Annotated in this window: 99 protein-coding genes, 2 other RNA genes and 1 pseudogene (1 of these 102 running past the window's edge); 66 read left to right on the top strand and 36 right to left on the bottom strand. The window is 60.4% G+C overall.

The genetic code is table 11. The features are described 5' to 3' along the window. A protein-coding gene (locus AS026_RS25745; protein ID WP_025659342.1) for a MurR/RpiR family transcriptional regulator crosses the window boundary here: on the bottom strand, positions 1 to 684 show its 5' portion. 189 nt of this gene lie to the left of the window's left edge; 684 of the gene's 873 nt are visible here — the first part of the coding sequence; the start codon lies at positions 682 to 684; its stop codon lies off the left edge, out of view. 175 nt (positions 685 to 859) lie between these two features. Here AS026_RS25745 and AS026_RS25740 point away from each other — a divergent pair, with 175 nt between their 5' ends. From AS026_RS25740 to AS026_RS25715, 6 genes are all read left to right on the top strand, one after another. Continuing rightward, the gene (locus tag AS026_RS25740) at positions 860 to 1,633 is read left to right on the top strand and encodes an N-formylglutamate amidohydrolase (protein ID WP_062372657.1); all 774 of its coding nucleotides are present in this window, start codon (positions 860 to 862) and stop codon (positions 1,631 to 1,633) included. 125 nt (positions 1,634 to 1,758) lie between these two features. Next, positions 1,759 to 3,306: an amino acid permease gene (locus AS026_RS25735; RefSeq protein WP_062372654.1), complete on the top strand. Its 1,548-nt coding sequence runs from the start codon at positions 1,759 to 1,761 to the stop codon at positions 3,304 to 3,306. A 148-nt stretch (positions 3,307 to 3,454) separates the two neighbouring features. Beyond that, complete coding sequence (locus tag AS026_RS25730) at positions 3,455 to 4,822, top strand: glutamine synthetase family protein (protein ID WP_025659345.1); 1,368 nt, start codon at positions 3,455 to 3,457, stop codon at positions 4,820 to 4,822. A gap of 102 nt (positions 4,823 to 4,924) precedes the next feature. Next, the gene (locus AS026_RS25725) at positions 4,925 to 6,310 is read left to right on the top strand and encodes an aldehyde dehydrogenase family protein (RefSeq protein ID WP_062372881.1); all 1,386 of its coding nucleotides are present in this window, start codon (positions 4,925 to 4,927) and stop codon (positions 6,308 to 6,310) included. Further along, a complete protein-coding gene (locus AS026_RS25720; protein ID WP_062372651.1) occupies positions 6,307 to 7,458 on the top strand; it encodes an iron-containing alcohol dehydrogenase in 1,152 nt (383 codons plus the stop codon). Before AS026_RS25725 ends, AS026_RS25720 begins: the two co-directional genes overlap by 4 nt. 230 nt (positions 7,459 to 7,688) lie before the next feature. Next, on the top strand, positions 7,689 to 8,402 hold the full coding sequence (locus tag AS026_RS25715; RefSeq protein ID WP_018858289.1) for a ParA family protein: 714 nt from the start codon (positions 7,689 to 7,691) through the stop codon (positions 8,400 to 8,402). Between the two features lie 72 nt (positions 8,403 to 8,474). Here AS026_RS25715 and AS026_RS25710 read toward each other — a convergent pair whose 3' ends face one another. Further along, positions 8,475 to 9,827, bottom strand: a complete 1,353-nt coding sequence (locus tag AS026_RS25710) for a L,D-transpeptidase family protein (RefSeq protein ID WP_062372648.1) — start codon at positions 9,825 to 9,827, stop codon at positions 8,475 to 8,477. 232 nt (positions 9,828 to 10,059) lie between these two features. Between AS026_RS25710 and AS026_RS25705 the strand changes: the two genes are divergently transcribed. The 3 genes from AS026_RS25705 to AS026_RS25695 all read left to right on the top strand — a co-directional run bounded on the left by AS026_RS25705 (position 10,060) and on the right by AS026_RS25695 (position 11,724). Continuing rightward, positions 10,060 to 10,899, top strand: coding sequence for a DUF4432 family protein (locus tag AS026_RS25705; protein ID WP_025659349.1), 840 nt, complete (start codon positions 10,060 to 10,062; stop codon positions 10,897 to 10,899). Positions 10,900 to 10,968: 69 nt separating this feature from the next. Next, positions 10,969 to 11,307, top strand: a complete 339-nt coding sequence (locus tag AS026_RS25700) for a protein tyrosine phosphatase family protein (protein ID WP_018858292.1) — start codon at positions 10,969 to 10,971, stop codon at positions 11,305 to 11,307. A gap of 72 nt (positions 11,308 to 11,379) precedes the next feature. After that, the gene (locus AS026_RS25695) at positions 11,380 to 11,724 is read left to right on the top strand and encodes a RidA family protein (protein ID WP_018858293.1); all 345 of its coding nucleotides are present in this window, start codon (positions 11,380 to 11,382) and stop codon (positions 11,722 to 11,724) included. Between the two features lie 41 nt (positions 11,725 to 11,765). Here the strand turns inward: AS026_RS25695 and AS026_RS25690 are convergent, their stop codons facing one another. From AS026_RS25690 to AS026_RS25675, 4 genes are read right to left on the bottom strand one after another with little or no spacing between them, the layout of a single operon-like run. Further along, positions 11,766 to 13,424 (bottom strand): thiamine pyrophosphate-binding protein, encoded by a 1,659-nt coding sequence (locus AS026_RS25690; protein ID WP_025659351.1) that lies wholly within the window; start codon positions 13,422 to 13,424, stop codon positions 11,766 to 11,768. Next, positions 13,421 to 14,623, bottom strand: coding sequence for a succinate--glutarate CoA-transferase (gene caiB, locus AS026_RS25685; protein WP_025659352.1), 1,203 nt, complete (start codon positions 14,621 to 14,623; stop codon positions 13,421 to 13,423). The genes AS026_RS25690 and caiB overlap by 4 nt, the downstream gene beginning before the upstream one ends. Before the next feature lie 18 nt (positions 14,624 to 14,641). After that, positions 14,642 to 15,598: a DMT family transporter gene (locus AS026_RS25680; RefSeq protein WP_025659353.1), complete on the bottom strand. Its 957-nt coding sequence runs from the start codon at positions 15,596 to 15,598 to the stop codon at positions 14,642 to 14,644. Positions 15,599 to 15,614: 16 nt separating this feature from the next. Beyond that, complete coding sequence (locus tag AS026_RS25675; RefSeq protein WP_025659354.1) at positions 15,615 to 16,544, bottom strand: alpha/beta hydrolase; 930 nt, start codon at positions 16,542 to 16,544, stop codon at positions 15,615 to 15,617. A 158-nt stretch (positions 16,545 to 16,702) separates the two neighbouring features. On the opposite strand from AS026_RS25675, the gene AS026_RS25670 reads away from it, so the two are divergent. From AS026_RS25670 to metF, 4 genes are all read left to right on the top strand, one after another. Further along, positions 16,703 to 17,437: a ribonuclease T2 family protein gene (locus AS026_RS25670; RefSeq protein ID WP_062372879.1), complete on the top strand. Its 735-nt coding sequence runs from the start codon at positions 16,703 to 16,705 to the stop codon at positions 17,435 to 17,437. 218 nt (positions 17,438 to 17,655) lie between these two features. Continuing rightward, a complete protein-coding gene (gene ettA, locus AS026_RS25665) occupies positions 17,656 to 19,305 on the top strand; it encodes an energy-dependent translational throttle protein EttA (protein ID WP_025659356.1) in 1,650 nt (549 codons plus the stop codon). Positions 19,306 to 19,471: 166 nt separating this feature from the next. Continuing rightward, positions 19,472 to 20,494 (top strand): ArsR/SmtB family transcription factor, encoded by a 1,023-nt coding sequence (locus tag AS026_RS25660; RefSeq protein ID WP_062372645.1) that lies wholly within the window; start codon positions 19,472 to 19,474, stop codon positions 20,492 to 20,494. 4 nt (positions 20,495 to 20,498) lie between these two features. After that, positions 20,499 to 21,398, top strand: coding sequence for a methylenetetrahydrofolate reductase [NAD(P)H] (gene metF / locus AS026_RS25655; RefSeq protein ID WP_025659358.1), 900 nt, complete (start codon positions 20,499 to 20,501; stop codon positions 21,396 to 21,398). A gap of 511 nt (positions 21,399 to 21,909) precedes the next feature. On the opposite strand, the gene AS026_RS25650 is transcribed toward metF, so the two are convergent. The 4 genes from AS026_RS25650 to AS026_RS25635 all read right to left on the bottom strand — a co-directional run bounded on the left by AS026_RS25650 (position 21,910) and on the right by AS026_RS25635 (position 26,066). Then, entirely contained in the window at positions 21,910 to 23,142 is a 1,233-nt protein-coding gene (locus AS026_RS25650) for a lytic murein transglycosylase (protein WP_025659359.1), read from the bottom strand. Positions 23,143 to 23,225: 83 nt separating this feature from the next. Continuing rightward, positions 23,226 to 24,023: a glycoside hydrolase family 25 protein gene (locus AS026_RS25645; RefSeq protein ID WP_062372642.1), complete on the bottom strand. Its 798-nt coding sequence runs from the start codon at positions 24,021 to 24,023 to the stop codon at positions 23,226 to 23,228. A gap of 130 nt (positions 24,024 to 24,153) precedes the next feature. Beyond that, positions 24,154 to 24,825, bottom strand: a complete 672-nt coding sequence (locus tag AS026_RS25640) for a class I SAM-dependent methyltransferase (RefSeq protein ID WP_062372639.1) — start codon at positions 24,823 to 24,825, stop codon at positions 24,154 to 24,156. After that, a complete protein-coding gene (locus AS026_RS25635) occupies positions 24,822 to 26,066 on the bottom strand; it encodes a BtaA family protein (protein ID WP_062372636.1) in 1,245 nt (414 codons plus the stop codon). Before AS026_RS25635 ends, AS026_RS25640 begins: the two co-directional genes overlap by 4 nt. Before the next feature lie 172 nt (positions 26,067 to 26,238). On the opposite strand from AS026_RS25635, the gene AS026_RS25630 reads away from it, so the two are divergent. Then, on the top strand, positions 26,239 to 27,624 hold the full coding sequence (locus tag AS026_RS25630; protein WP_025659363.1) for a serine hydrolase domain-containing protein: 1,386 nt from the start codon (positions 26,239 to 26,241) through the stop codon (positions 27,622 to 27,624). On the opposite strand, the gene AS026_RS25625 is transcribed toward AS026_RS25630, so the two are convergent. The 3 genes from AS026_RS25625 to AS026_RS25615 all read right to left on the bottom strand — a co-directional run bounded on the left by AS026_RS25625 (position 27,618) and on the right by AS026_RS25615 (position 30,571). Beyond that, positions 27,618 to 28,553, bottom strand: a complete 936-nt coding sequence (locus AS026_RS25625) for a lytic transglycosylase domain-containing protein (protein WP_062372632.1) — start codon at positions 28,551 to 28,553, stop codon at positions 27,618 to 27,620. The two genes, AS026_RS25630 and AS026_RS25625, sit on opposite strands and share 7 nt — an antisense overlap. A 113-nt stretch (positions 28,554 to 28,666) precedes the next feature. Beyond that, complete coding sequence (locus AS026_RS25620; RefSeq protein ID WP_025659365.1) at positions 28,667 to 29,302, bottom strand: LysE family translocator; 636 nt, start codon at positions 29,300 to 29,302, stop codon at positions 28,667 to 28,669. Positions 29,303 to 29,359: 57 nt separating this feature from the next. After that, positions 29,360 to 30,571, bottom strand: coding sequence for a pyrophosphate--fructose-6-phosphate 1-phosphotransferase (locus AS026_RS25615; protein WP_025659366.1), 1,212 nt, complete (start codon positions 30,569 to 30,571; stop codon positions 29,360 to 29,362). Positions 30,572 to 30,982: 411 nt separating this feature from the next. On the opposite strand from AS026_RS25615, the gene AS026_RS25610 reads away from it, so the two are divergent. From AS026_RS25610 to rnpB, 5 genes are all read left to right on the top strand, one after another. After that, positions 30,983 to 31,690: a J domain-containing protein gene (locus AS026_RS25610; RefSeq protein ID WP_018858310.1), complete on the top strand. Its 708-nt coding sequence runs from the start codon at positions 30,983 to 30,985 to the stop codon at positions 31,688 to 31,690. Then, positions 31,687 to 32,451: an N-acetylmuramoyl-L-alanine amidase gene (locus AS026_RS25605; protein WP_025659367.1), complete on the top strand. Its 765-nt coding sequence runs from the start codon at positions 31,687 to 31,689 to the stop codon at positions 32,449 to 32,451. Before AS026_RS25610 ends, AS026_RS25605 begins: the two co-directional genes overlap by 4 nt. A 261-nt stretch (positions 32,452 to 32,712) precedes the next feature. Beyond that, entirely contained in the window at positions 32,713 to 33,231 is a 519-nt protein-coding gene (locus tag AS026_RS25600) for a lytic transglycosylase domain-containing protein (protein ID WP_025659368.1), read from the top strand. Between the two features lie 100 nt (positions 33,232 to 33,331). After that, positions 33,332 to 34,519: an FAD-dependent oxidoreductase gene (locus AS026_RS25595; protein WP_062372628.1), complete on the top strand. Its 1,188-nt coding sequence runs from the start codon at positions 33,332 to 33,334 to the stop codon at positions 34,517 to 34,519. A 99-nt stretch (positions 34,520 to 34,618) separates the two neighbouring features. Further along, positions 34,619 to 35,014, top strand: an RNA gene (rnpB, locus tag AS026_RS25590) — RNase P RNA component class A. A 40-nt stretch (positions 35,015 to 35,054) separates the two neighbouring features. Here the strand turns inward: rnpB and AS026_RS25585 are convergent. Further along, positions 35,055 to 35,249, bottom strand: coding sequence for a hypothetical protein (locus AS026_RS25585; protein WP_018858314.1), 195 nt, complete (start codon positions 35,247 to 35,249; stop codon positions 35,055 to 35,057). Positions 35,250 to 35,828: 579 nt separating this feature from the next. Between AS026_RS25585 and mraZ the strand changes: the two genes are divergently transcribed. From mraZ to murB, 12 genes are all read left to right on the top strand, one after another. Beyond that, the gene (gene mraZ / locus AS026_RS25580) at positions 35,829 to 36,266 is read left to right on the top strand and encodes a division/cell wall cluster transcriptional repressor MraZ (protein ID WP_062372876.1); all 438 of its coding nucleotides are present in this window, start codon (positions 35,829 to 35,831) and stop codon (positions 36,264 to 36,266) included. A 17-nt stretch (positions 36,267 to 36,283) separates the two neighbouring features. After that, positions 36,284 to 37,309 (top strand): 16S rRNA (cytosine(1402)-N(4))-methyltransferase RsmH, encoded by a 1,026-nt coding sequence (rsmH, locus tag AS026_RS25575; RefSeq protein WP_025659371.1) that lies wholly within the window; start codon positions 36,284 to 36,286, stop codon positions 37,307 to 37,309. A gap of 1 nt (position 37,310) precedes the next feature. Continuing rightward, a complete protein-coding gene (gene ftsL / locus AS026_RS25570; RefSeq protein ID WP_018858317.1) occupies positions 37,311 to 37,712 on the top strand; it encodes a cell division protein FtsL in 402 nt (133 codons plus the stop codon). 2 nt (positions 37,713 to 37,714) lie between these two features. Continuing rightward, positions 37,715 to 39,457, top strand: coding sequence for a peptidoglycan D,D-transpeptidase FtsI family protein (locus AS026_RS25565; protein WP_062372623.1), 1,743 nt, complete (start codon positions 37,715 to 37,717; stop codon positions 39,455 to 39,457). Positions 39,458 to 39,524: 67 nt separating this feature from the next. After that, positions 39,525 to 40,985, top strand: a complete 1,461-nt coding sequence (locus AS026_RS25560) for a UDP-N-acetylmuramoyl-L-alanyl-D-glutamate--2,6-diaminopimelate ligase (RefSeq protein WP_062372620.1) — start codon at positions 39,525 to 39,527, stop codon at positions 40,983 to 40,985. After that, positions 40,982 to 42,415 carry a UDP-N-acetylmuramoylalanyl-D-glutamyl-2,6-diaminopimelate--D-alanyl-D-alanine ligase gene (locus tag AS026_RS25555; protein ID WP_025659373.1) on the top strand — a complete coding sequence of 478 codons (1,434 nt, stop codon included), beginning with the start codon at positions 40,982 to 40,984 and terminating at the stop codon, positions 42,413 to 42,415. The genes AS026_RS25560 and AS026_RS25555 overlap by 4 nt, the downstream gene beginning before the upstream one ends. A 22-nt stretch (positions 42,416 to 42,437) precedes the next feature. Beyond that, entirely contained in the window at positions 42,438 to 43,538 is a 1,101-nt protein-coding gene (gene mraY, locus AS026_RS25550; protein ID WP_018858321.1) for a phospho-N-acetylmuramoyl-pentapeptide-transferase, read from the top strand. Between the two features lie 7 nt (positions 43,539 to 43,545). Next, the gene (gene murD, locus AS026_RS25545) at positions 43,546 to 44,958 is read left to right on the top strand and encodes a UDP-N-acetylmuramoyl-L-alanine--D-glutamate ligase (RefSeq protein WP_062372616.1); all 1,413 of its coding nucleotides are present in this window, start codon (positions 43,546 to 43,548) and stop codon (positions 44,956 to 44,958) included. Between the two features lies 1 nt (position 44,959). Continuing rightward, entirely contained in the window at positions 44,960 to 46,114 is a 1,155-nt protein-coding gene (gene ftsW, locus AS026_RS25540; RefSeq protein WP_025659375.1) for a putative lipid II flippase FtsW, read from the top strand. 6 nt (positions 46,115 to 46,120) lie between these two features. Continuing rightward, complete coding sequence (murG, locus tag AS026_RS25535; RefSeq protein ID WP_062372613.1) at positions 46,121 to 47,245, top strand: undecaprenyldiphospho-muramoylpentapeptide beta-N-acetylglucosaminyltransferase; 1,125 nt, start codon at positions 46,121 to 46,123, stop codon at positions 47,243 to 47,245. Then, positions 47,242 to 48,657, top strand: coding sequence for a UDP-N-acetylmuramate--L-alanine ligase (gene murC, locus AS026_RS25530; protein ID WP_025659377.1), 1,416 nt, complete (start codon positions 47,242 to 47,244; stop codon positions 48,655 to 48,657). The genes murG and murC overlap by 4 nt, the downstream gene beginning before the upstream one ends. Further along, positions 48,654 to 49,628 carry a UDP-N-acetylmuramate dehydrogenase gene (gene murB, locus AS026_RS25525; protein ID WP_018858326.1) on the top strand — a complete coding sequence of 325 codons (975 nt, stop codon included), beginning with the start codon at positions 48,654 to 48,656 and terminating at the stop codon, positions 49,626 to 49,628. Before murC ends, murB begins: the two co-directional genes overlap by 4 nt. A 2-nt stretch (positions 49,629 to 49,630) precedes the next feature. On the opposite strand, the gene AS026_RS25520 is transcribed toward murB, so the two are convergent. Beyond that, complete coding sequence (locus tag AS026_RS25520) at positions 49,631 to 50,728, bottom strand: metallophosphoesterase (protein WP_062372609.1); 1,098 nt, start codon at positions 50,726 to 50,728, stop codon at positions 49,631 to 49,633. A gap of 111 nt (positions 50,729 to 50,839) precedes the next feature. Then, a complete protein-coding gene (locus AS026_RS25515; RefSeq protein WP_062372873.1) occupies positions 50,840 to 52,144 on the bottom strand; it encodes an MFS transporter in 1,305 nt (434 codons plus the stop codon). 420 nt (positions 52,145 to 52,564) lie between these two features. Here AS026_RS25515 and AS026_RS25510 point away from each other — a divergent pair, with 420 nt between their 5' ends. The 8 genes from AS026_RS25510 to ligA all read left to right on the top strand — a co-directional run bounded on the left by AS026_RS25510 (position 52,565) and on the right by ligA (position 63,862). Beyond that, positions 52,565 to 53,491 (top strand): D-alanine--D-alanine ligase, encoded by a 927-nt coding sequence (locus AS026_RS25510; protein WP_018858328.1) that lies wholly within the window; start codon positions 52,565 to 52,567, stop codon positions 53,489 to 53,491. Then, positions 53,479 to 54,411 (top strand): cell division protein FtsQ/DivIB, encoded by a 933-nt coding sequence (locus AS026_RS25505; protein WP_025659380.1) that lies wholly within the window; start codon positions 53,479 to 53,481, stop codon positions 54,409 to 54,411. The genes AS026_RS25510 and AS026_RS25505 overlap by 13 nt, the downstream gene beginning before the upstream one ends. After that, positions 54,408 to 55,739, top strand: a complete 1,332-nt coding sequence (gene ftsA, locus AS026_RS25500) for a cell division protein FtsA (RefSeq protein ID WP_018858330.1) — start codon at positions 54,408 to 54,410, stop codon at positions 55,737 to 55,739. Before AS026_RS25505 ends, ftsA begins: the two co-directional genes overlap by 4 nt. Positions 55,740 to 55,795: 56 nt before the next feature. After that, complete coding sequence (gene ftsZ / locus AS026_RS25495; RefSeq protein ID WP_062372603.1) at positions 55,796 to 57,520, top strand: cell division protein FtsZ; 1,725 nt, start codon at positions 55,796 to 55,798, stop codon at positions 57,518 to 57,520. Between the two features lie 288 nt (positions 57,521 to 57,808). Continuing rightward, a complete protein-coding gene (lpxC, locus tag AS026_RS25490; RefSeq protein WP_018858332.1) occupies positions 57,809 to 58,765 on the top strand; it encodes a UDP-3-O-acyl-N-acetylglucosamine deacetylase in 957 nt (318 codons plus the stop codon). A gap of 274 nt (positions 58,766 to 59,039) precedes the next feature. After that, entirely contained in the window at positions 59,040 to 59,909 is an 870-nt protein-coding gene (locus AS026_RS25485) for an outer membrane protein assembly factor BamD (protein ID WP_025659382.1), read from the top strand. Between the two features lie 5 nt (positions 59,910 to 59,914). After that, positions 59,915 to 61,588 carry a DNA repair protein RecN gene (recN, locus tag AS026_RS25480; RefSeq protein ID WP_062372600.1) on the top strand — a complete coding sequence of 558 codons (1,674 nt, stop codon included), beginning with the start codon at positions 59,915 to 59,917 and terminating at the stop codon, positions 61,586 to 61,588. A 108-nt stretch (positions 61,589 to 61,696) separates the two neighbouring features. Further along, the gene (gene ligA, locus AS026_RS25475) at positions 61,697 to 63,862 is read left to right on the top strand and encodes an NAD-dependent DNA ligase LigA (protein WP_062372595.1); all 2,166 of its coding nucleotides are present in this window, start codon (positions 61,697 to 61,699) and stop codon (positions 63,860 to 63,862) included. Between the two features lie 33 nt (positions 63,863 to 63,895). Here the strand turns inward: ligA and AS026_RS25470 are convergent, their stop codons facing one another. Beyond that, positions 63,896 to 64,417, bottom strand: coding sequence for a GNAT family N-acetyltransferase (locus AS026_RS25470; RefSeq protein WP_062372593.1), 522 nt, complete (start codon positions 64,415 to 64,417; stop codon positions 63,896 to 63,898). A gap of 259 nt (positions 64,418 to 64,676) precedes the next feature. On the opposite strand from AS026_RS25470, the gene AS026_RS25465 reads away from it, so the two are divergent. After that, positions 64,677 to 65,267 carry a 3'-5' exonuclease gene (locus AS026_RS25465; protein WP_025659386.1) on the top strand — a complete coding sequence of 197 codons (591 nt, stop codon included), beginning with the start codon at positions 64,677 to 64,679 and terminating at the stop codon, positions 65,265 to 65,267. 63 nt (positions 65,268 to 65,330) lie between these two features. Beyond that, on the top strand, positions 65,331 to 65,825 hold the full coding sequence (locus AS026_RS25460) for a CreA family protein (RefSeq protein WP_025659387.1): 495 nt from the start codon (positions 65,331 to 65,333) through the stop codon (positions 65,823 to 65,825). A 17-nt stretch (positions 65,826 to 65,842) separates the two neighbouring features. Here the strand turns inward: AS026_RS25460 and AS026_RS25455 are convergent, their stop codons facing one another. From AS026_RS25455 to AS026_RS25445, 3 genes are all read right to left on the bottom strand, one after another. Next, the gene (locus tag AS026_RS25455) at positions 65,843 to 66,253 is read right to left on the bottom strand and encodes a GFA family protein (RefSeq protein WP_018858339.1); all 411 of its coding nucleotides are present in this window, start codon (positions 66,251 to 66,253) and stop codon (positions 65,843 to 65,845) included. Between the two features lie 199 nt (positions 66,254 to 66,452). Beyond that, positions 66,453 to 66,920 (bottom strand): chemotaxis protein CheW, encoded by a 468-nt coding sequence (locus tag AS026_RS25450; protein ID WP_018858340.1) that lies wholly within the window; start codon positions 66,918 to 66,920, stop codon positions 66,453 to 66,455. A 2-nt stretch (positions 66,921 to 66,922) separates the two neighbouring features. Next, positions 66,923 to 68,887, bottom strand: a complete 1,965-nt coding sequence (locus AS026_RS25445; RefSeq protein WP_062372590.1) for a methyl-accepting chemotaxis protein — start codon at positions 68,885 to 68,887, stop codon at positions 66,923 to 66,925. A gap of 353 nt (positions 68,888 to 69,240) precedes the next feature. Between AS026_RS25445 and AS026_RS25440 the strand changes: the two genes are divergently transcribed. From AS026_RS25440 to AS026_RS25430, 3 genes are read left to right on the top strand one after another with little or no spacing between them, the layout of a single operon-like run. Continuing rightward, complete coding sequence (locus AS026_RS25440) at positions 69,241 to 69,843, top strand: SCO family protein (RefSeq protein WP_018858342.1); 603 nt, start codon at positions 69,241 to 69,243, stop codon at positions 69,841 to 69,843. Positions 69,844 to 69,847: 4 nt separating this feature from the next. Beyond that, the gene (locus tag AS026_RS25435; RefSeq protein ID WP_025659389.1) at positions 69,848 to 70,975 is read left to right on the top strand and encodes an FAD-dependent oxidoreductase; all 1,128 of its coding nucleotides are present in this window, start codon (positions 69,848 to 69,850) and stop codon (positions 70,973 to 70,975) included. A gap of 14 nt (positions 70,976 to 70,989) precedes the next feature. After that, positions 70,990 to 71,868: a 50S ribosomal protein L11 methyltransferase gene (locus tag AS026_RS25430; RefSeq protein ID WP_062372587.1), complete on the top strand. Its 879-nt coding sequence runs from the start codon at positions 70,990 to 70,992 to the stop codon at positions 71,866 to 71,868. Positions 71,869 to 72,026: 158 nt separating this feature from the next. Here AS026_RS25430 and AS026_RS42450 read toward each other — a convergent pair whose 3' ends face one another. Beyond that, positions 72,027 to 72,200 carry a hypothetical protein gene (locus AS026_RS42450; RefSeq protein WP_167354916.1) on the bottom strand — a complete coding sequence of 58 codons (174 nt, stop codon included), beginning with the start codon at positions 72,198 to 72,200 and terminating at the stop codon, positions 72,027 to 72,029. Between the two features lie 280 nt (positions 72,201 to 72,480). Between AS026_RS42450 and AS026_RS25425 the strand changes: the two genes are divergently transcribed. After that, positions 72,481 to 74,316: an aminopeptidase P family protein gene (locus AS026_RS25425; protein ID WP_062372583.1), complete on the top strand. Its 1,836-nt coding sequence runs from the start codon at positions 72,481 to 72,483 to the stop codon at positions 74,314 to 74,316. Between the two features lie 30 nt (positions 74,317 to 74,346). Here the strand turns inward: AS026_RS25425 and AS026_RS25420 are convergent, their stop codons facing one another. Both AS026_RS25420 and AS026_RS25415 read right to left on the bottom strand, forming a co-directional pair. Further along, the gene (locus tag AS026_RS25420; protein WP_025659392.1) at positions 74,347 to 74,655 is read right to left on the bottom strand and encodes an AzlD domain-containing protein; all 309 of its coding nucleotides are present in this window, start codon (positions 74,653 to 74,655) and stop codon (positions 74,347 to 74,349) included. A gap of 2 nt (positions 74,656 to 74,657) precedes the next feature. Next, positions 74,658 to 75,374, bottom strand: coding sequence for an AzlC family ABC transporter permease (locus tag AS026_RS25415; RefSeq protein WP_018858348.1), 717 nt, complete (start codon positions 75,372 to 75,374; stop codon positions 74,658 to 74,660). Positions 75,375 to 75,506: 132 nt separating this feature from the next. Here AS026_RS25415 and AS026_RS25410 point away from each other — a divergent pair, with 132 nt between their 5' ends. Continuing rightward, positions 75,507 to 75,755: a DUF2164 domain-containing protein gene (locus AS026_RS25410; RefSeq protein WP_062372579.1), complete on the top strand. Its 249-nt coding sequence runs from the start codon at positions 75,507 to 75,509 to the stop codon at positions 75,753 to 75,755. On the opposite strand, the gene pncA is transcribed toward AS026_RS25410, so the two are convergent. The 3 genes from pncA to AS026_RS25395 all read right to left on the bottom strand — a co-directional run bounded on the left by pncA (position 75,756) and on the right by AS026_RS25395 (position 79,512). Continuing rightward, entirely contained in the window at positions 75,756 to 76,382 is a 627-nt protein-coding gene (pncA, locus tag AS026_RS25405; protein ID WP_025659394.1) for a bifunctional nicotinamidase/pyrazinamidase, read from the bottom strand. A gap of 104 nt (positions 76,383 to 76,486) precedes the next feature. Then, on the bottom strand, positions 76,487 to 77,758 hold the full coding sequence (locus AS026_RS25400; protein WP_205634491.1) for a sugar MFS transporter: 1,272 nt from the start codon (positions 77,756 to 77,758) through the stop codon (positions 76,487 to 76,489). Between the two features lie 281 nt (positions 77,759 to 78,039). Further along, positions 78,040 to 79,512 carry a sensor domain-containing diguanylate cyclase gene (locus tag AS026_RS25395; RefSeq protein ID WP_025659396.1) on the bottom strand — a complete coding sequence of 491 codons (1,473 nt, stop codon included), beginning with the start codon at positions 79,510 to 79,512 and terminating at the stop codon, positions 78,040 to 78,042. Positions 79,513 to 79,714: 202 nt separating this feature from the next. Between AS026_RS25395 and AS026_RS25390 the strand changes: the two genes are divergently transcribed. The 3 genes from AS026_RS25390 (at position 79,715) to AS026_RS25380 (ending at position 81,257) form a co-directional block, all read left to right on the top strand. Further along, complete coding sequence (locus AS026_RS25390) at positions 79,715 to 80,401, top strand: methyltransferase family protein (protein WP_245307631.1); 687 nt, start codon at positions 79,715 to 79,717, stop codon at positions 80,399 to 80,401. A 74-nt stretch (positions 80,402 to 80,475) separates the two neighbouring features. Next, entirely contained in the window at positions 80,476 to 80,877 is a 402-nt protein-coding gene (locus AS026_RS25385) for a DUF488 domain-containing protein (RefSeq protein ID WP_025659398.1), read from the top strand. Continuing rightward, positions 80,877 to 81,257 (top strand): hypothetical protein, encoded by a 381-nt coding sequence (locus tag AS026_RS25380; protein ID WP_025659399.1) that lies wholly within the window; start codon positions 80,877 to 80,879, stop codon positions 81,255 to 81,257. The genes AS026_RS25385 and AS026_RS25380 overlap by 1 nt, the downstream gene beginning before the upstream one ends. Positions 81,258 to 81,589: 332 nt before the next feature. Here the strand turns inward: AS026_RS25380 and AS026_RS25375 are convergent, their stop codons facing one another. After that, positions 81,590 to 84,070, bottom strand: a complete 2,481-nt coding sequence (locus AS026_RS25375) for an ATP-dependent helicase (RefSeq protein ID WP_062372573.1) — start codon at positions 84,068 to 84,070, stop codon at positions 81,590 to 81,592. Positions 84,071 to 84,479: 409 nt separating this feature from the next. Here AS026_RS25375 and AS026_RS25370 point away from each other — a divergent pair, with 409 nt between their 5' ends. The 4 genes from AS026_RS25370 to AS026_RS25355 all read left to right on the top strand — a co-directional run bounded on the left by AS026_RS25370 (position 84,480) and on the right by AS026_RS25355 (position 90,897). Next, positions 84,480 to 85,646, top strand: a complete 1,167-nt coding sequence (locus tag AS026_RS25370) for an efflux RND transporter periplasmic adaptor subunit (protein WP_062372570.1) — start codon at positions 84,480 to 84,482, stop codon at positions 85,644 to 85,646. Next, positions 85,643 to 88,798, top strand: a complete 3,156-nt coding sequence (locus tag AS026_RS25365) for an efflux RND transporter permease subunit (RefSeq protein ID WP_062372565.1) — start codon at positions 85,643 to 85,645, stop codon at positions 88,796 to 88,798. Before AS026_RS25370 ends, AS026_RS25365 begins: the two co-directional genes overlap by 4 nt. 245 nt (positions 88,799 to 89,043) lie before the next feature. Then, positions 89,044 to 90,039, top strand: coding sequence for a flagellin N-terminal helical domain-containing protein (locus AS026_RS25360; RefSeq protein WP_062372562.1), 996 nt, complete (start codon positions 89,044 to 89,046; stop codon positions 90,037 to 90,039). A gap of 192 nt (positions 90,040 to 90,231) precedes the next feature. Beyond that, positions 90,232 to 90,897: a YiaD family glycine zipper/OmpA-like lipoprotein gene (locus AS026_RS25355; RefSeq protein WP_025659404.1), complete on the top strand. Its 666-nt coding sequence runs from the start codon at positions 90,232 to 90,234 to the stop codon at positions 90,895 to 90,897. 51 nt (positions 90,898 to 90,948) lie between these two features. On the opposite strand, the gene AS026_RS25350 is transcribed toward AS026_RS25355, so the two are convergent. Continuing rightward, positions 90,949 to 91,356, bottom strand: coding sequence for a DUF2000 family protein (locus AS026_RS25350; RefSeq protein ID WP_025659405.1), 408 nt, complete (start codon positions 91,354 to 91,356; stop codon positions 90,949 to 90,951). 33 nt (positions 91,357 to 91,389) lie between these two features. Here AS026_RS25350 and AS026_RS25345 point away from each other — a divergent pair, with 33 nt between their 5' ends. Beyond that, entirely contained in the window at positions 91,390 to 92,277 is an 888-nt protein-coding gene (locus AS026_RS25345; protein WP_025659406.1) for an AraC family transcriptional regulator, read from the top strand. Here the strand turns inward: AS026_RS25345 and AS026_RS25340 are convergent. Both AS026_RS25340 and AS026_RS25335 read right to left on the bottom strand, forming a co-directional pair. Further along, positions 92,237 to 93,331, bottom strand: coding sequence for an AbrB family transcriptional regulator (locus AS026_RS25340; protein WP_205634488.1), 1,095 nt, complete (start codon positions 93,329 to 93,331; stop codon positions 92,237 to 92,239). The genes AS026_RS25345 and AS026_RS25340 overlap by 41 nt on opposite strands. 162 nt (positions 93,332 to 93,493) lie before the next feature. Then, the gene (locus tag AS026_RS25335) at positions 93,494 to 94,396 is read right to left on the bottom strand and encodes a LysR family transcriptional regulator (protein WP_025659408.1); all 903 of its coding nucleotides are present in this window, start codon (positions 94,394 to 94,396) and stop codon (positions 93,494 to 93,496) included. A 96-nt stretch (positions 94,397 to 94,492) separates the two neighbouring features. Here AS026_RS25335 and AS026_RS25330 point away from each other — a divergent pair, with 96 nt between their 5' ends. The 3 genes from AS026_RS25330 to AS026_RS25320 all read left to right on the top strand — a co-directional run bounded on the left by AS026_RS25330 (position 94,493) and on the right by AS026_RS25320 (position 100,962). Next, a complete protein-coding gene (locus AS026_RS25330) occupies positions 94,493 to 95,527 on the top strand; it encodes an aldo/keto reductase (RefSeq protein WP_025659409.1) in 1,035 nt (344 codons plus the stop codon). A 106-nt stretch (positions 95,528 to 95,633) separates the two neighbouring features. Continuing rightward, a complete protein-coding gene (locus AS026_RS25325; protein ID WP_062372556.1) occupies positions 95,634 to 97,046 on the top strand; it encodes an FAD-binding oxidoreductase in 1,413 nt (470 codons plus the stop codon). A 181-nt stretch (positions 97,047 to 97,227) separates the two neighbouring features. Further along, positions 97,228 to 100,962, top strand: a complete 3,735-nt coding sequence (locus AS026_RS25320) for an AsmA family protein (protein WP_062372553.1) — start codon at positions 97,228 to 97,230, stop codon at positions 100,960 to 100,962. Between the two features lie 56 nt (positions 100,963 to 101,018). On the opposite strand, the gene AS026_RS25315 is transcribed toward AS026_RS25320, so the two are convergent. From AS026_RS25315 to AS026_RS43680, 6 genes and pseudogenes are all read right to left on the bottom strand, one after another. After that, positions 101,019 to 101,237 (bottom strand): ribbon-helix-helix domain-containing protein, encoded by a 219-nt coding sequence (locus AS026_RS25315; RefSeq protein WP_018858370.1) that lies wholly within the window; start codon positions 101,235 to 101,237, stop codon positions 101,019 to 101,021. A 97-nt stretch (positions 101,238 to 101,334) separates the two neighbouring features. After that, complete coding sequence (locus tag AS026_RS25310) at positions 101,335 to 101,529, bottom strand: DUF4169 family protein (protein WP_025659412.1); 195 nt, start codon at positions 101,527 to 101,529, stop codon at positions 101,335 to 101,337. 50 nt (positions 101,530 to 101,579) lie between these two features. Then, a complete protein-coding gene (locus AS026_RS25305) occupies positions 101,580 to 102,089 on the bottom strand; it encodes an SspB family protein (protein WP_018858372.1) in 510 nt (169 codons plus the stop codon). Between the two features lie 127 nt (positions 102,090 to 102,216). Then, positions 102,217 to 102,586: a transfer-messenger RNA gene (ssrA, locus tag AS026_RS25300) on the bottom strand. 420 nt (positions 102,587 to 103,006) lie between these two features. After that, positions 103,007 to 103,081 (bottom strand): annotated as a pseudogene (locus tag AS026_RS43685) (methyltransferase family protein); the annotation flags it as partial. Between the two features lie 321 nt (positions 103,082 to 103,402). Further along, the gene (locus AS026_RS43680) at positions 103,403 to 103,765 is read right to left on the bottom strand and encodes a class I SAM-dependent methyltransferase (protein ID WP_245307629.1); all 363 of its coding nucleotides are present in this window, start codon (positions 103,763 to 103,765) and stop codon (positions 103,403 to 103,405) included. Positions 103,766 to 104,232: 467 nt separating this feature from the next. Between AS026_RS43680 and AS026_RS25285 the strand changes: the two genes are divergently transcribed. From AS026_RS25285 to AS026_RS25245, 9 genes are all read left to right on the top strand, one after another. After that, complete coding sequence (locus AS026_RS25285; RefSeq protein WP_025659414.1) at positions 104,233 to 105,027, top strand: thymidylate synthase; 795 nt, start codon at positions 104,233 to 104,235, stop codon at positions 105,025 to 105,027. Between the two features lie 545 nt (positions 105,028 to 105,572). Continuing rightward, complete coding sequence (locus tag AS026_RS25280; RefSeq protein ID WP_025659415.1) at positions 105,573 to 106,622, top strand: LacI family DNA-binding transcriptional regulator; 1,050 nt, start codon at positions 105,573 to 105,575, stop codon at positions 106,620 to 106,622. An 88-nt stretch (positions 106,623 to 106,710) separates the two neighbouring features. Further along, positions 106,711 to 108,324 (top strand): acyl CoA:acetate/3-ketoacid CoA transferase, encoded by a 1,614-nt coding sequence (locus AS026_RS25275; protein ID WP_062372550.1) that lies wholly within the window; start codon positions 106,711 to 106,713, stop codon positions 108,322 to 108,324. Beyond that, positions 108,317 to 109,096 carry an enoyl-CoA hydratase/isomerase family protein gene (locus AS026_RS25270; protein WP_025659417.1) on the top strand — a complete coding sequence of 260 codons (780 nt, stop codon included), beginning with the start codon at positions 108,317 to 108,319 and terminating at the stop codon, positions 109,094 to 109,096. The genes AS026_RS25275 and AS026_RS25270 overlap by 8 nt, the downstream gene beginning before the upstream one ends. Continuing rightward, positions 109,090 to 110,616 carry an aldehyde dehydrogenase family protein gene (locus tag AS026_RS25265; RefSeq protein ID WP_198021138.1) on the top strand — a complete coding sequence of 509 codons (1,527 nt, stop codon included), beginning with the start codon at positions 109,090 to 109,092 and terminating at the stop codon, positions 110,614 to 110,616. The genes AS026_RS25270 and AS026_RS25265 overlap by 7 nt, the downstream gene beginning before the upstream one ends. Before the next feature lie 86 nt (positions 110,617 to 110,702). Next, positions 110,703 to 111,962, top strand: coding sequence for an ABC transporter substrate-binding protein (locus AS026_RS25260; protein WP_018117077.1), 1,260 nt, complete (start codon positions 110,703 to 110,705; stop codon positions 111,960 to 111,962). A gap of 81 nt (positions 111,963 to 112,043) precedes the next feature. Next, positions 112,044 to 112,997 carry a carbohydrate ABC transporter permease gene (locus tag AS026_RS25255; protein WP_029792362.1) on the top strand — a complete coding sequence of 318 codons (954 nt, stop codon included), beginning with the start codon at positions 112,044 to 112,046 and terminating at the stop codon, positions 112,995 to 112,997. Then, positions 112,994 to 113,938, top strand: coding sequence for a carbohydrate ABC transporter permease (locus tag AS026_RS25250; protein ID WP_018117075.1), 945 nt, complete (start codon positions 112,994 to 112,996; stop codon positions 113,936 to 113,938). The genes AS026_RS25255 and AS026_RS25250 overlap by 4 nt, the downstream gene beginning before the upstream one ends. 4 nt (positions 113,939 to 113,942) lie before the next feature. Next, positions 113,943 to 115,058: an ABC transporter ATP-binding protein gene (locus AS026_RS25245; RefSeq protein ID WP_025660749.1), complete on the top strand. Its 1,116-nt coding sequence runs from the start codon at positions 113,943 to 113,945 to the stop codon at positions 115,056 to 115,058. The last annotated feature ends 33 nt before the right edge of the window (positions 115,059 to 115,091 follow it).

Here is a 115,091-nt window from a genome sequence, read left to right as displayed (position 1 = left end):
CTTGGCGGCGGGCGATCCCCACTGATCGGTAAAGACGACGATCTCCGCGCCGCTCTTTCGGGCAGCGGTCGCGAGGCTGACCATTTCCTGCTCGTAGCGACGGATATCGAAGATGACCAGGAGGTCGCCGCGATTCATATTGAGTACGTATTGCGGCCAGCTGCTCGAGTTTGATGAGAGCAAAGCAGTGTTCGGACGAATGACTTGCATATGTGTAAAGAAGTATTCGGCCAGCGCGCCGGTGATGCGCCCGCCCACGAAATAGAGGCCGCGTTTGCGATCCGAGAGGAGCGAGGCGACGCTGTCGAACGTCGCCGTGTCGAGCGCGCTCAGCGTCTGGCGCAGATTGCCAATGATCGCGTCGGCAAAGCGATTGAGAATATGCGTGCCCGGCGCGTTGGAGGCCCATCGATCGTGCTTGGCGATGGGGTTCGAGATTGTCGCTTCGACCTCCTGGTGGAGGTGCGCCTGGAAGTCGGGATAGCCCTTGAAGCCGAGCTTCTGCACCATGCGTACGACCGTTGGCGTCGATACGCCGGCGTTCTCCGCAATCGTCGTGATACTCCCCAATCCTGAGACTGGGTAGTTGTCCAGCAGGCTCTCGGCCAATTGCTTTTCGGCCCGCGTAAGCATGCCAAAATGCGAATGGATTACGTCCGAAACTGTCTTCGACGCAGCGCTCACGCGTTCTTGCTCCCCGGGATTGGTCTTGTGCCACTTTCCCACTGAAAGTTAACAACGCTGTCACAATCCATGTCAACTGCTGTCATGAAAAGAAATTTTCAGTCGCGCTTGACAGTCGCCAAAACCTGAAGAATTCTTTTCTTATACATTCTTTATTAATGATCGGGATGCGCCTGTGGTGCCTGCTCAGTTCAAGGTCCTAAGTGAAGCGGATGGCGACTGCGTTTCCGTTGAGCGGCCGAATGGCGAGAGCCCGCTGCTGGTGATCTGCGAGCATGCGTCGCGTTTGATGCCCGAGCGATACGGTACCCTCGGTCTCTCCCGTGAGGCTCTGGAAAGCCATATCGCATGGGACCCTGGCGCATTGGCAGTCGCCCGCGGGATTTCCGAGGCGCTCGACGCCACGCTCGTCTACCAGCGATTTTCGCGATTGATCTATGATTGCAACAGGCCGCCGGAGTCAGCCGGCGCCATGCCCGAGAAGAGTGAAATCTATCAAATTCCGGGCAATGCCGATCTCAGCGCGGAAGAACGCCTCGCGCGCACCGAAGCATTGTATATTCCCTTCCATGACGCCATTCGCGCACTGATTCGCGATCGCAGGGCGAGGGGGCAGGAGACGGTGATTGCGACGGTCCACAGCTTCACTCCTGTTTACCACGGCAAGACACGTGCGATGGAAATTGGTATATTGCATGACGAAGACAGCCGCTTTGCCGACAGCGTGTTGAACGCCGCATCGACCGGCTCGCCTCTCTATAAAATCGAACGTAACGAGCCCTACGGCCCCGTTGATGGCGTGACCCACACGCTCATCCTGCACGGGCTGTCGAACGGGCTCCGCAATGTAATGATCGAGGTCCGCAACGACCTCATCTCAGACGAAGACGGTCAAGGGGTCATGGCCGGCTATCTGACGGGGCTTCTCCGGCAAAGCCTGGACGCCTGACAACGAAGAAAAAGACCCCAGGGAGCAGTCTAACTGCGATCCGCCCGTAGGCGAAAACGTCGCGGGCACTTTGGCACTGGATGATCACTCGCAATCCCGCGGCTGATCGCTAACAGGGGGAAGTCATGTCCGACTACACGGATCACGACAAGAAGCAGGACACGCATATCCTGCACTCCATGGGCTATGCCCAGGAGTTGGAGCGGAGATTGAGCGCGTTCTCGAATTTTGCCGTCTCGTTCTCTATCATCTGCATTCTTTCCGGCGGCATCAACTCGCTGGCGCAAGCAACGTCCGGCGCCGGCGGTGCGGCAATCGGCATCGGCTGGCCGGTTGGTTGCTTCGTTTCGCTGGTGTTCGCCGTCGCGATGGCGCAGATCAGCTCGGCCTATCCGACCGCCGGTGGCCTCTACCACTGGGGTTCGATCCTCGGCAACCGCTTCACCGGCTGGCTGACCGCCTGGTTCAACCTGCTCGGCCTCGTCACCGTTCTCGGCGCGATCAATGTCGGTACCTATTATTTCTTCATGGGTTCCCTGGGGACGAGCTACTTCGGCCTGACAGACACGACGACTGTTCGGATCGTTTTCCTGGTCGTCATCACCGGCGCACAGGCGCTCGTGAACCACATGGGTATCGGCCTGACGGCGAAGCTCACGGACTTTTCCGGTTATCTCATTTTCGCGACGGCGATCGCGCTCGCAGTGGTGTGCCTGTTGGCGGCTCCGTCCTACGAGTTCAGCCGCCTTTTCACCTTTGCCAACTATTCCGGAGAAACCGGTGGCAACGTGTGGCCGGAGACTTCGGGCGCTTGGGTATTCCTGCTCGGCCTTCTGCTGCCGATTTACACGATCACCGGCTATGACGCTTCGGCCCATACGTCGGAAGAGACGGTCAAGGCTGCTCATTCCGTTCCGCGCGGCATGGTCTCCTCCGTTCTGTGGTCTGCGCTTTTCGGCTACATCATGCTTTGCGCTTTCGTGCTGATGCTGCCGAACATGGAAGAGGCGGCCAAGCAGGGCTGGAACGTGTTCTTCTGGGCGATGGACAGCCAAGTCAATATCATCGTCAAGGATGTGCTCTACTTTGCCATCTTCGTCAGCCAGTGGCTGTGCGGCCTTGCGACTGTCACTTCGGTTTCGCGCATGATCTTCGCCTTCTCGCGCGACGGCGGTCTGCCTGCCTCCAAGGCGCTCGCCAAGGTCAGCCCGAAGTTCCGCACGCCGGTCGCGGCCATCTGGACTGGCTCGATCCTCGCGGTCCTGTTCGTCTGGGGCTCGTCGCTCGTTTCGATCGGCGAAACGCCGGTTTACACGATCGTCGTGTCGTGCACGGTCATCTTCCTGTTCTTCTCTTTCGCGATCCCGATCACGCTCGGCCTCCTCGCCTGGGGTACGTCGAAGTGGGACAAGATGGGTCCGTGGAACCTCGGCGAAGGCATGTTCAAGCTGTTCGCGATCCTCTCGATCCTGGCGATGGTGTTGATCTTCGTCCTCGGCATCCAGCCGCCGAATGATTGGGCTCTCTACATCACCGTCGGCTTCCTCGTGCTGACTGCGATTATATGGTTCGGCTTTGAAAACCGCCGCTTCAAGGGCCCGCCGATCGGTGAGGAAGTTGCGCGCCGTCAGGCGGAGATTGCGGCTGCCGAAAAGGCGGTCGGCGAACGCTGAGGCTTCGACTTCCTTCTCAAACCGCGGGGCCGCAATGGCGGCCCCGTTTCACGGCTCAACGAAAATGCATCAGATGCGGCACACCCGTTTCACGGCATGCGCTTTCGTTGTCCCGATTTTTTCAGTTCAAGGTTCAGGCGGATTCAATATGAGCATCTATACTCTCGACGATCTCAAGCAGGATGTTGCCGACGGGCGCATCGACACGGTTCTGGCATGCCAGGTGGACATGCAGGGCCGCTTGATGGGCAAGCGTTTCCAGGCCGAATACTTCCTCGAGAGCGCATGGAAGGAAACGCACAGCTGCAACTATCTCGTCGCCACCGACATGGAGATGGAAACGGTCTCCGGTTACAAGGCGACGAGTTGGGAAAAGGGTTATGGCGACTACACGATGAAGCCAGACCTTTCGACGCTGCGGCGCATTCCATGGCTTGAAGGCACGGCGCTCGTGCTGTGCGATCTGCTCGACCACCACACGCACGAAGAGGTGCCGCATTCGCCGCGCGCGATCCTGAAGAAGCAGGTCAAGCGCCTGGAAGACATGGGCATGAAGGCCTTTATGGCCTCGGAGCTCGAATTTTTCCTATTTGACCAGACCTACGACTCTGCGCACGCGGCCGGTTATCGCAACCTGAAGCTCGCAAGCGCTTATAACGAGGACTACCACATCTTCCAGACGAGCAAGGAAGAAGAGGTCATGCGGGCAATCCGAACGGGGCTTCAGGGGGCCGGCATTCCCGTCGAGAACTCGAAGGGCGAAGCATCCGCCGGGCAGGAGGAAATCAATGTCCGGTACGCCGATGCGCTGACGATGGCCGACCGCCATGCCATCATCAAGAACGGCTGCAAGGAGATCGCCTGGTCGAAGGGCAAGGCAATCACCTTCCTTGCCAAATGGCACTACAATGCCGCCGGTAGCTCGTCGCATATCCATCAGTCGCTCTGGAGCGTGGACGGCAAGACGCCTCTTTTCCATGACGAGAAGGGCAAGTACGGCATGTCGCCACTGATGGAAAACTACATTGCCGGACTGCTCTCGCATGCGAGCGAGATCACGTATTTCCTGGCGCCTTACATCAACTCCTACAAGCGCTTCATGGCCGGCACGTTCGCGCCGACAAAAGCGATCTGGAGCAAGGACAACCGCACGGCCGGTTATCGTCTCTGCGGCGATGACACCAAGGCGATCCGCATCGAGTGCCGTGTTGGTGGGTCTGACCTCAATCCCTATCTCGCCTTCGCGGCACTGCTTGCGGCGGGCATCGATGGCATCGAGAACAAGATGGAACTCGAGGCTCCATTTGTCGGCGACGCCTATGGCGCTCGCCGCGTCCGCGAGATCCCGCGCACGTTGCGCACGGCAACCGTTGCCATGACGAAATCGAAGATGCTGCGCAATGCCTTCGGCGATGATGTCATCGACCACTATACTCGCGCAGCCGAGTGGGAGCAGGAAGAGTACGATCGTCGCGTCACCGATTGGGAAGTGGCGCGCGGTTTCGAAAGAGCATAAAGCGTAGCCAAGCCGGACGGCGTCCTGTCACACGATTTCCATATCTCGGGAGAGTTTGGGACGTCCGCCGGTTTCGGTACGCGAAAACATAGGATGAAGATCATGGGAATGATCCAATGCATTTCACCGGTCGACGGATCGGTTTACGCCGAGCGCCCGGCGCTTTCGCTGGAGGCGGCGAAAGAGGCCGTTGCGCGTGCGCGCAAGGCGCAGAAGGCCTGGGCAAAGCGCCCGCTGGAAGACCGTGTTCAGCTGGTGCTGAAGGGCGTCGCACGGCTCAATGAAATGTCCGACGTCGTCGTGCCCGAGCTTGCCTGGCAGATGGGCCGCCCGATCCGTTATGGCGGCGAATACAAGGGCTTCAACGAGCGCTCCAACTATGTCGCCTCGATCGCTGCCGATGCGTTGGCGCCGCTTGTCGTCGAAGAGAGTGACAAGTTCGAGCGCCGGATCGAGCGCGAGGCGCATGGCGTCGTCTTCGTCGTGGCGCCCTGGAACTACCCCTACATGACGGCGATCAACACGATCGCCCCGGCGCTCATGGCGGGCAATGCGGTTGTTCTGAAGCATGCGTCGCAGACGCTCCTGGTCGGCGAGCGGCTGGTGCAGGCCTTCGCCGAGGCCGGCGTTCCCGAGGATGTCTTCCAGAACGTGTTCCTCGATCACGAGACGACGTCGGCGCTGATTGCTGCTGGTAGCTTCAACTTCGTCAACTTCACCGGTTCGGTCGAAGGCGGGCGCTCGATGGAGCGCGCTGCGGCGGGTACGTTTACCGGGCTTGGCCTGGAGCTCGGCGGCAAGGATCCAGGCTACGTCATGGAAGACGCCGATCTCGATGCGGCGGTCGATACGCTGATGGACGGCGCGACCTACAATTCCGGCCAGTGCTGCTGCGGAATCGAGCGCATCTATGTGCACGAGTCGCTCTATGACAGCTTCGTCGAGAAGTCGGTCGCCTGGGTATCGAACTACAAGCTCGGCAATCCGCTAGATCCGGAAACGTCGCTTGGGCCGATGGCGAACAAACGTTTCGCCAAGGTCGTGCGCGAGCAGATCGCCGATGCCGTCTCCAGGGGTGCCAAGGCGTTGGTCGATCCCAAGCTGTTCCCGCAGGACGATGGCGGCGCCTATCTCGCTCCGCAGATCCTGGTCAACGTCGACCACTCCATGGCCTTCATGCGCGAAGAAACCTTCGGTCCGGCTGTCGGCATCATGAAGGTGAAGAGCGACGACGAGGCAGTGGCCCTGATGAACGATAGCCAGTACGGCCTGACGGCTTCGCTCTGGACGAAGGATCCGGAGCGGGCAGGGCGGCTTGGTCGCGAGATCGAAACCGGCACCGTGTTCATGAACCGCGCAGACTATCTCGATCCGGCGCTCTGCTGGACCGGTGTCAAGGAAACCGGCCGTGGCGGCTCGTTGTCGATCATCGGCTTCCACAATCTGACGCGTCCGAAATCCTACCATCTGAAGAAAGTCATAGCATGAGCAGCAACATCACAGCCAACTGGAGCTATCCGACCGCCTTCAAGTTAGGTCGGGGGCGCATCAAGGAACTGGCGGACGCCTGCAAGAGCCTTGGCATGAATAAGCCGCTGCTGATTACCGATCGCGGCCTCGCGTCCATGGCGATCACCAAGACGGCGCTCGACATTCTGGAAGACGCCGGTCTCGGTCGCGCAATCTTTGCCGATGTCGATCCGAACCCGAACGACAAGAACCTCGACGCCGGCGTCAAGGCGTTCAAGGATGGCGGCCACGACGGCGTGGTTGCCTTCGGCGGGGGTTCCGGCCTTGATCTCGGCAAGTGCGTGGCCTTCATGGCCGGCCAGACGCGCCCCGTCTGGGACTTCGAGGACATCGGTGACTGGTGGACACGCGCCGGCGTCAAAGGCATCGCGCCGATCGTTGCCGTGCCGACGACGGCGGGCACGGGTTCGGAAGTTGGTCGCGCCAGCGTCATCACCAATTCCGAAACCCATGTGAAGAAGATCATCTTCCACCCGAAGTTCCTGCCGGGCGTCGTCATCGCCGATCCGGAACTGACGGTCGGCATGCCGAAGATCATCACGGCCGGCACCGGCATGGATGCCTTCGCGCATTGCCTGGAAGCCTATTCCTCGCCCTTCTACCACCCAATGTCTGCCGGCATCGCGCTGGAGGGCATGCGCCTCGTCAAGGAATTCCTGCCACGCGCCTACAAGGAAGGCACCGACCTCGAAGCCCGGGCGAACATGATGTCGGCGGCCGCAATGGGCGCGGTCGCTTTCCAGAAGGGTCTCGGCGCCATTCATGCGCTGTCGCACCCGATCGGCGCGGTCTACAACACCCACCACGGCATGACGAATGCCGTCGTCATGCCAGCTGTGCTTCGCTTCAACCGTTCGGCGATCGAAGACAAGATCGCGCGTGCGGCGGCCTATCTCGGTATTTCCGGCGGTTTCGACGGATTCTACAACTACGTGCTGCAGCTTCGCGCCGAGCTTGGCGTTCCCGACAGCCTGTCTGCGATGGGGATCAAGCCCGATCGAATCGATGAACTTTCCGCGATGGCGATCGAAGATCCGAGCGCCGGCGGCAATCCGGTCAAGATGACGCTCGAAAACACGAAGGCGCTCTTCAAGGACTGCTTCTGAACTTAGACAAGACGGCGGACCGAACTGGCCCGGAAAGCCTAGGCTTTCCGGGCTTCTTTTATTCGTGGCGTCGTGATTTCGAGGGGATGCAAGAAATGTCAGCCGCAATTTCAGGCGCCGTGTTTAGGAGTTGTTAACCATCATTGTAAAGGATGCGTTAACCGCACGATGTTTCGGAAAGTGCGCGACAGGGCCATAGAGAGGCTCACTTTTCCCTTCGAGGACCGTCCATGCCAGTCATCACTTTCGCAAACACCAAGGGCGGCGCCGGCAAGACCACAGCCGTGCTTCTTCTCGCCACCGAGCTTGCCCAGAAGGGCTATCGGGTGACAATCCTTGACGCAGATCCGCAGCACTGGATCACGAGATGGCATGAAGTATCCGGGCATGTGGCCAACATCTCGGTCATTGATTTCGTGACGTCGGCGTCGTTGCCGCTGCACATATCGGAAAACAAGCACAATACGGACTACTTCATCGTCGATCTGCCCGGTGCGCGTAATCCGCTGCTTGCCACGGCAATCGGCCTCTCCGATCACGTGCTGGTCCCGATCCAGGGATGCGCCATGGACGCTCGCGGCGGCGCGCAGGTTCTCGAACTGCTGCAATATCTTGACGAGAAGGCCGGCATCCGCATTGGGCACTCGGTCGTGTTGACGCGTGTCAACTCGATGGTGACGACACGCGCACTCTCCATCGTCAAGTCGCTGCTGAGCGAGCGCCAAGTGCCGGTGCTGGATACCGCAATCATCGAGCGGTCTGCCTTCCGGGACATATTTGACTGTGGTGGCACGCTGCATTCCCTCGATCCTGCCCGGGTGAGCAACCTCGACAAAGCGCGTGAGAATGCTCGCTGTTTCGCTGAAGAGATCATGGGCAAGGTCCCGGCAAAGCTCCCGGAGCCGGCGCGCAGCACTGGCCCGTTGATCCGCTCAGCCGCCTAGCGGAAAACTGTCTGCTAAACAAAAAATGCGCCCTTTGCGGCGCATTTTTTGTTGGTGGAACGGCAGGATGGATCAGTCGGTGAATTCGACTGTAACGCCCGGCTTGACCATCTTCGCCAGTTCGGTGGCGTCCCAGTTTGTCAGACGGATACAGCCATGGCTCTGGGTCCGACCGATCTTCGATGGCTCTGGCGTTCCATGGATACCGTAAGTCGGCTTGGAGAGCGCCATCCAGACCGTGCCGACCGGGCCGTTCGGACCCGGCGGAATGTTCAGGATCTTGTCGTTGGCGCCCTGCTGGAAATTGATCTTCGGATTGTAGGTGTAGCCCGGATTGAAAGCTACGCGCTCGACGGTGACCGTACCCGAAGGGGAGGGCGTATCGGTCGAGCCAATCGAGGCCGGGTAGGCAGCAATCAGATTGCCGGCGTTGTCATATGCGAAGACCTGCTTTCGGCCCTTGTCGGCAATGATGCGTGCGACCGATCCAGCTTTCACTTCGCCAGGATTGACGACCTTGATGACCGTTCCGGGGACCGTGAAATCGACGCCCGGATTGATTTCCTTCAGGAAGCCTTCGTCCATGTGGAAGCGCTCGGCGAGCATTTCCGTCGTCGAGGTGTAGCCGAGCGACGACATGGCGGCCTTGTGCGCGTAGTCCTCGGGGATCTCCGCGACATAGGGGCCGGCGGCATCCGCAGGCGTGATCGTGTAACTCACCAGCGGCAGGCCGCCGGTCATGCGAAGCTGCTCGAGGATGGCGTCCGTATTGTTCGGGTCGAGAGTCTCGCCCGTCATCTGCTGGTAGGCATAGATCGCTTTGGTCACGTTCGCGCCCATGTGGCCATCGATCGCACCTGGGGACACGCCGGCGCGGTCGAGGAAGACCTGAAGGGCGACGATCTCGGACTTCGACTTGTTCTTGAGCGTGATCACCGGCTCCTGAGGCGGCTTCGGCTGCGCCATCTCCGGCATTTGCTGGTCCGGCTCGATGGAAGCGTAGTTTTCGCCGCCTTGCGGGTAAGGCTGCTCGTCCAGGGGCTGTCGGTCGATCGCAGCGTCACGCGGGATCGAGCCGGTGACGGCGCCGCGTTCGGAATAGCTCGAATCGCCGTAGGGATCGTCGCCGTAGTAGGCGTCGTTATTGTAGGCATCACGCACGGGCGGGCGCGGGTAGTAACCGCGGGCGCGCATTTCGGTCGCAATCACATTGCCATAGGGATCGACCAGTACGCGGTTGCCCCTACGGTCGCGCGCGTAGGCGGCGCCGGATGGTACGTAGTCGAGGATATCGCCGTTCGGCGCCACGAAGACAATGTCGCCCTGGCGTCCGTTGTAAAACTGCTGCGCATCGGCAGAAGGCGCGACAGCGATGGCGAGCACGGCAGCTGCGGCAGACAATCCCGATCTTACAAAGCGATTCACGTCTTCATATCCTTCAGTGACTTGGCCGACACACACCTGCGAATTTTGACGCTAGTGTGGAATTTATGAAATCGTACTGAACAAAAGATAAATATTTGGTGATTTCTCCTTTGCTCATAAACCTTTGGGGTGAACTGCCGGTTCCCTGAAGCGGCATAGCAGTCGTGATTGACGAATGCCGCTGCGAGACATATCGCTGCATCAGTCGCCAGAACCGGGAGGAAGTTGGACAATGATCGAGTTTGCCGCCGCAACAGGGCCGAAGCTGATGCTGGACGAGACGTCGCAGATGGATATCGGCGGCTGTATCGTCAACGGCGTCGACATCGCTCCCAAGAAGGCGGTTCCCGATGACGGCGACACGCGCATCTCGCATTCTGTCGAAGGCTTTCTCTTTACCTGCGGACCGGACCATATCCGGCACCGCGAGCCGATTCCGGGTCGCGCAGACGGCAAGGTCTATCCTTTGCATGGATCGGGCCCTGGTCATGCAGCCAGGGTCCTCTGGACGAAATTCGAGAATGGGAATGCCGAGTGCCGGGCGGATATCGATATCGTAACGGTCGAAGGCTTGCCTGCTCGAATTGAACGCCATTGGTTCGTCAACGGTCAGACAGGCGAGGTCAGTCTTAAAGACAAGGTCGTCAACACCAGCGACAAGGTCGTGCCGACTTTTCTGATGTACCATATGAATATTGGCGGCAAGTGGTTCGATGCCGGCACGCGTCTCGAAGGCAAGATGCTCGAGGGTGACGGCTTTCCCTGGAATTTCGGCGAAGAGCCGGGTGGTATCTTCTGCGTTGAAGCGCCTCCAACGGACAGCGGTTTTGCCGAGGTGCGCCTTGGCCCGATTGCCGCGATCGGCGGCAAGGTCCTCCGAGTGCGGATCCTTGCCGAGACGTTGCCGCACCTGCAGGTCTGGCGCAATCAGAAGGCACCTGCCGACGTCCTCGGCATCGAGCCGGTGTCGCATCGCTGGGTATCTCGCTCCGAGCTGGAAGCAGCGGGTGAGTTCATCATGCTGAAGCCCGGCGAGAGCCGAAATTATGCGCTCAGCTTTGCCTTCGTGTGAGTGATCTGCGGTTGACGCTTGGCATGGGGCGGCGTAGTCATTCAGCCCATGATTTCAGGAGGATTAGCGATGGACATTCGCCAAATCGACGACGAATATTCGGTTTCCGGGCAGATTTCGGTCGAGGATCTCGATCAGATCAAGGCCATGGGCTTCAAATCGATCGTTTGCAATCGCCCGGACGGCGAAAGCCCGGATCAGACGCCTTATGCCCTGGTCGAAGCGCGCGCAAAGGAACTCGGCCTCGATATCGCACACGTGCCGGTCGGCCCGATGGGCGTCAACGAAGAGGCGATTGCCGGGATGGTCGATGCCCTTGATGAATTCCCGCGTCCGATGCTCGGCTATTGCCGCTCCGGTGCCCGTTCGACTGCGATCTATCAGAAGACGCAGCACATCCGCGCATAATACAATCCGTGACCCGAGTCCGACGTCGCTTCTTTCCAGCGGCGTCTTTCATTTCATCAATAGGAGACAATCATGAGCATTAAGCGCATCGACGTTGGCGCCCGCATGAGCGGCGCGGTCGTCCACGGCAACACGGTCTACCTCGCAGGTCAGGTCGGCGAAGGCGAAAGCGTCACCGAACAGTGCAAGTCGGCACTGGCTGAAGTCGATCGTCTGCTCGCTGCGGCCGGTTCGAACAAGTCGAAGATCCTGCAGACGCTGATCTATCTCTCCGACATGTCCTACTTTGCCGAAATGAACGCTGCCTGGGAAGCCTGGGTCGATCCGGCCAACACGCCGGCTCGCGCTACCAGCGAAGCCAAGCTTGCTGCACCGAAGTACAAGGTCGAGTTCACGGTTACCGCCGCCCTCGACTAAGTCACGACGGTGTTGTAATCCCGAAGGCCGGTGGGTTTTACTCACCGGCTTTTTGTTTGGGCGATTTCCGAAAGGGTACGTGTCGGCGTAATGGCTTCCGGATCAAGCCTCACCTCGATGATCGAGGGCTTGCCGCTTGCCCGTGCGCGTTCGAAGGCGCCGGCGAAGCTTTCCGTCGTCTCGACGGTTTCCCCGTGGCCGCCGTAAGCGCGCGCAAGCGAAGCAAAGTCCGGGTTGGTCAGGTCGGTGCCGCTGACGCGGCCGGGATATTCCCGCTCCTGATGCATGCGGATGGTGCCGTAGATGCCGTTGTTGATGACGATCGCGATGATCGGCAGGCCGTAGCGCACGGCAGTCGCAAACTCCTGGCCGTGCATCAGGAAGCAGCCGTCTCCGGCGAAGCAGATGACCTCGCGTTCGGGAAAGAGCTGCTTGGCAGCGACAGCGGCCGGCAGGCCGTAGCCCATGGAGCCTGATGTCGGGGCTGCCTGGGTGTTGAACTGGCGGAAGCGATGGAAACGGTGGAGCCAGGTGGCATAGTTTCCAGCGCCGTTGGTGAAGATCGCATCGGGGCGTGTGTTTTCTTCGATCCACTCCATGATCGGTCCCATGTGGACCGGTCCCGGACCGCTCTGCGGCGGTGTCGACCAGGCGATGTAGGCTTGGTGCATCCGTTCGGTGCGCTCTGCCCATCTGAGTTCGCTTGGCGCCTCGAGATCAGCAAGATCCGCCACGAAGTCACTCGGGCTCGCGCAGATTGCGAGGTCGGGGCGATAGACGCGGCCGAGCTCTGAAGGATCGGGATGAATGTGGACTAGCGATTGCTGTGGGTAGGGGATGTCGATCAGCGTATAGCCGGAGGAGGGCATTTCCGACATCCGGCCGCCGAGCAGGATCAGCAGGTCGCTCTCCTTGATTTCCTTCGCCAGCGCGGGGTTGACGCCGATACCAACATCACCGGCATAATTCGGTTGTAGATGATCAAACAGCATCTGCCGGCGGAAGGAGCATCCGACCGGGAGCGCGAAGCGTTCCGAGAAGGCTTTCAGGTCGGCGACCGCATCCGCATCCCAGCGCGTGCCGCCGACGATGACCATCGGTCGCTCCGCCTTCAGCAGACGAAGATAGAAGTCGTCAATCTGGCCGCGGCCGGGATGGGCTTCGACGCGCGAATAGCGTTTTGCGCGGGGCGCCTCCACCTCGTCACGCAGCATGTCCTCAGGTAGTGACAACACAACGGGGCCGGGACGGCCGGATGTTGCGATCGCAAAGGCGCGGGTGACGAACTCCGGAATGCGAGCCGCGTCGTCGATCTCGCCGACCCACTTGCTGAATTCGGTAAGGGCGCGGCGATACTCAACCTCCTGGAAAGCCTCCCGCTCGCGGGCATCGCGCTGGACCTGCCCGATGAAGAGGATCATCGGGATGGAATCCTGCCTGGCAATGTGCAAACCCGCCGTGGCATTGGTGGAGCCTGGGCCGCGGGTGACCATGCAGATGCCGGGCTCGCCGGTGAGCCTACCCCAGGCATCAGCCATCATGGCTGCGCCGCCTTCCTGTCGGCAGACCACCACGTCGATGTCGCTGTCATAAAGCGCATCGAGAACGGCAAGGAAACTCTCGCCGGGTACGCAGGAGAGGCGTTTCACCCCATTTGCTTTCAGGGCCTCGACGATCAGTTCCCCGCCGGTCTTCTTCATGATGCTCTTTTCCCCTCCAGTTCGGCGAGTTCCGCCAGAACTTCCTCCTGATGCTCTCCCAGCCTCGGGCTCGGCCGCTCGTAGCGCAAAGGCGTTTGCGACAGCACGACCGGCGTCCTCACACCAGGAATGACGGTACCCTTTGCGTCGGCGAGATCTACCCGCAACCCACGCGCCTGGATTTGCGGATCCTCAAACATTTCTTCGATTGTATTGATCGCACCGGCCGGAACCGCGTCCGCCGCACAAGCTTTCAACAGGTCGGCTTTCTGCCATTTCAGCGTTTCGGTGGAAACCAGCTTGCGTACCTCGTCGCGGTTCGCGACGCGCGCCTTGTTCGTGGAATAGCGTGCATCGTCGGCAATGCCCTGGAGGCCGAGGATCGCGCAGAGGCGGCGGAACTGGCCGTCATTGCCCACTGCGAGGATCAGATAGCCATCGGCGGCGGGGACGACTTCATAGGGCGAGATATTCGGATGGGCGTTCCCGAGCCGGGTCGGGGCTCGGCCAGAAACGAGATAATTCATGTTCTGGTTGGCTAGCACGGCGGATTGTACGTCGAGCAGCGCCATATCGACCAGCTGCCCTTCGCCGGTCTTCTGCGCGTGGATGAGGGCGGCCTCGATGGCTGCGACGGCATAAATGCCGGTAAAGACGTCGGCGATCGCGACGCCCGCTTTCATCGGCTGTCCGTCCGGCTCGCCGGTGATCGACATAAAGCCGGACATGCCCTGAACGATATAGTCGTAACCTGCCAGGCTGGCATAGGGACCGTTCTGGCCGAAGCCGGTGATCGAGCAGTAGACAAGCTTCGGATTGATCTTTTTCAGGCTCTCATAATCGAGACCGTATTTCACAAGGCCGCCGAGCTTGAAGTTCTCGATGACGACGTCGGCCGTGGCGATAAGGCGGCGGACGAGGGCCTGATCCTCCTGGCGCTTCAGATCGGCAGTGATCGAACGCTTGCCGCGGTTGGCACCGTGGTAATAGGCCGCGGAAAGGTTTTCGCCGTCGGCACCTTCGACAAAGGGGGGCCCCCAATGCCGCGTGTCGTCGCCTCCATCGGGGTTTTCGACCTTAATCACGTCGGCACCGAGATCGGCCAGCATCTGGCCCGCCCATGGCCCGGCAAGCACTCGCGCAAGCTCGATGACGCGTATGCCTGATAGCGGCGGTTTTTGGAGCTGATTGTCTGTCATGTTCCTCCCACGATCAGATCAGGGCGCCAGGGCCGATTGAGGTGTATCGGATACGGGCTTCGATGCAAAGCGGCGCTCGCGCCAGATGATGTACAAGCCCGATGCGATAATGATCAGGATACCGACCCACTTGAGCGCATCCGGAAAGTCATCGAATACAAGCCAGGCGAAAAAGGTCGCCGACACGATCTCGAAATACTGCAGCGGTGCCAAAATGGAGGCAGGTGCTGCACGATAGGCATAGACGCCGAAGATGCCGGCAATGGCTGCCGTGACGCCGACGCCGACCAGATAGAAGTAGCCCCGGCCATCCGGCATCACTGCGTCAAAGATGTCGGAGCCTGTGCCGCTGCCGAAGGCAAGCAGGATCGCGCAGAACAGCAGACCCCAGATGCCCATCTGAAGCTGCATCGCCCACGGATCTTCTCGGTGCGAAAGCACGCGGGTCATCAAGGCGAAGATGGCGATGCAGAAAGCGCTGACGACGGGCAGAAGCGCGACGTAGCCGACCTCTTGAAAGCTCGGCTGGATAATCAGCATCGCGCCGAAAAAGCCGACTCCGCAGGCGATGTAGCGGCGCCAGCCGATCGTCTCCTTGAGGAAGATGCTGCTCAGGATCGTCAATATGATCGGCTCGACGAAGAAAATCGCGATGGCGTCAGCAACCGGCATGTACTTCAGCGTCGTAACAAAGGAGACCATGGAAATGGTAATGATGGCGCCTCGGATGGCGTGAAAGATATTGGCTCGCCAGGAGAACGTCTTCCAGCTTCCGCGCCAGACAACGATCGGCAACATGCAGAGAGCCTGCACGACAAAGCGGGCGGCGGTGATTTCCGCTGCAGGAATCGTAGCGATCGCGAGCTTGGAGAAGATGTCGATGATCGGGGACACCAGCACCGACAGGAACATCAGGAGAATGCCGGTCGAAACCTCCGAAGCGGAGGCGGAACGGGACGAAATACCATTGCTCATCGCGAAACCCTTCAGTTCAGGATCTTGCGATCGCTTCGTCGCACCAGTCGGCGAATGCGGCGATGGCCGCGTCCGCTCCAATTTCATTCAGCGTTTCGTGGCGCATGTCCTGATATATCTGTGTCCTGATACGGGAGAAGCCGTGAGCTTTCAAATGCTTTGACAGCCAGATCACCGCTTCTCCGTTATCTGTTGCTGGATCCTGTCCGCCACCGACAAGGTGGATCGGCGTGTGCTTCGGCAGCCGGTCCAGTTGCGCCTCTTGTGGTGCGCGAAACGTCATCTCGAAAATATCGAGCCAGAGCGACACGGAAGCATCGAAGCCACACAGAGGGTCAGCAATGTATTTGTCGACCTCAACAGGATCGCGGCTTAGCCAGTCGAACTCGGTTCGACGGTTGGCAATGGACTTCCCCCAGGTGCCGAAGGTGAGCTTCGGTAGGATGCCGCTTGGAACATCGGAGCCCTTAAGGGCTCGTTCTGCCAAGAGGATCGCCTGGGCGGCCCGTCCCGATAGGCCCGGGTTGAAATTCGAATTCCAGGCGGCAATGGCGTCATATTTCTCCGGATGGGTGATCGCCGCGTTGAGCGCGATGAGCCCGCCCATTGAGTGCCCGAAGAGGATGACGGGGAGGCCGGGATATTGTTTTACGGCAAGCTCGCGGACAGAGCCGACATCGTCGATAACCTGTCGCATGCCGTTGCGGCGGGAAAAACGCCCGATTGGCGCATCCGGGCCAGTCGTTTCGCCGTGCCCACGGTGATCGAAGGCGAACACATGGTAGCCGCGGGCTGCCATGGCTGCCGCAAAACGTGAGTAACGTCTGGAATGCTCGGCCAGCCCATGAGACACAAGGACAATTCCGCGTGCCTCTGATTGCGCCGGCTCATGATGAAAGGCGAGTGAAGCGTCCGCCGTTTCAAGGCGTTGCGTTTCTGCGAACATCATATCCTCCCGTTGCCGGGAGAAGACCAGATCGGCCGTGAAAAGCAACACGCCCAGATATTTATGCCAAGGGATTTTTCGTACCCTACGGATTGAGGGTTGTGAAAACAAACGCGGCGTGATTTCTTGTTCATGAATTGTTCTTTGTGGGGACGAAGATGAGCAATCCATTTCTGCGCATGGCTGTGGTCTCAATTGCAATTGCAGCCGCCGGCGTTGCGGGAGCCCAGGACGGCGGCGGAAGGACGCGCTTCATTCTGGCGGCCAGCTGGCAACCCGCGTTCTGTGAAACCAACCAGCGCAAGCCGGAATGCCGCAGCCAGACCGGGGAGAGGTTTGATGCGACCAATTTTTCGCTGCACGGCCTCTGGCCGATGCGGAAGGACTATTGCGACGTCTCTGGTACCCTGCGCAGCGCCGACAAGGACGGCGAGTGGGGGAAGCTGCCTGAGGTAGAGCTTTCGGCGGATACCAAGGCGGCCCTCGAGAAGGCGATGCCCGGTACGCAATCCGGCCTGGAGCGGCACGAGTGGATCAAGCACGGCACCTGCACGAAGATGAGCGCTGATGACTATTTCGGCGCGTCGGTCCGGTTGATCAACGAGCTGAACGCCTCGGCAGTCCGCGATCTGTTCGCGACCAATATCGGCAAGTCGCTGACGGCGGACGCGATCAAGGCGGCTTTCGACAGGAGCTTCGGCCCCGGTGCCGGAGATCGGGTCAAGATGAGCTGCCGACGGGCCAGCGGAGGCCGCGTTATCAGCGAACTTACGATCGGGCTTTCGGAGGACGCGACATCGAACGAGCCAGCAAGCCTTCGTGACCTTATCCAGGGGGCAGGGCGGACGTCGTTCGGCTGCAATGAGGGCGTCGTGGACGCTGCAGGGTTCTGAGACTGCCTCTCATTGAAAGCGGGCTTTCGCCTGTTTAGACGCTGGGATCCGCGACGCGTTGATACCCCCAGATCATACGAGGCTGCTGAAGGCGAACTGCCGCGTTCGGTTACGAAGGCTGCAAAAGCCTCTGGTTTTTGGCCGCTGCGCGTTGCTCCTTGGTCCCAATTCGCCTAAATAGCGGCAAAACTCAAATTCCCGCGCGGAGCGAATTATCTATGGCACGTCAGTTCATCTACCATATGGCCGGCCTCAACAAGGCGTACGGCAACAAGAAGGTGTTGGAAAATATCCACCTTTCTTTCTATCCGGATGCCAAGATCGGTATCCTCGGCCCGAACGGTGCTGGTAAGTCGACCGTTCTGCGCATCATGGCAGGCCTCGACAAGGAATATACCGGCGAGGCGTGGCTCGCCGAAGGCGCTACCCTTGGCTACCTCGCGCAGGAGCCGCAGCTCGATGCGTCGAAGACGGTCCTTGAGAACGTCATGGAAGGCGTTGCGCCGAAGAAGGCGATCCTCGATCGCTACAACGAGTTGATGATGAACTATTCCGACGAGACCGCGGAAGAGGGCGCCAAGCTCCAGGACGTCATTGACAGCCAGAATCTCTGGGACCTCGAAAGTCAGGTCGAAATGGCCATGGACGCGCTGCGCTGCCCGCCAGGCGACTCTTCGGTCGAGAAGCTCTCCGGCGGCGAAAAGCGCCGTGTAGCGCTCTGCCGCCTGTTGTTGGCGCAGCCCGACCTGCTGCTGCTCGACGAACCAACCAACCACCTCGACGCCGAGACGATCGCCTGGCTCGAAAAGCACCTGCGCCAATACCCCGGCTCGGTCCTGATGATCACCCACGATCGCTACTTCCTCGACAACGTCACGGGCTGGATCCTCGAACTCGACCGTGGTCGCGGTATCCCCTACGAAGGCAACTACTCCGCCTATCTTCAATCGAAGGCCAAGCGCATGCAGCAGGAGGGCCGCGAAGAGGCCTCCCGCCAGAAGGCGATCAGCCGCGAGCAGGAATGGATGGCCGCCAGCCCGAAGGCCCGCCAGGCAAAGTCCAAGGCGCGTATCCGTGCCTATGACGAGTTGGTCGCGGCGGCAGAGGCCCGTCGCCCCGGCGATGCGCAGATCGTCATCCCGGTCGGCGAGCGTCTTGGCCAGGTGGTCATCGAAGCCGAGAACCTCACCAAGGGCTATGGCGATACGATGCTCATCGAAAACCTCACCTTCAAGCTGCCGCCCGGCGGCATTGTCGGTGTCATCGGTCCGAACGGCGCCGGCAAGACGACGTTGTTCCGCATGATCACCGGCCAAGAGAAGCCCGATAGCGGCGACATCCGGATCGGCGAGACTGTCGATCTCGGCTATGTCGACCAGAGCCGCGATGCGCTCGACGGCAACAAGACCGTCTGGGAGGAAATCTCCGGCGGCAACGACATCATCAAGCTCGGCAAGCACGAAGTGAACAGCCGTGCCTATTGTGGCGCCTTCAACTTCAAGGGCGGCGACCAGCAGCAGAAGGTCGGCACGCTTTCCGGCGGTCAGCGCAACCGCGTTCACCTTGCCAAGATGCTGAAGGCCGGCGGTAACGTCATCCTGCTCGACGAACCGACCAACGACCTTGATACCGAAACACTGGCGGCACTCGAGGATGCGCTCGAAAACTTCGCCGGTTGCGCCGTCATCATCAGCCACGATCGCATGTTCCTCGACCGTCTGGCGACGCACATCCTCGCCTTTGAAGGCGACAGCCATGTCGAGTGGTTCGAAGGCAACTTCGAAGACTACGAAAAGGACAAGATGCGCCGTCTCGGTGTCGATTCGATCAACCCGCATCGAGTGACTTACAAGCGCCTGACGCGCTGATCACCCAAGATCGCGTTGGAGACCTGGAAGCCCCGGTTCGCCGGGGCTTTTTTGCGCGCGTCGATGTCGCGATCCGAGCAGCTAATTTCGTGAACGGAGGGAATTGCGGCTTGCCACGCCCAATCGTTTGACATAAAGATATCTTTATATGTTGATTGGATCGAGTATGGGTGAGCCTATCAGACTTGGATTGGATGCATTGGTGGACGTCCTCAGGGCGGCCGGCGAGCCGACGCGTCTTCGCCTGCTGGCCCTCCTCGCAGCAGGGGACCTGACGGTCACTGATCTTACAGAAATCCTTGGCCAATCCCAACCGCGCATCTCTCGCCACCTCAAGCTGCTTGGCGAAGCGGATCTCATCGACCGTTACCAGGAGGGCGCCTGGGCCTATTTCCGGCTTCGGCAGGATGGCAAGGCGGCCACGTTCGTTCGTAGCCTGCTGGCGCATGCCTCTGAGAACGATGCTGTGATCCTGCGTGACAGCGAAAGGTTGGCGGCGGTCAAGCGCCAGCGGGCCGAGCGGGCACAGGCCTATTTCAGTCGCAACGCCGCCGAGTGGGACGAACTTCGCCGTCTGCATGCCGCCGACGAAGAGGTCGATGCCGCGGTCATTCGGCTGCTCGGCAGCCAGCCGATCGACTCGCTTCTCGACCTCGGCACCGGAACCGGCCGCATCCTTGAACTCCTGTCCGGCCTGTATCGTCGCGCGATCGGCGTGGACGCCAGCCGCGACATGCTGAGCGTGGCGCGTGCAAATCTCGACAAGTCGGGGATCATCAAGGCATCGGTCCGCCACGCCGATATCCTAAATCTGCCGTTCGAGGCGCAGGATTTCGACGTGGTGACGATCCACCAGGTACTGCATTTCTTTGACCAGCCCGAGATCGCGATCGGCGAGGCAGCGCGTATGCTGCGGCCAGGCGGGCGGTTGGTCATCATCGATCTTGCCCCGCATGGGCTGGAGTATCTTCGCGACGAGCATGCGCATGTTCGCCTAGGCTTTTCGCATCAGTCGATGTCCGACTGGCTGCGCAAGGCTGGGCTGGATGTCGAGCAGGTCGTCGATCTTCATCCGGGTCATGAAAGCGGGCAGGGGCTCACCGTCACTGTCTGGCTTGCGCGCGACCCCCGGCGCCTCATGGCCTCCGCAGCGAGCGAAGGCGCCGAACCCATACTTGCCGGGAGATAATCATATGGCTTTGAACAGCGACGCGCGCCGCAAAATCGGCATTTCCTTCGAATTCTTTCCGCCGAAGTCGGAAGAAATGGAAGGTCAGCTGTGGAACACGGTCAGCGAGCTGCAGGACTGGAATCCCGACTTCGTATCGGTGACCTATGGTGCCGGTGGCACTACCAAGGCGCCTACACTGGCGACTGTCTCACGGTTCCTTTCCGAAACCCCGCTCGCCACGGCGTCGCATCTCACCTGCGTCGGCGCGACGAAGGACGAAACGCATAGCGTGATCGACAGCTTCCGCAAGGTTGGCGTGAAGCATTTCGTGGCGCTGCGTGGCGATGCGCCAGGCGGCGTTGGCGCGCCCTATCAGCCGCATCCCGGCGGCTATGCGAATGCGGCGGCATTGGTTGCCGGTCTGCGTGAGATCGGCGATTTCGAGATTTCGGTGTCGGCCTACCCGGAAAAGCATCCGGAAAGCTGCGATACCGCCGCCGACATCGACATGCTGAAGCAGAAGGCGGATAACGGCGCGACCCGCGCGCTGACGCAGTTCTTCTTCGATAACGACAATTTCGAGCGCTACCTGGAAAAGGTGCGGGCTGCGGGCATCAAGATCCCGGTTGTGCCGGGCATCATGCCGATCCAGAACCTGACGCAGCTGAAGCGCTTCGCCGGTGCCTGCGGCACGGTCATCCCTGCATTTCTCGATGAACGCTTTGCAGGCTACGACGACAAGCCGGAAGAAAGAGCCAAGGTTGCCGCTGAGGTTGCCGCCGAACAGATCGAGGATCTGGCTCGCCGCGGGCTGACCGATTTCCACCTGTACACGATGAACCGGGCGCCGCTCGTTTCGGCCGTGCTGACCAATCTCGGCTTCACACGGGAAGGCGCCAGAAAGGCTGGCGCTGCCGCTTAGGCTGCTCCGTCAGTGACGACAAAAAGAAAAGCGCATCTCCTCGTGGGATGCGCTTTTCTGATTCATTGAACTGTTTCGCTACTCAGGAGTCTCGGTACTGTTCGCTTGCCTCGGCGTTCAGATGAAAAGCATTGTCAATACAAATGCAAACGCCGCGCTGACCAAAAGGACATTCAAGGATTGTGTAAGTCCCATGTCTGTCTCCTCGCGTTAACGGTTGCGATAATATGTCGTGATTGTGTCGCTTGCAAAGCGGATTTTATATTGCACTGCGGCGAAAATGTCACATTGCGGCCGTGACGCTTTGTTCAATTCGTTGAAATCGCAAGATAAATCGCCGTGGAAAAATATTCACAGATTTTAACCGACCGTTAAGGTCGGCGATCCGGCCTTCACACTTGCGGCAAGATGAAGGCTTTGCCTGAAGCGCCTGAAACCATGGAACAATCCGCGAAAATGAAAAGGCCGGGCGCGAAACCCGGCCTTAAAGTGCTCGCTTGAGGAAACGTGATCAGAGCGAGTTGAGGAGCGTCGGCGTTGCCCAGCCATCGGCGGGAATGCCGAGACGCTGCTGCTCCTTCTGGATGGCGACGCGCGTGCCCGAACCAAGGATGCCGTCGACCTTGCCGACGTCGTGACCGAGCGTTCCGAGCTTGGTCTGCAGTTCCTTCATCTGGTCGTTGGAAAGTCCCTGTTCGGGCGTGCCCTTGAGATAGGTCTCAGCGCCGGCAAGGCGTGTCGCGAAATAGGCGGCCGAGGTCGTGTAGATGAACGACTTGTTCCATTCGAGATAGATCTGGAAATTCGGATAGGCAATGAAGGTCGGGCCAAGACGACCCTGCGGCAGTATCAGGTCGCCATGCAGGTTGCCGAAGCTCGTGTTGCCATCGCGCGGCTTGACCCCAAGGGCGAACCACTCACCGGCCGTCAGTGGGCCGCCGATACCGGATTTCTCCCAGGGGAGGTTCTCGGGAAGCGTGACTTCCTGGATCCACGGCTGGCCCTTCTGGAAACCGAGATGCTGGATGAACTTGGCCGCCGTCAGAATGGCGTCGGGGCCGCTCTGCTTGAGGCGGACGTGACCATCGCCGTCGCCGTCCATGCCATAGGCGACTATGTCACGAGGCAGCATCTGGACCTGGCCGATCTCGCCGGCCCAGGCACCGGTGTTGGTTGCCGGGTCGAGGTCGCCATGCTGAACCATTTCGATGAGGGCGATCAGCTGCGGACGGAAAAGCTCCGGACGGCGGCAGTCGTGAGCCAGGGTCACGAGGGCGTTGCGGGTGTTGAAGTCGCCCTGTACGGCGCCGAAGTCGGTTTCCATCGCCCAGAAGGCGGTGATAACCCCTGCGGGTACACCAAATTCCTGCTCAGCACGGGCGAAGACATCGGCGTGTTGCTTCATCTTCTGGCGGCCAATGTCGAGGCGGCCCTGGCTGACAGTGCGTTGCGAGAATTCCAGGAAGGTCTGCTTGAATACGCCCTGAGCGCGGTCGCGGCTCAAGACCTTCTGGTCGATCTGTGCGCCTTCCAGAGCCTTGTCCGCAGCTTCGGCCGATGCGCCCGCTGCGATGGCGTCGGCCTTTACGCCGGCCAAGAATTCGCTGAGGTCGCCGTCACATGCTACCGCCGGTGTCTGCGAAGCCGGGGCACTCGGTGCCGGCGTCTGCGCGGCTGCGCCGGTCGCCAGACCGGCAGCGAAAAGGAGTGCAAGTGCCGTGCGGCTTGCGGGCGAGACGTACATAGTTTCGATCCTCGTCATAAAATGGAATTTCCGTCGATTTCCCAAATGATTGTGACGGAAGCAAGAAAGACGAGGCGACGTTACTAAGAATTTGTGTCCTTTGATACCGCCGCTACCCAGTTGTGCCAATTCTGGGTCGATCCGGCAAAGACATTGATGTCCGTTGGACCCTTGATACCGGGGATGACGCCCGTCGACGTGTATTGCCAGAAGGCCCAACGGCGGTCGGCATAGGTGACTTCGGGATGCTTGGCGGTGGAGCGGACCCAGAAGTGGTAATTCTGGAAGTAGCCGACGAGATTGTCGCGATGGAAGTCTACCGATGTGTAGATGATCGGACGCTTGCCGTAATAGGCCTCGAGGCGATCCATGAAGCGCTGAAGCTGGGCGCGGACCGTCGCCGGATCGGGGCGATAGCGGCATGTCTTCGATTCCGCATTCCATTCGGCGTCGAGGACCGGCGGCAGGCGCATCGATTCCTTGGGCACGTTACGGATGAACCAGTCAGCCTGTTCATCGGGCGTCGAGCAGAAATAGTAGAAGTGATAGGGAGCGTGCGGAATACCGACGGCGCGGGCGCGCTGCCAGTATTCGTTGAAGCGCGGATCGATGCGGTCCTTGCCTTCGGTCGCCTTGATGAAGGCGAAAGCAACGCCGGAACCCTTGACCGTCTGCCAGTCGATATTGCCCTGCCACTTCGACACGTCGATGCCGTGGATCGGCTGCTGCTCCGGATGCTTTGATCCGAAGTCCTGAGGATCGGTGTCCTTAAAGCGCGTTTTCGGCTTCACGGACGCTGTTTCGAGAAAATCATAGCCCGATGATGTACATCCGGCGAGCATGACAGCCAACGGCAAAACACAAAACAGAAGCCGGCGCATAGATGTTCCGTCGCGAAACGAATGGATTTTTTGCCCCACAGCTCGACCCCGTTAAAGACGCGTCCAGCAGAGGAATGTCCCCTCTATTTTCCATATCAACGTAAAAAAACGGTTAGTTTCAAGCGAAATGTCAAGGTTTGGTCACAATGACGGCCCGCCAGGCATAGCCGCCACCAATGGTCTCGAAGGTCAGTCGCGCTTGATTTTCAGAGGCTTGAGACTTGAGAACCTGCCGCAAATCGGCGCGCGGCGACACATGAAATTTCCGCAGCCATGCCTTGAGAAGACGCGCAAACCAGCCCGGCAGGCGCTCCTGCTGGCCGAAATCGACGATGTGCAGCTCGCCACCGGGGGCGAGGGCGTTCATGGCCGAGTCGACGGCGCATTCCCAATCGGGGATCATCGAAAGCGCGTAGGAAATGAGAATGCGGTCGAAGCCGCTGACGCCGAACTCGCGCGGTGTGAAGGCGGTCGCGTCCGCGACGCGAAAATCCGGAAGCGTTGCTTTGGTCTCGAATGTTTTGCGCGCGGAGATCAGCATCTCGTGCGAGATGTCCAGGCCGAACAGCCGAGCCTGCGGGTAATATTTATGGGCGAGCGCCAGGTTTCGGCCGGTTCCGCAACCGACCTCCAGCAGGGTGCCGTCTTCCGGCACATTCAGATTGCGGATCGTCTCATCACGGCCGAGAAGGTAGTACTTGCGCGTCAGGTCATAGATGTGGCGCTGATAACGGTACATGCCGTCCATCAGGGCGGCGTGGCCGTCGTCCTTGGTGACGGGATTCGTGCCGACCCCGCTCACGCATTCTTCCTGTAGATATGGAAGCCGCCATAGATTGCCGAGCGATCAAGCGCCGTGAGTTCGGCGGAGCGCTTTTCCATGTACGTCCACTGATCGCGGATTGCAGGCGACAGACGGCCTTCGATGATGCTCTTTTCGGCCGCCGTACGGAAGATCGCCCGGGCACCTTCGCGACCCGTGCGGCTGATCTCTGCCCATAGGTCGTTGAGCTGCTGGTCCGTCATCCAGTCCTGCGCATCGAGAAGGATGTAGCGATCGCGCGATGCGGCCGGCTCGCCGGCGAGGAGTTCGGTGAAGCTTGCGTGATGAACGGTGACGCGGTCCACATTGCCACGGATCGCCTCGTAGTTCGCGGGCTTGAGATAGGTCGGGAGTGGGCCTTCGCCCTTCGCTGCGTAGCGGCGAGCGAAAGCCTGCCAGGCAAAATAGTTTTCCTGCATGGGGAAGTGGCAGGCCAGCTTCTCAAGACGGTGCCGTAGGACCGGCGCGATCGACTGGTCGGCGGCAAGGCTTGCCAGTTCGTCGTATTGCTGTGGCGGGATACCGAGGCCGAACAACGAGCTCTTGCGGCCGGTGATCCAGCGTACGACCGGCTTGTCGAAGAGTGGTGCGATTTTCTCGTCGAAGAACTGGCGCTGCTCGCGCAGGGAGCGCGTCTTGGTCATTTCCGTCAGGTCGACGCCATGCAGGCGGGCTAGAAGGTGTGCTGCGCCAATGAACCGGCCGAGGAGACCTGTTTCGTAGATGTTGCGGTCGAAAACCGTGACGCGCCGACGGCCGAACTTGCGGCCGTTCCAGTAGTTGCGGGTCGCGTCGTCAAGATTTGCAGCGAGGAATTGGTCGAAGGCGTGGCTGTTCGACAACTCGCGCGGTGTGGCGAGGAAGCGAACGAGATCGGCGTGTGCGGGAAGGTGGCGGAACGCGGCAAGCTTCAGGCGATTGAGGGCAATATGATGCGGATTGAGATCGACCACATCAATCGACGCCGGGCTCCTGGAAAGATAGGCAAGCATGTTGCAGCCGCCGGAGCCGATCGTCACGATGCGGTGTTGAGGCTGAAGCTCCATCGCAAGCATGTCGAGGTCGGGATCTTCCCATATTTGCGGATAGACCAGGCCGGAAAACAGCAGTCCAAAGAGCCGTTCCGAGAAGCCCGCCTTGGAGAAGGCACTGTGGCGGAGAAGAGCTGCCTTGAGTTTCCGGTTCTTGCGGAAGCCGGCATCCGGTGCAAATTCCGTCATATGAGTCTTTCACCCTTTTAGCGTTCAGGGCGTTTAGCGCGCCGTCACTACAGTTTGATGACGCAAGCTGTGGGCGCGTGCTTCCGTCGGTGGAAATGGAAAAACATCCGGGCATTGGGGGCTTTCGCGCTGCCGGCTTTCCTGCTTCTCTTGTGGGCAAGGAGGATCGCATATGCGATTTGTGCTGCGTGTCGTGAAGCCACTCGCTCTTTTGCTTGTCGCGATCGTCGCTATGAGCGCGGCTTGGCTTTATGCGCGGCCACCTGAATTGCTGCGAGTCGGTGATGGTTACGCGGCCAAGATCGTTTGCTCGAACGTATTCCTCGCGGGGCGTGACCCCGAACAGGTGCTTTACGAGGACGTTCAGGCGCCGGGAAATCCGTTGCTACGACTGGTACGCGTCACTGTCGACAGGCAGGACAAGCGGGTTACCGCTCGTATCCTCGGGCTCTTCGCGCCGGGCCATGCGATCTATCGCGGCGCACTCGGCTGCAGCAGCGTGCCGGATGGTGACTTCGAGGCCGCGGCGCGCGCCGTGCCCGCGGTTCCGGTGACTCCGGAGCCACAAAATGAGGCCCCATGGCCGGAGGGAAATGCCGTCGCGAAGGCCAATGACAGCCGTGTCGATGCACTGCTTTCGGATGCCGAGCTGATCGGACCTGCAATGCGCGCGGTTGTCGTGGTTCGCAACGGCCGCATCATCGCGGAGCGCTATGGTGATGGATTCGGTCCGATGATGCCGCTCACAGGCTGGTCGATGACGAAGACCGTGAATGCAGCCATCGTCGGGCGGCTGATGCTCGACAACAAAATCGCGTTCGATGAGGCTGGCCTCCTGCCGCAGTGGAAGGGGGGCGATCATTCGGCGATCAAGCTGAGTGATCTGCTCGGCATGGAGAGCGGCCTGGTGTTCAACGAGAGCTACGGCACGGTCGCCGATGTCACACGGATGCTCTATCTCGATGCGGATATGACGGCGCTGCCAGCAAGTCTGCCATTGGAGGCAAGCCCGGGCCAGCGTTTCAGCTATTCAAGCGGTTCGTCGGTGCTGATCTCAAAGATATGGATGAACAGGATTGGCAACATGCAGGCGGCGCTTGCCTATCCCAAGACGGCGCTGTTCGACCCGATCGGCATGTCGAGTGCTGTCTTGGAGGTCGACGCACGGGGCACCTTCGCCGGCAGTTCCTATCTTTACGCCACAGCGCGGGATTGGGCGCGTTTCGGCCAGTTCCTTCTTCAGGACGGCGTCTGGAACGGCCAGAGGCTGTTGCCGGAACGGTTCATGGCAGCGATGAGGACGCCGACCGTGGCCTCGGGCGGCAAATACACCCGGGCGCAGGCCTGGCTCGCCGCGCCGGGCGGCGACAGCAGCGCTGTCGCCGGTCTTCCCGAAGATACGTTCTGGATGGAGGGGCACGATGGGCAGAGCATTGCGATCGTGCCATCCGCGAAGCTTGTCGTCGTCAGACTCGGGCTGACGCCAAGCTGGCTTCGCTACAAGCCGCAGATGCTGGTGAAAGAGATCCTAGCCGCGCTGCCCGGCAGTGATCAGTAGTTGCCCTGGGCGACGTCGTCCATGCCCTTGCGCTTGGCTTCGTAGTAATAGCCGCGGGCATAGAGGCGGACAGCATCGTCTTCGCTGCTGTCAGAGACGAGCCAAGCGCCGCGAAGATACTTGGCGGCGTATTTGATGTTGGTCTCGGCGTCAAAGAGGCCAGCGGGCTCACCTTCGTAGCCCATGGACTTGGCCGTGTTGTATTTGATCTGCATCAGCCCGAAATAGCCGCGCTTGTTATAGGCCTTGGAATTGTAGCGGCTCTCGCGATGCACGACGCGGTGAAGCAGCGAGGCGGGCACCTGGTAGAGCTTCGAATATTTGTCGATGATCTTGGTGATCGCGCTTTTCTCAACCGTCGGCGCGCCATCGTCGTCGCTGTCGCTGAACATCGGCGGTGCGGCCGGTGGATCCGACGGACCTGAGGTGTCGAAACCGTAATCCATCATTGGGTGCGGCGTCGTATCGATAGCGGAAAGAGCTGCAATCGCGCCGCTTCCAGCCTGAGGCGTTGCGGCAAAGGCGAGCTGTGTCGACGGAAAAGGGGTGCCCGGGCGCGGGATCGGTACAACGGACTGAATCGCGGTCATTTCAGGCGTGAGCGGAATCTGCGCGTAACCCGTTGCCGTCGTCGCCCCGGCCTGACCGCTCAACTGAGAAGGATCGGTTGCCGGCATCGCGGGTGCCGCGAGGGCCGTTGTCGCCTGGTCGGCGGTAGTGATCATCGCCGTCTGCGCCGCTCCGTCGCCGGCCGGCACGGCTGCAAGCGTGGCGTCTTCGCCGGGCTTTGGTGTCGGAACAACGGTCTGGACTGCGGTCAGTTCTTCCACCGACGTGTATTCGACGCTCGTGCATCCGACAATGACGCCGCAGAGCATCGTCGAAACGATGAGACTGCGTTTCAGGCCGGAAAAACCGATCGCTACCATACTCTCACTTTCGTGAACGCGCCGCCCCGGCAGCGTTAGAAGTTACCAAAAACCTTAAGCCTGGAATCCGCAATTAACGTATTCGTTGCGTTGCTGCAACCCGCTGGAAATATTTACGCGGCTATCCGCCTATAACCGGCTGTTACGGCGCCTGCGGCAATGAGCAGAGTGCCGCCGGTGCGGTTAACCGCACGCTGGATGCTTGCCTTGCGGATAAGCCCGCGCGCCGCGTTTGCTGCCAGTGCATAGGTCGAGGCATTGATGGTTGCGAGGACCAGGAACGTGGCTTCCATGATGAGCATCTGGCCGAAGAACGGCAGAGCGGGATTCAGGAACTGCGGAACGAAGGCGACGAAGAACACAATGCTCTTCGGATTGAGCGCCGTGACGACATAGGCGTGCAGGAAAACCCTGATCGATTTCTTTTCGGGCAGGTTGTCATTGTCCGCCATCGGTTCGGACATCACGGGTGCACGCCAAAGCTTGATCCCGAGCCAGATCAGGTACGCGCCGCCGATCCATTTCAGCACTGTGAATAGGGTCGCGGAGGCCGCAAGCACGGCCCCCAGTCCGAAAAGGGATGCAGTCATCGCGGTAAAGTCGCCGAGCGCAACGCCGGTTACTGTCGCGAGCGCCGTCTTGCGTCCATGGCCGAGCGCATAGGAAACAACGAGAAGGATCGTCGGCCCCGGTATCGCCAGCATGATTGCAGACGCAGCGGCAAAAGCGAACCAGGCTTCGAGCGACATGGAATCTCCTCCTATTCCCTAAGGGAAAGCAAAGACACCATATTAACCCTCAGTCAATCATGCCGCACTGTATTTCTGCCCGATCGTGTCCATGACTTCGCCGAACCACTTGGTGGAGGTGTCGAAGGCCTTGCCGCCCTTGATGCGCGGGAACTCGATCGTCCGAAGCTTGCCGTTCTCCGCTTCATCGTGACCGGTGACTCCGGAGACCTTGTTCAGGGCGCTTTCGACGGCAAGGTCGGTCATGCTCTGAATCAGACGAAGGTCATCGCCGTTTGCGGGGGCCGAACGTGCAAAGTAACCCGACTTCTGCACGAGCGACCGCTCGGCATCGATGAGGCCTGCAAACTGTTTCTGGAACCAGCCGCCGACATTGATCGTGTCGATCTTCACGTGGCCGAAGGCGTCGCGCTTGATGGTCTCGCCCGCCGCCTCGCGCTCGGCGACAATAGCGTCAAGGCAGGCGCCTTCCGAAACGAACACGGTCGCATGGCCGGTGCGGTCCATGACTTCCTTCAACCGGGCTGCTTCCGCATCGAGATCGAATGCCAGTTCGGGCAGGTAGACGGCGTCGATGCTTTTCATCCTGGCGTTCGTCATCAGCCCATCGACATATTCATAGTTCTTCGTCCGCTGCAGATAGGCCCGGGCCGTTGCTGCGGTCAGCCAGCCGCAGTGACGCCCCATGACTTCGTGGATGATCAGGGTGCGCGGTGCCGCGGTCTGCTCGTTGCTGACGTTGTCGAAGAAGTGGGCGCCGACCTCGGCGGCCGTCCACGCGCCAAGCGACTGGCGGATCGGGACGACGTCGTTGTCGACGGTCTTCGGCAGTCCGACGACCGTTAGATTGTAGCCGTTGGCCGCCAGATATGCCGCAAGATCGGCAGCGGTGGTGTTCGTGTCGTCGCCGCCGATCGTGTGAAGAATGGTGACGCCATCGTTGGCAAGCCGCTCTGCCGCCACACGCAGCGGGTTTTCGCCTTCCTTGACGAGACCGCGCTTCACGCAATCGGCTGCATTGGTGAGCTTGACGCGGCTGTTGCCGATCGGCGACCCGCCGTAGCGATGCAGAAGCGGCGCCTTCTGTCGCATGTCTGCCGTGATCTTGATGCTGTCGCCGAGGAGTACGCCCTGGTAACCGGAACGATAGGCGACGAGCTCGATGTCGGGCGCAACGTCGCTGTAGCGTTCGATCAATCCGCCGACTGCGGAGGAGAGACAGGGCGCCAGGCCTCCGGCCGTGAGCAATGCAACTTTCTGTTTGGCCATGATCCCTCCATTGTGTCTCGTATCCGTGCAAGCGCGTCTGCTTACCTAACGCATGGATGCGGCAGGGAAAGGGCCATGTAAAGTGTTGTTATTGTGAAAATCGCGCCCCTGACGGCGAAGGTAGACGGAAGCGCGGATATAATCGTTTCAAGCTACGGATAGCTGTTCAGATGGCTTGTGGAAATTCCCGAGCGCGTGGAGCCGACTGTGCAACGGCTGCTCCCTGATGCGTTAACAGCCTATCCCTTGGTGTCATATGACGCCGTGCGAATGCGGCGTATGCTTGGATGCCGGAGCGACAATTACCGAATTGTGAAAGCAGTATTCGCTCCTATGACCAATCGTCGCCTTGCAAACGCAGGCTTTATTTGGTCAAGGTGTCTAACCTTATTTGCACTGCGAGAGACTCTTATGTCCTTCTGGGAAAAACTGCTGAATGCCATTGGCAACACCGCGGGCAACGTCCTTTCGGCGGTGGTCGAGGCTATCCGGACAGTTTTCGAAGGCGATCCGGAGACCCGCCGCAAGGTGGCTTTCTCGGTCGCGATCATCGCTCTGTCGGCAAAAATGGCCAAGGCGGACGGGATCGTCAGTGAGAAGGAGGTTGACGCCTTCCGCGAGATCTTCGAATTCCCGCCCGAGCAGGCGAAGAACGTCGCACGTCTTTATAATCTGGCGCGCCAGGACGTGGCCGGCTATGAGGCCTATGCGGAGCGCTTGTCGTCCCTGTGCGTGACATGTGCCGCCAATTGCCCCGTGCTGGAAGAGGTGCTGGATGGTCTCTTTCATATCGCCAAGGCTGACGGGCTCATTCATGAGAAGGAATTGGCGTTCCTGCGGCACGTCGGCCAGATCTTCCATATGAATGACGAGCATTTCGAAAGGATCGCCGCGCGCCATGTCTCCGTGGGACGTGATCCCTATAAGGTGCTCGGTGTTTCTCCCTCCGATGATTTCACAACGATCCGTCGCCGTTACCATGGTCTTGTCAGCGAACATCATCCGGATCGGCTGATTTCCCGTGGTGTGCCGGCCGAGTTCCATGCCATTGCCAATGAGCGCATGGCGGCGCTGAATGCCGCCTACGAGGCGATCGAGAAGGAACGCCGCGCAGCATGACCTCGTTCGAGGCCGACTACCGGAAGGCAATTGTTCGCCCTTCGCCCAATCACGGCGAGCGTGCGGGTGGGCGCAAGCCAGACATGATCCTTCTTCACTATACAGGCATGCCAACGCCCGACGGAGCGCTGGAGTGGCTCTGTCGCGACGAAAGCCAGGTCTCCAGCCACTACTTTGTCCAGGAAGACGGCGAGGTTCTGCAACTCGTGCCCGAGGAGCGCCGTGCCTGGCATGCTGGCAAAAGTTACTGGCAGGGCGAGACCGATATCAACTCGTTGTCAATCGGGATCGAGATCGCCAATGCCGGTCATCCCGGCGGCCTTCCAGAGTATCCCCAAGAACAAATTCAAGCCGTCATCGAATTGTGTCGCGATTGCGGCCAACGTTGGTCAATTGCCCCTGAAAGGGTGCTTGGACATTCGGACGTTGCACCGATTCGGAAGGTCGATCCGGGGGAAAAATTTCCCTGGGCGGACCTCTTCAGGGGCGGTATCGGCCACTGGGTCGAGCCCGCACCGATCTCCGGTGGAAGATTTTTCCAACGCGGCGACCGCGGCCAGCCGGTCGAAGCCCTGCAGTCGATGCTGTCGCTCTACGGCTATGCGACTGAGATCACTGGCGAATTCTCCGACAAGATGGCAGGCGAGGTCGAGGCCTTCCAGCGCCATTTTCGGCCGGCCCGAATCGACGGAATTGCGGATTTCTCGACGATAGACACCCTGCACCGTCTGCTGGCGTCGCTTCCGCGCTACTCCGCATAAGTAGTACTTTTGAGTCGCGCCGATTTACCGGGATTTTGAGAGTTCGTCGGCTCGCCACATCATTTCCCTATTATCTCCTCATTGCGATGGTCTAACGCCAAACGTCGAACGGCGCCGCTTGTGTTGTTTGGGGTTCTTAGCGGTCGTCAATTGAAACAAAAAGAATTGCTGCAGTATCTCTAATAAATATCTGCCGCATAAAACTGGATCGTTATTTAAAATGCGGTCCGGAAATTCTTTGGGTCGGAGTAATTAGACTGAATGAATAGGATTATTTCTGCTACAGTGTGCGCAAGTGCACTGTTGATGGGCATGAATTGCGCTTTCGCGGGTGAATGGGGCGCAAGGGCACAGACGGTTCCTTTGAAGACTGTTGATCGGACTAGCGGCTATGCAATGCCGGACTTCACGGCCAACAAATATTCGGCTCTCATTATCAAGTACGCAAAGCAATATAACGTTCCTGCCGAGCTCGCTCAGGCCGTCGTTCGCGTCGAGAGCAATTTCAATCCGAATGCACGCGGTAGTGCCGGTGAAATCGGTCTCATGCAGATCAAGCCGGCGACAGCAAGGATGATGGGTTACTCGGGGACGAGCAAGGGGTTGTTCGATCCGGAGACCAACATCAGGTTCGGCATGAAATACCTGGCCGCAGCACATGAACTCGGCGGTGGTGAGACCTGCGACACGATCTTGAAGTACAATGCCGGCCATGGCGCAACCCGCATGAACCCGGTCTCCAAGGCCTATTGCGGTAAGGTCCTGGCGATGCTTGACTGATCACCTGAAACTGCCTGTCTGATAATTACTTCGAGCGGGCACTTAAGAATATGATTCAACATCGTGCCTGTGTTATCTGGCCTCCGAAATGAGGTGATACATGGCAGTGGATTTCAAGGTGATCATCGTCGGGCGCGGAATGATGGGCGCGGCTGCGGCCCGCCATCTCTCCGGGATGATCGAAGGTGTTGCGCTCATCGGCCCCAGTGAGCCAGTTGAGCGCAAGAGCCATCATGGCGTCTTTGCCAGCCACTACGATGAGGCCCGCATCACGCGGTCCTTCGACGACAATGCGGTTTGGGCGACGCTGGCGGCACGCTCGCTCGACCGCTACCACGAAATCGAAGCGAAGAGCGGCATTTCCTTTTTCACGGAAGCGGGTTGTCTTTTTGCCGGACCACCCGCCCAACCGGGGGAGCGATATCTCGGACGGGCGCTGCAGGTCAGCGAAACACTCGGTCTCGACGTCGAAACGCTGACGCCGACGGCGTTGCGAGACCGCTTTCCTCAGTTCGATCTCAACCCGTCGTTCAACGGTTATTTCGAAGCGAAACGCGCGGGCCACATCAACCCGCGCGCTTTGGTCCGGGCGCAAGCCAAGCTTGCCGAGCAGGCGGGCGTGACGGTTATCGATGCGACTGTTGCCTCTGTTCGCGACGAGGGTATGTTCGTGGAGGTTCATGCCGGCGGCAAGCGCTACACCGCCGAGCGCGTCCTGGTCGCAGCCGGCGGCTTCAGTAATTTCAACGGTCTTCTCCCTGCTGCCATCGATGTCAGGATCGCTGCGCGCACCGTTGCCTTCTTCGAGCTTGGGGAGCGGGAAATGGCGGTTTTCTCCGAAATGCCCTCTGCCATTATCTTCGGCGACCGCGACGAGGACCATGTCTATATCCTTCCGCCGGTGCGCTATCCCGACGGCAAGTTCTATCTCAAACTCGGCGGCGAGTTGGAAACGCGCTCATTCGAGACGCTTGAGGATGTCGGAACATGGTTTCGCTCCGACGGTGATCTGGCGGAGCGCGACCTGCTGGTGTCAACGGCCCTGCAGCACATGCCCGCATTGGCGGGTTGCGCAACAACCTCGGCGCCGTGCGTGGCAACCTTCACGGCAACAGCCTATCCCTATATGGGTTATACGGATTCTCCACGAATTGCGGTTCTGGCCGGTGGCAATTTCGTTGCCGCGAAATCATCGGATGAGCTCGGCCGACTGGGCGCGGTCGTCATGACGCAAGGCTGGCTCGGCGCCGAGGACTTCGGCAGGGAGCTGACGCCGGTCTTTCGCTAGGCACGCATCCGGTCGGGGAGGGGCGCCCGTTGCGAGTACGCGCAGAGCTCGAAGATATTTCAGTGGCATTCGCTTCGCGTCTCCGCTAAGGGAGCCGTGCCAGTTGGCCGGGCAGCCGCGCTTTACCAATGCCGAAAGGCGGTAGGGTGAGGAAAGTCCGGGCTCCACGGAAACACGGTGCCGGATAACGTCCGGCGAGGGCGACCTCAGGGAAAGTGCCACAGAAAGCAAACCGCCTGCCTCGGCAGGTAAGGGTGAAAGGGTGGGGTAAGAGCCCACCGCATCTCCGGTAACGGCGATGGCAAGGTAAACCCCACCGGGAGCAAGACCGAATAGGGATGACGTGGGAGGCGAAAGCCTTCCGGCTGGTTTCCAGGTCAGTCATCCGGGTGGGTTGCGTGAGGCAGTGTGCGAACGCTGTCCCAGAGGAATGGCTGCCACGTTCCGGCTTCGGCCGGGGCCATACAGAACCCGGCTTACAGGCCAACTGGCGAACTACCTTTGCTAAGACGCGTCTTGTTGATGTCGTCGATTGCTAGTGGGCGGTCGGTGCCTTTGCCAGGCATTCATCGCAGGTGGTGCTGCTGCGCGCGAGAATGGACCAGCGCTTGAATATCTTGCCGCAGGAATCGCATTGGATGTCGGTCGTCATGCCTGACTGCGACAGTGGAATACGCTTTTCCGGTTCAAAGCGCCCGTAAAGAAGTCCCTTTAATGTGAAGTTTGTCATACTATTACTCCACGGTTACTTATTTAGCTTGCATTAATATGCGGCAGCGCTGAACCGATTCAATTCTCCGCCTCCTTATTATTTTGCACATGGCAATATCCGGATAGCTTGGTCGCTTACTTCAAAGGGGATAGCGGCTGCATACCTCTTCATGGGGCGCCTCGGATCGGCGCCTGCCACTGTTGAAGAGCAAGCCTTAAGCCTTTGTTGGAAATTGCATATTTGGTTGTGCTGATCTGAGCCATCGGTCGCCTTCGGGCGCGTGCTCGCAGGGCTGGTTCGCGGCATCGGTAAGTGCGGTCCTAACCCTTTGTTAAACTTAACAGCTTATAAATTTTCGATACGGCGCTCATCGTGAGACGGGCGTTTCCCATTGACGCCCATATGGTCCCATGTTATCCCATTCATGCACTGCGCAAGGGCAAGTAGGTGCCCACCAATCGCAAAGCCAAGGTGTCTTCCGTTCCGGAAGCGCCGGATGGGGTCTTGCCCATTCGGCTCGCGAAGCTGTGCCTGAATTTCAGGGTTCCGGGCGTTTGAGTTCAGTCCGGGCTCTTTCGGGAACGGATGTTTCGTGTCATGAGCCGCTTCCTTTCAAATGCGACCAACAGGATCGATTCCAAGGGCAGGGTTTCCGTGCCGGCGGCGTTTCGATCCGTGTTGGCGCAGCGCAATGTTCAGGAGCTCTATTGTTTCCAGGACTTTGTGTTTCCGGCGATCAGTGTCGGCGGTCCGGATCTCCTGGAGAGGTTCGAGCGTCAGATCTCTGCGGAGGATCCGTTTTCGCCGGACGCGAACGAGATGTCGCTTCTCATCCACGGGGGCGGTATCTTCATGAGGCTCGATGCGGAAGGCCGGCTGATGGTCACGGATTTCATCCGCGACTTCACCGGTATCTCGGACGAAGTGACCTTCGTTGGTCGGGCGGATCATTTTCAGCTGTGGCAGCCGCAGGCATTTCAGGCTGCTCAGGTGCGGGCACGAGGAGGGCGTCGGCTGGCGGGCAGGCGTTCCTAAAGGTACGAGGGAACGGAATGACGGCGAATCCTGGCGGAGATTCAACTGATGCCGGTGGCGGACCGGTTCGCCACATTCCGGTTCTTCTCAATGAGGTGCTTGCCGCGCTCGAGCCGTTGCCGGGCAAAATCATTCTCGATGGCACCTTCGGTGCGGGCGGCTATACTTCTGCCATTCTGGGTGCCGGCGCCAATGTGATCGCCCTGGATCGCGATCCGACCGCTATCGAAGCTGGCCAGGCCCTTGTCGCTGAAAGCGAAGGCCGCTTGAAGCTCGTTCATTCGCAGTTCTCTCAATTGGCCGATGCTGCTCCATCGGGCGGGCTGGATGGAGTCGTGCTCGATATCGGCGTGTCCTCAATGCAGATCGATGAGGCCGAGCGCGGCTTCTCGTTCCAGAAGAATGGTCCGCTGGACATGCGGATGTCGGCGGCAGGCGTTTCCGCGGCCGATGTGGTCAATCGCGCCAAGGTTGCCGATCTCATTCGCATCTTTCACTTTCTCGGAGAGGAAAGTCAGTCGCCGCGCATTGCGCATGCGATTGAAAAACGGCGGGCTGAAAAGCCGTTCGAGACGACGCGCGATCTTGCAGGGCTGATCGAGCTCGTCACGCCGCGCAAGATGAAGGACAAGATTCATCCGGCGACCCGCGTCTTCCAGGCGTTGCGGATTTTCGTCAACGACGAACTTGGCGAGCTGGCGCAGGCGCTGTTTGCCGCCGAGCGCGTGCTGAAGCCCGGCGGGCGTCTCGTTGTGGTTACCTTCCATTCGCTCGAGGATCGGATCGTCAAGACCTTCTTCTCTGATCGCGCCGGCAAGGCTTCGGGCTCGCGTCATCTGCCCGTCGCGCACGAGCGTGCGGCGACCTTTGAGCGGATCGGCAAGCCGATGGTTGCTGCGACCGAGGCGGAGGCGCAGGCAAACCCGCGGGCGCGATCTGCCAAGCTGCGGGCAGGGCTGCGCACTGCCGCACCTGCCGAAGCGGCGGATATTTCCATCTTCGGATTGCCGAATCTGGCGAGTCTCGGAAAGCTCGGAGCCTGATATGTTGAGAACCTTGGACCTCATCCTCGTCGGTGTCATGACAGCAGCTGCGGCTGTCACCTACACGATCAAGCACCATGCCGAGCTCAAGCTCGAGGAAGTTCATCGCCTTGAAGCGGAGATCAAGCTCGAGAAGGATACCATCGATCTGTTGAAGGCCGATTGGGCTCTGTTGTCCCAGCCGAACAGGCTCGAGCGGCTCGTCAACAACTACAATGGCGAGCTTCAGCTGCAGCCGACGGCTTCCACGTCGCTGGTTCATGCCAAGGAACTGCCGATGCTGAAGTCGCAAGTTCCGGTTCCCGACATTACCGAAGCGAAGGCCGGTGCCAAGGCGAAGCCGAAGGCGGTGGCGCCTGAACCCGAAGAAGAAGACATGATGGCAACCGGATCGGTGGAGTAGAGATGTCGTTTCTTTCACGCATCATGGTCTTGAAGAGCCAGGCGCATTTCTCCGCCGGCACGCACAACCGCCTCGGCGGCACTAGGCCGATCGAGGGATCGCGAAAGAAGAGGGCGGGACAGGCCAAGAGCCGCGTCGGGCTCCTGATCGTCGGCTTCGTTGCCGTTTATTGTGTGATCGGCGGGCGTCTCGTCGAATACGCAGTCCGCGATCCCGATGTCGTGTCCAGCATCCTGCCGCCTGATCGTCTGATGGCGTCGCGCCCGGATATCCTGGACAGAAACGGCGAAGTGCTGGCGACCGATATCCGCACCGTCTCCCTCTTTGCCGAGCCGAACAAGGTTGTCGATCCCGACGAGGCGGTGGAGAAACTCGCCACCGTTATGCCCGACCTCGACATGAAGGGTACCTACAAGAAGCTCGCGAACCGCACGTCCCACTTCGCCTGGCTGCGTCGCCAGCTGACGCCGAAGCAGCAGAGCCAGATCCTTGCACTCGGCATTCCCGGCATCGGCTTCCGCCCTGAGAAGCGCCGCTTTTATCCAGGTGGAGCCACCGCAGCGCACATTCTCGGTTACGTCAACATCGACAACCGCGGCGTTGCCGGCATGGAAAAATACATTGACGATCAGGGCCTTGCCGACCTCGCTTCCGTCGGCATGACAAGCGATCAGCCGCTTGAGCCCGTTCGCCTGTCGATTGACGTCCGCGTCCAGAACATCGTGCGCGATGTCGTCGTCAACGCGGTCAAGAACTACGAGGCAAAGGGCGCCGGCGCTGTCATCCTCGATATTCATACCGGCGAAGTGCTAGGAATGGCCTCGGCCCCGGATTTCGATCCGAATAACCCGCTGGAGGGCGCCAAGGAGGGCTGGCTGAACCGCATGTCGAACGGCACGTTCGAAATGGGCTCGACCTTCAAGACGTTCTCGCTTGCCATGGCGCTCGACACGGGCAAGGTCAGCCTGAACGACAGCTTCGATGCGACGCAGCCGATCCGCATCGGCGGCTTCACCATTCACGACTTCCACGGCCAGCGCCGTTGGCTGACGCTGCCTGAGGTGTTCCAGTATTCGTCGAACGTCGGTACCGCTCGCATCATCGACATTGTCGGCATGGATGCTCAGAAGGATTATCTTACGAAGCTCGGCCTTTTGACCAAGCTGCAGACCGAACTGCCGGAAGTGAAGATGCCAAGCCAACCGAAGGTTTGGAAGAAGATCAACTCGATCACGATTTCCTTCGGCCACGGCGTTTCCACGACGCCACTGCAGACGGCGGTTGCCGGCGCGGCGCTCGTCAACGGCGGAAAGCTCATCGAGCCTACCTTCCTGCCGCGCAATCGCGAACAGGCGGACGAGGTTGCAGAAGTGGTCGTCAAGAAGTCGACCAGCGACGACGTCCGCTATCTCTTCAAGCTGAATGGCATCAAGGGGTCCGGCCGCAATGCTGACGTGCCCGGCTTCAACGTCGGCGGCAAGACTGGCACGGCTGACAAGGTGGTCAATGGCCGCTATGCGACGAACCTCAATTTCAATGCGTTCCTCGCAGCATTTCCGATCGAGGATCCGAAGTATGTCGTGCTGACGTTCTGCGATGAACCGCACAATGGCGAGAAGGGTCAGAACATCGCCGCCTATACTGCTGCACCCATGGTAAAGAACATCATTGCCCGCGCAGCGCCAATTCTCGGTGTGGAACCCAAGTTCGGTGACGACGGATCGGCCATGTTGGTGTCTTATTGAGTCTGAATGAATGTCGGAGCCGATTCGCCACGGGGGCGCGGCGGCTCGAGAGAGAAAAGTACATTCGATGAACTTGCGAGACATCGCCGGGAATGCATTTCCGGAACTTGAGAATCAATTAGCCGGGTCTGTCGGGGCGCTGGCGGTTTCCGGCATTTCTTCCGACAGCCGCAAGATCGAACCCGGAATGGTGTTTGTAGCTGTCGCCGGGACGAAGGCAGATGGAGCAGGTTTTATCGCAGACGCGGCAACGCGCGGTGCTGTCGTGGCCATTGCGTCCCATGGCATTGATGCTTCCATACCTGTTCTCGTCGTGAACGATCCACGCCGCTTCCTCTCGATTGCGGCCTCTCATTTCTATGGCAAGCAGCCGGAAACGATGGTTGCCGTGACCGGTACTGCCGGCAAGACGTCGGTTGCTTCCTTCACGCGGCAGATCTGGGCCTATGCCGGCCATCCCGCGGCGATGATCGGTACGACTGGTGTCGTCTCTCCGACGCGCAATGAATATGGCTCGCTGACGACGCCCGATCCGGTCTCGCTCCACAAATTGCTGGCCGAGCTCTCCGGGGAGGGGGTCACGCACGCCTCGATGGAGGCCTCCAGCCATGGCCTCGATCAGGGCCGTCTCGATGGCGTCAAGCTCGCAGCCGCTGCCTTTACCAACCTCGGCCGCGATCACATGGACTACCATCCGACGATCGAAAGCTACATGGCCGCGAAGATGCGGCTGTTCGATACTCTGCTGCCCAAGGGCGCACCGGCCGTGATTTTCGCCGACGATGCGTGGTCGGAGCAAGCCGTCAAGGCGGCACGCGACGCGGGTCATGACGTCCGCACCGTTGGTCGCAAGGGCGACTACCTGACGCTGAAGCGTGTCGAGCATTTCCGCCACAAGCAGGTGGCTGAAATCCATGCCGCGGACCAGATCTTCGAGGTCGACATTCCGCTTGCCGGCGACTTCCAGGTGGCCAATGCGCTCGTCGCGGCAGGTCTCGCCATGTCGACGGGCGTGCCGGCGAAGGTTGCAATGGCGGCGCTCGAAAAGCTGCAGGGCGCGTCGGGTCGGCTGGAGCTGGTGGGCCACACCAGGGACGGCGCGCTTGCTTATGTTGACTACGCACACAAGCCGGACGCGCTCGCCAATGTCCTGGAATCCGTTCGGCCGTTTACAACCGGCCGGGTGATCGTCGTCTTTGGCTGCGGCGGCGACCGTGATCGCGGCAAGCGCCCGATCATGGGCGAAATCGCTTGCCGTCTGGCCGATGTGGTGATTGTCACGGACGACAATCCGCGCTCCGAAGAGCCGACGAGCATCCGCGCCGAGATCATGGCGGCCGCTGGCTGCGCAACCGAAATCGGCGACCGCGCCGAGGCGATCCGAACGGCGGTCGGAATGCTGACATCCGGCGACACGCTGATCGTCGCCGGCAAGGGGCACGAGGAAGGGCAGACGATAGGGAGCGTCACCCTGCCGTTTTCGGATCACGCCGAATTGCGTAAGGCTTTGGAGGAGCTGAAACCGTGAACTGGCTTTGGACGACGGAAGACATGATTGCCGCCATGGCAGGGCGGCCGTTCGGCACTTTGCCTGAGGGCATTACCGGGATTTCCATCGACAGCCGCTCCATTGCGCCCGGCGAAGCCTTCTTCGCCATCAAGGGCGACCGCGTCGATGGCCACGACTTCGCGTCGATGGCGATGGCAAACGGAGCCGCTCTTCTCGTCGTCAGCGAAGCGCGCCTGCCAGCCATGGGGCGGCTCACGGTCCCAGTGATCGTTGTCGAAGATGTGTTGGCGGCACTCGGAAAGCTCGGACAGGCTGCTCGCGCCCGTTCGCGCGCCCAGATCATTGCCGTCACCGGTTCGGTCGGCAAGACGACCACCAAGGAGATGCTGCGCCGGGTCTTGTCTCCATCGGGCAAGGTGCACGCTTCCGTTGCCTCATTCAACAATCACTGGGGCGTACCCCTCACGCTCGCCCGGATGCCGCTCGACACGTATTTTGGTGTCTTCGAAGTGGGCATGAACCATCCGGACGAGATCCGCCCGCTGGTCAAGATGATCAAGCCGCATGTCGCCGTGATCACGACTATCGCGCCGGCACACCTTGGCAACTTCAAGAGCATCCGCGAGATCGCGACGGCCAAGGCCGAGATTTTCGAAGGCGTCGTGTCCGGTGGGCAGGTCGTGCTCAATCGAGACAACGACCAGTTCAACTTTCTGGAGCGGACGGCACAAGCTTGCGGTATCAACCACATCCATTCCTTCGGTCAGCACGCGAAAGCGGATTTCCGCCTGGCAGAGTTTAACGGCTCGGACCAGAGTTCGACGCTCTGGATCACCATCGACGGCGACACGAAGGAAGTGGCAATCGGTGCGCCGGGCCGGCACATCGCGGAGAATGCGCTGGCTGCCCTCGGGGTCGTGAAGATAGTCGGTGCGGACATGCAGCAGGCGATCGGCGCCCTCGCGACGCTCCAGCCCGAGAAGGGCAGGGGCCGCCGTCATCGGCTGATGATCGACCACGGCGCCTTCACCGTCATCGACGAGAGCTACAACGCCAATCCCGCCTCTATGAGGGCGGCAATCGCCGTGCTTGCGAGCGCGGTGCCGACGGGGGCGGGGCGGCGCATCGCCGTACTCGGCGACATGCTGGAGATGGGCGACTACGCGGAAAGGGTCCATTCGGATCTGGCGGGGCCGTTGCTTGCTGCCGGCATTGAGCATGTCTGGCTGGCCGGTCGTGAAATGGCTGCGCTGAAGGAATCGCTCCCGGAGAGCGTCCAGGTCGTTCACTACGAGACGACAGAAGAACTAAGCGAATACGTACTGAACTCCGTCGTGGCTGGCGACGTGCTGATGGTAAAATCGTCACTGGGCATAGGTTTCGGCAAGATCGTCGCCGCGCTTCTTGACAAGTTCCCGCCATTTGCCGACACGCAACGCGATTTTTGAGCGGGTAAACAAGGGGCCCTGAATGCTGATTTGGCTTGTCGAACTGTCGGAACACCTGAAATTCTTGAATCTCTTCAGGTACATTACCTTCCGCACGGGCGCCTCCCTGTTTACGTCCGCCTTCATTGTCTTCCTCTTTGGTCCGACGATCATCAACTCGCTGCGCATCCGCCAAGGCAAGGGGCAGCCGATCCGCGCCGACGGTCCGCAGACACACTTCAAGAAGGCAGGTACGCCGACCATGGGCGGCCTGATGATCCTCGCGGGTATCGTCGGGTCGTCGCTGCTATGGGCTGATCTTTCCAACGTCTACGTGGTTGCCACGCTGCTCGTCACCCTCGGTTTCGGCGCGATCGGCTTCTATGACGACTACCTGAAGGTCACCAAGCAAAGCCACAAGGGCTTCTCCGGCAAGGCGCGACTCGGCATCGAGTTCGTGATCGCAGGCATTGCCGTTTACTTCATGATGCGAACGGCACTTGCATCCGGAACCGCGGGTTCGACCTTCGGCTCATCGATCGCGTTCCCGTTCTTCAAGGACTTCATGATCAACCTCGGCATCATGTTCGTCCTCTTCGGCGGCTTCGTGATCGTCGGTGCCGGCAATGCCGTGAACCTGACCGATGGTCTCGATGGGCTCGCCATCGTGCCGGTCATGATCGCCGCAGCATCCTTCGGGGTGATTGCGTATCTCGCGGGTAATGCAGTCTTTGCAAACTATCTGCAGATCAACTTCGTACCGGGCACCGGCGAGCTCTCGGTGGTGCTCGGGGCCGTCATCGGAGCCGGCCTCGGATTCCTCTGGTTCAACGCGCCGCCCGCCGCAATCTTCATGGGCGACACCGGCTCGCTGGCGCTTGGCGGCACGATCGGCACGGTTGCCGTCGCTACCAAGCATGAGATCGTCATGGCGATCATCGGTGGCCTGTTCGTGATGGAAACGCTCTCGGTCATCATCCAGGTTGGCTACTTCAAGATGACCGGCCGGCGCGTCTTCCTGATGGCGCCGATCCATCACCATTTCGAGAAGAAGGGCTGGACGGAAAGCCAGGTAGTGATCCGGTTCTGGATCATCGCGGTCGGTCTTGCCCTGCTTGGTCTCTCCACCCTGAAGCTGCGGTGAGGCGGCGATGATTCCCGTTACGACGCTATCAGGAAAGAAGGTCGCGCTGTTCGGGCTCGGCGGTTCCGGCTTTGCCACGGCGCGCGCGCTGAAAATGGGCGGCGCCGAGGTGACCGCCTGGGATGATAATCCGGATAGCGTTACCAAAGCCGCCGCCGAGGGCATCCATACCGCCGATCTGCGCACCATCGACTGGAGCGCGCAGTCGCTTTTCGTGCTCTCACCGGGTGTGCCGCTGACGCATCCCAAGCCGCACTGGACCGTTGATCTTGCGCGTGCCGCCGGCGTCGATGTCGTCGGCGACGTCGAGCTCTTCGTGCGCGAGCGCCGGGCCCATGCCCCCGATTGCCCGTTCATTGCCATTACCGGTACCAACGGCAAGTCGACGACGACAGCGCTGATCGCGCATATCCTGAAGTCGAGCGGCCGCGATACGCAACTCGGCGGCAATATCGGGACGCCGGTGCTGACGCTCGACCCGCCGAAGGATGGACGTTTTTACGTCGTCGAATGCTCGTCCTACCAGATCGACCTCGCGCCGACGGTCAATCCGTCCGCCGGCATCCTGCTCAACCTGACGCCGGATCATCTCGATCGTCATGGCACGATGCAGCACTATGCCGACATCAAGGAGCGGCTGGTTGCCGGCAGTGACATCGCCGTCATCGGCGTGGACGACAGCCACTGCCAGATGATCGCGGATCGTATCGAGCGGGCCGGCGGCAAGGTCATGCGCATTTCCCGCCGTCATGCACTTCCCTACGGCATCTACGCGGATGGAACGAAGCTCATCCAGGCCTCGGGAGGCGCAACAAAGTCGATTGCCGATCTCGACGGGATCCAGACGCTGCGCGGCAGCCACAACGCACAGAATGCCGCAGCGGCGGTTGCCGCATGCCTGGCCGTCGGCGTCTCTGAAGAAGAGATACGCGCCGGGCTCGCATCCTTTCCCGGCCTCAAGCACCGGATGCAGCCGGTCGGGCGTCGCGGCAACGTCGTCTTCGTCAACGACTCGAAGGCCACCAACGCCGATGCCGCGGCTCCGGCGTTGTCGAGCTACGACCGCATTTACTGGATCGCCGGCGGCTTGCCGAAAGCCGGAGGCATCACCTCACTGACGGGGTTCTTCCCGCGGATCGCCAAGGCTTATCTGATCGGCGAAGCCGCTGCCGAATTTGCCGCGACGCTTGGCGAGACAGTGCCCTACGAGATTTCGGGGACGTTGGAGCGCGCCGTCGCGCACGCTGCTGCCGATGCCGAAAGAGATGAAAGCGGTCCTCTTGCCGTGATGCTATCCCCGGCTTGCGCAAGCTTCGATCAATATAAGAACTTCGAAGTCAGGGGCGATGCATTTGTCAGCCATGTGGCAGCGCTCGACGGAATCACCATGCTGATCGATTCGGCAACAGGAGATAAATGACATGGTAAGCCGCGCGGAACGTGGGCCTCTGGCCGATTGGTTTTGGACCATCGACCGCTTCTTCCTGGCGATGTTCATCTTCCTGATGGGCATCGGGTTCATGCTGTCCTTCGCCGCGTCGCCCGCCGTCGCCGAACGCATCGGGCTGGAGCCGTTCCACTTCGTCAAGCGCCATGCCGCTTTCATGATCCCGTCACTCGCGGTGATGGTTGGTCTCTCCTTTCTTACGCCCCGCCAGGTGCGGCGAACGGCGATCATCCTGTTGATCGTCGCCCTTGGCATGATGCTGCTGGCTCTGTTCTTCGGCGTCGAGGTCAAGGGTTCCCGCCGCTGGGTTACCTTGGCCGGCATCTCGATCCAGCCCTCCGAGTTCATGAAGCCGGCATTCGTCGTCGTCTGCGCCTGGCTCTTCGCCGAGCATGCGCGCCAGCCGGAAATTCCGGGCAACCTGTTTGCCATCATACTTTTCGGCATTGTCGCGGCCCTTCTGGTCGCACAGCCTGACCTTGGACAGACGATCCTGACGACCGCCGTCTGGGGCGGCATGTTCTTCATGGCCGGCATGCCGTGGATCTGGATCATCCTGCTCGGCGCAGGCGGTGTCGGCGGCCTTGTCAGCGCCTACTACATCTTCCCGCACGTGGCGCTGCGCATCGACAAGTTCCTGACCGGCGAAGGTGACACCTTCCAGATCGATACGGCGCGCGAAGCCATCATCCGCGGGGACTGGTTCGGACAGGGCCCAGGCGAGGGTATCGTCAAGCGCATCATCCCGGATGCGCATACCGACTTCATCTTCTCGGTCGCGGCCGAAGAGTTCGGTATCGTCTTCTGCATGGCGCTCGTCGCGCTGTTTTCGGTCCTCGTGCTGCGCGGTCTCTCGCATGCCTACAGGGAGCGGAACGACTTCAACCGCTTTGCCGTCGCTGGCCTCGTGCTGCAGATCGGCATACAGTCGATCATCAACGTAGGCGTTAATCTCGAACTGCTACCGGCGAAAGGCATGACCCTGCCGCTGATTTCCTACGGCGGTTCGTCCATGGTCGCCATCTGCGTTACCGCCGGGTTCATTCTCGCGCTGACGCGTCATAGGCCGGAAAAACGTGCGCAGGATCGGAGCCTCTTCCGCGTCGCGCACGGAATGCCGGCGGAGTAATTGCTTATGAGTAAAGGCATTGTCCTGCTTGCCGCCGGGGGAACCGGCGGCCATGTGTTTCCTGCGGAGGCTCTGGCCTACAAGCTGAAGGAGCGCGGCTATTCCGTGCACCTGGTCACCGATAGCCGTGCCGAGCGTTATGCCGGCAAATTCCCGGCCGATGAGATTCATGTCGTGCCGTCGTCGACGATCGGCTCCAAGAATCCGGTCACTGTCGCGCGCTCGCTGTGGACGCTGTGGACCGGAATGCGGGCTGCCAAGAAGCTTATCGCGCGTCTCAAGCCAGTGGTGGTCGTTGGCTTCGGCGGGTATCCCACCGTACCGCCGCTACTCGCTGCAACGCGCCTCGGCGTGCCTGCGATGATCCACGAGCAGAACGCCGTGATGGGCCGCGCCAACAAGGCGCTGGCTAGCCGTGTGCAGGCGATTGCAGGCGGGTTCCTGCCCGAAGGCGGCGGCCAGTTTCCGAACAAGACGGTGACAACGGGCAATCCGGTGCGACCGACCATCATCGAGGCGGCGAAAGTGGCGTATTCTCAGTCCAATCCCGGTGAGCCTTTCAATCTCGTCGTCTTTGGCGGCAGCCAGGGCGCGCAGTATTTCTCCAAGGCGATGCCGACAGCCATCAGCTTGCTCGAGGACGGGCTTCGCGATCGCCTGCGCATCACCCAGCAAGTGCGTCCGGAAGATATGGGCATGTTGAGCGCTTGCGTCGCTCAATTGAAGATGGCTGCTGATACGGCGCCGTTCTTCAACGACATGGCCGAACGACTTGCCGCGGCACATCTCGTCATCTGCCGTTCCGGTGCATCCACGGTTTCGGAGATTTCCGTGATCGGGCGGCCGGCAGTGCTTGTGCCTTACCCACATGCTTTGGACCACGATCAGGCGGCGAACGCGGCAGCCCTTGCGGCAACCGGCGGAGCCAAGGTCATTCCGCAGGCCGAGCTTTCGCCGGAGAAGATCGCTTCGATACTCACCCATGCGATGAACGACCCGGAAAAGCTCGCCCGGATGGCCGCTGCAGCCAAGCAAGCGGGTAAACCCGACGCTGCGAACTTGCTTGCCGACATGGTAGAGGCTATTGCGGCACGACGTACAATTGCAGAGTTCAAGGGGAAACGCGCATGAAAATGCCGAAGGCCATCGGCCTCGTTCATTTCATCGGCATCGGCGGCATCGGCATGAGCGGCATTGCCGAGGTGCTCCACAATCTCGGTCACCGCGTGCAGGGATCGGATCAGGCCGACAGCGCCAACGTGCAACGCTTGCGTGACAAGGGCATCGAAGTCTTCGTCGGCCACAAGGCAGAAAACCTCGGTGACGCCGAAGTGGTGGTCGTCTCGACTGCGATCAAGAAGAACAACCCCGAGCTTGTCGCGGCGCGTGAAAAGCTGCTGCCGGTCGTTCGCCGGGCGGAGATGCTTGCCGAATTGATGCGGTTCCGCAATGCGATCGCGATCGGCGGTACGCATGGCAAGACCACAACCACGTCGCTGGTGGCAACGCTGTTGGAGGCAGGCGGTCTCGACCCTACCGTCATCAACGGCGGTATCATCAATGCCTATGGCACCAACGCTCGCATGGGTGAGGGTGAGTGGATGGTGGTGGAGGCCGACGAGTCTGACGGCACGTTCCTGAAGCTTCCCGCCGACGTTGCCGTCATCACTAACATCGACCCCGAGCATCTGGATCACTACGGCAATTTCGATGCGGTTCGCGCCGCATTCCGCCAGTTCGTCGAGAACGTGCCGTTCTACGGCTTCGGCGTGCTGTGCCTCGACCATCCGGAAGTTCAGGCGCTGGTCGGCCGGATCGAGGACCGCAAGATCGTTACCTATGGCGAGAATCCACAGGCCGACGTTCGTTTCATGAATGTCCGTGTCGATGGTCCGCGCTCGATCTTCGACGTAGAGATCCGCCGCCGGAGAACCGGGCAGGTGATCAGGCTCGACAATCTCGTGATGCCGATGCCCGGACGGCACAACATATCCAATGCCACCGCCGCGATCGCGGTTGCCAATCGCCTCGGTATGTCCAGCGACGACATTGCCAAGGGACTGGCCTCCTTCGGCGGCGTCAAGCGCCGCTTCACGCTGACCGGCGAATGGAATGGCGTCCAGATCTTCGACGACTACGGCCACCATCCGGTCGAGATCAAAGCCGTGCTGCGCGCTGCGCGCGAAGCCTGCAAGGGTCGCGTGATCGCAGTTCATCAGCCGCATCGCTATTCGCGGCTATCCAGCCTCTTCGAGGAGTTCGCGTCTTGCTTCAACGATGCGGACAGCATTTTCCTCGCGCCTGTCTATGCGGCGGGTGAGGATCCGATCGAAGGGGTGAATTCCGAGGCACTCGTATCCCGGATCAAATCGGGCGGTCACCGCGATGCCCGCTTCCTGCCTTCCCAAGAGCTTTTGCCTGAAATGGTCGCAGAGATTGCAAAGCCGGGGGATTTTGTGGTTCTGTTGGGGGCTGGGAGTATCACATACTGGGCGGCAGCGTTGCCCAAGCAATTGGAAAGCCTTTCGGGAATATCTGCATGAAACAGGTGAATGGGGAAAAGCTTCTTGCGTCGCTCGGCGACGGTGTAAAGAACATCCGCGGTAGGATCACGCCGGATGCGCCGATGGACCGTGTCACGTGGTTCCACGCTGGCGGTCTGGCCGAGTTGATGTTCCAGCCGCATGATGAGGACGACCTGATTGCTTTCCTCAAGCTTTTGCCGGAGGAAGTCCCGGTCACCGTCGTTGGCGTCGGATCGAACATCCTGGTTCGTGACGGCGGCATTCCCGGCGTGGTGTTGCGGCTTTCGGCAAAGGGCTTCGGCGCCGTCGAGCTTGCGGGCGAGAACCGCATCCGCGCTGGTGCGATCTGCCCCGATAAGCATGTCGCAGCCATGGCTATGGACAACGGCATCGGCGGCTTCCATTTCTACTACGGTATTCCCGGCAGCATTGGTGGCGCAGCGCGCATGAACGCCGGCGCCAACGGCGGGGAGACGCGCGAGCGGCTCGTCGAGGTGAATGCGGTTGATCGCAAGGGCAACAAGCTTGTCCTGTCGAACGCGGATATGGGCTATTCCTACCGTCATTCATCGGTGCCGAGCGATCTGATTTTCACCTCGGTGCTCTTCGAAGGGTATAGCGAGGACCGCGCCAAGATCCGAGCCGAGATGGATGCCGTGCGCAGTCATCGTGAAACGGTCCAGCCGATCCGCGAGAAGACGGGCGGCTCGACCTTCAAGAATCCGGACGGCCATTCCGCCTGGAAGCTCATCGACGAAGCGGGATGCCGCGGGCTGGTGATCGGTGGCGCCCAGATGTCGTCGCTTCATTGCAATTTCATGATCAACATGGGGCAGGCGACGGGATATGATCTGGAATATCTCGGCGAACAGGTCCGTCGCGAAGTTTTCGAAAAATCCGGCATCAAGCTCGAGTGGGAAATCAAGCGTCTCGGCGTCTTCATGCCAGGACGTGAGGTTCGTCCTTTCCAGGGAGTAACCAACGAGTAACGTTACGTGAGGCGTTTGCTGAAGGCGGTGGAGAAAGTTACGCCGCCCCTGTCGTCACTGGCTTCGCCGATCGCTACATCCATCGTGTTGCTTGTCACCCGGACAAGGCAGAAGCCGCCCATGAAGGCGGCTTTTGCTTTGAAAACGTCCAGCTTGCCGACCCGATAGGCCATCGGCGTGTTGTGCTCGTGGCCGTGGAAAATACCGATTACGTTGTAGCCTTCGAGGGTTGCGAGGAGTTCCTGACGTTCCGATTCACCCCACCAGTGGGGCGCACCGCTTCCTCTTAACGTGAATGTCTTCATTTCAGGATTCCAGCGCTCGAGGGAAAACGGGTCCCATCCATAGTGCTGGAAGATGACCACCGGGCGGCCATCGGACGCATAGGTCTCGAGATCGCGTTTCATCCAATCGAGGCTGCTTGCCGAACCTCTTGTGTTGTCCCCGGCGTAACGCTGCGCCTGAATCAGATGCAGGCCACCCCAATTCCAGGAGTAGTTGTCCGATGCTTCGTCGTAGTTGTCGACAGGCACCAGCGGCTTGAAGAAGACGCTCGGCTTGTGGTTCATCTGCACGTAATCACGCAGTTCGTCGCGATACCAATCGATTTGCGGCGGGCGCCCGTCCTGATCGAGATCGTGGTTGCCGAGCCCAACATAGACGGGAAAGTGCACGTGGTCGGCACCGCGTCCTTGCTGGTAGCGTTGAGAAAACTCCAGTAGCTGCGACCCTTCTGCGAACTCCGCAGTCTGGCCGCCGCCATCATCGGTGACATCGCCACACACGATGATGCCCTGCGGCCTCGCAATCGGCTGACCGGCGAGCAGAAGGCCGCTCGCCTCCCCTGCGATCTCAGTGGGCCATGCCTGGTGGTAAATGCCGTTGAGCGCAAGAATGTGACGGAGCAGGTTTGCGTCGGTCTTGCCTTCACTCTGGCAGTTGGGACTTAGCCCGTCTCCGAAGCGGCACGCATGGACGTCGTTGATGACAAGGAAGGTGACATTGATCGGCGGGACGCTGGCCGGCCTCGCAATGGACGGCAGTGTCAGCGAGATTCCGGCGCCTACACTTTGTGCCAGCAGTGATCGTCGTGTCAGCATCCCGGCTCTCCCCGTTTTCGAGAATCTAGGGGCAAGGCGTTAGCCGGCAACAATGAAAAAGGGCCGCGGCAGTTTCCCGTCGCGGCCCTTCGAACTGGACTGTTTTCGTGATCAGACTTCGTTGCGGCCGGAGGCCAGAATGCAGATCAAGGTGATGACGGCAGAAAGACCGAGATAGTAGCCGACATATTGCATGCCGTAGTTTGCCTGCAGCCAAGTGGCAATGTAGGGCGCCAGCGAAGCGCCGAAGATGCCGGCAAGGTTGAAGGTGATCGACGAGCCGGTATAGCGCACGGCAGTCGGGAAGGGCGCAGCAAGCGCCGTGCCGATCAGACCGTAAGTCATGCCCATCAGCGCCATGGAGACGATCGCGAACACAACAATGCTGCCTTCGCCGCCGGTCATCAGACCGGGCAGGAAGAACGAGAAGATACCAATCAGCACGGTGGTGAGGATCAGCATCTCGCGGCGGCCGAAGCGCTCGGCGAGTTTGCCTGATATCGGGATGAAAATACCGAAGGCGACGGAGCCGACGATCTGGATCTTAAGCGCGTCCGGGAACGGAATCTTCACGACCTTGACGTTGTAAGACAGAAGGTAAGCCGAGCCGATGTAGAACAGCACAAAAGTGGCGAGCGCCACGAAGGTGCCGAGGAACAGGCTGCGCTTGTGCTTGCGGAAGAGTTCGGCAACCGGGACTGCAACGCGCTCCTGCTTGTCAATCGCCTTCTGGAACGCCGGCGTTTCGGTGATCGAGAGACGAACCCAGAGACCGATGGCGATCAGCAGAATCGAAGAGATGAACGGCACGCGCCAGCCCCAACTCAGCAGATCATCCTGCGACATGACCTGCAGCAGCAGCCAGAAGATGCCCGAGGAGAGGAACAGGCCGACCGGCGCGCCGAGCTGCGGGAACATGCCGTACCAGCTGCGCTTGCCTTCCGGTGCATTCTCGGTGGCGAGCAGCACGGCGCCGCCCCATTCACCGCCTAGGCCAAAGCCCTGGCCGAAGCGGCAGAGCGCGAGCAGCAGCGGCGCGAGAACGCCAATCGACTCGTAGGAGGGCAGAAGGCCGATCACGACCGTCGAAATGCCCATGGTGAGCAGGGCGGCGACGAGCGTCGTCTTGCGGCCGATCCTGTCGCCGAAATGGCCGAACACCACGGCGCCCAGTGGACGGGCGAAGAAGGCGATCGAGAAGGTTGCAAAGGAAGCAAGCAGGGCCGTCGTCGGATCACTGTTCGGGAAGAACAGCGTCGGGAAGATCAGCACGGCGGCTGTGGCGTAAACGTAAAAATCGAAGAATTCGATCGTGGTGCCGACAAGGCTCGCGATCAGAACACGCGCCGGCGAGTTGACTTGCGCATTGTTCGATAAAGCGGGCGTCGGCGATAATCTTGATATCGCGTCTGACATTTTCATTCCAATTGGGATTACACCGTTGCCCTTGGGAGGCAGGCGGCTCTTAACGCAATTTTAATTCGGCGCAAATGCCCACCGAGTAACAAACGCAAAAAAAATTAGCACGCTTTGCATTTTTCCGACGATTCAGCGCTTCTGGGTGGCCGAACCTCAAAGCTGACGGGCGGAAAAGCCATCGAACTGGTGCGGATTCCCGATGGGATGCTGCACAAAAGCCGCCGTTGTCGTGGGGTTTTCTGAACGTTGCACGGCCTTCCTCCGGAGGGGCGTTCGAGGCAAAAATTAACGAAAGTAAACACTTCATTAACCATAATCAGGCTCTAATACACCTGCGTCACCGAGCGAGATTCGGACGGGAAACAAGCTTGGTGCAAGCGTCGAAATTCAGACTGCAGGTTATTTTTGGGGGTGTTGATGAGTCGCAAGCATGTCGCTGTCCTGATGGGCGGGTTTTCCTCGGAGAGGCCGGTAAGCCTTTCCTCCGGGACGGCGTGCGCGGACGCTCTCGAGGCTGAGGGCTTCCAGGTGACGCGGATTGACGTCGATCGCGATGTGTCTGCCAAGCTTGCTGCCTTGCGGCCCGATGTCGTCTTCAATGCGCTGCATGGCCCCTATGGCGAGGATGGCACGATCCAGGGCGTCCTGGAATATCTCGAGATTCCCTATACGCACTCCGGGGTGCTTGCATCAGCGCTCGCCATGGACAAGGAGAAGGCCAAAGGCGTTGCAGCCGCTGTCGGCATTCCGGTTGCTCAATCCGAGGTGATCAATCGATTCGCCTTTCCGGCGGAGCACCCGATGAAGCCTCCCTACGTCGTGAAGCCTGTGCGCGAGGGTTCCAGCTTCGGCGTAGTGATCGTTCAGGAAGATCAATCCCATCCTCCGCAAATCATCAGCTCTCCGGAATGGCGCTATGGCGAGCAGGTTCTTGTCGAGCGCTACATCTACGGTCGAGAGCTGACCTGCGGTGTGATGGGCGATCAAGTGCTCGGCGTCACCGAAATCGTGCCGGTCGGGCATGGCTTCTACGACTACGATGCCAAGTACGTGGCAGGTGGATCGAAACACGTCATTCCGGCGGAAATTTCACCGAATATTTACCAAAAAATACAATCATTGGCGTTAAGGGCGCATCAAGCAATTGGTTGCCGTGGCGTGAGTCGCTCCGACTTTCGTTACGACGATCGCTTCTCCGAAGATGGTGAAATCATCTGGCTGGAAATCAATACTCAGCCAGGCATGACTCCAACCTCCCTGGTGCCCGAAATGGCCGGTCATGCCGGCTACACGTTTGGTGAATTTCTCCGTTGGATGGTGGAGGACGCTTCTTGTTCTCGGTGACGGTCAAAAGAATAGGGCGCCCAAGTCATCAGGCGGAGCTCTCGTTTCCCGAGGGTGATGGTCGGTTGGTTCTGCCGCGCCCGCTGCGTCGCGTTGTGCGCTTTCTTGTCAGCCTCGGAAGTGGCCGCATCCATATTCCGGCTCACGTTGGGACGGTATCCGCGTTGGCATTCTTTGCGGCGACGGGTCTCTACGGCATGTCGCTCGGTGGTCACACCGAAGCGGTTGCGCAGGCGACGACGACGGCTGCAGGCTTTGCGATTGATGACGTGAAGGTGTCCGGCAATTCCGAGACCTCCGAAATCGAGATCCTGCAGTTGTTGGGGCTGGACGGTACGACCTCGCTCGTGGCGCTCGATGTCGATGCTGCGCGTCAGAAGATCGCGAAGCTTCCCTGGGTCGAGAATGTCGAAGTTCGCAAGGTCTATCCGAAGACGGTCGAGGTAAAGCTCACGGAGCGCCAGGCTTACGCCATCTGGCAGCATGGCCAGGAGCTCTCTCTCGTGGAGAAGGGTGGCTCGGTCATCGCTCCGCTGCGTGACAACAAGTTTTCGCAGTTGCCGCTGGTGGTTGGTCGCGGTGCTGAAGTTGCCGCAACCTCGCTCGAAACCGAATTTGCGAAGTGGCCGGAGATCAGGGCGCGGGTAAAGGCCTACGTCTGGGTGTCGGGTCGCCGCTGGGATCTGCACATGGACAACGGCGTTGCGGTGAAGTTGCCGGAAGACGATGTCGATCTGGCTCTGGCGCGGCTGTCGAAGTTCATGAAGGAGCAGGACCTTCTGGAGCGCGACATCGCTGCGGTCGATCTCAGGCTCACCGACCGCACGGCAATTCAGTTGACGCCGGAAGCCATGGCGCGCCGGCAACTTGTGCTTGATCAGCGGACCAAGGATTTGAAGAAGGCGGGGCAAAATATATGAGCTTGTTCGGTTCGTCCCATTTCGGATTGCCGCGCCTGAAGCCGCTTTCGTCGAAGCGGTCCCACGTCGTTTCGGTGCTCGACATCGGATCGACGAAGGTCGTCTGCATGATCGGCCGCCTGACGCCTCGCGAGGAAAGCCAGGTGCTGCCCGGTCGCACGCACAACATTGAAATCATTGGGATTGGCCACCAGCGTTCGCGCGGCATCAAGACCGGCGCGATTTCCGACCTCGATGCGCTGGAAAGCGTGATTCGCCTTGCTGTCGATGCCGCCGAGCGCATGGCCGGCCTGACGGTCGAAAGCCTGATCGTTAACGTCACGGCCGGTCGTCTGACGAGCGACATCTACACCGCAACCATCGATCTCGGTGGCCAGGAAGTCGAACTGAACGACCTCAAGAAGGTTCTGTCGGCAGCCTGCCAGCAGTCGCTGCGCCAGGATCGTGCCGTGCTGCATTCGCTGGCAACCGGCTTCTCGCTCGACGGCGAACGCGGTATCCGAGATCCCTTGTCGATGTACGGTGACGTTCTCGGCGTCGACATGCACGTCGTCACCGCTGAGCGTACCGCGCTTAAAAATCTCGAGCTCAGCGTCAATCGCGCTCACCTCTCGGTTGAGGGAATCGTTGCGACGCCGTATGCTTCCGGTCTGGCAGCTCTCGTCGACGATGAAGTCGAGCTGGGCTGCGCGGCGATCGATATGGGGGGCGGAACGACGACGATTTCGGTCTTTGCAGAAGGTAAGCTCGTGCACACGGATGCCGTTAGCCTCGGCGGCCATCACGTCACTACGGACCTCGCCCGCGGCCTTTCGACCCGTATCGAAGATGCCGAGCGCCTCAAGGTCGTTCATGCTTCCGCAATGCCGAACTCCTCGGACGAGCGCGAGTTGATCTCGATCCCGCCGATCGGCGAAGACGAACGCGACCTGCCGACGCAAGTGCCGCGCGCTTTGGTATCGCGCATTGTCAGCGCCCGTATCGAGGAAACCATGGAATTGATCCGCGACCGCATCCAGCGCTCGGGCTTCAGCCCGATCGTCGGCAAGCGCGTCGTGCTGACGGGTGGTGCAAGCCAGCTGACCGGCCTTGCCGAAGTTGCGCGTCGCATTCTTGCCCGCAACGTCAGAATCGGTCGTCCGATGGGCGTCTCGGGCCTGCCGACTGCAGCGAAGGGCCCAGCCTTTTCGACGGCCGTCGGTCTGATGATCTATCCGCAGGTCGCGGACCAGGAAACACATGCGTCACAGAGCGGTCTGCTCATGTCGCTTGGGGGAAATACCAGCCGCTTTGCCCGCATGGGGCAGTGGTTGAAAGAAAGCTTCTGACAATTGAGTGAATTGGCCGGCGTGGCGATGCGGCCATAAAGAGAAGGAACGGTAACATGACTATCAAGCTGCAAAAGCCGGATATCACTGAGCTTAAGCCGCGTATCACCGTGTTCGGTGTTGGCGGCGGCGGCGGCAACGCTGTCAACAACATGATCTCCGCTGGCCTCCAGGGCGTCGACTTCGTCGTTGCCAACACGGATGCCCAGGCCCTGACGATGACCAAGGCGGAGCGCATCATCCAGCTCGGCGCCAACGTCACTGAAGGTCTCGGTGCTGGTTCGCAGCCGGAAGTCGGTCGTGCCGCAGCCGAAGAGTGCATCGATGAAATCATCGATCACCTGAACGGTACGCACATGTGCTTCGTCACCGCCGGCATGGGCGGCGGCACCGGCACCGGCGCTGCTCCTGTTGTCGCTCAGGCGGCTCGAAACAAGGGCATCCTCACGGTCGGCGTCGTTACCAAGCCTTTCCACTTCGAGGGCGGTCGCCGCATGCGTCTGGCCGAAGCCGGAATCGAAGAGCTGCAAAAGTCGGTCGACACGCTGATCGTCATTCCGAACCAGAACCTCTTCCGCATTGCCAACGACAAGACGACCTTTGCCGACGCTTTCGCGATGGCTGACCAGGTACTCTACTCCGGCGTTGCCTGCATCACCGACCTGATGGTGAAGGAAGGTCTCATCAACCTCGACTTCGCCGACGTCCGTTCGGTCATGCGCGAAATGGGCCGCGCGATGATGGGCACTGGCGAAGCATCCGGCCAGGGCCGCGCGATGCAGGCTGCCGAAGCTGCAATCGCCAACCCACTGCTCGACGAAACGTCGATGAAGGGCGCACAGGGCCTGCTGATCTCGATCACCGGCGGTCGCGACCTGACCCTCTTCGAAGTCGACGAAGCTGCGACCCGCATCCGCGAGGAAGTCGATCCGGACGCAAACATCATCCTCGGCGCGACGTTCGACGAGTCGCTCGAAGGCATCATCCGCGTTTCCGTTGTCGCTACCGGTATCGATCGTGCGATCAATGCCGCGGCAGGAAAGACCTTCCAGCCGGCAGCCAAGCCGATCGTGCGTCCTTCCGCGGCCGTTGCTCCGGCTCCGGCCGCTGTTCAGCCTGCACCTGTCATGCAGCAGGCACCCAAGCCGGTCGACTCGGTTGCACAGGCAATCCGCACGGCCGAGGCCGAGATGGAGCGCGAGCTCGAGATCCACGCTCCGCGTGCTGCAGCTCCGGTGCAGCAGCCGGCAATGCAGGAGACCTTCCGCCCACAGAGCAAGATCTTCGCTGCGCCGGAAGCCGCTCCCGTCATTCGCCCAGCCCCGGTTCAGCAGGCTCCCGTTCACGCGCCTGTTATCAGCCAGCCGGCTCCGCAGCCTGTCATGAGCCAGCCGGCTCCGGTCATGCAGCAGCCGATGGCCGCCCAGCAGGCCGTTCGCATGCCGAAGGTGGAAGACTTTCCGCCGGTCGTGCAGGCCGAGATCGACCGTCGCTCGCAGCCGGCCACTCCGTCTCACGCCCACGAAGAGCGTGGCCCGATGGGGCTCCTGAAGCGGATCACCAACTCACTTGGTCGCCGCGAAGAGGAAGTTGCGCCAGAGATGACCTCGGCTCCGGCTGCGGCATCGCAGCAGCGCCGACAGCTTTCTCCGGAAGCCAGCCTCTATGCGCCGCGTCGCGGAAATCTCGACGATCAGGGCCGAAGCGTTCCGCAAGCTCGCATGATGCAGGAAGACGATCAGCTTGAAATTCCTGCGTTCCTGCGCCGCCAGTCGAACTGAGGCAAGGGACAGAATCGCCACAAGGATGCCCGGGAGTACGCTCCCGGGCATTGCCGTTTCAAAGCTCTGAATTCGGCACGAATTGCGTTGTTATTTCAAAGGCATGCTTTCGTAACAATGCGAAAGAAACAGTGATTTGGATTGGAACCCGGGCGCACGTATGTATGTGCTCAAGGAACCGTCTTCTTGCGCTTTATCGCGGGGCTCAGACGGAGTGAAATGACCCCTGGCGGATGGTTCGGCATGTTAGCCGATGCGGATCACCAGGGATAATAAAGGCAAAAATTTATGGTTATTGGCATGTTGGGTTTTCAGACGACAGTATCGCGCCCGATTACGCTCTCGGGCATCGGCGTTCATTCCGGTGCTGACGTTTCGATTACCTTCAACCCGGCAGAAGCTGACACAGGCGTTGTCTTCAATCGCATGCACGACAACGGTGAGGTTTCCGAATATCGTGCCGTGTCTTCTCAGGTCGGCAATACAGATCTCTGCACCGTTCTTGGTTTCTCGCCGGCGCGCTCGGTCGCGACGATCGAGCATGTCATGGCCGCTGTCTACGCGCTTGGTCTCGACAACGTCCTGATCGAAGTTCACGGTTCCGAAATGCCCATCATGGATGGCAGCTCGATGCCCTTTATCGAGGCGATCGAACAGGTTGGCCTGGTATCGCTTGGCGTCAAGCGTCGCTACATCCGCGTCACCAAGCCGGTTCGCATCGAGCATGGTGGTTCGTGGAGCGAGTTCCGTCCCTATGACGGCATGCGCTTTGAGGTTGAGATCGATTTCGACTGCCCGCTGATCGGCCGACAGAAGTGGGAAGGCGACATGACGGCTGCGACGTTCAAGTCCGAGCTGTCGCGTGCCCGTACCTTCGGCTTCATGCGCGATGTCGAGCGTCTTTGGGCCTCCGGCCACGCGCTTGGTTCGTCGCTTGAGAATTCGGTCGTCATATCGGACGACAATACCGTTATCAACGTCGAAGGCCTGCGCTACGCCAAGGACGAGTTCGTGCGCCACAAGGCACTCGATGCGGTTGGCGACCTGGCGCTCGCCGGTGCTCCTTTCATCGGCTGCTATCGGTCCTACCGCGGCGGTCACAAGATGAATGCTAATGCTCTCAAGGCGTTGCTCAGCGACCCGACCGCCTATGAAGTGGTCGAGACCTCTGCGCCGCGCCAGCGTGTTGCGGCTCGGGATTTCATCCGGGTCAACGCGCCGGAATTTGCTCCCTGGTCGGCATGACCTCCATCGCATTTATTAGGCCAGGGCCGCCTCCTTCGGGAGGCGGTTTCTTTATGGGGAGCAGGCTGACGATGATTCCCCGATAGATGTGCTGCCGCAGATGCTTAGTAGCACGAGATGCAGCATTCGCAGTGTAAAACCGGCGTTTATCGCCTGCATCGCCACAAAAATGCGTTAATGCATCATCATTGCGTTGCTCTGGCTCCACATTTGTGGCTAGAAACGCCAGCAAGGCGTGGCTGCCGTTGAGGGATGGCGGCGTTGGGATATTCCGATGGGTTATGCAGGGTCTGATAGTATGATGAAGACAGCGCGCGCTTTGTTCGCATCGCTCTTGGTGCTGAGCGCAGGTGCCTTAATTTCCGGATGCCAGTCGGACCCCGATATCGATATCACCAAGCTCGGCCTCGAGAACGATCCGCCGGATGTCCTCTATACCCAGGGCCTCGCCAACATGAAGGCCGGCAACATGGCCGAGGCGGCGCGCAAGTTCGACGCAATCGACCGCGAAAACCCGTTCTCAGAATGGGCGCGAAAGGCGCTCGTGATGAGCACCTTCGTCAAGTATCGCCAGGGCCGTCTGGACGACGCTCTCGCTTCGGGCAACCGCTATATGGCGCAGTATCCGAAGTCGAAGGACGCTCCCTACGTGCAGTATCTGATCGGTCTGACCTATTCGAAGCAGATCGTGGACGTCACGCAGGACCAGCGCGCGGCCGCCAAGACCGTCGAGGCCATGCAGGCCGTCATCGACAACTATCCGGATTCGGAATACGTCGACGACGCGCAGGCGAAAATCCGCTTCGCACGCGACCAGATGGCAGGCAAGGAAATGCAGGTCGGCCGTTACTACATGGAGCGCAAGGAATACCTGGCGGCGATCTCACGCTTCCGCACGGTTGTCGAGAAATATCCGAATACCAACCAGATCGAAGAAGCGCTTGCGCGCCTTGTCGAAGCCTATTACGCAATGGGCATCGTTGAGGAAGCACAGACGGCAGCCGCGGTTCTCGGCCACAACTATCCTGACAGTCAGTGGTATGCGGACTCCTTCAAGCTGCTGAAGAGTGGTGGCACCGAGCCGCGTGAAAACCCCGGTTCGTGGATTGCTGCCGCAGGCAAGAAACTCCTGCTCGGTACCTGAGGCCAATGCTGATCCAGCTTTCGATCCGCGATATCGTCCTGATCGAGCGGCTGGATCTCGCCTTTGAGACCGGCCTCTCGGTGCTGACCGGGGAGACCGGCGCTGGCAAATCCATCCTGCTCGATAGCCTGTCGCTCGCGCTTGGCGGGCGCGGAGATGGCGGTCTTGTTCGCCACGGCGAGGACAAGGGGCAGGTTACGGCTGTGTTCGATGTCGGCGCGGACCACAGCGCCCGGAAGCTGCTGCGCGAAAACGGCATCGATGATAACGGCGATCTTATCTTTCGCCGTGTCCAGAACGCTGATGGCCGTACCAAGGCTTACGTCAACGACCAGCCGCTCAGCGTTCAGCTCATGCGCCAGGTCGGGCAGATGCTGGTCGAGATCCATGGCCAGCACGACGATCGTGCCTTGGTCGATGCGCATGCGCACCGGATCCTGCTCGACGCTTTCGCAGGCGTGAACGAAGATGCTGCCGGAGTCTCCAATCTGTACCGCATCTGGCGCGATACCGAGCGGACGCTCAAGAAGCAGCGCGAAAAGGTGGCGAATGCTGCTCGTGAGGCCGACTACCTCCGCGCTTCCGTAGAGGAGCTCGAGAAGCTTTCACCGCAAGACGGAGAAGAGGACGAGCTCGCCGATCGTCGCCAGAAGATGATGAAGGCCGAGCGGATCGCCGGCGATATCGCCGAGGCTTCCGAATTCCTCAACGGCAATGCTTCCCCCGTGCCACATATCGCCTCGCTGGTGCGCAGGCTGGAGCGCAAGAGCCACGAGGCGCCGGGCTTGCTGGAAGATACGGTGGCGCTTCTGGATGCCGCTCTGGACCAGCTCTCCAATGCGCAGATGGAAGTCGAGGCTGCGCTGAGGAAGACGGAATACGATCCGAAGGAGCTGGAGCGTGTAGAGGAACGCCTGTTTGCCTTGCGCGCTGCCTCCCGCAAATACTCCGTTCCGGTGACCGAACTGCCAGCGCTGGCGGTTCGCATGATCAGCGATCTTGCCGACGTCGATGCCGGCGAGGAAAAGCTTGCCAAGCTTGAAGCCGAGGTCGGTGTTGGCAAGGCAAACTACGACGCAGCGGCGCGCACGCTTTCCGACAAGCGTCATCATGCCGGAGACGCCTTGGCTGCTGCCGTCATGGCGGAACTGCCGGCGCTGAAGCTTGAGCGCGCGCGCTTCATGGTGGAGATTACCACCAATCCTGATGACGCAACCTCGGAGGGTATCGACCTGGTGGAGTTCCACGTTCAGACCAACCCGGGCACACGTCCTGGTTCGATCATGAAGGTAGCTTCCGGCGGCGAGCTTTCGCGCTTCCTGCTCGCCCTGAAGGTTGCGCTTGCCGATCGCGGTTCTGCGCCGACGCTCGTCTTCGACGAAATCGATACCGGCGTCGGTGGTGCGGTTGCGGATGCGATCGGTCAGCGGCTGAAGCGGCTCTCCGACCGGGTGCAGGTGCTGTCGGTCACACATGCGCCGCAGGTCGCCGCGCGTGCGGCGACGCACCTGCTGATTTCGAAGGGACCGGCCGCCGAAGGCTCGGAGAAGATCGCGACTCGCGTCGCGACGATGGCGCCTGGCGACCGGACGGAAGAAATCGCACGCATGCTGGCGGGTGCCTCGGTGACGGAAGAGGCGAGGGCGGCAGCGGCCCGGCTGCTGGCCGGGAACGGCTGATTTCCTAATCGCCGAATTGGGGAGAGGGCGAACGAGGACCTCTCGCTCTCTTTCAATCCATTCATTTTGCTCTAAAACCGACTCCAGATTCCGTGGAGCGAGAGCCGTATGTCGACCGAAGCCATAGCCGTTGATGCCCTGACGATCGAAGATGCCGCCGCCGAGCTTGAGCGGCTCGCCAAGGAGATCGCCCGCAACGACGAGCTTTATCACGGCGAGGATCGCCCGGCGATTTCCGATGCCGAATATGATGCACTGAAGCGTCGCAACGACGCGATCGAGGCGCGCTTTCCGGAACTCATTCGCGAGGACAGTCCGTCGCGGCGTGTCGGTATCGCGCCTTCGGTAACGTTCGCGCCCGTTGTGCATGCACGGCCGATGCTATCGCTCGACAACACGTTCTCGCAGGAGGACGTGCAGGACTTCGTGGCGAGCGTCTATCGCTTCCTCGGCCGTCTGCCGGACCAGTCGATTGCCTTTACCGCGGAGCCGAAGATCGACGGCCTCTCTATGTCGATTCGCTATGAGAACGGCAGGATGGTGAGCGCTGCAACGCGCGGCGACGGCACGACCGGCGAAAACGTCACGGCCAACATCCGCACGATCAAGGAAATTCCCCAGACGCTGCCGGCGGGGGCACCAGCAGTCGTCGAGGTGCGCGGCGAGGTCTACATGGCCAAGAGCGACTTCCTGGCGCTCAACAAGCAGATGGAAGCCGAGGGGAAGCAGACCTACGTCAATCCGCGCAACACGGCCGCCGGATCGCTGCGGCAGCTCGACGCCAAGGTGACCGCGAGCCGCAAATTGAAGTTCTTCGCCTATGCCTGGGGTGAGATATCCGACATGCCCTCCGACACACAGTTTGGTATGGTCGAGGTGTTCAAGAGCTGGGGCTTTCCGGTCAATCCCCTGATGAAGCGGCTAAATTCCGTCGCCGATATTTTAGCCCACTACGAAGAGATCGGCCTGAAGCGACCGGACCTGGACTATGATATCGACGGTGTCGTCTACAAGGTCGACAGCCTGGATCTGCAGCAACGGCTCGGATTCCGCTCCCGCAGTCCGCGCTGGGCGACGGCACATAAGTTCCCGGCCGAACAGGCTTTCACGACTGTCGAGAACATCGATATCCAGGTGGGTCGCACCGGCGCCCTGACGCCAGTTGCACGGCTGACGCCAATTACGGTCGGCGGCGTCGTCGTAACCAATGCGACCCTGCATAACGCCGATTACATCGAAGGCATCGGGAACTCGGGCGAACGCATCCGCGACGTCGGGCACGACATTCGGATCGGTGACACGGTCATCGTGCAGCGGGCCGGAGACGTTATCCCGCAGGTGCTCGATGTTGTCATGGAGAAGCGCCCCGCTGATGCCGCCCGCTATGAATTCCCGCAAAAATGCCCGGTCTGCAGCAGCCATGCGGTGCGGGAGAAGAACGAAAAGACAGGCAAGCTCGACTCCGTAACGCGCTGCACCGGTGGCTTCATTTGCCGTGCGCAGGCCACCGAGCATCTGAAGCACTTTGTTTCGCGCAATGCCTTCGATATCGAGGGCCTGGGATCGAAGCAGGTCGACTTCTTCTTCGAGAGCGACGATCCGGCGCTGCAGATCCGTACCGCGCCAGATATTTTCACGCTTGAGAAGCGGCAGGCCGGCTCGCTGACAAAGCTTGAAAATATCGAAGGTTTCGGCAAGGTCAGCGTCGGAAAGCTCTATACGGCGATCAACGAGCGGCGGAGCATCGCGCTGCACCGGTTCATTTACGCGCTCGGCATCCGGCACGTCGGCGAGACGACAGCCAAGCTCCTGGCACGCTCCTACGGCACCTATGCCGACTTCGAAGCAGCGATGAAAGCTGCCGCGCCGCTCTCGGGCGATCCCTGGAACGACCTCAACGCCATCGAAGGCATCGGTGAGATCGTCGCGCGCGCGATCGTCGAATTCTACAAGGAACCACGCAATGTCGAGGTGATCTCGCGACTGCTCGCCGAACTGAATGACGGGACGCCCTTGCCTGCAGAGAAGGTTGCTGCTGCAGACAGCCCAGTCGCCGGCAAGACTGTGGTCTTCACCGGTTCGCTGGAGAAGTTCACGCGCGACGAAGCCAAGGCGCGGGCTGAAAGCCTCGGCGCCAAGGTCGCAGGCTCGGTGTCAAAGAAAACCGACATCGTGGTTGCCGGACCAGGCGCCGGCTCGAAGCTCGACAAGGCACGTGAACTCGGTGTCCAGACGATGGACGAGGACGAGTGGCTGGCCCTGATCAGCGGATGAGGGATCGGCTGCCACCGACCTCGGAGCGTTCCTCTACCGCTTGATGCGCGCCATCGCGTAAGCATCGACGTAGCTGCCGGCGCGGAAGGCGAAAGCACGGAGTATGCCTTCCTCTTCGAAACCGAACTTCCTGTAAAGGGCGATGGCGGCGTCGTTGTCTGTGTAAACAGTCAACTCCAGGCGCATGATGTTCAGCCAGTTGTCGGCGGCATCGATGACGGCCGCGAGCATCGCGCTGCCGATGCCGCGACCGGTAAAGTCGTCATGCACGCCCATGCCGATGCAGGCGACGTGATTGCGGCGGCCGTGGTAACGGGTCATGCCGATGTCGCCGACGATCTGCTCGTCGATAGTTGCGACCAGACGCATTGCATCCGGATTGCTGTTTTCGACATGGCGGCGGGTCTCTTCAATGCTCTGGTAGGGTGGACGCAAGGTACCGGCGCGGAAGCCCGGCAGATTGACCAGCGCCGTCAATGCCTCGGTGTCGGACGGACGGATGGCTCGGATCGACAGTCCGGCAGGTATTTCTCTGGGGTTTGGATTCTTCTGCATGCAACTCTCCTTCTCAGTTTGAGGAGAGCCGGTTCCCGAACCCTGCTCGCCTCGGCAGGGTTTAGGGGATGACGGACTGCTTCTAACGCACCATCGCTCCCGCCAACCCTGCAAGGGTGGTCGTCCGCGTAAGTACAATGGTCATCAATCCGGTCATGCGCCATGATTTCGCAATCCGCTTGCGGATGTCAACAGCCGGATTTGCGCGGAGAGGGTGGGGAGGTTATGCCAGATCCATGCTATCGAATCGGAAACCTCGTTGAAAACCATCGCCATTGACTTCGAAACCGCCAACGAACAACGCGGCAGCGCCTGTTCGGTGGGACTGGCATGGATTGAGGACGGCAAGGTTACCCGCGTCGAGGAGCGTCTGATCCGGCCGAAGGAGATGCGGTTCTCCGGAATGAACATCGCCATTCACGGCATCCGGCCTGAGCATGTCGAGGACGCGCAGGCGTTTCCGGAAGTGATGGACGAATTCCACGACGACTTCCGAGGTGCGACAATGATTGCGCACAATGCGGCTTTCGATTTCAGCGTCTGGCGCGCGAGCCTCGATCTCTATCGGCAGTCCTATCCGGAGCTGACCTATCTCTGCAGCCTGAAGATGGCCCAGCGGATCTGGCCGCATTTCCTCTCGCACCGGCTCAACATGATCGCCGAGCATCTCGGCCTGCGTTTTGCGCATCACAATGCCGCCGAGGACGCCGCCGTTTGCGCGCATGCGGCGATCGCGATGGCAAGGGCTGTCGGGGCGGCTGCCGTGAACGCCATTCCCGCTCTGATAGGCATGAAGCCTGGCAGGCTGACGTCGACCGGGTATGAGGCCTGCACCTGCAGGAAGGCGTGAACACTTCCTTGTAAAGGCATCAGGCGCGCTTACCTAAGATGCGGATGCAATCAGGGAACCGTCATGTCCAGAAAGAGTTACATCACGCTTGCCGCTGCTTCACTCATCGGCCTTAGCGCCGGCGCTGCCTCAGCCGACGTCGTCGGCAAGGTCGGGGTCGACTGGATTGGCAACGACATCATCATCGATGCGGTGGCCGACCCGCAGGTGAAGGGCGTGACTTGCCACGTCACTTATTTCGACCGCAGCGTTATCGATCGCGTGAAGAACGGCAACTGGTTCGAAGACCCCTCGAACAACTCCATCTCCTGCCGGCAGACGGGGCCGATCGAGATTGGCGACATCAATCTGTCGGAGGGCGGCGACGAGGTGTTCAAGACGGGCATGTCGCTGATCTGGAAGAAGCTGGTCGTCAACCGGATCTACGACAAGAAGAACGACACGCTGGTCTATCTCGCCCACTCCCGCGAACTGACTGATGGCTCGGCGAAGATGGCGATTTCGACCATCCCGCTATACGGCCAGAATGTCACGTGGAAGAACGGCAAGCCGCAATAGCAACACGCCTCGACGCGCTAGGCGCGGCTCTTGGGATGTGCCGGCAGCTCGTCGCAGATCACATCCCAGGACACCTTTTCAGACGTCCAGACGTGAAAGGTCGGATGGTACTCATCCGGGTCGTCGAGGCTGACTGTCATGATGTCGATCAGGTCCGGGTCGGCATCGTTCTGATAGCCGATCGGGGAACCGCATGAGCCGCAAAATGTCCGGACAACGCCTCTCGAGGAGGCAAATGCCCGAGGGGCGCCCTGTTCGTATACCAGCGTTCGCACGGGAAAGGTGACGAACGGAAGCGTAGGAGCCGAAGCGACCTTTCGGCAGGTCTGGCAGTGGCAGATGCCGCTCGCCAGCGGCGCCTCGTCAATTCTGTATCGGACCGCACCGCAGCCGCATCCTCCGGTGTGACGGGTTTTCGCCTCGCGCATTCTGCGTACCCCGTTGTTCTTCTGACAACCATTCGAACGCCCGTTCGCGCACTTCGTTCACTCGAAGCCACGTCGGACAATGCGATGAGGAGATAGCCTGCAATGCGGCCCTAACAATGACCGTACAGAAAAAACAGCTCGCAACGGTTGGATGCGAGCGGTTCGAAAATTTCTTCGCGGTTATGCTGCGCTGGTCGCGTCAAGCCGCCTGTGCCAATTCGTCGGCGATTACGGTGTCGAGGTTCAGGAAGCAGACCATGGTCTTTTCCAGGGCGACGATGCCGCGGCAGAAGGCGCGCTGGGCTTCCGGGATGATCTCCGGTGCCGGCTGCAAGTCTTCGCTCTTGATGGTCATCATGTCGGAGACCTGCTCGACCAGCAGGCCGACGAGCTTGCCGGCAATGTCGGTGACGATAATGGCGGAGCGCTCCGATGGCTCGGTCATCTTCATGCCGAGGCGGCAGGCCATGTCGATGACCGGGATCACCGCGCCACGAAGGTTGATGAGACCGAGGACGTAGGGCGGCGTGTGCGGCATCGGCGTGACGGGCGCCCAACCGCGGATTTCGCGGATCGCCATGATGTCGATGCAGAATTCCTGCTCGCCGAGATGGAAGGAAACGATCTCGAGATGCGAGCCGGTCTGGTTGATGACGGTATTGTTCATGATCAGAATTCTTCCCAGTTGTCTCCGGCCGGTGCGGCCATGGCTCTGGCGGTTGCGCCGCCGCTGAATGCGCCCGCGACCTTGCCGATAAGGCTTCGTGCGGGAGATGGTTTCGGATGCGAGACTGCGGTGGCTTCCCGCGGCGTGGAACGGGCATTCATGCCTTCGCCGATCTTGAACGTCTGGATCAGGTGGATCAGGCTGTCGGCATCGGTGGCGAGCGCGTGACTTGCTGCGTTCGTTTCTTCCACCATGGCCGCGTTTTTCTGCGTGACCTGGTCCATCTGGCTGATGGCCGTATTGATTTCGTTCAGTCCGGTAGATTGTTCGCGTGCAGAGGTTACGATTGATTTAACATGCTCGTCGATGCGCAAAACATCTTCGCCGATCTGGCGCAGGGCTTCGCCGGCCGCCGTTACGAGTTCGCCGCCGGCCTTCACCTCGGCGCCGGATTTTCCGATCAAGGCCTTGATATCCTTGGCGGCACCGGCCGCGCGGCCGGCGAGTTCGCGTACTTCCTGTGCTACGACAGCAAAGCCCTTGCCGGCTTCGCCGGCGCGAGCAGCTTCGACGCCCGCGTTGAGGGCGAGGAGGTTGGTTTGGAAGGCGATCTCATCGATGACGTTGATGATTGTTCCGATCTCGCGCGAGGCGGTCGCGATTCGCTCCATCGCGGCCATGGCGTCGGTCACGACCACATCTGATTTCGCGGTATTCTGCCGGGTGTGGGTAACCATGTGGCCGACTTCCTCGGCACGGTTGGTGGCGTTGCGAACCGTTGCGGTGATCTGGTCGAGCGCCGCGGAGGTTTCCTCCAGCGAGGCCGCCTGCTGTTCCGTACGCTTGGCGAGGTCGTCTGCTGCCGAGCGCATCTGCTGGCTGTTTGCCTGGATGGAAGTCCCGTTTTGGGCGATCCCGGCCATTGTCTGGCGGAGCGTCGCCGTGGTGTGATTGAAGTCGGTGCGCAAGCGCTCAAGCTCTGCCGTGAACGGCTGATTGATGGTGACTGTCACGTCGCCGCCCGCGAGCCGCGTAAGGCCGTCGCCCAACGCATGGACTGCATCGTTGAGCGCTTCGGCGTCCGCGAGCTTCGCTGCTTCACGGCTGCGGCGCTCGGCGTCGCTCTGCTGGCGTTCGCTGTCGCTACGCGCCTGCAATTCCTGCTTCTCGATTGCGGCAAGCCGGAAGCTCTCCGCTGCGCGTGCCATGTCGCCGATCTCATCGCCCCGGTCAGTGGCGGGGACAAGGCTATTGAGATCGCCGCGCATGATGCCCTGCATGCTTTTTCGCACACCCTCGATACCGCGACGGATGGAACCGCCATGAATGTATTGCAGGGTGCCCATTGTCAGGATGGCGACGATGCCAAGTGCCAGCTGGATCAGTATCGCCCGCTCCGAGATTGCGTTCGCCTCGTCGATCCGCGCCTTGGCCAATTCGCCGCCTTCGCGTGCGAGCTTGTCCAGCGTCGCACCCACCTTGTCGCCGCCACCGTCGATGGCGTCGTCCAGTTTGTCAAATTCACTGTCCGGCGCGCCGGCTTCGACAGCAGATTTCAAGTCTCCGACGACACTTTTCCCCAGAGACGCCACGTCTGCGTCATACGTGGACAGTAGGCTTCCGGCGTTCAGCTCTTCGCCCAGGCGGTGCATCTCCTTGGAGCTGCTCTGCAGCTCGCCGATCGCCTCGTTCATCAGCTTCAGGCGTTCGGGCATCACGGCGCGATCGCCACGGTCAACGATGGTGTCCATGGCGGCAAGAATGAGGGTGAGGTTTGCGGCGCGCATCTCGTTAATCTGGTCGACGCTGGCCTGGATTTCGTTGGCTTGTCTTAAAGCCGCGTCGGCGCTCGAATTTTGATACCAGCCAACTGCAAGCATCGAGCCGAAGCCAATGAACGCCGCGCCGGCAAGTGTCCCCAGCCGTTGGCCTACGGAGAGGTTCTTGCGCACTTTCATATCAGTCATTGATGATCATCCCCCTCCGCGATGAAACGCGGTGTGCGTCTTGCGCTCACGCGGATAGCCGGGGATTGAAATGCCGGGTGGACCTCATGTCACGAGAACGTAGAATGTTCTATCCATTCCTAAATATAGATATGTACTTCTAAGTATTTGCTAACCCTCAAAGATTGCAACCGTCTTTGTTTTATCTGCTAAGTGTTTGAAGATTTTGGTTTTTGTGAAACTGATTTCGCCTTTTCCGTGTGCTGGTGGGGCAATCGGTCGCCACTGGGAAACGTGATGTTGAATTGCGCCCCGAAGCAGGAGGCGATATCACCCGACAAACGGGAATAATCCCGATCTTTGAGGTTCGATCGATGAAGACTGTCCGCATTGCGGTGTGGGTTGCGGTGCTGCTGATGGCCGGCATTCTCGGCTGGCTGACGCTTAATGTCACCAAGACGAAGGAGGCCGTTTCCGAGGGGCCGTTCGGCGTGCCGTTCACGCTCGTTGCCCAGGACGGCAAGCCGATCACCGAGCAGGCGTTCCGGGGCAAGCCGACGGCGCTCTTCTTTGGCTTCACCCATTGTCCGGAGGTCTGCCCGACAACGCTCTTTGAGATGAACGGTTGGCTGGAGAAGGTCGATCCGGATGGCAAGAAGCTGCAGGCCTACTTCGTGACCGTCGATCCGGAGCGCGACACGCCTGAGGTGATGAACGAATACGTTTCCAACGTGTCCAAGCGCATCGTCGGTATATCAGGCGCGCCCGACAAGATTGCAGATGTCATCAAGGGTTATCGCGTCTACGCCAAGAAGGTTCCGGTGGACGAAAGCAATCCGAACGGCGACTACACGATGGATCACACGGCTTCTGTCTTCCTGCTCGATTCGGAAGGGCGGTTCTCAGGTACCATCGCCTATGGCGAAAATCCCGATACGGCTGTAAAGAAACTGGAGAACCTCGTCAGCAAGGGATGACGGCATGGCGTCAGGGCATCGCAGCATCTTGATCGCCGGAGCCGGTGCGACTGGTCTGACTGCTGCTCTTGAACTCGCCCGCCGCGGCCACCTCCCGCGCATCGTCGATAGCGACGCCGGACCGGTGCCCCTAACGGAAAGCCGTGCTCTCGGCATCAATGCCAGAACGCTGACGCTGCTTTCACCTTCGCGTGTGACGGACACGATCCTGCAAGAAGCGCAGCAGATCCAGCACTTCCGGATCGCCGCCAAAGGCAAGGTCCTTGCCGACATCGACACCACGGAGGTTCCCGGTCCCTACAGTGCCATCCATGCGCTGGCGCAAGGGCATACCGAGCGGCTGCTGCTCGGCAAGCTTTCCGACTATGAGATCGTTCCGGAGTGGCAAACCGTCGTGGAGGCGGTTTCCGGCGATCTTTCGGAAACGAAGGTGACGCTAAAGAAGCTGGATGGCTCGGTCGAAACCGCGGATTTCGATATCGTGATCGCGGCCGACGGGTCCCATTCAACGGTGCGAGAAGCCCTCGGCCTCGGTTTCCCCGGGCAGGTGCTGGAGAGCAGCTTTTACCTGGCGGATTTTCGCTACGCCGGACCGGTCGATCCCAGCTATGCCGAGATCAGCCTGTTCGATCCCGGCATGATCGGGCGCTTGCCTGTGACGCGCGATGTTCTCCGCTACATTTCGACGCTTCCCGATTTCGAGAGCCGCATCGAGCATCCCGCGCCCATTGCTGAGCGGGTCTGGGCGTCCGATTTTCGCATTCACTTTCGCCGTGCCGAGGTAATGGCTAAGGGCAACGTTTTCCTTGCCGGGGATGCTGCGCACATCCATTCGCCTGCCGGGGCGCGGGGGATGAACCTCGGCATCGAAGACGCATGCTGGTTGGCCTGGCTGATCTCGGAGGGGCGGGAGCAGGAGTATGCGGTGCTCAGGATGCCTGCGGTGACGACGGTGCTGAAGCAGACCCATCAATTGACATCGCTGATCACAATGAAACATCCGATGGCAATCGCGATCCGCAATCTTGCCGTCCCGGTGCTTTTGCGGATACCTGCATTCCGACAAAAATTGCTTCACGGTGTTTCCGGATATGATACGCAGTCGCCGCCCTGGATCGATGGTGCCCTATAAAAGAAAGAGTGATTGTGAGTGAAATACGCCTTTATGTGACGACGACCGAAGTGCGGGCCGGTGAGATTCTGGACCTGCTGTCCGAGGTCTTCGGCGAAGAAGACTTCGCGATCGCGACGACTGAAATCGACGAGAAGAAGGACATTTGGGAAGCCTCCGTCTACATGATGCGTGAAGACGAGGCGCAGGTTCGCGCGCGTGTCGAGGACGCTCTGAAGACGAGCTTTCCCGACGCAAAGGTCGAACGCGAGGTGATCCCTGACGTCGATTGGGTCGCCAGGTCACTCGAGGGGCTGAAGCCGGTTCGGGCAGGGCGGTTCCTCGTCCATGGCTCGCACGACCGCGACAAGGTGCGGCCCGGCGACATTGCGATCGAGATCGATGCGGGCCAGGCGTTCGGTACCGGTCACCACGGCACGACGGCCGGCTGCCTGGAGACGATCGATCGCGTTCTTCGTTCCCGCTCCGTGCGGAATGCGCTCGACCTTGGAACCGGCAGCGGCGTTCTGGCGATTGCCGTGAGGAAGCTGCGTAACATTCCCGTTCTCGCCACCGATATCGACCCGGTCGCAACTCGGGTCGCGGCCGAGAACATCAGAAGCAACGGGATTGCGTCCGGTATCTCGACGGCAACAGCGCCGGGTTTTCACTCGACGGCCTTTTCCACACATGGTCCCTTCGATCTCATTATCGCCAACATCCTCGCGCGACCGCTGATCAAGATGGCGCCGCAGCTCGTCAACCACCTGGCGCCGGGGGGCTCGGTCATCCTCTCCGGCATTCTGGCGGCCCAACGCTGGAAGGTGCTTGCCGCCTATAATGGTGCGCACCTGCGGCATGTCCGCACGATCTGGCGAAACGGTTGGGTGACGATCCATCTCGACCGCCCTTGAGATGAAGGCAAAAGAAAAGGCGGTGCCAATGGCACCGCCTTGAGACCAGTTTCCCGGTCAGTGCCCGCGAGCTCGAAGGAGGAGGAGCGCTCGAGCGGGCTTCTACTGTTCTGATCGCCGATCCCGTGAGGGAGGAGGAGAAGGGAGCGGCGAGTTGCTCAGAACGCGTAGCTGGTTGCGACCTGATGGCGCGTAACCCTTTGGCCGGCGCCGAGCAGCTTGAGGGTGTCCTCATGCAGCGGACGGCGCGAGCCGATGATGTGACGCACAGTCTGGCGCTCGCCAGCCTGCACCGGGCTGCTGTAAGCGAAGCGCGACAGAGGGGCAGTCATATCCAAATTCCTTTTGTTTCGTTTCAGGTTCGTCTCGAACCCGTCTGATGGCGCCTATATAGCGATTTAGAAAAGCTGAGGGAGAGGGTTTCATTCATGGGAGCCATGCAGAGAATGCATAAAGCGTGCCAGTTTGCGAATCGGCGCCTCATTTCCGCCGAATTATTGCGCGGCTCTCACTCAGGTATCGCGTCGCAATTTCTCGTATTCTCCTGAAATTCCGATAACATAGCCGAATCTCTTCGCTGAGGGGATCGTCCAAAAAAACGGGTTATTGAGCATGTTCCAGTCTTTCGAAGTCACCTCGACGCCACAATTCGGCCGCGATCGCGTTTCGGCCTTGCGCGCAAGCTTTGATGCGCTTGGCATCGACGCCTTTCTGGTGCCGCGCGCCGACGAGTTCAACGGCGAATACGTGCCCGCTTGCTCGGAACGCTTGTCGTGGCTGACGGGTTTCACGGGCTCGGCGGGGGTCGCGCTGGTGACGCGTTCGGAGGCGATTGTCTTCGTGGACGGGCGCTACGTGACGCAACTTGCCGAGCAAGTCGACAACGCGGTCTTCACCGGTGGTGACCTTGTGAACGAACCGCCTCATGCCTGGCTTGCAAAGAATGGCTCCAAGGGCTTGCGTCTTGGCATCGATCCCTGGCTGCACTCCGGCGCGGAGGTGCGGCGACTTGAAAAGGCGCTTGCCGAAATTGGCGGTTCGCTCGTTGTCCTGCCTCACAATCCTCTGGACAAGCTCTGGAGCGACCGGCCGCAGGAGCCGTTGGGGCAGGTGACAATCCAGAACATCGTCCAGGCGGGCGTGCTCGCAACCGACAAGATCGCAACGGTCGCGGCCGATCTTGCAAAGAAGAACCTCAAGGCGGCGCTGATCGCGGATCCGTCTTCGGTCGCCTGGATCTTCAATATCCGCGGTGCCGATGTGCCGCACACGCCGCACCCGCTGGCGCGGGCGATCATCTATGCCGACGGCAAGGCGGACGTCTTCCTCGACAAGCGCAAGACCGGTATCGAACCCGAAGCCTATCTCGCTCAGATGTGCATGCAGCTTCCGCCGTCGGAGCTCGAAAAGAAACTGTCGGCTGTCGCAAAGGACGGTGGTCGCGTCCTCGTGGATCCGGACCTCACCTCGTATGCCCTGGCGGAGATCATTCGCAAGGGAGGTGGCGAGGTCGTGGAAGGGAACGATCCCGCAAAGCTTCCGCGAGCGGTGAAGAACAACGTCGAGATTAACGGTTCCGCGGCCGCGCATCTGCAGGATGGCGCAGCGATGGTCGAGTTTCTCTACTGGCTGTCGCAGATCAAGCCCGGGACCGTGACGGAGATCGACGTGGCGGAGAAGCTGGAAGCAGCGCGCGCCCGTGTCGGGCAGAGCATGCAGAACCCGCTGAAGGACATTTCGTTCGATACGATTTCCGGAGCCGGCGAGCACGCGGCGATCATGCACTATCGCGTCACGACGGAAACGAACCGCAAGCTGGAAGCCGGAGAGCTTTTCCTGATCGACTCCGGCGCCCAGTACATCAACGGCACGACGGACATTACCCGCACCGTCGGGATCGGTTCGGTCACCGAGGAGCACAAGCGCTTCTTCACGCTGGTGCTGAAGGGCATGATCCAGATCAGCACCGCGCGTTTTCCGAAAGGCACCCGCGGCTGCGATCTCGATCCGCTGGCCCGCATCGCGCTCTGGCGGGCGGGGGCCGATTTCGCCCATGGCACCGGCCACGGTGTCGGGTCCTACCTTTCGGTGCATGAAGGTCCGCAGCGCATCGCCAGGTTATCAACGCAGGAATTACTGCCGGGGATGATCCTCTCGAACGAGCCCGGCTACTACCGTCCTGGCGCTTTCGGCATCCGCATCGAGAACCTGATCTATGTCCGCGAGGCAGAGGCAATCGATGGCGGCGACACGCCAATGCTCGGATTCGAGACGCTGACCTTCTGCCCGATCGATCGCAGCCTCGTCATTCCAGAACTTCTGAACCATGACGAGTTGCATTGGCTGAACAATTATCATGAGCGCACGCGGGAGGCGCTGATGCCGCTGATCCACGACCACGACGTCAAGGCGTGGCTGGAGAACGCGACCTTGCCGCTGGAATATTGAGCCAGGCGGCCTTGCTCGCCGCCGACGGCGTCACATGCCGATCGTGTGACGCCAGCCCAGAACAAAGAGCCAGGCGACAATCAGCATCCAGGTGTGCGAGGCCCGCAGGCCAACGACGAGTGCGACGAGCAGGGCCAGCTTCGAATCCCAGCCGCCGATGAAGAAGGCCGGCGCGACAAGCGTCGTCAAGACTGCAGCTGGGACCGCAGCAAGTGCCGCCTCCATGCGTGGCGGAATGCGCTTCATCGTGGTGATGAGGATATAGCCGCCGATGCGGGTTGCGTAGGTTGCAACCGCGGCGGCGACGATCACGAGTGCCATATGAAGATCGAAGGCCATCGTCATACCTCGTGCAGGTCGGATTCGAGTTCCTGTTCGTGGGGCGGCGGCGGGAACAGGGCGGCAAGGATGATGCCCGCAGCGGCACCCAGGCTGACGTGCCAAGGCGAGCCCACATAGTGATAGGCGACAACGGAGGCGACCGCACTGACTGCGGCGACCGGCAGAAAGTTGTCGCGATGGCGGAAATCCAGGACGATTCCGAGGAAATAGGCCGGCAGCAGGATGTCGAGACCGATCAACTTCGGGTCGCCGATGTAGTTGCCGAGGAGCCCGCCGAGCAGGCTCACCAGGACCCAGGGGATGTAGATGATGATGCCGAACCCGAGGTACCAGACAAAGGTGACCGGCTTGCCTGCTTCGCCGCGCTTCAGCGTTTCGGCAAACTGCGGATCGACCAGCAGGAAAAAGGTGAAGAATTTCTGGAGCGGCGAGAAGTGCTTGATGTAAGGGGCGATGGCCGCCGAATAGAGGACATGGCGAAAGTTGACGGCCAGGATGGAGGCGACGATCAGCCACGCCTGGACGTTATGGCCAAACAGTTCGAGGCCGACCATCTGGCTCGCGCCGGCATAGACCGTGGCGCTCATGAAGGTCACTTCCGCGAGCGACATGCCGTTATCGACTGCGAGCGCTCCAAACAATGCCCCGAACGGGGCCGAGGCCATCGCAATGGCTGAGCCACCGCGCAAGCCGTCGAAAAAATCAGCGCGACTCATAGGCGATAATCCTTCTGGAATTTTGTCCCCGTCTAAGGACGGGCGGTATCCGCCGCAAGCAAATTTCCTTGATTGACCGATCGATTTCGCTGAACGATGCACACGCGACTGATTGCCTCTCGAGGACCAAAGATGACCGGGATCGAACTATCGAAAGAGGAAAAGGCCGAACTCATTGCGCGGATCCAGCACTATTTCAACAGTGAGTTGGACCAGCCGATCGGCCTCCTGAAAGCGGAGTTTGTTCTCGAGTTTTTCGCGAAGGAAGTTGGCGCCGCTTACTACAAGAAGGGGCTCGAAGATGCGCAAGTCGCGCTTGCCAGACGCATGGATGACTTTTCCGAGGACGTCTATCAGTTGCAGCGGACTGTGACGGAGTGATCAGCCTTCCAAAATTTGTCCGCTGGTGACGATGTCGATGCCGTGCTCGCGCATTTCCTTGACCGCGATCGCAACACCTTCGGGCGTGATCCCACGGCTGGCATCCTCGACAAAGCGAACCCGCACTCCGGGCATCATTTCGGTCGCATCGAGGACGGAGAACTTCACACAATAGTCGGTTGCGAGACCGCAAACGTCGAGTTCCGTGACATCCTGCCCCTCGAGAAAGTCGGCGAGCCCGGTGAGGGCGTCCTGATCGTTGTCGCGGAATGCCGAGTAGCTGTCGACACCGCGATTCTCGCCTTTCTGGAGGATGAGATCGATCTCGCCCGTCTTGAGGTCGGGATGCAGTTCAGCGTCCACCGTTCCTTGAACGCAATGGTCCGGCCACATCATCTGCGGCTTGCCGGAGAGCGTCCCTAATTCGAACGGCTGCTTGCCGGGATGAGATGAGGCAAAGCTTCCATGGCCGGCAGGATGCCAGTCCTGGGAGGCGACGATCAGGTCATACTTGCCGCTCTCGATCAGGCGGTTTGCGATGGGAACCACTTGGTCGCCATCCGGCACCGGCAGGTTGCCGCCCGGGCAAAAGCCATTCTGAATATCGACTAGAAGCAAGGCTTTCATCGGTGCGACTCCCTCGATTTGCACTGCAACATGCCAAGGGCCGAGGGACGGCGCAAGCGCCGAAACGCTTCGCCGCATGGGCGGCGAAGCGGGCCTTGAAATGGTCAGGTCGGCCGGTGCCCCTTCAGCCCATAAAAGGCAATGTAAGCATAGCACAGAACCGGCATCAGGAAGGCGAGATGTATGCCGATCGTGTCGGCAAGGGCGCCTTGCAAAAGCGGCAGCAAGGCGCCGCCGACGATTGCCAGGCAAAGGATTCCAGAGCCTTGGCTCGTGTATTTTCCAAGGCCGTACAGTGCGAGACTGAAGATCGTTGGGAACATGATCGAGTTGAAGAGGCCGATTGCGAGGACCGACCACATGGCGACGTGACCGCCCGAGAAGACGGTGAGTAACAGCAACAGGATGACCGCGGCTGCATTGAAGGCTAAGGCCTTGCCGTCATCGACGTAGCGCATCACGATAGCACCAATGAACCGGCCGATCATCGCGCCGCCCCAGAAGTAGGATACATGATGGGCGGCCTCGGCTTCCGAAAAGCCTGCGATATCCGGCTGGCTCATGAAGTTGACCAGGAAGCTGCCGATGCTGACCTCCGCGCCGACATAGAGGAAGATGCCGACTGCGCCGAGCACGAGATGGCGATACTGCCAGGCCGAGCCGCCGCCGGTGATCGGCTCAATATCTTCCGCACCTTCAACCTGGGGGAGCTTGAGGGCTGCAAAGAGCGCGGCGAGTAACAGGAAGGCGACAGCCAGCAGCATATAGGGGAACTTCACAGCGCTCGCTTCGGCAAGCCTGGCGGCGTCGAGTTGTTCCGGAGTGGCACCCGCGACGGCGGCCGCTGTCGCAGACAGGATCAGGACTGCGCCGAACATCGGGGCAAGTGTCGTGCCGAGGGAGTTGAAGGCCTGTGTCAAGGTCAGGCGGCTTGCGGCAGTGTCGGGTGGACCGAGGACCGTGACATACGGGTTTGCCGCGACCTGAAGCACGGTGATCCCAGTTGCCAGCACGAAGAGGGCGCCGAGGAAGAGTGCATAGACACGGTAGCTTGCGGCCGGAATGAAGAGCGCGCAACCGATGGCGGAAATGATCAGGCCCGTCACGATCCCCCACTTGTAGGTGATGCGCTTGACGAGCGCGCCGGCGGGCAGGGAGACGATGAAGTATGCGCCGAAGAAGCAGAGCTGGATCAGCATCGATTGCGTGTAATTCAGCTGGAAGACGTTCTTCAGGTGCGGAATGAGAATGTCGTTCAGGCAGGTGATGAAACCCCACATGAAAAACAACGATGTCAGGGCCACGAGGGCAAATTGATAGCTCGCTGCCGGGGAAGCCGATGCCGGGCGCGTCGTCGCGGCACTGTTGGTGATGATACCAGCCACAGTCTTGTACCTCTTGTTCTTGTTGCGCCGGAAATTTTCTCTTGAAGCCGTCGAAACGGCGGGCCGGCGGTGGCTCGGCAAGGCGCTTGGGAGGAGGCATGCAGCAAGCCACAAGGCTCATATATCCATTTGAAACCAAATTGGTAGTATTCAAACGATTTTTATTGTGCGTTGCGGCGGGTGGTTCGCCCCTGCGAACATGTGCTGACGCGGGCGGTTCTTGCGCCGGCGTGTCCAGTACCGTGGAGAGATTTCCTGCGCCGGGGAAATGGTCAGGCCGCCGAAGCGGACTTTTCATCCGCCGCGACGCTGCCTTGTCCTTCTGTCTTGCGGCTGGCGTGATAGGCGCGTTTCTGCGCGTACATCGCAATGTCGGCACGCCGCACCATGGCTTCCATCGTTTCCCCCGGCTCGCTTGTCGCGACACCGAGCGATATGCTGAGCGGAGCATTGGAGTAGAACTGATTGTTGATCTTCAGCAGCTCGCCGATGGTCTCGACCATTGCGGCGACAGCCTGCTTGTCGGCGCCGGGCATCAGCACCGCAAACTCGTCGCCGCCGATGCGGGCAGCATGGTTTGGCTGTGTGGCAGCGCCATTCAGGACTTCGCCGAGACGCCGCAGCAGCGCATCGCCGGCATCGTGCCCCAGCTGGTCGTTGGCCTCCTTCAGGCCGTTGAGATCGATGACGACAGCCGAGACCGGCCGCAGCGACTTGCGTTCGAGCCTGTTCAGCTCGTCCACGTAGAAGGCGCGATTGTGAAGCTTGGTCAGGACGTCGTGCTTGCCGAGATATTCGAGGTAAGCTTCGGCCTTCTTGCGCGCTGTGATGTCGGTGAGGGCTACCTGCACAAGTGCCCAGTCGCCTTCGTGGCCGGGAAGGACGGAGAATTGCAGAAGGACGTAGCGCTCGGAGCCGTCGAGGGCGTAGTTGATCACTTCGCGCTGATGAAAGAGCCGGCCGTTCCAAAGCTCGATCAGCTGTTCGCGGAAGTGTTTTTCCATGTCGTCGCGGAAGACATCGCCAATGCGCTGCAGAAGTGTATGCCGGTCGGGTGCGCAGAACAGGTCGAGGGTTGCCTGGTTGACGTCGATCACCCGGATCTCGCTCATGCACTGACGCACGAACTCGGGATGGACATCGGTGAAAACCCTGAAATCGTCGATGCCGCGATCGCGGACATTCTCAAGCAGCAGTTTGATCTGGCTGAAATCCTCGACCCAGAGCGAGACCGGCGAATGCTCGAAGATGCCTTCGGCGTAGCGGCGATTTTCGCGCTCCTTGCGGCGCGCTTCCTCGCGTGCGGTGACATCTTCCGTTGTCAGCATTATCTGCGCAAGCGACTGCTCATGGCCCGGCAGCACCGAACCACGGAGCTGGATATCGAGCCTGCGACCGGACAGTGTATAGTTGACCGCGCTGCTGGCGAATTCGGTCTTGCCATCCCAGAGTTCGGCCAATTCGTTGACGTGGCTTTCGAGCATCTCGTCGCGAAACACCAGGCCGAGATTGGCGACCAGGTGGTCGAGATCGTTAGCCCCGAAGAGTTCGAGTGTCTTGCGGTTGACGCGCAGCACGCGGATGAGCTGTGAGCAGGCGGCGACGCGCGTTGTGTCTTCTCTAAGGTAAGCTCGGATGTCTTCGACGCCCTCAGCGCGCCAGCGATCGAACTGCGCCTTGACCCCGCTGAAATCCTCGATCCACATCGCGATCGGTGACAGGTCGAAGATATCGGAGTCGCTCATGATGAGACTTTCGGTTTGTTGTCGCATGTGTGGAGGCGCAGCGTTGTTCGTCGGCTTTTAATCATGATTCGTAAACCTTCACTTGATGCGCGAAGATCGGTTTCCCGATCCTCGTGCGATTCATGCCATTGACGCGCGCTCAGTCAGGCCAATCTAGAGATAGGAGACCTTGTGCCCGCGACAGTGCGAGTGAGTGATGGTGATGAGCAGCGTTCAGAGTCTCGGGCGACAGGCGACAGTCGCGACGGCCAAATTCTGTCTCGTCATGCTGGTCATGATTTTCCTCGCGGCGGGATCCCTGTCTTACTGGCAAGGCTGGGTGTTTCTCTTGCATTTCTGCGGGTGGTGCGCAGTCCTCACGGCCTATTTCGTCAGGCGCGACCCGGAGTTGGTCCGGAAACGCATGAGTGTCGGGCCGGAGGCGGAACGCGAGCCATCGCAGAAGCGCATACAGTCCTTTAACAGCATCGCAATTCTTGCGCTCTTCGTGGTTTCGGCGCTCGACCACAGGTTCGGTTGGTCAGTCGTTCCGGCCCCGATCTTGCTTCTCGGCAATGCATTGATCGCGGTCGGCTTTATCGGCTGCTTCTTCGTGCTCCGGCAGAATTCGTTTGCCGCGGCGACAGTCGGCGTGACGGCGGGGCAGCGGGTGATTTCGACCGGCCTCTACGGCGTGGTGCGCCATCCGATGTATGCCGCGGCGCTGGCGATGTTTTTTGGCGTGCCCTTGGCGCTGGGTTCCTATTGGAGTCTGCTTGTGTTGCCTCCCGTCATTGGTGGTCTGGTCGCCCGCCTCCTAGATGAGGAGAGGTATTTGGTGGGCAATCTGGTCGGCTATGCCGAGTACCGCAGCGAGGTCCAATGGCGCCTGGTGCCTGGGATCTGGTGACGGATCATTCCTCTGGAGGCTGGTGAGGCGGCGGCCGTTGCGGTAAATATCGCGACAGGTCGATGGAGGGCGTCGTGGCAATCAGGGTCGTGCAATTGGGTTCGCCGCGGGCAGAAGGCGAGGGGGTGCGGATCGGTACCGTCCGCCGGCCGCCACGGGGCGTGCCGAAGGAAGAGTTTTCCAGCCGCAACTACTATGACGTCTGGCTGCCGGTGCTTTCGCCGAGCCAGGCCCTTGTGACGGAAGCGAAGGCCGCGACGACCGACGCCGAGTGGACGGCCTTCGTGCGCAGCTTCACGAAGGAAATGAAAGTGCCGGAGGCGAGCCATGTGCTGGACCTGCTCGCCACGCTTTCGCATGCCAGTCATTTTTCAATCGGCTGTTACTGCGAGAACGAAAACCGCTGCCATCGAAGCGTGTTGCGGCGCCTGCTTGAAGAGCGTGGTGCGACATTTGCCGCGGAAGGCTGTGCCTGATGGCTGCAGAGGATCAGCTGGAGCGAAAGCCAACGACCGAGCCCGGTTCAGAGGAGAAGATCGATGCGACCTTTCGCAACGGGTCACTGACGGCAGCCGGCATCATTCTCGGTTTTTCCCTGAGTTTCATGAGCCGCTGGGCTTCGAATCCGAACGACTGGAGCCGGATCGATATCCTGCCGATGTTGCTGCTGACGGTAGGGATTGCCTTGCAGGTCAAGGTCTTCGCCGATCTGCTGGCCAGGGACTCGCTGATTGCGGCCAAGTACGATCGGGCGAGGCGCCTGTTCCTGATCGGAATCGCGGTCGTCGCCGCCGGGATCGGGCTCGCATTGCTCAACGACATACTGGGGCTGGGATCGATGCCGATCCTGGGATGAGCGGGCGCCACGCCCGCTCCATGAATTCGGACTTCCTCGCTTGTCGGTAGTCGTTCGTGTACCTGCGGGATCAGGTCCCTAGGATGATCTTGCTGCAGGCAAATGCGACGGTCGGACTGCTCAACACGGCAATCATGAGCGAGGCTACGATCAGAGGCAGCGAATAACGTTTCATCTGCGTCCTCCTTCTCTCCCGCGGTCAGTACGCGCGGGAGTTCAGTATGCGGGACGCGGGACGGTAAACGAAGTCACGAAAGGGTGAGGCGAGCCGCGCTGTCGTTTGCTGCAGTAGTCGGCGAGTTATCCGAGGTCAGTTAGTTGACGGTTCCGCTTCAGGAAACCCTCTCCACAAACCCATCCAAGACCCGCTTCTGGCCTGCCCGGTCGAACTCGATCGTCAGCTTGTTGCCCTCGATCTCCACGATGTTGCCGTTGCCGAATTTGAGGTGGAAGACGCGATCGCCGGTCTTGAATTTCGAGGGCTCGGCGGCGGTTGATTTCGCCACGAGTTCGCCATCGATGGTGCGGCTGCGCGGGCCGCTTTCGCCGTAGCCGATGCGTTCGACGGCGTGGCCAGAACGTGTGCCCCAGTTGTCGCGGGTGGCGTCCGTCTTGTTCTGCTGGGCACGCTTCCAGCCGGGCGTCGAATAGGAGTTGGCGAAGGGGTCAGCCTTGTCGAAACGGGACTGGCCGTAGCCACCGCGACCATAGCCGCCGTAGCTCTGCTCGGCTTCCGCCACCTCGACATGCATTTCCGGCAGTTCGTCGAGGAACCGCGAAGGGATGGTCGACTGCCAGAGACCGTGGATGCGCCGGTTGGAGACGAACCAGATGTGGCAGCGGCGCTTGGCGCGGGTGATGCCGACATAGGCAAGGCGGCGTTCTTCCTCGAGGCCGGCGCGGCCGCTTTCGTCCAGTGAACGTTGGTGCGGGAACAGGCCCTCCTCCCAGCCCGGCAGGAAGACGGTATCGAACTCCAGGCCCTTGGCGGAATGCAACGTCATGATCGAGACGGCGTCGAGGTTTTCGTTCTGCTCGGCGTCCATGACAAGCGCGACGTGCTCGAGGAAACCACGCATCGACTCGAAGCTCTCCATCGAGCGAATGAGTTCCTTCAGGTTTTCGAGACGGGTCGGCGCGTCCGCCGACTTGTCGTTCTTCCACATGTCGGTGTAACCCGACTCTTCAAGGATCTGCTCGGCAAGCTCAGTGTGCGGGGTGTTTTCCAGCATTTCCTGCCAGCGGCGGAATGATTGGACGACGTCGAAGAGAGCTTTGCGCGCCTTCGGCTTCAGCTCGTCGGTTTCGATCATGTCGGCGGCTGCGGCCAGCATCGGAATGTCGCGGGCGCGGGCATAATCGTGGAGGGCGCGCACCGTCGTATCGCCAAGACCGCGCTTCGGGGTGTTGATGATGCGCTCGAAGGCGAGGTCGTCGGCAGGCTGGGCGACGAGGCGGAAGTAGGCCATGGCATCGCGGATTTCGAGGCGCTCGTAGAAGCGCGGGCCGCCGATGACTCGGTAGTTGAGGCCGAGCGTCACGAAGCGGTCTTCGAACTCGCGCATCTGGAATGAGGCGCGCACGAGGATCGCCATGTCGTTGAGCAAATGCCGCTTTCCATTGGCGTCGCCGCGTTGAAGTTGCTCGATCTCCTCGCCGATTTCCCTGGCTTCCACCTCTGAATCCCAGGATGCGTGCACCTGGACCTTGATGTCATCGGGGTCGCTGCGGTCGGTGAAAAGCGTCTTGCCGAGGCGGCCTTCATTGTGAGCGATCAGGTGGCCGGCGGCGCCAAGGATATGCGCCGTCGAACGATAGTTGCGCTCCAGCTTGATGACCTTGGCGCCCGGGAAGTCCTTCTCGAAGCGGAGGATGTTGTCCACCTCGGCACCGCGCCAGCCATAGATCGACTGGTCGTCGTCGCCGACGCAGCAGACGTTCTGCGGCTCGCCCTTCGGGCGCTGGGCAAGCAGCCGCAACCACATGTACTGGGCTGTGTTGGTGTCCTGATACTCGTCGACAAGGATGTAGCGGAAGCGGCCGTGATACTCCTTGAGAAGATCCGGATTTTTCCGGAAGATCGCGATCGGGTGCATCAGGAGATCGCCGAAATCGCAGGCGTTCAGCGTCGAGAGCCGTTGCTGATAGGCAAAGTAGAGTTCGCGGCCCTTGCCGTTGGCAAAGGTGCGGGCGTCGCCCTCTGGAATGTCGCCAGGGCCGAGGCCCTTGTTCTTCCAGCCATCGATCATTCCGGCGAACTGCTTGGCAGGCCAGCGCTTGTCATCGAGGCCTTCCGCCTGGATCAGCTGCTTGATCAGCCGGACGACATCATCGGTGTCGAGGATCGTGAAGTCGGAGCGCAGGTTTACGAGTTCGGCATGGCGGCGCAGAAGCTTGACGCCGATCGAGTGAAAGGTGCCGAGCCAGGGCATGCCCTCGACGGCGCCGCCGACGAGCACGGCAATACGTTCCTTCATCTCGCGGGCGGCCTTGTTGGTGAAGGTCACGGCAAGGATCTGCGAGGGGAAAGCGCGTCCAGTGTTCAGGATATGGGCGATGCGCGTCGTCAACACGCGCGTCTTGCCGGTGCCTGCACCGGCGAGCACGAGTACGGGGCCTTCCAGTGTCTCGACGGCTTCGGTCTGCTCCGGGTTCAGGCCGGAAAGATAATCGGGGCGCCTGCCGCCATCGCGAGCTGCCATGGCACGGGCGGCGAGCCCTCCGGCGGCGGGAGCGGCAGGGGCCGGCTGCTTGCGCGGCGGCTCGCCCGGCTCTTCATCGAAGAAGGGGATATCGTCGAAACTATTGCTCATGGCGCGTAATGTAGTGATTCGGGATCGAAAGACCAGAAAAGATGTTCTGCTTTCATTCCGCCCCGCACCCGCTGTCCTCAGCTTATGCAGTGCATTCGAGCAGGCCTGCCCGGGAATTGCCTATGTGCGCTGTAAGGGGCGGACTCGGTCGCGCGCAAGTATCGTCAATGAAACTCAGAAAACAAAATCGTCATTTGACGTTGACGATGAAATTCTACAACACGGCAGGCGGCGGTCGAGAGTTGCCTGACAGTAACTCAGTCTTGAATTACAATTCAGTAATGCTGGAGCAATTCGCTTGCTGGTGATCGGCAAAGAGACAATATTGTCGCAGACGCGCGGCAATTTGTCCTGCGAACGCCTCTTTCGATAGACCCTGGACTAGCCTCGAGTCCCTCTGGAGACGTGAATGCCATTTTGGAAGCAGTTTATAGTTTGCCTTGTCGTGATTGCGGCCGGCTTTGCTGGATGGGTTTTCTTCGTGCCAGGGGCTGGCGAGACGCTACGGAAGGCCGGCTTTTCAGAGGTTTCAAAGTTGGCGCCCGGTGAGGCTGCACCGAAGCCGGTGGGGAGCGAGGAAGGGCAATCGAGACGTCGCAGCGGCGGAGCAAACGCGCCCGTTCTGGTCGCCACGCAGGCCGTCGTTCGTGGTGTCGTCAATGATCGGCTGAGTGCCATCGGCACGGGCGACGCCATCCGCTCCGTGGTGGTGATGCCGCAGGCAAGCGGGACAATTCGCGAGATCCTGATCAAGTCGGGCGACAGGATCACCAAGGGGCAGGTGCTTGCAAAGCTAGACAGCGAAGAGCAGGTCATCGCTCGCGGTCAGGCCGATGTGGCGCTGAAAAGCGCCGTCGAGAAATCCAGCCTCTACCACAACATCAAATCCAGCGTGTCGCGCATGGATGTCTTCGACGCCGAAATCGCCGAGCAAGGCGCACGCCTTCAACTGCAGGCCGCCGAACTCAATCTCGAGCGTCGCAGCATTGTCGCGCCGATCGATGGCATTGTCGGCATCATCCCGGTCAACGTCGGCGACAACGTTTCGACGACGACGCCGGTCGCGACCCTCGACGACCGGACCGAAATCCTGGTCGACTACTGGGTGCCGGAACGCTTCGCCAACACGATCACGGTCGGCCAGCCCGTGGAGGCAACGTCGGTGGCACGGCCAGGTCGGGTATTCTCGGGCGCGGTCGAGGCAATCGACAACCGCATTGACGCCGCCAGCCGGACAATGCGCGTGCGGGCCCGAATCGACAACGCATCGGACGAACTGCGCGCCGGCATGTCGTTCAATGTCGGGATGAGGTTTGGCGGCGACCAGTATCCCGCGGTCGATCCGCTCTCAGTCCAGTGGGATTCGCAAGGCGCGTTCGTCTGGCAGGTCGTCGACCGCAAGTCCGGCAAGGTGCGTGTCAGCATCGTGCAGCGCAATCCCGACTATATTCTCGTCAAGGCCGATCTGGACGATGGCGATGCAATCGTCACCGAAGGGCTGCAGCGTGTCCGTGAAGGCGGCGCGGTACGGGTGGCCGGCGAAGTGGCGTCGAATTCGGAGCCAGTCACGCAATGACCGTGACCGAGATGCAGGAGAAGCCGGCTTCCGGCAAACAGACCTTCACCGCGCTGTTTGTCAGGCGCCCGATCCTTGCGCTTGTCTTCAACGCCCTGATGATCGTTGCCGGCCTTGCAGCCTATGCCGGGATCGAAGTGCGCGAACTGCCCGATGTCGACCGACCCGTGGTGACGGTGCGCACGACTTTCGACGGTGCCTCGCCACAGACTATCGACCAGGAACTGACGAAGGTGATCGAGGGCGCGGCCGCACGCGTCAGCGGCCTCAAATCCATTTCGTCCAGTTCTCAGTTCGGCCAGAGCCGGGTGACGCTCGAATTCTCTGACTCCGTCGATCTCGCGGTAGCGGCAAACGACGTGCGAGATGCCATCGGCCGTATCGCCGACCGCCTTCCCGAAGAGGCGGATGCGCCGCAGATCGTCAAGGCGGATTCCGATTCTCAGCCGATCATGCGTCTTGCCGTTACGTCGTCGAAACTGAACATGGACGATCTGACGCTTCTCGTCGAGAACCAGGTCATCGACCGGCTTGCCTCGGTCGATGGCGTTGCCGATGTCGAAACCTACGGCGACCAGGAGAAGGTCTTCCGCGTCGACGTGAACCAGAGCGAACTGGCCAGTCGCGGGCTGACCGTTGGCGATCTGACGAAGGCGCTTTCCAGCGCTGCTCTCGACGTGCCGGCCGGATCGCTAAAGAGCCCGACGCAGACGATCGTTGTCCGCGCGATGGCAAGTTTGCAGACGCCGGAGGATTTCTCCAACGTCATCCTGCAGAACCACGTGCGTCTCGGCGATGTGGCAAATGTTACCCTCGGACCGCGCGACGGGCAGACGGCGCTGCGCTCGAACGGCGTTCCCGGCATCGGCCTCGGCGTCATCCGCCAGGCACAATCGAATACGCTGAACATCTCCAACGGCATCAAGGACGCCGTGGCCGAGCTTTCAAGAACGCTTCCCGAAGGCACGCGGATCGCCATCACCAGCGATGACGCCGTCTTCATCCAGGGCGCGATCCATGAAGTGGTGCTGGCGCTCATCCTGGCCGCGGTCATCGTCACCGGCGTCATCTATCTCTTTCTGCGGGACTGGCGTGCGACGATCATCCCTGCCGTCAGCATGCCGGTTGCGCTGATCGGAACCCTGGCAGCGGTCTATCTCGTCGGCTTCTCGATCAACATCCTGACGCTGCTAGCGATCGTGTTGGCGACCGGCCTTGTCGTTGACGACGCGATCGTCGTTCTCGAAAACATCGTTCGCCGCCGTTCGGAAGGCATGGGACCTCGAGCGGCTGCCGTGCTCGGCACGCGCGAAGTGTTCTTTGCTGTCATCGCCACGACCGCGACGCTTGCAGCGGTCTTTATTCCGCTTTCCTTCCTGCCGGGGCAGGTGGGTGGTCTGTTCCGCGAATTCGGCTTCGTGCTGGCTTTCTCGGTTGGCCTCTCATCCATCGTTGCCCTGACGCTATGTCCGATGTTGGCTTCACGGATACTGACGAAGGAGATGCTTGAGGACCATGGCCTTCTTGGCCGTTTCGGAACGTGGTTCGCCGACGCCTACCGATGGTCGCTGCACGCCTGCCTGAATGCACCGCTTGTGGTCATCGTCGCTTCGTTGCTTTTTGCCGGTGCCGCTGTTCTTGCTTTCCAGACGGTTCGAAGCGAGCTGACGCCGAACGAAGACCGCGCGATGGTGATGATGCGCCTGACCACGCCGCAGGGGTCAAGTCTCGAATACACGCGCGACAAGATGCAACGGGTGGAGGAATATCTCCAGCCGCTTGTCAATAGCGGCGATATCAGCAATGTCTTTTCGATCTCGGGACAGGGCGGACAGGTCAACAGCGGCTTCATGGTGCTGACGCTGGCGCCGTGGGGTGAACGCCATCGCACACAGGCGGAGATCGTGGCCGATATCAACCGGGCCGCCGCAAGGGTTCCGGCGCTGCGCGGCAATGCGATCCAATCGAACAGCCTGCGCATCCGCGGCGCCGGCAACGGACTGCAGATGGCCTTGGTCGGCAACGATCACGAGGCTCTGACGACTGCGGCTGCTCAACTGGTGCAGGCCCTCGACGCCACGGGCCATTACGATACGCCGCGACTGACCAACGAACCGACCCAGGCCCAGGTGTCGGTGACGATCGACCGCGAGCGTGCCTCCGATCTCGGGATCGACATCACCGGCCTTTCAACGGCTATGCAGTCGCTCCTGGAAGGGCGATCGGTCGTTGACGTTTTCGTCAAGGGCGAAGCCTATCCGGTGCTGCTCACGTCGAACACCCGACCGCTCGACGATCCGACGGATCTAGAGAACGTCTTCCTGAAGACGGGCGATGGCAAGATCGTGCCGATGTCTGTAATCGCGTCACTGACGGAGAGCTCGGTCGCGCCGCAATTGAACCGCGAACAGCAGCTTGCGTCGGTAGCGATCACGGCCGGCCTGAAGAATGGTCTTTCGCTCGGAGATGCCGTCAAGGAAGTAACCGAGATCTCCAAATCGATCCTGCCTGCCGGTGCGCGTCTCGTGCCACTTGCCGAGGCGGCGACGCTGGAGGAGAACTCAAGCGGCATGGCACTGACCTTTGGCTTTGCAATCGTCATCATCTTCCTGGTTCTGGCCGCGCAGTTCGAGAGTGTGCTGTCGTCGGTTATCATCATGTCGACGGTTCCGCTCGGGCTGGCATGCGCCGTCTTCGCGCTGATCATTACCGGGTCGAGCCTCAATATCTACAGCCAGATCGGCCTTGTTCTGCTTGTGGGCGTGATGGCGAAGAACGGTATTCTGATCGTTGAATTTGCCAACCAACTCCGCGATCGCGGCGAGGAGGTGCGCACGGCCATTGAGAAGGCGTGCGCGCTACGCCTGCGCCCCGTGATGATGACCATGATAGCGACGATCCTCGGCGGCGTTCCGCTGGTCTTCGCCCATGGCGCTGGCGCGGAAGCGCGCGTTGCGCTTGGCTGGGTTATCGTTGGAGGGCTTGGCTTTGCGACACTGGTGACGCTCTACATTACGCCGGTCGCTTACCTGCTGATTGCCCGCTTCGCGAAGCCGCATGCTCACGAAGAGGAGCGGCTCCACGAAGAAATGGCGCACGCATCGCGTCCGCGCCCTGCCGCCAAGGCAGGTCGGCTGGAGGCGGCAGAATGAACCGCGCCTTCAGCGGGTAAGGTCCTGCGAGTTATGGCTTATAAAAAGTTGTAGGATTGGATGAATTTCTTCTAAATTTTAGACGTTTTTTAAGTGTGAGCGGTAATCATTCCGACAGAAGCCGAAAGGTCCTCCAGCGTTTTCTGAGGGCCGCCCTGGTGCCTCGTTCAGGCGCTCCCGGACAATGATCGTTCGCGGTACGGTTTGTTTGTATCAGTGTATTGTTGTGTTCGGAGTACAGTACCTTGAGCATTTATCGGCGCACCTCGGTGGATGCCGCGCTGTATGTATTGCGCGACATCGGTCGCGACATGACCAAAACCCAGAGGCAGGTGTCAACCGGCCTCAGAGTCGAAAGAGCGTCGGACAACGGCGCCTATTGGGCGATTAGTTCGACCCTGAAAACTGATCAGAAAGCTCAATCGGCCATTCGTGACGCTCTCGGCCTGGCCGCTGCGACGATGGGCACGGCCTATAACGCCGTCGACAGCGCAATTGATCTCGTCAGCGAGATCAAGGCAAAGCTGGTCGCAGCGACCGAGTCTGGTGTCGACAAGGACAAGATCAACACCGATATCGCCCACTTGAAAGATCAGCTCCGGTCGGTCGCGCAGTCGGCGGAGTTCAACGGCGACAACTGGGTTGCGATCGACGATTCGGCCGATCCCTCCAAGCCGAGGGAGATCCCGTCGTCGTTCATCCGCTATTCCGACGGAACGGTGAAGGTCGATATGCTGAGCTATGAGGTCGATCTCGCGCCCGTTGGGGCAACCACCTCGAAGGATGCTCGCTACCTGATTGACAACCGTACCACCGGTTCCGGTGAATATGGCGCTCTTACATCCCAGTATTTCGCGACCGAGGCCGGTGCCTCGCAGAACTATGTGATGCTCAAAGGCGCTGGTAACACGGCTGGGCAGGTTGAAATCGGTGTTTCGAGCAGCACGACGCAGGCGCAGGTGAAGGAGATGATCACCGTCGTCGATACGATGCTGAACCAGATGACGACGGTTGGCTCGGCCTTCGGTGCGCTTGAAAAGCGCATCAGCATCCAGAGCGACTTCGCGCAGTCGCTGGACGACTCCTATTCCCGCGGCATCAGCCGTCTGATCGACGCCGATATGGAAGAGCAGTCGAGCCTGCTGCGTGCCTTACAAACCCAAGAGCAGCTTGGCTTGCAGTCGCTGAACATCGCCAACGCCAGCTACGACACGGTTCGCCAACTCTTCCAGAACCTCTAACCGGTCGTCTTGAAGTAGAACTGTCGCTTAGATTCCGACGGGCGACTTAGCGGCCTGGCCGTTGTTGTTGCTTGCCGTCCGCAGTAGTTGTGCTTTTTGCCCAATTTCGAGCATCTGCAGCGTCTGCTTCATCTTGTTGCCGCAATCCTTAATACTGGTCGCATTAACACCGAATTGGAGATTCGCCCGTCCATGATCAAGAAATTCATACTTCTGACTGTTGCCGCAACTTACCTTAGTGCTTGCACCACGACCGACCCCTATACGGGCGAGCAGAAGATGTCGAATACATCGGGCGGCGCGCTGCTGGGTGCCGGCGTTGGCGCGCTTGCCGGTTTGGCGGTCGGCGGCTCGCCGGTCGGACGTCGCAATGCCGCGCTGATCGGCGCCGGCGTCGGTGCGCTCGCAGGCGGTGCGATCGGCAACTACATGGACCAGCAGGAATCGGAACTGCGCGCCCAGCTCCAGGGAACGGGCATTTCGGTGACCCGCCGCGGCGACAACATCATCCTCAACATGCCGTCCAACATCACGTTCGATGTTGACCAGGACGCTGTGAAGTCTGGCTTCTATCCAACGCTGAATTCTGTCGCGATCGTCCTGCGTAAGTTTAACCGCACGCTGATCGACGTCAACGGCCACACCGACTCGACCGGCAGCTTGCAGCACAACCAGGATCTGTCACAGCGCCGCGCCATGTCGGTTGCCGATTATCTCGGCACGCAGGGCATCGACCCGCGCCGCGTTTCCGCTGTCGGCTTCGGTCCGTCGCAGCCGATCGCTTCCAACGCTACGGAAGCTGGACGTTCTCAGAACCGCCGCGTCGAAATCCAGATTGCGCCTGTCACGCAGAGCTGATCCAGACTTCAGTCAAGAGAAACGGCCGGGCCAGCGCCCCGGCCGTTTTCGTTATTGATGCATCGTCGCGCCCTTGGTGATCTTGTCGACGATCTTCTTTTCGGCCCGGATGGCTATGCCGACGACCTTGGCATCGTCGGGTGCGTATTCGGCAAAGACGGCCCTGTTGGCGGCGTCGTGGCCGGTTGCAAACATCTCCTCGATGAACAGCGACGAGGTTATGCCGCGCTCGAGCGAGCGGCGGTGGATTGTCGACATCGTTTCGTCCTCTGCCGACAGTACAATGATCGGCTGGATGGAAAGCGGATTGTAGAGATTGCCGGCGCGGTCTTTGTAGGCCTCGCCGATCATCTCGGGGTGCTGGCCGGCAATGCCACTCATCAGGAAAGCCGTGACGTTCAGCTTCTGCCAGGATGCAAGATTGTTTCGCAGGACGATCGCAATTTTGGTATCAAACATTCCAGTCTCTTTCATGCAGGTTCGAAAGTCACGTTGGACCAGGATGTAACCAGTCACGCCTTCGAGGGTCTTGAACGTTTGTGCACGGAGCGCGGCGCAGACGGGATCGTGATTGCGCCGGCTTTTCCGGGAATCGAGCGGATGGAAGCGCAGTTTTCCGGCAAGGCCTTCGAGCCGCATCGCCACGATACCTATGCTCTCGGCGTCACGATGAAAGGCGTGCAGACCTTTTCTTATCGCGGCCAGCGGCGCTTCAGCATGCCCGGGCAGGTGCTCGTGCTCCATCCGGACGAGGAGCATGATGGTGGAGCAGGCACCGATGATGGGCTGCAATATCGCATGCTTTATCTTGAGCCGGCGCTACTGCTCCAATGCCTTGGAGCGGAAAAGATCGGGCTGCCCTTCGTTGACGACCCTGTCATCGGAGATCCGGTTTTGGCGGGTACGCTGCTAGCTGCACTCAGTGAGCTGGATCGCGAGCTCGACGAGTTGTTCGTCGACGACTTTGTTTCGCGTGTTGCCGGCGGACTTGCAAAGCATGCAAAGACGCCGCGGCGGCCGCTCGGCAACGTTGCGTGGCAGCGTGCTAGATTGGCGCGCGATTATCTCGAAGCACATGCGACGGAAGCGGTGCGATCCGGTGAGTTGGAGACGGTCACCGGTCTTGACCGCTTCTCCCTTTCGCGGCACTTCCGGGCCGCCTTCGCCACAAGCCCGCATCGCTATCTGCTCATGCGGCGGCTGCAGCAGGCGCGCGCCATGATCGGGGTGGGTGACGGGCTTTCGGATGTGGCCGCGGCGACGGGCTTTGCAGACCAAAGCCATCTGACACGTCATTTCAAAAAGGCCTATGGCATGACGCCCGGCCAATGGGCGAGCCTTAGACGGGCTTCTCCGCAAGGCCGGAGCGGCGCGCGATAAAGCGTGCCAGCATTGGGCCAGTAAACAGGATCACTAGGAAGCGGCCGGTTTGCATCGCCATCACGAAGGGCACGTCGACGTCGGTTGACGCCGCAATGATCGCCACAGAATCAGCCCCGCCGGGACTGGTCGCCAGATAGGCCGTCAGCGGATCGACGCCGGCGAATTTGTGCAAGGCAAGGGCCATACAGCCGCAGATCGACATTAGCAGCAGGATAGAGGCCGCGACGCGGGGCAGGGCACGCGCGGCGTGCATGACGATGCGGCGTGTGAAACGCAGTCCGATGTTCCAGCCGATCAGGGCATAACTGATCGCCAGCAGCCAGAGCGGAAGTTCGATCTTGAACAACCCGAATCCTTGAAGCAGCGCGCCGAGAACCAACGGCACGGTGATTGTGCCGCCCTGAATGCGAAAGCGCACCGCAATGTAGGCGGACAGGCAGGTGAGGGCGACAGTGGCGGCCAGCGCCTGCCAGTCGACCGACGGGAAGAGGATGAAGGGCGGCGGTTCGCCACCATCGGCGGCAACCCAGAGGCGCGAGACAACCGAGGCCGCCACCGCGACGAAGACCACCCGCAGATATTGCATGAAGGCGACGAGACGGGCATCGGCGCCATAAGCTTCGGACATGATGACCATCGCGGACGCCGCGCCTGGCGAGGAACCCCAAACCGCGGTCGTTCCCGGCAAGACCTGCCAGCGCGTCAGCAGCCAGCCAAGGCCGGCCGCGGCAACGATGACGGAGAAGATCATCGCGAGAAAAAGTGGCGCGTCGGTCGCCATGGTCTTGAGGATATCGACAGTGATGGCGCGCGCCATCAGAAAACCGACGAGCGCCTGCCCGAAGAGGAGTGGCCAGCGCGGCACCTGAAGCGATCCCTGGCCGATGGAAAGGGCAAGGATGATTGCCGCCACCATCGGGCCGATAAGGAGCGAGGCTGGCAGCCCGAGCATTTCAAGCCCGACCACAAGCAGGGTCGAGATACTGAGCAGGAGAATCCATCGCGGCAGGCTGGCGTATCGAAAGAAGCGGCTGGCGTCGTACAACGGCATGATTCCCATGCATGTCTTGCCAATGCTGGAGACGCGATCAGGCGAAGCAGGAGAGCAGCACTGGCTGGCAAAAGAAGCCGGCCGGAGGGCCGGAGGATATGCGCCGATATAGGCGCCTGCCGGGGAAGCGGTCAATTGCGAAATCCTGTCGGTTTCGCGAGGTCAGAGGCTGACACGCTCCGCCAGGAAGTCGAGCAGGGCCCGCACGCGAGCCGGCAACGGACCGCCCTGGCCAATGTAGACGGCGTAGAACTCCTCGATGTCGCCGGGGTTGAGATCCTCGAGAACCGGAACCAGTCGCCCGGTCTCGATATCGGCGCGAACGGTGAAGGTGGCGAGGCGGACCAGGCCTGCACCTGACAGCGCCATATATCGCATCGCTTCGCCGTCGCCCACCTGGACGCCTGGCGTAATTGGTAGCGCAATGGTCTCGCCGCCATCGAATAACGGCCAGCCCTGAACGCTGCGCGCGTATGAGAAGCCGATACGGCGATGGTGCTTCAGGTCGGTAATGGTTTTCGGCTCGCTTTCGCGCTTCAAGTAGTCTGGCGACGCCACGATGACGTTGCGGGTGAAGCCAAGCTTGCGGGCAATGAGGCTAGAGCTCTTCAACGGTCCGGCGCGGATCGCCACATCGGCGCGATCCTCGACAAGATCGACAATGGCGTCGGTATGAGAGATGTCGAGGGTGACGGCGGGATTGAGCGCCAGAAAATCCGAAACGAGCGGTGCAAGGATATGATGGCCGAAGGAAGCGCTCGTGTTGATGCGGATGGGACCCACGGCCTGCTCGCCGGTGGAGGCGTAGCGTTCAGCCTCCGCGATGTCCGCAAGGATCGAAACGCTACGCTCATAAAAGGCGGATCCCTCCGGCGTCAGATGCAGCTTGCGGGTCGAACGGTTGACGAGGCGAGCGCCGAGGCGTGCCTCAAGGCGCGCCACAAGCTTGCTGACGGCAGATGGTGTCATGCGGCAGGCACGCGCTGCGGCCGTGAAACCGCCGAGTTCGACGGCACGCACGAAGACTTCCATTTCGCCGGAGCGATTGATGTCTTGTCGACTCATGATGAATTCAATTCATGGATAGTTTTCTTCCCGGCAATCTATATCACGATAGATTCAGTGTCTATCTCTTCTGAAGTCCACAACAGGAGACCGACCATGGAATACAGAAATCTCGGCGCATCGGGCCTCAGGGTGCCGGTTTTGAGCTTCGGTGCGGGAACATTCGGAGGCTCGGGTCCGCTCTTCGGTGCCTGGGGCAACACGGACGCCGCCGAAGCTCGACGCTTGATCGACATTTCGCTGGAAGCGGGCGTCAATCTCTTCGACACCGCAGATGTCTATTCGGGCGGCGCCTCCGAGGAAGTCCTTGGCCAGGCTATCGCCGGCCGGCGCGGCGCCGTGCTGATCTCAACCAAGATCGCGCTACCGATGGGCGACGGACCTGGTGATTGGGGAACGTCGCGCTCGCGCCTGATACGTTCCACTGACGAGGCGTTGAAACGCCTAGGGACCGACTATATCGACCTGTTGCAGCTCCATGCGTTCGATGCTTCGACGCCGATCGAAGAGGTACTCGCAACACTGGACGGGCTGATCGCGGCAGGGAAAATCCGCTATGTCGGCGTCTCCAATTTCGCGGGATGGCAGCTGATGAACTCGCTCGGCATTGCTGGGCGGCATGGCTACCCGCGCTATGTTGCGCATCAGGTCTACTACTCCCTTGCCGGCCGCGATTACGAATGGGAACTGATGCCGCTCGCTGCCGACCAGGGCGTCGGTGCGTTGGTCTGGAGTCCGCTTGCCTGGGGCCGTCTCACCGGCAAGGTCCGCCGTGGCCAACCATGGCCAGAAGGCAGTCGGCTGCATCAGACGGCTGAATTCGGGCCGCCGGTCGATGATGAGAAGCTCTATGATATCGTAGATGCGCTGCTGGAGATTTCCGAAGAAACGGGCAAGACCGTCCCGCAGATCGCGCTCAATTGGCTGATCGGTCGCCCCACTGTTTCCAGCGTCATTATCGGCGCGCGCAACGAGGAGCAACTGCGGCAGAATCTCGGTGCCGTCGGCTGGTCATTGGCCAAGGAGCAGGTGGAAAAGCTCGACAAAGCGAGCAGTGTAACCGCGCCCTATCCCTACTTCCCATACCGCAGGCAGGAAGCGTTTGCGCGGCTAAACCCGCCGGTGGTCTAAGGGTGCTCGATCGGGGACAGTTCCCCTTAATCATGCACTAGACACGCGCCGTCTCTTGTCTCATACCAACCTGCCTCCGGGTGTGAAGATGAAGGAGATCAAAGAGATGGCGCTCAAAGATGCAAAATCCGGAACACGGCACGAAACAGGCATCACCGCCGCTCTTGCTGTTCTGAAACAGAGCTTTGGTGAGCGCTTCCAGACCGGCGAGGCCTTCCGCGCACAGCACGCGCATACCACCACTTACATCCCGGCGCAGCTGCCTGACGGTGTGCTTTTTGCCGAGAATGCCGACGACGTGAAGGCGGCAGTCAAAGTCTGCGCGGAACACAAGGTGCCGGTTATCGGCTTCGGCACCGGCTCCTCGCTTGAAGGGCAGGTCAATGCGCCGAATGGCGGTATATCGATCGATTTCAGCCGAATGAACCGGGTTCTTGAAGTTAATGCTGAGGACCTCGATTGTACCGTCGAGCCCGGGGTAACGCGGGAGGAGCTCAATACCTATCTCCGTGACACCGGTCTATTCTTCCCGATCGATCCTGGAGCAAACGCTTCGATCGGTGGCATGACTTCGACGCGGGCCTCCGGAACGAATGCCGTGCGTTACGGCACGATGAAGGACAACGTGCTTGCCGTGACCGCGGTTACTGCGAACGGAGAAGAAATCCGTACCGCACGACGCGCCCGCAAGTCGTCAGCCGGCTACGATATGACCCGGTTGTTTGTCGGCGCGGAAGGCACGCTTGGCATACTAACGTCGGTGACGCTGAGGCTGCAGGGCATCCCGCAGAAGATCGGCGGTGGCGTCTGCGCCTTTCCGACTGTTCGGGCCGCCTGCGATGCCGTCATCATGACCATCCAGATGGGCATTCCGGTCGCCCGCATCGAACTTCTCGATGCGCTGCAAATTCGTGCCTGCAATGCCTATTCCAAGCTGAACTACGAGGAAACGCCGACGCTCTTCCTCGAATTTCATGGCACAGATGAAACCGTTGCCCTGCAATCGGAACAGTTTGCCGAGATTGCCTCCGAATGTGGAGGCGGCGCGTTCTCATGGACAGTCAACGCCGAGGAGCGCAGCAGGCTCTGGAAGGCAAGGCACGATGCCTACTGGGCATCGCGCGCGCTGGCGCCGGAATTGGCCGCGCTCTCGACGGATGTCTGCGTGCCTATTTCCCGTCTTGCCGATTGTATCGGCGAGACGCAGATCGATATAGAGGAACATGGCCTGCTGGCGATGATCGTCGGGCATGCAGGCGATGGAAACTTCCATGTGCTCCTGTTGTTCGACGACAAGACCGAGGAGGGCATTGCTGCTGCCGAGGCCTTTGTCGGCAGGCTCAACGCTCGCGCTCTGGCGATGGACGGCACCTGCACTGGCGAGCACGGCATCGGCCAGGGCAAGATGGCATTCCTGGAAGAGGAGCTCGGCGGCACGGTTGAACTGATGCGGCAGGTCAAGAAGGCGCTCGATCCGGATGATATCTTCAATCCTGGCAAGATATTCCACCGCACCTGAAGTGGGATTCCGTCGAGCCTGTGGGCCGGCAGGGTTGACGCTACGGAAGATTGACTGGCGATGAGGCGAATTCATCTCCAAATCAATTAAATAGGGCATGATGTTGCCCGAAAGCTGCTTCACAGCTTTCGGGATCATGCTCTAGTGTCCGCGATGGATTCCCGAATGGAGAATAGTTGAGTTGGTAGGCCGGTTCCTCGTCTTTTTGGGCGGAGTGATTGTGGTGGCGCTGTTCGTAGCGCTGCTGGCACCGCTGTTTATCGATTGGACCGATTTCCGAAAGAATTTTGAGGATCAGGCGAGCCGGATTATCGGCAAAAAGGTCGTCGTGCACGGAGCGGTGGACGCGCGCCTCCTGCCGTTCCCTTCGGTGACGCTGCATGATGTACGCGTTGGACAGGAGGTCGACGGGTCGCCGATCGTGCAGATCGAGCAGTTCTCCATGGATGCTGAACTCGCGCCTTTCCTTTCCGGCGAGGCGTTGATCTTCGACATGCGCGTGGTCAATCCGCGGGTGAAGCTGCGCCTCTTGAAGGATGGCACGCTCGATTGGACCCGTGGCAGCCAACCCGAAATTCCGGCCAAGACGGTTGTTCTCGAAAACGTCCACGTTACTGGCGGCGATATTCAGTTCATTGACGATCAGTCAGGGCGGTCGCGCCGCATCACAGGACTGAACGCCGAAATGTCGGCTAAGTCGCTTGCCGGTCCGTGGAGGATCGAAGGCGATGCGGCGCTGGATGGCGCACATGGGAGTTTCATGATCGCCAGCAATCAGCCTGATGAGAACGGGATCCTGCGGATGCGCACGCGACTGCAGCCCGACAAGCAACCGGTGATGGTCGATCTCGATGGCGAGTTGAAACTTGTCGACCGCAGGCCGAACTATCAGGGAGCGATATCTGCATCGATCGAGAGCCGGAACGCCAAGTCGGCCGACAAGACCGATGTTCCTCCGCGACTGAAAGGCAAGTTCGAGCTTACGAACGAGAGCATTCGTATACCGGAATACCGTCTCGAGATCGGAGCCACCGATGATCCCTATGTGGTCACGGGCGAGGCGACCCTGGACACCGGAAGTCAGCCGCAATTCCTGCTGATTGCGAACGGCCAGCAGATCGACGTCAATCGCATCGGCAATCAGGGTGCGAATGGCAAGACGACGCGCGATCCCGGCCTATCGGCGCGGCAGCGCCTGAACGCGCTGATTCAGATCGTTTCGCAAGTGCCTGTACCGCAGGTGCCGGGTAAGGCAACAGTTCGGTTGCCGGCGATCGTCGCCGGCGACACGACAATCCGCGATATCCAGCTCGATGTGCAACCCGCTGGCAAGGGCTGGATCATCGACAACGTGGTCGGCACGCTTCCGGGACGCACACAGGTGGAAGGCCAGGGCAAGCTCAATTTGCAGGGGCAAGCATCGTTCGTTGGGCAGATCACGGTGGCCTCCAATCAGCCCACGGGCCTTGCGGCATGGCTTTCCGGCTCAGTCGATCCGGCGATCCGGCAACTGCGGCAGGCGGGCTTCTCCGCTGACGTCAGCCTCACGCATGACCGGCAGACGTTCAACAACCTGGAAATCGCCGTTGGACAGGCCACGTTGAAGGGTCGGATGGACCGACAGGCGTTGGCCAACCAGGTACCGACGCTTGATGTCGCGCTTGCCGGCGACGCACTCGATCTGGATGCACTGCGTGCGCTGACAGGGCTGTTCACCGGCCAGGATGGCGGCGACAACGTACTCGATCACAAGATCACTGCACGGCTCAAGGCCGACAAGTTTACAGCCTTCGGCGTCGAAGCGGGCGATGTCGAGGCGAGCTTTGCAATTGCCGATGGGGCTCTCGCGGTCGACAAGCTTTCTATCAAGAACCTGGCGGGTGCCGAAGTGACTGCGACCGGTCGCGCCGAGGGATCGCTGCTCGATTACAAGGGCTCTGGGGAAATCACCTTCAAATCGGCGGATCCGGGCTCATTCTTCACAATGCTCAAGCAGCATCTGCCGCAGCATCCGGTCATGGATAGGCTTGTGCGCAATGCCGCGTGGTACACGAATACCGCACTGCGCGGAGCTTTGACTCTCGGAGGCGACGAGGGCGACGGCCTGACCCTGACATTGGCGGGGGTGACCAACGGCAGTCGTGTCAACCTCGACTACCGCATGTCGGATCTTCTGGCGCTGACGGGTAAGGGCACAACGAGCCTTGAGGCGACGCTTGAGAACAGCGTCACCTCGATCCTGTTTGGGCAGGCGGGTCTTGATCCGTTGCCGGTCGAGGCCGACGCCAATGGACGCCTGACCCTGAAGGTGCAGGCAGAAGGAACGGATCCTGCCGACGCCCAGCTGACATTTGCCACCGACCGCACATCGTTTACGGCTGGCGGCAAGGTGGACGTTCGCCCGCAGGCCTTCATGAACGGACAGCTTGCAGTATCCCTGGAGAGTGCCGATCTTGATCCGTATCTTGTCATGAACGGCATCGCTGTGCCGCAAATGGGTACGGGCCTGCCGTTCAAGCTGACAACGAACGCGACCATCGATGGCGACAAGATTTCCTTTGCGGATATCGCAGGACATGCCGCCGACAACGAGTTCAGCGGCGCCCTGACCGTCGACCGTAAAGCGGAAAAGACCACGGCGACGGGCGAATTGGCGCTATCCAAGGCCGATGCCACCTGGCTAGGGGAAGCTGTTTACGGACCTATGACGGATGCGGCGACCGGCGACCTGTCGGCCGGCGCGCTGGGCTTGCCGATCATCAAGGATTTGGACGTCAACCTCAAGCTCTCCGCCAAGCAATTCTGGCCTGGCTGGTCCGGCGCGATTTCGGATTTCACGTCAAACGTGGCCTACAAGGGCGACGAACTGCAGCTGAACGACATCAAGGGCGGTTGGGATGGCGGCACCGTCAACGGCAGCCTGCTGTTTACCAATGCTGACGGTACGGGCTTCTTCCAGACGCAACTGGCGCTGGCAGATGCGGATTTGGCCGGTGTCGTGTGGCCCCGGGATGGCGCGCCGGTCGCCAACGGCAAGTTCGGGCTTGGGCTCTCCATGGAGGCTTCCGGCAAGTCCATGAAGGATATCGCTGGTTCTTTGAACGGCTCCGGCGAGCTTCGGCTTGGCGATATCAGCGTACGTGGTCTCAATCTCGGCATGCTGGCGCCATTACTGGCCGCCACCGATCCGATGCAGGATCAGCTGAATGCCGGCAAGGTTCATCCGATCGTCGAGACCTTGCTCAACAACGGCGAAGCGAAGCTGCCGCCGACTGCGATTCCGTTCAACGTGACGGATGGGGTTCTGCGCTTTCAGAACGTCAGCGTGACGACCGACCAGGCAAAGCTCGTCGGCAACGGCCAGATCGACCTGCCACAGGAGCGCATCAATGCGTCGCTCAACATTGCACTGAATCCGGGTGGCGAGGTGCTTCCCGGTGCGGAGCCTGCGGTACGACTCGACTTTTCAGGACTGCTCGCGTCGCCTGGGCGAACCATTGATGTCACGGACATCACCGGCTTCCTGTCGTTGCGCGCCTACGAGCGCGAACGCCGGCGCGTCGAGCGCCTGCAGTCCAACGTACTGGAGAAGCAGCGACTGCGCCGTGAAGTTGCTCTCTACAAGTTCAACGATATCGAGCGCCAGAAGGCCGCAGCCTTCGAGGCGCAACGGCAGGCGGAAGAGCAGCGCCTGAGAGCTTTGGCCGCGCAGGCCGAGCGCGATAGGCAGGCAGCGGAAGCGAAAGCAAAGGCTGACGCTGAAGCCGAAGCGCGCGCCAAGGCAAAGGCGGCGGAGGACGCAAAAGCGGCCGCAGAGGCGGCGCGACGGGCACAGGAGCAGCTTACCGTGCCCCCGGAGAACTCACTCAATTTCGAAACGGTGCCGGGGTTGCCGGGCGTGCAGGTGCCGCAGTAGTGTGTTTGCGATCGCGGTATGTGGGCATCCTCACGCGCGGTAGCCTTCGAGGCGAACTAGCCCGCGCTCTCGGATTTCAGCCAATGAAGGACATAGACGCGCAGCGCTGACGAGAGGTTGCTCTCCGGCTGTCGCTGATCGTCTATGTCGGAAATCAAGGCTGCGAGTGGGATGGCGCGCGCTTTGGCGATTATGTTCAACTCGGTCCAGAACTCGTCTTCCAACGAGAAGCTGGTGCGGTGTCCGTGTAGAGTAGCCGAGTGCTTGCGGATCATCGCAAGGCTTCAGAATTCGGTTCGAGCCGCTGACACGTTGACTCCAGAAAGCCTGCCAACTGATTGATCCCGGAATCTTTTGCGTTTCTCGGGGCGCTCATTTGTCGTCTTCAGATTTCTCTATCCGGCCTTGCTGATGAGAGCGTTCGGCCTTCTCATTGAGCGCCTTCGTCAGCTGCTTCTCGGCCTTGGTGCGGCCAAAGGAGATACGGTTTTGCTCCGCCTGCTTCGCCTTGTCGGCGCGGGCCTGTTTCTTTTTGAACTGGCGGAGATTGACGACTTCGGCGGTCACGGTTGGCCTCGATCGGAATTGAAAAAGGGAAGCAGTTGCTTCCCTTGGTTTTACTGCTTCTTTCGGAAGGCGTCGAGCGAGACGACCGAGCCGGGTTTCTTTTCCTCGCCATCGGCTTTGGCGGCGGGCGTTTCCTCGGACTTCTCGGACGCAACCGGATAGGCGGTGATTTCAGCGGCGGGAAGCTCTTCGCTGTCAGCGAGAGGCACGTCGAATTCCAGCTCGAAGTTCACGGACGGGTCATAGAAGCCGCGGATGGCGTTGAACGGAATGAAGAGCTTTTCCGGAACATCAGAGAAGGAAAGGCCGATCTCGAAAGTGGTCTCCGTGATCTTCAGTTCCCAGAACTGGTGCTGGATGACGATAGTCATCTGTTCCGGATACTTCGCCTTCAGGTGCTGCGAGATGCGAACACCAGGGGCGCCGGTCAGAAAGGTAATGAAGAAATGATGCTCGCCCGGCAGGCGGCCCGTCGCGGCAACTTCAGACAAAACCTTGCGGATGACGCCACGCAGTGCGTCCTGTGCCAGAATGTCGTAACGGATGTGATCCTGCCCCATGCTTTCCTGTCTTTCTTTTGGTTCGGACTCGTTTCCCAAGGCTGTATGGCATGCCAAGACGCCCTGGAAAAGGCCTGAGCCGAGTCATGCTTGACCAAACCATACATGATTTGCGCGCAAGGGAGAAGGTGAAGGCTTCTGTTGCCAGGTGCCTTCGGACCCCGCCTAGAGGTGCGAACCACTAGGGCTTTATTTGAAGTGTCACACCGCGATTAAGCAGCGAGACGAGCTTCCGCATAGTTGTCGTTTGCAACTACAATTTTAGCCCGATAACGGCGGTACAATGCCGAGCAAAAAGACGATCTTTACACCCTTGTCGATCCTGTTTCGCCCCCATCAAAAGCCGGCCATCTTGTTGCAAGCCCGCCGGTTTTTGGTGGAGGCGCCGGGTACCGCCCCCGGGTCCAATAGGTTTATTACACCGCTCATTTATCGCCATAGCCGGCCCGAGGACCGGCATGGCTGATATAGTGTTTTCCGCCTCGGTTGGGAAGAGGTGTTGTCACAAAACCGTTTCGTAGTGAGCGGGACTGCAGGAACTTCGCCCGTGCTCTGCAGGCGGCCGTTGCCTCATTGAAGACACCGCGCTTCTTGAGCAGACTCACCATACCGGTGGCAGCGCCCACGACGGCGACGAAGAAGACAAGAAGAGAGAGGTAGGGGAGAGACAGCGCATTGGCTGCGCCGGCGACCCCGTAGATCTCGATCAGGAGAACGGCCAGAAGGGCGGCGGAAACCGTCGAATAGTCCTTCGCGATGACGCGCTTCGCATTGAACACCATCCCATGCGTCGCCAGCGCGAAATTGCCAAAGCGAAGCATCCAGCGCGGAACGTCGGCACAGTAGGCTCGATAGGCGTCGCCAAACTTGTTTTCGAGAAATGCTTCCTCGGCGTGGACGATGCATTGGTAGATGAGCATGAAGAGCGCTATGCCGACAACTACGACCATTGGATTTCCATGCAGCAAGAACACGGCTGCATAGATCAGCATGTTCCCGACAAAGAGCGGGTTGCGGCAGACGCCGAACATCCCCTCGGTCACGAGATCGGCGGCGTAGACACGCTTCTTCAGGCCGCCTCGCTGAATATAGGCATAGCCGATCACTGTTGCGCGCAAAGCCAGGCCGGCAAGCAGGATCAGAAGCGCAACTACGTCTTTAACGCGCTCCGCCGTAACGCTTCCCCCGATTTCCGAGGGCGGTAGCGTCATCAGAAACAAGGTGACAATTATGAGCGGGAACGCCTGATTGCGATATTTGAAGAAGAGGTTCCCGATATGAATCATGGCTGCTTTCATTTTTTGCGCCCAGCCTCACTTGACGGCCACGATGCCGCAGAAATTGCACCAGCGGAAAAAGACCTCGACACTGCGGAAGCCGACCTCTTTCAGAAGCTGCATGTTCTCTTCCAGACGATAGGGGATGAGCACATTTTCAAGCGCTTCGCGCTTCTGGGCGATCTCGATTTCGGAGTAGCCGTTTCGTCGCTTGAAGTCGTAATAGTGCTGGATGAACAGCCGGTTGAAGGCCGTATCCTCGCTGGTCAATTTCTCAACGAGGAGCAGGCAGCCCTGATCGTTCAGGCCGGAGAAGATCATCCTCATTACGCGCTCGCGAAACAGTGGGCGAATGAATTGTAGCGTCAGAAGCATGGTGACGATGCTGGCGTTCTCCATGTGAAGACCCTGGTGGATCGACGACTTTCAAGTCGATCGGGCGCCGCGCGTCTGCATGCTCGATTTTCTGTGCCGCCTTTTCCAGCGTGTCAGGGGCATTGTCGACGCCAATGAAATTGACGTTCGGATCGATCATTCGGTCGAGCGTGAGCAATGTCGTCGCCGTCGAACAGCCGATATCGTAAAGGTTGGTGTTCGGCACGGCGAAGTCCTGCGCCTCCCCCAAAAAATGCGGTTGGCCCCAAAGGAAAGCGGCGTGAATTGCCGCTAATATACTGACAGTGCTGAAACCCCCTGGAGCGCCCCCGCGCTAACCATAGGGAGACATGCGAACCTGACGGTAGCCTGATAGCGCCTCCGGGCGTCTCGCAGGTATCGCGGAGAATTGCCGGGATAATAGCCGCACTATGATTGGTTTCGACGGGCAAAACGCCTAAATAGGTACGGAACGGAATCGGCGGCGGACGATGAAGCAGTATCTCGATCTCTTGAAGCATGTCATGGAACACGGAGCCGATCGTGGCGATCGAACGGGCACCGGCACACGCTCGGTGTTCGGCTATCAGATGCGGTTCGATCTTCAGGAAGGCTTTCCTGTCCTGACGACGAAGAAGCTGCATCTGCGTTCCATCATCCACGAGCTTCTCTGGTTTCTTCGCGGCGACACCAATATCGGCTACCTCAAGGACAATGGAGTCTCGATCTGGGACGAGTGGGCCGACGAAAACGGCGACCTCGGGCCGGTCTACGGCGCTCAGTGGCGTTCCTGGCCTGCTCCCGATGGCGGCCATATCGACCAGATTTCCAATCTCGTTTCGGGCATCGTCAAGAACCCGAATTCACGCCGGCATATCGTTTCGGCATGGAACCCTGCCGAGGTGGATGACATGGCGTTGCCACCTTGCCATTGCCTGTTCCAGTTCTATGTCGCCGACGGGAAGCTGTCCTGTCAGCTCTATCAGCGTTCGGCCGACATCTTCCTTGGCGTACCCTTCAACATTGCCTCGTATGCCCTGCTGACAATGATGGTGGCGCAGGTAACGGGCCTGAAGCTCGGCGATTTCGTGCACACGCTCGGCGATGCGCATCTGTATCACAACCACTTCGAGCAGGCGAAGCTGCAGCTGACGCGCACGCCAAAGCCATTGCCGTTCATGCGGATCAACCCCGACGTGAAGGACATCTTCGGGTTCAAGTTCGATGATTTCGAGCTGGTCGGCTACGAAGCCGACGCCAGCATCAAGGCGCCGATCGCGGTTTGATCGGGGAGTTCTGACGCGGCGAGTTCCGGTTGGCGCAGCGCTGTCTATCACGGCTTCCACGAGCTCAGGCCTACCAGCGGCCGATCTCACCATGGATTTTTGACGCATGCCATAGGTGGCTTCATCGCTGGCGACTGACTGCTGGCCAGTCGCGCTTGGTAGCGGCGGGCCAAGTGGTCGCGCAGCGTAAAGGGACTCAGCGCGGAGATCCAAAAGACCGTCTGGGCCGGTTTCCTGCCCAGCCTACCGACACTACATGTCCGTGACTTTTGCTCAGCAGCGGGGAGCGTTGATGCGCGACCTTCGGTTGGTTTAGCTTAGATCGTTCCAAAATATTCTAGATCGACACCGACCCAATTTCTTGCGAATAAGCAAGTGCTGTAGAAGATATTGATGTATTTTCCGTGGCTTAGATATTCCGAATCGCAGAGGCGTAATTCCTGTACGGCGACTGCTGTTCCGACAAGAAATGCGGAATTGCCACTTGACAAAATTGGAACGTTCCAAGTATTTGGGCACCGTGGCTGAGGCCTTTGGAGGATCTCATGACAAAAGGGCGGGTTACCGTCATCGATATTGCGAAGGCGGCGGGCGTCTCCAAGTCGACCGTTTCGCTTGTCTTGCAAGGATCGTCCCTGGTGAACGACGGCACGAGAGCGAAGGTCAACGCGGTGATGCGCGAGCTTGGCTACGTGTACAATCGCGGAGCCGCCAATCTGCGCCAATCCGGTTCGAAGTCGAAAATTATCGGTGTGGTCGTCAACGATCTGACCAATGGGTTCTTCGCGGAACTCGCCGTTGGTGTGGACATGGTCGTCCAGTCCGCGGGATTCGTCCAGTTCCTGTCCAATACCAGCGAGAGTTTGGACCGACAGCGGGAAGTTATCGCCTCCATGCGCGAGCATGGGATTTCAGGGCTGATCATGTCGCCCGCCCGTGCGACCGAAGCCGCTGACCTGAAGCCGCTGGTCGCAGCTGGCATTCCCGTCGTCGTGGCTGTCCGCAACGTTCCGGGAGCTAAGGTCTCGTCCGTCGTTTCGGACAATCGCGAGGGAATATCTGCTGGCGTGCAGCATCTCGCTTCGCTTGGCCACCGCCGGATCGCATTCATCGGCGGCTTTAGTGATACGGCGGTTTTCGACGAGCGCATCGACGGCTATCGCGGCGCAATAGCGGCTTGCGGCCTTGAGCTTGACGAAGATCTTATCCTGCCTTCCGCCCCCTCGAGAGCTGGTGGTGTCGATGCGATCGGCCGAGCGCTGGCAATCGCTGCCGCTCCCACTGCCGCTGTGTGTTTCAACGACGCAGTCGCGTTCGGTGTGTGCGACGGGCTTCGCGCCCAGCGCCTCGAGCCTGGACGTGACTTTGCAGTGGTCGGCTTCGATGACGTCATCGAGGCAAAAGCCGCCGTTCCGGCGCTGACGACGATCTCGGTGGATCCGCAGGGAATGGGCCGGCGCGCCGCGCAACTGCTTCTGAAGCAGATCAGCGCGGGTAGGGCGGAAGCGGAGTCAATCGTCTCCTCTGTCCGGCTCGTGGTCCGGGAGACCTGTGGAGCAAACCTGGCAGGCGGTTCCAACAGGAGGCAGGCATGAGTTGGTCGCTGGCGACGGGTCCCGCCGTTGTCGAGGCGGCGAAAAGCGGCTCGGCCGTGAAAATCGAAACAGGGCTTTGAGTAATCAGATGAGCAAGCACATTACCCCGACGGAAGCCGCAGCACTGATCCCCGACGGAGCGGTTGTCTCCGTATCGTCGTCGAGCGGCCTCGGTTGCCCCGACCTGATGCTGAAGGCGATCGGCGAGCGCTTCGATAGCACCGGTCATCCGCGCGATATCACGACGCTGCATCCCATCGCGGCAGGCGACATGAGCGGTATCAGGGGTGTGGACTATATCGCCAAGAAGGGCCTGCTCAAACGTATCATCGGCGGCTCCTATCCGTCGGGACCATCCAGCGCGGAGCCGCCGCTGATCTGGCAAATGATCACGAACAACGAAATTCCGGCCTACAACATTCCCTCGGGCATCATGTTCGATATTCACCGGGAGGCTGCCGCCAAACGCCCGGGTGTCCTGACAAAGGTGGGCATCGACACGTTCGTGGATTCAAAGAGGCAGGGTTGCGCTATGAACGACCTCGCTGCCCAGGACCCGGTGGTCAAGCGCGTCTCGTTCGAAGGCGACGACTACCTGTTCTTCCCGTCGATCGTGCCGCAGGTCGTCATCATCCGCGCGACGACCGCGGACGAGCGCGGCAACCTGACTTATGAACACGAGGGTGCCTATCTCGGCGGTCTCGACCAGGCGCTTGCTGCCCGCAACAATGGCGGCATCGTCATCGCTCAGGTCAAGCGGATCACCAAGGAAGGTTCGCTGAAGCCGCATGACGTGCGCGTCCCCGGTATGCTCGTCGATTACGTGATCGTCGATCCGGACCAGAAGCAGACCACTCAGACGCTCTACGATCCGGCTATCTCAGGCGAGATCTTTCGCCCGTTGGAGAGCTTCCGCGTTCCGGACTTCAACATCCAGAAGGTCATCGCGCGCCGCGTTGCCCAAGAGTTGCAGGCAGGCAGCTGCGTCAATCTGGGCTTCGGCATTTCCGCCAACGTGCCGCGCATCCTCCTTGAGGAAGGGCTGCACGGCTCCGTCACCTGGGTCATCGAACAGGGTGCCGTCGGCGGTGTCCCGTTGCTGGACTTCGCGTTCGGCTGTGCATCCAACGCCGACGCCTATATGCCCTCGCCATACCAGTTCACCTATTTCCAGGGCGCCGGCTTCGACGCCTCGTTGCTCTCCTTCCTCGAGATCGGCCGTGATGGCTCGGTGAACGTTTCGAAGTTGTCGTTCCGTCCCCACGTCACCGCGGGTGCCGGCGGCTTCGTCGATATCACGGCGCGTGCGAAGAAGATCGTCTTCTCGGGGATGTTCAATGCCGGCGCAAAGCTCGCGATCGTCGACGGCAAGCTCGTGATCGAGAAGGAAGGCAAGTTGAAGAAGCTCGTCAACGAGGTCGAGCATGTCACCTTCTCCGGCAAGCGGGCGATCGAGCAGGGCCAGGACATCACTTATGTCACCGAACGATGCGTGATGAAGCTGACGCCTGAAGGCATTGTTCTCACGGAGATTGCGCCGGGTGTCGACCTGCAGGCCCATATCCTCGATCAGTCCGAGTTCTCGCTCATCATAGCAGAGGACCTCAAGGTCATGGATGCGAAACTCTTTGGTGAAGCAAACATCGGCCTGACTCTACCGAAGAAGAGCGCCCGCGTCCTGGAGGGCACGTTCAATGGCTAGCGGCACGGTCAAGATCCACGTCGAAGATCACATCGCGATCATGACGGTATCGCGTCCGGAAAAGCTGAATGCGCTTGATCTCGACATGCTCAAGGCGCTGGCAGATGCCGCCGATGACGTCGAGGCTAACGGCGACGTTCGTGTGGCGATCCTGACAGGCGAAGGCAAGGGCTTCTCAGCGGGCGGCGACATCAAGGCCTGGGGCGGCATGCGGCCACAGGAGTTTGGTCATGCCTGGGTACGCCACGGACATCGCATCTTCGAAAGACTTGCGACCCTCAGAATGCCTCTGATCGCGGCCTTGAACGGCCATGCGCTCGGCGGTGGGCTGGAGCTTGCCGGCGTCGCCGACATTCGCATTGGCGAAGAGCACATCAAGATCGGACTTCCGGAAACAGGCCTCGGCATGGTTCCCGGCTGGTCGGGCACGCAGCGTCTTGTGAAGCGCTTCGGCGCGCAGGTGGTCAGGCGCATGGCGCTGGGCGGTGAGATCTTCACCGCCGAGGAAGCCCGCACGCTCGGCATCGTCGATGTGGTGACATCGACCGGTAATGCCGTGGAAGCGGCCAAGGAATATGCGGCCCGCATCGCGATGAGGGGGCCGGCTGCACTTGAAGTGGTCAAGCTGATGATTGCCTCCGCGAACGGCGAGGACAATGGCACGGCCGTCGAGGCGCTGGGCTCGATCCTCGTTGCGAAGACCGGCGACCTCAATGAGGGGGTGGCTTCGTTCACCGAAAAACGCCCTGCACACTTCAAAGGAGAATGGTAATGACGGTTCTGGTTACTCCCAAGGCGCTTAGCGATCACAAGGCCCGCGACTTCAAGATGCTGGTCGATGGCAAGTGGGAGGCCGGCTCCGGCCAGCCGATCGAGCGCGTGGCGCCAAGCCATGGCGTCGTCGTGAGCCGCTTTCCGGCGGGAAGCAAAGCCGATGCCGAGCGCGCCATCAAAGCCGCCCGCAAGGCGTTTGACACGGGTCCCTGGCCCAGAATGACGGCATCCGAACGTTCCGCCATCTTGCTCAAGGCTGCCCACCTGATCTCAGCCCGTGCGGACGAACTCGCCTACCTGGACGCGATCGAGGCCGGCAAGCCGATCTCCCAGGTGCGCGGCGAAATCGCCGGTTCGGTCGACATTTGGCGATACGCAGCGGCGCTCGCCCGCGATCTTCATGGCGAAAGCTACAACACGCTTGGAGACGGCACGCTGGGCGTTGTCCTGCGTGAGGCGATCGGCGTCGTATCGATCATCACTCCCTGGAACTTCCCCTTCCTGATCGTCGGCCAGAAGCTTCCCTTTGCGTTGGCGGCGGGCTGCACCACGGTCGTCAAGCCATCCGAACTGACCTCGGGCTCGACGCTGGTTCTTGGCGAAATCCTTCAGGAAGCAGGCGTGCCCGATGGCGTCGTCAACATTGTCACCGGCACGGGACCAGAGGTCGGCGCGATCATGACGTCCCATCCTGAGGTCGACATGGTGTCGTTCACCGGCTCAACCGGCGTCGGCAAGCTCACCATGACGAATGCCGCGCAGACGCTGAAGAAGGTCTCGCTGGAACTGGGCGGCAAGAACCCGCAGATTGTATTCCCGGATGCGGATCTCGATGCGTTCATCGACGCGGCCGTCTTCGGCGCCTATTTCAATGCCGGCGAGTGCTGCAATGCGGGCTCGCGCCTTATCCTGCACAAGAGCATCGCTTCCGACGTGGTCAAGCGCGTCGCCGAACTCGCCAAAAACGTCAAGGTTGGCGATCCGCTCGATCCGACAACGCAAGTGGGCGCGATCATCACACCGCAGCATCTGGAAAAGATTGCCGGTTACGTGGCCGGTGCGACGAGCAGCGGTGCGCAGGTGGCGCATGGCGGCGAAAAGCTCGACTTGGGCATGGGGCAATACATGGCGCCGACGATCCTCGAAGCTGTCACGCCAGGCATGGCGGTTGCGCGCGAGGAAGTCTTCGGACCGGTGCTGTCCGTCCTCACGTTCGAAACCACCAGTGAGGCGATCGCGATCGCCAACTCCATAGACTACGGCCTTTCCGCTGGCGTCTGGAGCCGTGACTTCGACACCTGCCTGACGATCGGTCGGAAGGTCAGGGCAGGGACGGTCTGGATGAACACCTTCATGGACGGCGCCTCCGAGCTGCCGTTCGGAGGATACAAGCAATCCGGCCTCGGCCGCGAACTCGGCCGCCATGCGGTGGAGGATTACACCGAGACCAAGACGCTCAACATGCATATCGGCGCCCGGACAAACTGGTGGATGCCGAAGAGGGAAACGCTGGGATAACCGGCAACGAGACTACGCCCGAGGAGGGCGGGTAATCGGTGCGGGAATGGTCCCGCACCTTCGAACTTGCAAACCGGGAGGAAACGATGCGCAAGTTTTTGATGACGACAGCGTTGGTGACGATGAGTGTTGCGGGCTTGGGTGCTGCCAAGGCTGCGGATGTGAAGGAAGTGCAGATGCTGCACTGGTGGACGTCCGGCGGCGAGGCAGCGGCCTTGAACGTGTTGAAGGAGGATCTGTCGAAGGAGGGGTTTGCCTGGAAGGACGTGCCGGTTGCCGGTGGTGGCGGTGATGCGGCGATGACGGCGCTGAAGGCGATGGTTGCGGCCGGCACCTATCCGACGGCCTCGCAGATGCTCGGCTACACCGTTCTCGACTACGCCCAGGCCGGCGTCATGGGGGACCTGACGGAGACGGCGAAGGCCGAGGGCTGGGACAAGGCGGTTCCGGCGGCGCTGCAGAAGTTCTCCGTCTATGACGGCAAGTGGGTCGCAGCCCCCGTCAACGTCCACTCGGTCAACTGGCTGTGGATCAACAAGGGTGTGATGGACAAGATCGGCGGCACCGAGCCGAAGACCTTCGACGACCTGATCGCGCTGCTCGACAAGGCGAAGGCTGCCGGCGTGACGCCGCTGGCGCTCGGCGGCCAGAACTGGCAGGAAGCGACGATGTTCGACTCGATCGTGCTGTCGACGGGCGGCCCCGAGTTCTACAAGAAGGCGATGAACGACCTCGACGAGGAGTCGCTGAAGTCGGACACGATGAAGAAGTCGTTCGACAACCTGCAGAAGATCGTCCAGTACGTCGACCCGAACTTCTCCGGACGCGACTGGAACCTTGCGACCGCCATGGTCATCAAGGGCGATGCGCTCGTGCAGGTGATGGGTGACTGGGCCAAGGGCGAGTTCGTCGCCGCCAAGAAGACACCGAACACCGACTTCCTGTGCTACCGCTTCCCGGGCACCGACGGCAGCGTGATCTACAACTCCGACATGTTCGGCATGTTCAACGTGCCTGACGACCGCAAGGCAGCACAGGTGGCGCTTGCCAAGGCAACGCTGTCGAAGAGCTTCCAGTCGGCGTTCAACGTCGTCAAGGGCTCGGTTCCGGCCCGTACCGACGTTCCGGATACCGATTTCGACGCCTGCGGCAAGAAGGGTATCGCCGACCTGAAGAAGGCCAATGAAGGCGGCACGCTGTACGGCTCGCTGGCCCAGGGCTATGGCGCGCCTCCGGCGGTTGCCAATGCCTACAAGGACGTCGTCTCGAAGTTCGTGCATGGCCAGATCAAGACCTCCGACCAGGCGGTCGAAGAGCTCGTCAAGGCCATCGACGACGCCAAGTAATCAAGGCCTCCCACGGTCTTCCCCGCCGGTGTCGGCGGGGAAGATTCCGCCACGGACGATCTCGTTGGAGGAGATGACCCCATGAGCACCATCGCTACCGATAAAACCGTTCTCACGCCGCACCGTGGAACGCCCATTTCCATCCGCGCGCGCCTGCAGGACGCGCTGCCGAAGATCGTGCTCGCGCCGAGTTTCGCCATCACGCTTGTGTTCGTCTACGGCTTCATCCTCTGGACGATCTATCTGTCCTTCACCAATTCCAAGACCTTTCCGTCCTACGTGCTGACGGGCCCGCGCGCCTATCAGCGGCTGTGGCGCTGGACGTTCGAAAGCGATCCGCCGTCCAGCTGGTACACCTCGATCACCAACATGGGCATCTTCGGTGTGCTCTATGTCGGCATCTGCCTGGCGCTCGGCCTGTTCCTGGCGATCCTGCTCGACCAGAAGATCCGCGGCGAGGGCATATTGCGGCCGATCTTCCTCTATCCGATGGCGCTCTCCTTCATCGTCACCGGCGTTGCCTGGAAATGGTTCCTCGATCCGGGGCTCGGGCTCGAGCAGACGCTGCATCAGTTCGGCTGGACGAGCTTCCACTTCGACTGGATCAAGAACAAGGACTTCGTGATCTATACTGTCGTGATCGCCGGTGTCTGGCAGGCGTCCGGCTTCGTCATGGCGATGTTCCTTGCCGGCCTTCGCGGCATCGACAGCGAGATCATGAAGGCGGCGCAGATCGACGGGGCGACGACCGTGCAGCTCTATCGCCGCATCATCATCCCGTTGCTCAGACCGATCTTCCTGTCGGCCTTCATCGTGCTCGCCCACATGGCGATCAAGTCTTACGATCTGGTTGTGGCACTGACCTCGGGCGGCCCCGGCGGCTCGGCCTGGCTGCCGTCCAACTTCATGTACGAATACACCTTCAAGCGCAACGAGATGGCCGTCGGCTCGGCGAGCGCGGTGATCATGCTGATGACGATTTCGGCGATCATCGTTCCCTATCTCTATTCGGAACTCAGGGAGAAATCGCGATGAGCGCCGTCACCTCGACCCTGCCGAGTGCGGCCAGCGCCTCGCGCAACAGACTGTTCAGCCGGATCTTCATCTACGGGCTGCTTGTCATCTTCGCGATCATCTACCTGATGCCGCTGTTCGTCATGCTGGTGACCTCGTTCAAGACGATGGACGAGATCCAGAACGGCAACATGCTGGCGCTGCCGCAGTCGCCGACCATCGAGCCCTGGTTCAAGGCCTGGGGGCAGGCCTGCGTCGGGCTGACCTGCGCCGGCATCAAGGGCTACTTCTGGAACTCGATCAAGATGGTCGTTCCGGCCGTGGCGATCTCGACGATCATGGGCGCGCTGAATGGCTACATCCTGACCAAGTGGCGCTTCCCCGGCCACACGCTGGTGTTCGGCCTGATGCTGTTTGCCTGCTTCATCCCGTTCCAGTCGGTGCTCTTGCCGATGGCGACCATCCTTGGCAGCCTCGGCCGCTTCGGGGCGACGCTGCGCGACCAGATCGGCATGTCGCTCGGCTTCGGCAATCCGACCGTCAACCTCGTCACCGTTCACGTCGTCTACGGCCTCGGCTTCACGACGCTGTTCTTTCGCAACTATTACGAGGCCTTTCCGACCGAACTGGTGAAGGCGGCGCAGGTCGACGGTGCCAGCTTCTTCCAGATCTTCCGCCGCATCATGCTGCCGAACTCGCTGCCGATCATCGTCGTCACCGTCATCTACCAGTTCACCAACATCTGGAACGACTTCCTGTTTGCCTCGGCCTATGCCGGCACGGGCGATTCCATGCCGATGACGGTGGCGCTGAACAACGTCGTCAACACCTCCACCGGTGTCGTCGAATACAACGTCAACATGGCGGCGGCGATGATCGCAGCGCTTCCGACCCTCCTCGTCTACATTCTCGCCGGCCGCTACTTCGTGCGTGGCCTGATGGCGGGCGCTGTCAAAGGATAATCCAATGGCTTTCCTCGAAATCTCAGGTCTCAAGAAGCGCTTCGGCTCGCTGGAGATCCTCAAGGGCATCAACCTTGACCTGGAAAAGGGCGGCTTCCTCGTGCTCGTCGGCCCGTCCGGCTGCGGCAAGTCGACCTTGCTCAACACCATTGCCGGCCTGGAATCGATCACCGAGGGCGACATTCGCGTCGATGGCCGCAGCATTGCCGACCTGCATCCGTCGAAGCGCGACATCGCCATGGTGTTCCAGAGCTACGCGCTCTACCCGAACATGACGGTGGCCGGAAACATCGCCTTCGGCATGGAGATGCGCGGCGTGCCGGTCGAGGAGCGCAACAAGGCGATCGACAAGGTCGCCAAGGTGCTGCAGATCGGCCACCTGCTCAATCGCAAGCCGAGCCAGCTGTCGGGCGGCCAGCGCCAGCGCGTCGCCATGGGCCGCGCCCTGGTGCGCGACCCGAAGCTGTTCCTGTTCGACGAACCGCTCTCCAACCTCGACGCCAAGCTGCGCGTCGACATGCGCATCGAGATCAAGCGGCTGCACCAGGCGACCGGCACGACGATCGTCTATGTGACCCACGACCAGATCGAGGCGATGACGCTGGCCACCAAGATCGCCGTCATGCGCGACGGCGAGGTGCAGCAGTTCGGCACGCCGGCCGAGATCTACAACAACCCGGCCAACATGTTCGTCGCCGACTTCATGGGCTCGCCGGCGATGAACCTCCTCGCGGGGACGATCGAGAAGGGGGCGTCCGGCCTGACCGTGTCGCTTTCACGTCCGCAGGGCGAGCCGATCCGGCTGCCTGTCACGGCGGGCAACGGCGCGCTCGAAGCGCATACCGGCCGCGAGATCGTCTTCGGCATCCGCCCCGAGGCGCTGACCGATCCTGACGGTGCGGACCGCAACGCCAAGGCGCTGGCCGAAAGCGACTGCCTGATCGAGGTGGTGGAACCGGCCGGATCCGACACCTTCGCGGTCACCAAGCTCGGCGGCAAGGAGGTCGTGGCGCGGCTCAGGGCCGACGCCCGCATCCAGGCCGGCCAGCACGCCCGCCTCGCCTTCAACCTCGACAAGGCCGTGTTCTTCGATCCGCAAAGCCAAACCCGCATCGCTTAAACCAGGAGCCAGGATTCCAAACATGAACAGCTC

The organism is Rhizobium altiplani (assembly GCF_001542405.1).
GTDB classification, from domain to species: domain Bacteria; phylum Pseudomonadota; class Alphaproteobacteria; order Rhizobiales; family Rhizobiaceae; genus Rhizobium; species Rhizobium altiplani.
This window is presented reverse-complemented; position numbering and strand designations above follow the sequence as displayed.

What these genes read in the sequence shown, in the direction of transcription:
- AS026_RS25735 (WP_062372654.1), top strand. Translation starts at nt 1,759, where the DNA reads ATGTCCGACTACACGGATCACGACAAGAAGCAGGACACGCATATCCTG.
- AS026_RS25730 (WP_025659345.1), top strand. Translation starts at nt 3,455, where the DNA reads ATGAGCATCTATACTCTCGACGATCTCAAGCAGGATGTTGCCGACGGG.
- AS026_RS25725 (WP_062372881.1), top strand. Translation starts at nt 4,925, where the DNA reads ATGGGAATGATCCAATGCATTTCACCGGTCGACGGATCGGTTTACGCC.
- AS026_RS25720 (WP_062372651.1), top strand. Translation starts at nt 6,307, where the DNA reads ATGAGCAGCAACATCACAGCCAACTGGAGCTATCCGACCGCCTTCAAG.
- AS026_RS25715 (WP_018858289.1), top strand. Translation starts at nt 7,689, where the DNA reads ATGCCAGTCATCACTTTCGCAAACACCAAGGGCGGCGCCGGCAAGACC.
- AS026_RS25705 (WP_025659349.1), top strand. Translation starts at nt 10,060, where the DNA reads ATGATCGAGTTTGCCGCCGCAACAGGGCCGAAGCTGATGCTGGACGAG.
- AS026_RS25700 (WP_018858292.1), top strand. Translation starts at nt 10,969, where the DNA reads ATGGACATTCGCCAAATCGACGACGAATATTCGGTTTCCGGGCAGATT.
- AS026_RS25695 (WP_018858293.1), top strand. Translation starts at nt 11,380, where the DNA reads ATGAGCATTAAGCGCATCGACGTTGGCGCCCGCATGAGCGGCGCGGTC.
- AS026_RS25690 (WP_025659351.1), bottom strand. Translation starts at nt 13,424, where the DNA reads ATGAAGAAGACCGGCGGGGAACTGATCGTCGAGGCCCTGAAAGCAAAT.
- caiB (WP_025659352.1), bottom strand. Translation starts at nt 14,623, where the DNA reads ATGACAGACAATCAGCTCCAAAAACCGCCGCTATCAGGCATACGCGTC.
- AS026_RS25680 (WP_025659353.1), bottom strand. Translation starts at nt 15,598, where the DNA reads ATGAGCAATGGTATTTCGTCCCGTTCCGCCTCCGCTTCGGAGGTTTCG.
- AS026_RS25675 (WP_025659354.1), bottom strand. Translation starts at nt 16,544, where the DNA reads ATGTTCGCAGAAACGCAACGCCTTGAAACGGCGGACGCTTCACTCGCC.
- AS026_RS25670 (WP_062372879.1), top strand. Translation starts at nt 16,703, where the DNA reads ATGAGCAATCCATTTCTGCGCATGGCTGTGGTCTCAATTGCAATTGCA.
- ettA (WP_025659356.1), top strand. Translation starts at nt 17,656, where the DNA reads ATGGCACGTCAGTTCATCTACCATATGGCCGGCCTCAACAAGGCGTAC.
- AS026_RS25660 (WP_062372645.1), top strand. Translation starts at nt 19,472, where the DNA reads ATGGGTGAGCCTATCAGACTTGGATTGGATGCATTGGTGGACGTCCTC.
- metF (WP_025659358.1), top strand. Translation starts at nt 20,499, where the DNA reads ATGGCTTTGAACAGCGACGCGCGCCGCAAAATCGGCATTTCCTTCGAA.
- AS026_RS25650 (WP_025659359.1), bottom strand. Translation starts at nt 23,142, where the DNA reads ATGTACGTCTCGCCCGCAAGCCGCACGGCACTTGCACTCCTTTTCGCT.
- AS026_RS25645 (WP_062372642.1), bottom strand. Translation starts at nt 24,023, where the DNA reads ATGCGCCGGCTTCTGTTTTGTGTTTTGCCGTTGGCTGTCATGCTCGCC.
- AS026_RS25635 (WP_062372636.1), bottom strand. Translation starts at nt 26,066, where the DNA reads ATGACGGAATTTGCACCGGATGCCGGCTTCCGCAAGAACCGGAAACTC.
- AS026_RS25630 (WP_025659363.1), top strand. Translation starts at nt 26,239, where the DNA reads ATGCGATTTGTGCTGCGTGTCGTGAAGCCACTCGCTCTTTTGCTTGTC.
- AS026_RS25625 (WP_062372632.1), bottom strand. Translation starts at nt 28,553, where the DNA reads ATGGTAGCGATCGGTTTTTCCGGCCTGAAACGCAGTCTCATCGTTTCG.
- AS026_RS25620 (WP_025659365.1), bottom strand. Translation starts at nt 29,302, where the DNA reads ATGTCGCTCGAAGCCTGGTTCGCTTTTGCCGCTGCGTCTGCAATCATG.
- AS026_RS25615 (WP_025659366.1), bottom strand. Translation starts at nt 30,571, where the DNA reads ATGGCCAAACAGAAAGTTGCATTGCTCACGGCCGGAGGCCTGGCGCCC.
- AS026_RS25610 (WP_018858310.1), top strand. Translation starts at nt 30,983, where the DNA reads ATGTCCTTCTGGGAAAAACTGCTGAATGCCATTGGCAACACCGCGGGC.
- AS026_RS25605 (WP_025659367.1), top strand. Translation starts at nt 31,687, where the DNA reads ATGACCTCGTTCGAGGCCGACTACCGGAAGGCAATTGTTCGCCCTTCG.
- AS026_RS25600 (WP_025659368.1), top strand. Translation starts at nt 32,713, where the DNA reads ATGAATAGGATTATTTCTGCTACAGTGTGCGCAAGTGCACTGTTGATG.
- AS026_RS25595 (WP_062372628.1), top strand. Translation starts at nt 33,332, where the DNA reads ATGGCAGTGGATTTCAAGGTGATCATCGTCGGGCGCGGAATGATGGGC.
- AS026_RS25585 (WP_018858314.1), bottom strand. Translation starts at nt 35,249, where the DNA reads ATGACAAACTTCACATTAAAGGGACTTCTTTACGGGCGCTTTGAACCG.
- mraZ (WP_062372876.1), top strand. Translation starts at nt 35,829, where the DNA reads ATGAGCCGCTTCCTTTCAAATGCGACCAACAGGATCGATTCCAAGGGC.
- rsmH (WP_025659371.1), top strand. Translation starts at nt 36,284, where the DNA reads ATGACGGCGAATCCTGGCGGAGATTCAACTGATGCCGGTGGCGGACCG.
- ftsL (WP_018858317.1), top strand. Translation starts at nt 37,311, where the DNA reads ATGTTGAGAACCTTGGACCTCATCCTCGTCGGTGTCATGACAGCAGCT.
- AS026_RS25565 (WP_062372623.1), top strand. Translation starts at nt 37,715, where the DNA reads ATGTCGTTTCTTTCACGCATCATGGTCTTGAAGAGCCAGGCGCATTTC.
- AS026_RS25560 (WP_062372620.1), top strand. Translation starts at nt 39,525, where the DNA reads ATGAACTTGCGAGACATCGCCGGGAATGCATTTCCGGAACTTGAGAAT.
- mraY (WP_018858321.1), top strand. Translation starts at nt 42,438, where the DNA reads ATGCTGATTTGGCTTGTCGAACTGTCGGAACACCTGAAATTCTTGAAT.
- murD (WP_062372616.1), top strand. Translation starts at nt 43,546, where the DNA reads ATGATTCCCGTTACGACGCTATCAGGAAAGAAGGTCGCGCTGTTCGGG.
- ftsW (WP_025659375.1), top strand. Translation starts at nt 44,960, where the DNA reads ATGGTAAGCCGCGCGGAACGTGGGCCTCTGGCCGATTGGTTTTGGACC.
- murG (WP_062372613.1), top strand. Translation starts at nt 46,121, where the DNA reads ATGAGTAAAGGCATTGTCCTGCTTGCCGCCGGGGGAACCGGCGGCCAT.
- murC (WP_025659377.1), top strand. Translation starts at nt 47,242, where the DNA reads ATGAAAATGCCGAAGGCCATCGGCCTCGTTCATTTCATCGGCATCGGC.
- murB (WP_018858326.1), top strand. Translation starts at nt 48,654, where the DNA reads ATGAAACAGGTGAATGGGGAAAAGCTTCTTGCGTCGCTCGGCGACGGT.
- AS026_RS25520 (WP_062372609.1), bottom strand. Translation starts at nt 50,728, where the DNA reads ATGCTGACACGACGATCACTGCTGGCACAAAGTGTAGGCGCCGGAATC.
- AS026_RS25515 (WP_062372873.1), bottom strand. Translation starts at nt 52,144, where the DNA reads ATGTCAGACGCGATATCAAGATTATCGCCGACGCCCGCTTTATCGAAC.
- AS026_RS25510 (WP_018858328.1), top strand. Translation starts at nt 52,565, where the DNA reads ATGAGTCGCAAGCATGTCGCTGTCCTGATGGGCGGGTTTTCCTCGGAG.
- ftsA (WP_018858330.1), top strand. Translation starts at nt 54,408, where the DNA reads ATGAGCTTGTTCGGTTCGTCCCATTTCGGATTGCCGCGCCTGAAGCCG.
- ftsZ (WP_062372603.1), top strand. Translation starts at nt 55,796, where the DNA reads ATGACTATCAAGCTGCAAAAGCCGGATATCACTGAGCTTAAGCCGCGT.
- lpxC (WP_018858332.1), top strand. Translation starts at nt 57,809, where the DNA reads ATGGTTATTGGCATGTTGGGTTTTCAGACGACAGTATCGCGCCCGATT.
- AS026_RS25485 (WP_025659382.1), top strand. Translation starts at nt 59,040, where the DNA reads ATGGGTTATGCAGGGTCTGATAGTATGATGAAGACAGCGCGCGCTTTG.
- recN (WP_062372600.1), top strand. Translation starts at nt 59,915, where the DNA reads ATGCTGATCCAGCTTTCGATCCGCGATATCGTCCTGATCGAGCGGCTG.
- ligA (WP_062372595.1), top strand. Translation starts at nt 61,697, where the DNA reads ATGTCGACCGAAGCCATAGCCGTTGATGCCCTGACGATCGAAGATGCC.
- AS026_RS25470 (WP_062372593.1), bottom strand. Translation starts at nt 64,417, where the DNA reads ATGCAGAAGAATCCAAACCCCAGAGAAATACCTGCCGGACTGTCGATC.
- AS026_RS25460 (WP_025659387.1), top strand. Translation starts at nt 65,331, where the DNA reads ATGTCCAGAAAGAGTTACATCACGCTTGCCGCTGCTTCACTCATCGGC.
- AS026_RS25455 (WP_018858339.1), bottom strand. Translation starts at nt 66,253, where the DNA reads ATGCGCGAGGCGAAAACCCGTCACACCGGAGGATGCGGCTGCGGTGCG.
- AS026_RS25450 (WP_018858340.1), bottom strand. Translation starts at nt 66,920, where the DNA reads ATGAACAATACCGTCATCAACCAGACCGGCTCGCATCTCGAGATCGTT.
- AS026_RS25445 (WP_062372590.1), bottom strand. Translation starts at nt 68,887, where the DNA reads ATGACTGATATGAAAGTGCGCAAGAACCTCTCCGTAGGCCAACGGCTG.
- AS026_RS25440 (WP_018858342.1), top strand. Translation starts at nt 69,241, where the DNA reads ATGAAGACTGTCCGCATTGCGGTGTGGGTTGCGGTGCTGCTGATGGCC.
- AS026_RS25435 (WP_025659389.1), top strand. Translation starts at nt 69,848, where the DNA reads ATGGCGTCAGGGCATCGCAGCATCTTGATCGCCGGAGCCGGTGCGACT.
- AS026_RS42450 (WP_167354916.1), bottom strand. Translation starts at nt 72,200, where the DNA reads ATGACTGCCCCTCTGTCGCGCTTCGCTTACAGCAGCCCGGTGCAGGCT.
- AS026_RS25425 (WP_062372583.1), top strand. Translation starts at nt 72,481, where the DNA reads ATGTTCCAGTCTTTCGAAGTCACCTCGACGCCACAATTCGGCCGCGAT.
- AS026_RS25420 (WP_025659392.1), bottom strand. Translation starts at nt 74,655, where the DNA reads ATGGCCTTCGATCTTCATATGGCACTCGTGATCGTCGCCGCCGCGGTT.
- AS026_RS25415 (WP_018858348.1), bottom strand. Translation starts at nt 75,374, where the DNA reads ATGAGTCGCGCTGATTTTTTCGACGGCTTGCGCGGTGGCTCAGCCATT.
- AS026_RS25410 (WP_062372579.1), top strand. Translation starts at nt 75,507, where the DNA reads ATGACCGGGATCGAACTATCGAAAGAGGAAAAGGCCGAACTCATTGCG.
- pncA (WP_025659394.1), bottom strand. Translation starts at nt 76,382, where the DNA reads ATGAAAGCCTTGCTTCTAGTCGATATTCAGAATGGCTTTTGCCCGGGC.
- AS026_RS25395 (WP_025659396.1), bottom strand. Translation starts at nt 79,512, where the DNA reads ATGAGCGACTCCGATATCTTCGACCTGTCACCGATCGCGATGTGGATC.
- AS026_RS25390 (WP_245307631.1), top strand. Translation starts at nt 79,715, where the DNA reads ATGAGCAGCGTTCAGAGTCTCGGGCGACAGGCGACAGTCGCGACGGCC.
- AS026_RS25380 (WP_025659399.1), top strand. Translation starts at nt 80,877, where the DNA reads ATGGCTGCAGAGGATCAGCTGGAGCGAAAGCCAACGACCGAGCCCGGT.
- AS026_RS25375 (WP_062372573.1), bottom strand. Translation starts at nt 84,070, where the DNA reads ATGAGCAATAGTTTCGACGATATCCCCTTCTTCGATGAAGAGCCGGGC.
- AS026_RS25370 (WP_062372570.1), top strand. Translation starts at nt 84,480, where the DNA reads ATGCCATTTTGGAAGCAGTTTATAGTTTGCCTTGTCGTGATTGCGGCC.
- AS026_RS25365 (WP_062372565.1), top strand. Translation starts at nt 85,643, where the DNA reads ATGACCGTGACCGAGATGCAGGAGAAGCCGGCTTCCGGCAAACAGACC.
- AS026_RS25355 (WP_025659404.1), top strand. Translation starts at nt 90,232, where the DNA reads ATGATCAAGAAATTCATACTTCTGACTGTTGCCGCAACTTACCTTAGT.
- AS026_RS25350 (WP_025659405.1), bottom strand. Translation starts at nt 91,356, where the DNA reads ATGTTTGATACCAAAATTGCGATCGTCCTGCGAAACAATCTTGCATCC.
- AS026_RS25340 (WP_205634488.1), bottom strand. Translation starts at nt 93,331, where the DNA reads ATGCCGTTGTACGACGCCAGCCGCTTCTTTCGATACGCCAGCCTGCCG.
- AS026_RS25335 (WP_025659408.1), bottom strand. Translation starts at nt 94,396, where the DNA reads ATGAGTCGACAAGACATCAATCGCTCCGGCGAAATGGAAGTCTTCGTG.
- AS026_RS25330 (WP_025659409.1), top strand. Translation starts at nt 94,493, where the DNA reads ATGGAATACAGAAATCTCGGCGCATCGGGCCTCAGGGTGCCGGTTTTG.
- AS026_RS25325 (WP_062372556.1), top strand. Translation starts at nt 95,634, where the DNA reads ATGGCGCTCAAAGATGCAAAATCCGGAACACGGCACGAAACAGGCATC.
- AS026_RS25315 (WP_018858370.1), bottom strand. Translation starts at nt 101,237, where the DNA reads ATGATCCGCAAGCACTCGGCTACTCTACACGGACACCGCACCAGCTTC.
- AS026_RS25305 (WP_018858372.1), bottom strand. Translation starts at nt 102,089, where the DNA reads ATGGGGCAGGATCACATCCGTTACGACATTCTGGCACAGGACGCACTG.
- AS026_RS43680 (WP_245307629.1), bottom strand. Translation starts at nt 103,765, where the DNA reads ATGGAGAACGCCAGCATCGTCACCATGCTTCTGACGCTACAATTCATT.
- AS026_RS25285 (WP_025659414.1), top strand. Translation starts at nt 104,233, where the DNA reads ATGAAGCAGTATCTCGATCTCTTGAAGCATGTCATGGAACACGGAGCC.
- AS026_RS25280 (WP_025659415.1), top strand. Translation starts at nt 105,573, where the DNA reads ATGACAAAAGGGCGGGTTACCGTCATCGATATTGCGAAGGCGGCGGGC.
- AS026_RS25275 (WP_062372550.1), top strand. Translation starts at nt 106,711, where the DNA reads ATGAGCAAGCACATTACCCCGACGGAAGCCGCAGCACTGATCCCCGAC.
- AS026_RS25270 (WP_025659417.1), top strand. Translation starts at nt 108,317, where the DNA reads ATGGCTAGCGGCACGGTCAAGATCCACGTCGAAGATCACATCGCGATC.
- AS026_RS25265 (WP_198021138.1), top strand. Translation starts at nt 109,090, where the DNA reads ATGGTAATGACGGTTCTGGTTACTCCCAAGGCGCTTAGCGATCACAAG.
- AS026_RS25260 (WP_018117077.1), top strand. Translation starts at nt 110,703, where the DNA reads ATGCGCAAGTTTTTGATGACGACAGCGTTGGTGACGATGAGTGTTGCG.
- AS026_RS25255 (WP_029792362.1), top strand. Translation starts at nt 112,044, where the DNA reads ATGAGCACCATCGCTACCGATAAAACCGTTCTCACGCCGCACCGTGGA.
- AS026_RS25250 (WP_018117075.1), top strand. Translation starts at nt 112,994, where the DNA reads ATGAGCGCCGTCACCTCGACCCTGCCGAGTGCGGCCAGCGCCTCGCGC.
- AS026_RS25245 (WP_025660749.1), top strand. Translation starts at nt 113,943, where the DNA reads ATGGCTTTCCTCGAAATCTCAGGTCTCAAGAAGCGCTTCGGCTCGCTG.